The sequence below is a fragment of the Chryseobacterium sp. genome (assembly GCF_029240215.1).
Taxonomy (GTDB): Bacteria; Bacteroidota; Bacteroidia; order Flavobacteriales; family Weeksellaceae; genus Chryseobacterium.
Genome location: NZ_JARBTK010000002.1, coordinates 517,039 through 632,381 on the forward strand (window position 1 = coordinate 517,039; position 115,343 = coordinate 632,381).

Annotated in this window: 102 protein-coding genes and 3 tRNA genes (2 of these 105 only partly in view); 39 read left to right on the plus strand and 66 right to left on the minus strand. The window is 34.5% G+C overall.

Going from position 1 to position 115,343, the window contains the following annotated elements; all coding sequences use genetic code 11:
* The 18 genes from K0R77_RS06420 to K0R77_RS06505 form a co-directional block, all read right to left on the minus strand.
* Positions 1-603 carry the 5' portion of a cation diffusion facilitator family transporter gene (locus K0R77_RS06420; protein WP_300350044.1) on the minus strand. 408 nt of this gene lie to the left of the window's left edge, so 603 of the gene's 1,011 nt are visible here — the first part of the coding sequence; its start codon is at positions 601-603; the stop codon falls past the left edge of the window.
* 197 nt (positions 604-800) lie between these two features.
* On the minus strand, positions 801-1,793 hold the full coding sequence (locus K0R77_RS06425) for an aspartate-semialdehyde dehydrogenase (RefSeq protein ID WP_300350046.1): 993 nt from the start codon (positions 1,791-1,793) through the stop codon (positions 801-803).
* A gap of 32 nt (positions 1,794-1,825) precedes the next feature.
* Entirely contained in the window at positions 1,826-2,257 is a 432-nt protein-coding gene (locus K0R77_RS06430) for a hypothetical protein (protein ID WP_300350049.1), read from the minus strand.
* 89 nt (positions 2,258-2,346) lie between these two features.
* Complete coding sequence (locus K0R77_RS06435) at positions 2,347-5,061, minus strand: TonB-dependent receptor (RefSeq protein WP_300350052.1); 2,715 nt, start codon at positions 5,059-5,061, stop codon at positions 2,347-2,349.
* 212 nt (positions 5,062-5,273) lie between these two features.
* Complete coding sequence (nadC, locus tag K0R77_RS06440) at positions 5,274-6,134, minus strand: carboxylating nicotinate-nucleotide diphosphorylase (RefSeq protein WP_300350055.1); 861 nt, start codon at positions 6,132-6,134, stop codon at positions 5,274-5,276.
* A 19-nt stretch (positions 6,135-6,153) separates the two neighbouring features.
* The gene (gene nadB, locus K0R77_RS06445) at positions 6,154-7,731 is read right to left on the minus strand and encodes an L-aspartate oxidase (protein WP_300350057.1); all 1,578 of its coding nucleotides are present in this window, start codon (positions 7,729-7,731) and stop codon (positions 6,154-6,156) included.
* A 30-nt stretch (positions 7,732-7,761) separates the two neighbouring features.
* The gene (locus K0R77_RS06450) at positions 7,762-8,391 is read right to left on the minus strand and encodes an NAD(P)H-dependent oxidoreductase (RefSeq protein ID WP_300350060.1); all 630 of its coding nucleotides are present in this window, start codon (positions 8,389-8,391) and stop codon (positions 7,762-7,764) included.
* A 127-nt stretch (positions 8,392-8,518) separates the two neighbouring features.
* A complete protein-coding gene (locus K0R77_RS06455; protein ID WP_300350062.1) occupies positions 8,519-10,786 on the minus strand; it encodes a T9SS type B sorting domain-containing protein in 2,268 nt (755 codons plus the stop codon).
* 233 nt (positions 10,787-11,019) lie between these two features.
* Positions 11,020-13,269: a T9SS type B sorting domain-containing protein gene (locus K0R77_RS06460; RefSeq protein WP_300350066.1), complete on the minus strand. Its 2,250-nt coding sequence runs from the start codon at positions 13,267-13,269 to the stop codon at positions 11,020-11,022.
* Between the two features lie 173 nt (positions 13,270-13,442).
* Positions 13,443-13,919, minus strand: a complete 477-nt coding sequence (gene rnhA, locus K0R77_RS06465) for a ribonuclease HI (protein WP_300350071.1) — start codon at positions 13,917-13,919, stop codon at positions 13,443-13,445.
* An 82-nt stretch (positions 13,920-14,001) separates the two neighbouring features.
* Positions 14,002-15,591, minus strand: coding sequence for a replicative DNA helicase (gene dnaB, locus K0R77_RS06470; RefSeq protein ID WP_300350074.1), 1,590 nt, complete (start codon positions 15,589-15,591; stop codon positions 14,002-14,004).
* A 158-nt stretch (positions 15,592-15,749) separates the two neighbouring features.
* Positions 15,750-17,819: a gliding motility-associated C-terminal domain-containing protein gene (locus K0R77_RS06475; RefSeq protein ID WP_300350076.1), complete on the minus strand. Its 2,070-nt coding sequence runs from the start codon at positions 17,817-17,819 to the stop codon at positions 15,750-15,752.
* 102 nt (positions 17,820-17,921) lie between these two features.
* Positions 17,922-19,991 carry a T9SS type B sorting domain-containing protein gene (locus K0R77_RS06480; protein ID WP_300350079.1) on the minus strand — a complete coding sequence of 690 codons (2,070 nt, stop codon included), beginning with the start codon at positions 19,989-19,991 and terminating at the stop codon, positions 17,922-17,924.
* 90 nt (positions 19,992-20,081) lie between these two features.
* The gene (locus K0R77_RS06485) at positions 20,082-21,317 is read right to left on the minus strand and encodes an MFS transporter (protein ID WP_300350081.1); all 1,236 of its coding nucleotides are present in this window, start codon (positions 21,315-21,317) and stop codon (positions 20,082-20,084) included.
* A 94-nt stretch (positions 21,318-21,411) separates the two neighbouring features.
* Positions 21,412-21,774: a hypothetical protein gene (locus K0R77_RS06490; protein ID WP_300350084.1), complete on the minus strand. Its 363-nt coding sequence runs from the start codon at positions 21,772-21,774 to the stop codon at positions 21,412-21,414.
* Between the two features lie 69 nt (positions 21,775-21,843).
* Positions 21,844-23,343 carry a GH3 auxin-responsive promoter family protein gene (locus K0R77_RS06495; RefSeq protein ID WP_300350086.1) on the minus strand — a complete coding sequence of 500 codons (1,500 nt, stop codon included), beginning with the start codon at positions 23,341-23,343 and terminating at the stop codon, positions 21,844-21,846.
* A 129-nt stretch (positions 23,344-23,472) separates the two neighbouring features.
* Positions 23,473-23,718 (minus strand): hypothetical protein, encoded by a 246-nt coding sequence (locus tag K0R77_RS06500; RefSeq protein ID WP_300350089.1) that lies wholly within the window; start codon positions 23,716-23,718, stop codon positions 23,473-23,475.
* Between the two features lie 221 nt (positions 23,719-23,939).
* Positions 23,940-24,332, minus strand: a complete 393-nt coding sequence (locus K0R77_RS06505; protein WP_300350092.1) for a hypothetical protein — start codon at positions 24,330-24,332, stop codon at positions 23,940-23,942.
* 250 nt (positions 24,333-24,582) lie between these two features.
* On the opposite strand from K0R77_RS06505, the gene mfd reads away from it, so the two are divergent.
* The 5 genes from mfd (at position 24,583) to pth (ending at position 31,395) form a co-directional block, all read left to right on the plus strand.
* Positions 24,583-27,945: a transcription-repair coupling factor gene (gene mfd / locus K0R77_RS06510; protein WP_300350448.1), complete on the plus strand. Its 3,363-nt coding sequence runs from the start codon at positions 24,583-24,585 to the stop codon at positions 27,943-27,945.
* A gap of 11 nt (positions 27,946-27,956) precedes the next feature.
* Complete coding sequence (locus K0R77_RS06515) at positions 27,957-28,673, plus strand: hypothetical protein (protein ID WP_300350094.1); 717 nt, start codon at positions 27,957-27,959, stop codon at positions 28,671-28,673.
* A 139-nt stretch (positions 28,674-28,812) separates the two neighbouring features.
* Positions 28,813-29,709, plus strand: a complete 897-nt coding sequence (locus K0R77_RS06520) for a hypothetical protein (RefSeq protein WP_300350096.1) — start codon at positions 28,813-28,815, stop codon at positions 29,707-29,709.
* Positions 29,710-29,809: 100 nt separating this feature from the next.
* Positions 29,810-30,742 (plus strand): hypothetical protein, encoded by a 933-nt coding sequence (locus tag K0R77_RS06525; protein WP_300350097.1) that lies wholly within the window; start codon positions 29,810-29,812, stop codon positions 30,740-30,742.
* An 89-nt stretch (positions 30,743-30,831) separates the two neighbouring features.
* Entirely contained in the window at positions 30,832-31,395 is a 564-nt protein-coding gene (pth, locus tag K0R77_RS06530; RefSeq protein ID WP_300350098.1) for an aminoacyl-tRNA hydrolase, read from the plus strand.
* 76 nt (positions 31,396-31,471) lie between these two features.
* Here pth and K0R77_RS06535 read toward each other — a convergent pair whose 3' ends face one another.
* The 8 genes from K0R77_RS06535 to K0R77_RS06570 form a co-directional block, all read right to left on the minus strand.
* The gene (locus K0R77_RS06535; RefSeq protein WP_300350100.1) at positions 31,472-32,107 is read right to left on the minus strand and encodes a carbonic anhydrase family protein; all 636 of its coding nucleotides are present in this window, start codon (positions 32,105-32,107) and stop codon (positions 31,472-31,474) included.
* Between the two features lie 42 nt (positions 32,108-32,149).
* Positions 32,150-33,745 (minus strand): SulP family inorganic anion transporter, encoded by a 1,596-nt coding sequence (locus tag K0R77_RS06540; RefSeq protein ID WP_300350102.1) that lies wholly within the window; start codon positions 33,743-33,745, stop codon positions 32,150-32,152.
* 126 nt (positions 33,746-33,871) lie between these two features.
* Positions 33,872-34,174 carry a hypothetical protein gene (locus tag K0R77_RS06545; RefSeq protein WP_300350103.1) on the minus strand — a complete coding sequence of 101 codons (303 nt, stop codon included), beginning with the start codon at positions 34,172-34,174 and terminating at the stop codon, positions 33,872-33,874.
* A gap of 24 nt (positions 34,175-34,198) precedes the next feature.
* Positions 34,199-34,864 carry a carbonic anhydrase gene (locus K0R77_RS06550; RefSeq protein ID WP_242803484.1) on the minus strand — a complete coding sequence of 222 codons (666 nt, stop codon included), beginning with the start codon at positions 34,862-34,864 and terminating at the stop codon, positions 34,199-34,201.
* 150 nt (positions 34,865-35,014) lie between these two features.
* On the minus strand, positions 35,015-35,575 hold the full coding sequence (locus tag K0R77_RS06555) for a serine acetyltransferase (RefSeq protein ID WP_300350105.1): 561 nt from the start codon (positions 35,573-35,575) through the stop codon (positions 35,015-35,017).
* A 49-nt stretch (positions 35,576-35,624) separates the two neighbouring features.
* A complete protein-coding gene (locus K0R77_RS06560) occupies positions 35,625-36,773 on the minus strand; it encodes a glycosyltransferase (RefSeq protein WP_300350107.1) in 1,149 nt (382 codons plus the stop codon).
* Between the two features lie 122 nt (positions 36,774-36,895).
* Positions 36,896-37,792 carry a glycosyltransferase family 2 protein gene (locus K0R77_RS06565; RefSeq protein WP_300350109.1) on the minus strand — a complete coding sequence of 299 codons (897 nt, stop codon included), beginning with the start codon at positions 37,790-37,792 and terminating at the stop codon, positions 36,896-36,898.
* Positions 37,792-38,943 carry a glycosyltransferase gene (locus K0R77_RS06570; protein ID WP_300350110.1) on the minus strand — a complete coding sequence of 384 codons (1,152 nt, stop codon included), beginning with the start codon at positions 38,941-38,943 and terminating at the stop codon, positions 37,792-37,794. The genes K0R77_RS06565 and K0R77_RS06570 overlap by 1 nt, the downstream gene beginning before the upstream one ends.
* A 93-nt stretch (positions 38,944-39,036) precedes the next feature.
* Here K0R77_RS06570 and K0R77_RS06575 point away from each other — a divergent pair, with 93 nt between their 5' ends.
* Complete coding sequence (locus K0R77_RS06575) at positions 39,037-39,813, plus strand: class I SAM-dependent methyltransferase (protein WP_300350112.1); 777 nt, start codon at positions 39,037-39,039, stop codon at positions 39,811-39,813.
* A gap of 34 nt (positions 39,814-39,847) precedes the next feature.
* Here K0R77_RS06575 and K0R77_RS06580 read toward each other — a convergent pair whose 3' ends face one another.
* Both K0R77_RS06580 and K0R77_RS06585 read right to left on the minus strand, forming a co-directional pair.
* Positions 39,848-40,864: a glycosyltransferase family 2 protein gene (locus tag K0R77_RS06580; RefSeq protein WP_300350114.1), complete on the minus strand. Its 1,017-nt coding sequence runs from the start codon at positions 40,862-40,864 to the stop codon at positions 39,848-39,850.
* Positions 40,864-41,670, minus strand: coding sequence for a glycosyltransferase family A protein (locus K0R77_RS06585; RefSeq protein ID WP_300350116.1), 807 nt, complete (start codon positions 41,668-41,670; stop codon positions 40,864-40,866). The genes K0R77_RS06580 and K0R77_RS06585 overlap by 1 nt, the downstream gene beginning before the upstream one ends.
* A 60-nt stretch (positions 41,671-41,730) precedes the next feature.
* On the opposite strand from K0R77_RS06585, the gene asnB reads away from it, so the two are divergent.
* A complete protein-coding gene (gene asnB, locus K0R77_RS06590) occupies positions 41,731-43,554 on the plus strand; it encodes an asparagine synthase (glutamine-hydrolyzing) (protein WP_300350117.1) in 1,824 nt (607 codons plus the stop codon).
* Here the strand turns inward: asnB and K0R77_RS06595 are convergent.
* Genes K0R77_RS06595 through K0R77_RS06610 form a run of 4 tightly spaced genes read right to left on the minus strand, consistent with a single transcriptional unit; the run spans position 43,549 to position 46,970 of the window.
* Positions 43,549-44,664 carry a glycosyltransferase family 4 protein gene (locus K0R77_RS06595; RefSeq protein ID WP_300350120.1) on the minus strand — a complete coding sequence of 372 codons (1,116 nt, stop codon included), beginning with the start codon at positions 44,662-44,664 and terminating at the stop codon, positions 43,549-43,551. The genes asnB and K0R77_RS06595 overlap by 6 nt on opposite strands.
* Positions 44,652-45,596, minus strand: a complete 945-nt coding sequence (locus tag K0R77_RS06600; protein WP_300350121.1) for a glycosyltransferase family 2 protein — start codon at positions 45,594-45,596, stop codon at positions 44,652-44,654. The genes K0R77_RS06595 and K0R77_RS06600 overlap by 13 nt, the downstream gene beginning before the upstream one ends.
* 1 nt (position 45,597) lies before the next feature.
* Positions 45,598-46,392: a hypothetical protein gene (locus K0R77_RS06605; protein WP_300350123.1), complete on the minus strand. Its 795-nt coding sequence runs from the start codon at positions 46,390-46,392 to the stop codon at positions 45,598-45,600.
* Positions 46,393-46,406: 14 nt separating this feature from the next.
* Complete coding sequence (locus K0R77_RS06610) at positions 46,407-46,970, minus strand: DapH/DapD/GlmU-related protein (protein ID WP_300350126.1); 564 nt, start codon at positions 46,968-46,970, stop codon at positions 46,407-46,409.
* An 88-nt stretch (positions 46,971-47,058) separates the two neighbouring features.
* Between K0R77_RS06610 and K0R77_RS06615 the strand changes: the two genes are divergently transcribed.
* Positions 47,059-48,054 carry a glycosyltransferase gene (locus K0R77_RS06615; RefSeq protein ID WP_300350130.1) on the plus strand — a complete coding sequence of 332 codons (996 nt, stop codon included), beginning with the start codon at positions 47,059-47,061 and terminating at the stop codon, positions 48,052-48,054.
* A 24-nt stretch (positions 48,055-48,078) separates the two neighbouring features.
* Here the strand turns inward: K0R77_RS06615 and K0R77_RS06620 are convergent, their stop codons facing one another.
* The 14 genes from K0R77_RS06620 to K0R77_RS06685 form a co-directional block, all read right to left on the minus strand.
* On the minus strand, positions 48,079-48,762 hold the full coding sequence (locus tag K0R77_RS06620; protein ID WP_300350132.1) for an NAD-dependent epimerase/dehydratase family protein: 684 nt from the start codon (positions 48,760-48,762) through the stop codon (positions 48,079-48,081).
* Positions 48,759-49,838 carry a non-hydrolyzing UDP-N-acetylglucosamine 2-epimerase gene (gene wecB, locus K0R77_RS06625; RefSeq protein WP_300350135.1) on the minus strand — a complete coding sequence of 360 codons (1,080 nt, stop codon included), beginning with the start codon at positions 49,836-49,838 and terminating at the stop codon, positions 48,759-48,761. Before wecB ends, K0R77_RS06620 begins: the two co-directional genes overlap by 4 nt.
* A gap of 29 nt (positions 49,839-49,867) precedes the next feature.
* The gene (locus K0R77_RS06630; protein WP_300350137.1) at positions 49,868-50,650 is read right to left on the minus strand and encodes a glycosyltransferase family 32 protein; all 783 of its coding nucleotides are present in this window, start codon (positions 50,648-50,650) and stop codon (positions 49,868-49,870) included.
* Positions 50,647-51,420: a hypothetical protein gene (locus tag K0R77_RS06635; protein WP_300350140.1), complete on the minus strand. Its 774-nt coding sequence runs from the start codon at positions 51,418-51,420 to the stop codon at positions 50,647-50,649. Before K0R77_RS06635 ends, K0R77_RS06630 begins: the two co-directional genes overlap by 4 nt.
* 69 nt (positions 51,421-51,489) lie before the next feature.
* Positions 51,490-52,383: a glycosyltransferase family 2 protein gene (locus K0R77_RS06640; RefSeq protein WP_300350143.1), complete on the minus strand. Its 894-nt coding sequence runs from the start codon at positions 52,381-52,383 to the stop codon at positions 51,490-51,492.
* On the minus strand, positions 52,383-53,261 hold the full coding sequence (locus tag K0R77_RS06645) for a glycosyltransferase family 2 protein (RefSeq protein WP_300350146.1): 879 nt from the start codon (positions 53,259-53,261) through the stop codon (positions 52,383-52,385). The genes K0R77_RS06640 and K0R77_RS06645 overlap by 1 nt, the downstream gene beginning before the upstream one ends.
* A 61-nt stretch (positions 53,262-53,322) precedes the next feature.
* The gene (locus K0R77_RS06650) at positions 53,323-54,147 is read right to left on the minus strand and encodes a glycosyltransferase family A protein (RefSeq protein ID WP_300350149.1); all 825 of its coding nucleotides are present in this window, start codon (positions 54,145-54,147) and stop codon (positions 53,323-53,325) included.
* A gap of 109 nt (positions 54,148-54,256) precedes the next feature.
* Positions 54,257-55,372: an acyltransferase gene (locus tag K0R77_RS06655; protein ID WP_300350152.1), complete on the minus strand. Its 1,116-nt coding sequence runs from the start codon at positions 55,370-55,372 to the stop codon at positions 54,257-54,259.
* Positions 55,373-55,431: 59 nt separating this feature from the next.
* On the minus strand, positions 55,432-56,310 hold the full coding sequence (locus K0R77_RS06660; protein ID WP_300350155.1) for a glycosyltransferase: 879 nt from the start codon (positions 56,308-56,310) through the stop codon (positions 55,432-55,434).
* A complete protein-coding gene (locus tag K0R77_RS06665; protein WP_300350158.1) occupies positions 56,307-57,587 on the minus strand; it encodes a polysaccharide ABC transporter ATP-binding protein in 1,281 nt (426 codons plus the stop codon). The genes K0R77_RS06660 and K0R77_RS06665 overlap by 4 nt, the downstream gene beginning before the upstream one ends.
* Positions 57,588-57,656: 69 nt before the next feature.
* Positions 57,657-58,505: an ABC transporter permease gene (locus K0R77_RS06670; protein WP_300350161.1), complete on the minus strand. Its 849-nt coding sequence runs from the start codon at positions 58,503-58,505 to the stop codon at positions 57,657-57,659.
* 110 nt (positions 58,506-58,615) lie between these two features.
* Positions 58,616-59,476 carry a glucose-1-phosphate thymidylyltransferase RfbA gene (rfbA, locus tag K0R77_RS06675; protein WP_300350164.1) on the minus strand — a complete coding sequence of 287 codons (861 nt, stop codon included), beginning with the start codon at positions 59,474-59,476 and terminating at the stop codon, positions 58,616-58,618.
* A gap of 17 nt (positions 59,477-59,493) precedes the next feature.
* A complete protein-coding gene (rfbB, locus tag K0R77_RS06680) occupies positions 59,494-60,573 on the minus strand; it encodes a dTDP-glucose 4,6-dehydratase (protein WP_300350167.1) in 1,080 nt (359 codons plus the stop codon).
* 55 nt (positions 60,574-60,628) lie between these two features.
* A complete protein-coding gene (locus K0R77_RS06685; protein ID WP_300350170.1) occupies positions 60,629-61,942 on the minus strand; it encodes a UDP-glucose/GDP-mannose dehydrogenase family protein in 1,314 nt (437 codons plus the stop codon).
* A gap of 267 nt (positions 61,943-62,209) precedes the next feature.
* On the opposite strand from K0R77_RS06685, the gene rimP reads away from it, so the two are divergent.
* The 3 genes from rimP to infB all read left to right on the plus strand — a co-directional run bounded on the left by rimP (position 62,210) and on the right by infB (position 66,993).
* Positions 62,210-62,677: a ribosome assembly cofactor RimP gene (gene rimP, locus K0R77_RS06690; protein ID WP_300350175.1), complete on the plus strand. Its 468-nt coding sequence runs from the start codon at positions 62,210-62,212 to the stop codon at positions 62,675-62,677.
* A 19-nt stretch (positions 62,678-62,696) separates the two neighbouring features.
* Positions 62,697-63,932: a transcription termination factor NusA gene (gene nusA, locus K0R77_RS06695; RefSeq protein ID WP_300350178.1), complete on the plus strand. Its 1,236-nt coding sequence runs from the start codon at positions 62,697-62,699 to the stop codon at positions 63,930-63,932.
* Between the two features lie 79 nt (positions 63,933-64,011).
* Positions 64,012-66,993, plus strand: coding sequence for a translation initiation factor IF-2 (gene infB / locus K0R77_RS06700; protein WP_300350180.1), 2,982 nt, complete (start codon positions 64,012-64,014; stop codon positions 66,991-66,993).
* A gap of 570 nt (positions 66,994-67,563) precedes the next feature.
* Here infB and K0R77_RS06705 read toward each other — a convergent pair.
* Together K0R77_RS06705 and K0R77_RS06710 are read right to left on the minus strand one after the other, a co-directional pair.
* Positions 67,564-67,947 (minus strand): DNA-binding protein, encoded by a 384-nt coding sequence (locus K0R77_RS06705; protein WP_300350183.1) that lies wholly within the window; start codon positions 67,945-67,947, stop codon positions 67,564-67,566.
* A 239-nt stretch (positions 67,948-68,186) separates the two neighbouring features.
* A complete protein-coding gene (locus K0R77_RS06710) occupies positions 68,187-68,558 on the minus strand; it encodes a helix-turn-helix domain-containing protein (RefSeq protein WP_300350186.1) in 372 nt (123 codons plus the stop codon).
* 154 nt (positions 68,559-68,712) lie between these two features.
* On the opposite strand from K0R77_RS06710, the gene K0R77_RS06715 reads away from it, so the two are divergent.
* From K0R77_RS06715 to K0R77_RS06730, 4 genes are all read left to right on the plus strand, one after another.
* Positions 68,713-70,026 carry a hypothetical protein gene (locus K0R77_RS06715; RefSeq protein ID WP_300350189.1) on the plus strand — a complete coding sequence of 438 codons (1,314 nt, stop codon included), beginning with the start codon at positions 68,713-68,715 and terminating at the stop codon, positions 70,024-70,026.
* 11 nt (positions 70,027-70,037) lie between these two features.
* Complete coding sequence (locus K0R77_RS06720; protein WP_300350191.1) at positions 70,038-70,634, plus strand: DUF6705 family protein; 597 nt, start codon at positions 70,038-70,040, stop codon at positions 70,632-70,634.
* Positions 70,635-70,740: 106 nt separating this feature from the next.
* Positions 70,741-71,640: a hypothetical protein gene (locus K0R77_RS06725; RefSeq protein WP_300350194.1), complete on the plus strand. Its 900-nt coding sequence runs from the start codon at positions 70,741-70,743 to the stop codon at positions 71,638-71,640.
* Positions 71,641-71,652: 12 nt separating this feature from the next.
* Complete coding sequence (locus K0R77_RS06730) at positions 71,653-72,177, plus strand: DUF6705 family protein (RefSeq protein ID WP_300350197.1); 525 nt, start codon at positions 71,653-71,655, stop codon at positions 72,175-72,177.
* 479 nt (positions 72,178-72,656) lie between these two features.
* Here the strand turns inward: K0R77_RS06730 and K0R77_RS06735 are convergent, their stop codons facing one another.
* Entirely contained in the window at positions 72,657-74,573 is a 1,917-nt protein-coding gene (locus tag K0R77_RS06735) for a S8 family serine peptidase (RefSeq protein ID WP_300350200.1), read from the minus strand.
* A 226-nt stretch (positions 74,574-74,799) separates the two neighbouring features.
* Positions 74,800-75,477 carry a hypothetical protein gene (locus K0R77_RS06740; protein ID WP_300350203.1) on the minus strand — a complete coding sequence of 226 codons (678 nt, stop codon included), beginning with the start codon at positions 75,475-75,477 and terminating at the stop codon, positions 74,800-74,802.
* A 319-nt stretch (positions 75,478-75,796) separates the two neighbouring features.
* Here K0R77_RS06740 and K0R77_RS06745 point away from each other — a divergent pair, with 319 nt between their 5' ends.
* From K0R77_RS06745 to pckA, 8 genes are all read left to right on the plus strand, one after another.
* Positions 75,797-78,667, plus strand: a complete 2,871-nt coding sequence (locus K0R77_RS06745; protein ID WP_300350206.1) for a SusC/RagA family TonB-linked outer membrane protein — start codon at positions 75,797-75,799, stop codon at positions 78,665-78,667.
* A gap of 13 nt (positions 78,668-78,680) precedes the next feature.
* A complete protein-coding gene (locus K0R77_RS06750; RefSeq protein WP_300350209.1) occupies positions 78,681-80,279 on the plus strand; it encodes a RagB/SusD family nutrient uptake outer membrane protein in 1,599 nt (532 codons plus the stop codon).
* 120 nt (positions 80,280-80,399) lie between these two features.
* The gene (locus K0R77_RS06755) at positions 80,400-82,337 is read left to right on the plus strand and encodes a putative porin (protein WP_300350212.1); all 1,938 of its coding nucleotides are present in this window, start codon (positions 80,400-80,402) and stop codon (positions 82,335-82,337) included.
* A gap of 11 nt (positions 82,338-82,348) precedes the next feature.
* Positions 82,349-83,935 (plus strand): bacillithiol biosynthesis cysteine-adding enzyme BshC, encoded by a 1,587-nt coding sequence (gene bshC, locus K0R77_RS06760; protein WP_300350215.1) that lies wholly within the window; start codon positions 82,349-82,351, stop codon positions 83,933-83,935.
* A gap of 37 nt (positions 83,936-83,972) precedes the next feature.
* Positions 83,973-85,700: a LysM peptidoglycan-binding domain-containing protein gene (locus K0R77_RS06765; RefSeq protein WP_300350218.1), complete on the plus strand. Its 1,728-nt coding sequence runs from the start codon at positions 83,973-83,975 to the stop codon at positions 85,698-85,700.
* A gap of 57 nt (positions 85,701-85,757) precedes the next feature.
* Positions 85,758-86,633: an ACP S-malonyltransferase gene (fabD, locus tag K0R77_RS06770; RefSeq protein ID WP_300350221.1), complete on the plus strand. Its 876-nt coding sequence runs from the start codon at positions 85,758-85,760 to the stop codon at positions 86,631-86,633.
* A gap of 10 nt (positions 86,634-86,643) precedes the next feature.
* Positions 86,644-87,546 (plus strand): GYDIA family GHMP kinase, encoded by a 903-nt coding sequence (locus K0R77_RS06775; RefSeq protein ID WP_300350224.1) that lies wholly within the window; start codon positions 86,644-86,646, stop codon positions 87,544-87,546.
* Positions 87,547-87,676: 130 nt separating this feature from the next.
* The gene (pckA, locus tag K0R77_RS06780; RefSeq protein WP_300350228.1) at positions 87,677-89,293 is read left to right on the plus strand and encodes a phosphoenolpyruvate carboxykinase (ATP); all 1,617 of its coding nucleotides are present in this window, start codon (positions 87,677-87,679) and stop codon (positions 89,291-89,293) included.
* 107 nt (positions 89,294-89,400) lie between these two features.
* On the opposite strand, the gene K0R77_RS06785 is transcribed toward pckA, so the two are convergent.
* Entirely contained in the window at positions 89,401-89,808 is a 408-nt protein-coding gene (locus tag K0R77_RS06785; RefSeq protein ID WP_300350231.1) for a type II 3-dehydroquinate dehydratase, read from the minus strand.
* 99 nt (positions 89,809-89,907) lie between these two features.
* Between K0R77_RS06785 and K0R77_RS06790 the strand changes: the two genes are divergently transcribed.
* From K0R77_RS06790 to K0R77_RS06815, 6 genes are all read left to right on the plus strand, one after another.
* A complete protein-coding gene (locus K0R77_RS06790) occupies positions 89,908-90,327 on the plus strand; it encodes a Fur family transcriptional regulator (protein ID WP_300350234.1) in 420 nt (139 codons plus the stop codon).
* A 44-nt stretch (positions 90,328-90,371) separates the two neighbouring features.
* The gene (locus tag K0R77_RS06795) at positions 90,372-92,318 is read left to right on the plus strand and encodes a heavy metal translocating P-type ATPase (RefSeq protein WP_300350237.1); all 1,947 of its coding nucleotides are present in this window, start codon (positions 90,372-90,374) and stop codon (positions 92,316-92,318) included.
* A 154-nt stretch (positions 92,319-92,472) separates the two neighbouring features.
* Positions 92,473-92,832 carry a hypothetical protein gene (locus K0R77_RS06800; protein WP_300350239.1) on the plus strand — a complete coding sequence of 120 codons (360 nt, stop codon included), beginning with the start codon at positions 92,473-92,475 and terminating at the stop codon, positions 92,830-92,832.
* Positions 92,833-92,906: 74 nt separating this feature from the next.
* Positions 92,907-93,182: a YHS domain-containing protein gene (locus K0R77_RS06805; protein ID WP_300350242.1), complete on the plus strand. Its 276-nt coding sequence runs from the start codon at positions 92,907-92,909 to the stop codon at positions 93,180-93,182.
* On the plus strand, positions 93,160-93,852 hold the full coding sequence (locus K0R77_RS06810; protein WP_300350451.1) for an SCO family protein: 693 nt from the start codon (positions 93,160-93,162) through the stop codon (positions 93,850-93,852). The genes K0R77_RS06805 and K0R77_RS06810 overlap by 23 nt, the downstream gene beginning before the upstream one ends.
* Positions 93,853-93,949: 97 nt before the next feature.
* Positions 93,950-94,624 carry a superoxide dismutase gene (locus tag K0R77_RS06815; RefSeq protein ID WP_300350244.1) on the plus strand — a complete coding sequence of 225 codons (675 nt, stop codon included), beginning with the start codon at positions 93,950-93,952 and terminating at the stop codon, positions 94,622-94,624.
* Between the two features lie 113 nt (positions 94,625-94,737).
* Here K0R77_RS06815 and K0R77_RS06820 read toward each other — a convergent pair.
* The 6 genes from K0R77_RS06820 to K0R77_RS06845 all read right to left on the minus strand — a co-directional run bounded on the left by K0R77_RS06820 (position 94,738) and on the right by K0R77_RS06845 (position 97,034).
* Positions 94,738-94,809: transfer RNA gene (locus tag K0R77_RS06820), tRNA-Glu, on the minus strand.
* 71 nt (positions 94,810-94,880) lie between these two features.
* Positions 94,881-94,952: transfer RNA gene (locus tag K0R77_RS06825), tRNA-Glu, on the minus strand.
* 8 nt (positions 94,953-94,960) lie between these two features.
* Positions 94,961-95,215 carry a 30S ribosomal protein S20 gene (rpsT, locus tag K0R77_RS06830; protein ID WP_219970180.1) on the minus strand — a complete coding sequence of 85 codons (255 nt, stop codon included), beginning with the start codon at positions 95,213-95,215 and terminating at the stop codon, positions 94,961-94,963.
* 73 nt (positions 95,216-95,288) lie between these two features.
* Positions 95,289-95,603 carry a hypothetical protein gene (locus K0R77_RS06835; RefSeq protein ID WP_300350248.1) on the minus strand — a complete coding sequence of 105 codons (315 nt, stop codon included), beginning with the start codon at positions 95,601-95,603 and terminating at the stop codon, positions 95,289-95,291.
* A gap of 10 nt (positions 95,604-95,613) precedes the next feature.
* Positions 95,614-95,688, minus strand: a tRNA-Glu gene (locus K0R77_RS06840).
* A gap of 56 nt (positions 95,689-95,744) precedes the next feature.
* Positions 95,745-97,034 carry an N-acetylmuramoyl-L-alanine amidase gene (locus K0R77_RS06845; RefSeq protein ID WP_300350250.1) on the minus strand — a complete coding sequence of 430 codons (1,290 nt, stop codon included), beginning with the start codon at positions 97,032-97,034 and terminating at the stop codon, positions 95,745-95,747.
* A gap of 53 nt (positions 97,035-97,087) precedes the next feature.
* On the opposite strand from K0R77_RS06845, the gene K0R77_RS06850 reads away from it, so the two are divergent.
* From K0R77_RS06850 to K0R77_RS06860, 3 genes are all read left to right on the plus strand, one after another.
* Positions 97,088-99,676: a putative LPS assembly protein LptD gene (locus K0R77_RS06850; RefSeq protein WP_300350253.1), complete on the plus strand. Its 2,589-nt coding sequence runs from the start codon at positions 97,088-97,090 to the stop codon at positions 99,674-99,676.
* Positions 99,677-99,806: 130 nt separating this feature from the next.
* Positions 99,807-100,187 (plus strand): RidA family protein, encoded by a 381-nt coding sequence (locus K0R77_RS06855; protein ID WP_129535133.1) that lies wholly within the window; start codon positions 99,807-99,809, stop codon positions 100,185-100,187.
* A complete protein-coding gene (locus K0R77_RS06860; RefSeq protein WP_300350257.1) occupies positions 100,188-100,640 on the plus strand; it encodes a hypothetical protein in 453 nt (150 codons plus the stop codon).
* 66 nt (positions 100,641-100,706) lie between these two features.
* Here the strand turns inward: K0R77_RS06860 and K0R77_RS06865 are convergent, their stop codons facing one another.
* A complete protein-coding gene (locus K0R77_RS06865) occupies positions 100,707-102,236 on the minus strand; it encodes a trypsin-like peptidase domain-containing protein (protein ID WP_300350259.1) in 1,530 nt (509 codons plus the stop codon).
* Between the two features lie 289 nt (positions 102,237-102,525).
* On the opposite strand from K0R77_RS06865, the gene K0R77_RS06870 reads away from it, so the two are divergent.
* Both K0R77_RS06870 and K0R77_RS06875 read left to right on the plus strand, forming a co-directional pair.
* A complete protein-coding gene (locus K0R77_RS06870) occupies positions 102,526-103,881 on the plus strand; it encodes a rhodanese-related sulfurtransferase (protein WP_300350262.1) in 1,356 nt (451 codons plus the stop codon).
* A 63-nt stretch (positions 103,882-103,944) separates the two neighbouring features.
* Positions 103,945-104,517, plus strand: a complete 573-nt coding sequence (locus K0R77_RS06875) for a 5-formyltetrahydrofolate cyclo-ligase (protein ID WP_300350264.1) — start codon at positions 103,945-103,947, stop codon at positions 104,515-104,517.
* Here the strand turns inward: K0R77_RS06875 and K0R77_RS06880 are convergent.
* Together K0R77_RS06880 and K0R77_RS06885 are read right to left on the minus strand one after the other, a co-directional pair.
* The gene (locus K0R77_RS06880; RefSeq protein WP_300350267.1) at positions 104,469-105,041 is read right to left on the minus strand and encodes a hypothetical protein; all 573 of its coding nucleotides are present in this window, start codon (positions 105,039-105,041) and stop codon (positions 104,469-104,471) included. The genes K0R77_RS06875 and K0R77_RS06880 overlap by 49 nt on opposite strands.
* The gene (locus tag K0R77_RS06885; protein WP_300350269.1) at positions 105,025-106,203 is read right to left on the minus strand and encodes a hypothetical protein; all 1,179 of its coding nucleotides are present in this window, start codon (positions 106,201-106,203) and stop codon (positions 105,025-105,027) included. The genes K0R77_RS06880 and K0R77_RS06885 overlap by 17 nt, the downstream gene beginning before the upstream one ends.
* 182 nt (positions 106,204-106,385) lie before the next feature.
* On the opposite strand from K0R77_RS06885, the gene K0R77_RS06890 reads away from it, so the two are divergent.
* Positions 106,386-106,619 (plus strand): hypothetical protein, encoded by a 234-nt coding sequence (locus K0R77_RS06890; RefSeq protein ID WP_300350272.1) that lies wholly within the window; start codon positions 106,386-106,388, stop codon positions 106,617-106,619.
* Positions 106,620-106,704: 85 nt separating this feature from the next.
* Here K0R77_RS06890 and K0R77_RS06895 read toward each other — a convergent pair whose 3' ends face one another.
* From K0R77_RS06895 to K0R77_RS06920, 6 genes are all read right to left on the minus strand, one after another.
* Positions 106,705-107,472: an RNA methyltransferase gene (locus tag K0R77_RS06895; protein WP_300350275.1), complete on the minus strand. Its 768-nt coding sequence runs from the start codon at positions 107,470-107,472 to the stop codon at positions 106,705-106,707.
* Between the two features lie 33 nt (positions 107,473-107,505).
* Positions 107,506-108,990, minus strand: coding sequence for a DNA recombination protein RmuC (gene rmuC, locus K0R77_RS06900; protein WP_300350277.1), 1,485 nt, complete (start codon positions 108,988-108,990; stop codon positions 107,506-107,508).
* 154 nt (positions 108,991-109,144) lie between these two features.
* The gene (locus tag K0R77_RS06905) at positions 109,145-109,900 is read right to left on the minus strand and encodes a DUF5995 family protein (protein WP_300350280.1); all 756 of its coding nucleotides are present in this window, start codon (positions 109,898-109,900) and stop codon (positions 109,145-109,147) included.
* Positions 109,901-109,959: 59 nt separating this feature from the next.
* Positions 109,960-110,484, minus strand: a complete 525-nt coding sequence (locus tag K0R77_RS06910; RefSeq protein WP_300350283.1) for a YciI family protein — start codon at positions 110,482-110,484, stop codon at positions 109,960-109,962.
* 16 nt (positions 110,485-110,500) lie between these two features.
* Positions 110,501-111,679, minus strand: coding sequence for a nicotinate phosphoribosyltransferase (gene pncB / locus K0R77_RS06915; protein ID WP_300350286.1), 1,179 nt, complete (start codon positions 111,677-111,679; stop codon positions 110,501-110,503).
* Between the two features lie 91 nt (positions 111,680-111,770).
* Positions 111,771-112,247, minus strand: coding sequence for a Dps family protein (locus K0R77_RS06920; RefSeq protein ID WP_300350289.1), 477 nt, complete (start codon positions 112,245-112,247; stop codon positions 111,771-111,773).
* 127 nt (positions 112,248-112,374) lie between these two features.
* Here K0R77_RS06920 and K0R77_RS06925 point away from each other — a divergent pair, with 127 nt between their 5' ends.
* From K0R77_RS06925 to fusA, 4 genes are all read left to right on the plus strand, one after another.
* Positions 112,375-113,961, plus strand: coding sequence for a hypothetical protein (locus tag K0R77_RS06925; RefSeq protein WP_300350290.1), 1,587 nt, complete (start codon positions 112,375-112,377; stop codon positions 113,959-113,961).
* 125 nt (positions 113,962-114,086) lie between these two features.
* On the plus strand, positions 114,087-114,500 hold the full coding sequence (gene rpsL / locus K0R77_RS06930) for a 30S ribosomal protein S12 (protein ID WP_027383325.1): 414 nt from the start codon (positions 114,087-114,089) through the stop codon (positions 114,498-114,500).
* A gap of 23 nt (positions 114,501-114,523) precedes the next feature.
* A complete protein-coding gene (rpsG, locus tag K0R77_RS06935; protein WP_034962875.1) occupies positions 114,524-115,000 on the plus strand; it encodes a 30S ribosomal protein S7 in 477 nt (158 codons plus the stop codon).
* A gap of 6 nt (positions 115,001-115,006) precedes the next feature.
* Positions 115,007-115,343, plus strand: partial view of an elongation factor G gene (gene fusA / locus K0R77_RS06940; RefSeq protein WP_300350302.1) — the 5' end (the start) only. It continues 1,781 nt past the right edge of the window; the window shows 337 of its 2,118 coding nt (coding positions 1-337); its start codon is at positions 115,007-115,009; its stop codon lies beyond the right edge, outside the window.

Consider the following 115,343-nt stretch of genomic DNA (forward strand, 5'->3'; position numbering starts at 1 on the left):
TCGGACGATTTTATAGCCCACGAAAATAATGTAAAATCCAAAAATCAATGCTACCACAGAATCTACCCAATAGATTTTGGTGAAGTAAACAACGATTAAACTGATAACAACTCCCAAAGTAGTTATTGTGTCCGATTGAAGATGTTTTCCGGATGATATAAGAACCATAGAGTTTTCTTTTTCACCCTTTTTAATGGAAATATATCCCAGAAAATAATTGATAATTGCTGTAGCAGCAATGATGGCAATTCCCCAATCGAGCTCCTGTAAAACTTTTCCTGTGACCAAACTGTTGATGCCTTCATAAATGATCATAATTCCGGCAATGGCAATGAGGGCTCCTTCAATTCCTGCAGTAACGAACTCTACTTTCCCGTGACCGTAAGGATGATCTTCGTCTTTCGGTTTTGAGGCTAAATGCAGAGAATACAATCCCATAAAAGCACTGATGACATTCACGATGCTTTCCATGGCATCTGAAAAAACGGCATCGGAGTTGGTAAGCTTCCACGCAATGATTTTTCCGATAAATAAAATAATTCCGAAAACGGCAATGAGTTTCTGGAAACCTATTTTATCTTTATTGGTATTTTTTGTTGGCATTTTTTCAGTCTTGAATTTCAGCAGTTCTTTTTGAACGATTATCTTATTGTATATTTTTGATAAGATTTTGTCCTATCCTTTATAAAGCCGTCCCTTTGGGACTATTAAGTTTGCAATTAACAACCAAAGCTAATCAACTAAATGATTATTTGATAAAAAAAAGAATCTCTTTTGGAGACTCTTTTCTTTTTGTTAGTTTATACTAAGTTGTTTGCTGCTAAGTATTCTGCGATCTGTACTGCGTTGGTTGCAGCGCCTTTTCGCAGATTGTCTGCTACGATCCAGAGGTTAAGTGTTTTCGGTTGTGAGAGATCTCGTCTGATCCTTCCCACAAAAACCTCGTCTTTCCCTTCTGAATAGAGCGGCATCGGATATTCGTTGTTTTTTACGTTGTCCATCACGATGACTCCCGGAGTTTCTGATAAGATTTTTCTTACTTCGTCTAGCTCAAATTCGTTTTCAAATTCGATGTTGACACTTTCAGAGTGACCTCCCTGCACCGGAACTCTTACTGCAGTTGCAGTTAAATTGAATGTGTCGTCACCCAAAATCTTTTTAGGCTCTTTCATCAATTTAATTTCTTCTTTTGTATAATCGTCATCAGAAAATACATCGCAGTGTGGCAATGCATTTTTGAAGATTTGGTAAGGATAAACTTTAGCAACAGAATCGTCTCCGTTAATTTCAGCATTCAACTGATCAACGGCTGCTTTACCTGTTCCTGTTACGGACTGATAAGTAGAAACAACGACTCTTTTTAAATCATATTTTTTATTCAACGGACCTAAAACCATGACCAACTGAATGGTAGAACAGTTTGGATTTGCAATAATCTTATCTTCTTTGGTCAAAACATCTGCATTGATTTCGGGAACAACTAATTTCTTAGTAGGATCCATTCTCCATGCAGAAGAATTATCGATAACGGTAATCCCTGCTTCGGCAAATTTTGGTGCGTACTCTAAAGAAGTTGAACCACCTGCAGAGAAGATTGCGATATCAGGTTTGGCAGCTATAGCGTCTTCGATGCTTACGATAGTATAATCTACCTGTTTATACTTCACCTGTTTACCAATAGATCTTTCCGAAGCTACCGGAATTAATTCTGTTACAGGGAAATTTCTCTCTTCGAGAACTTTAAGCATCACTTGTCCAACCATTCCTGTTGAACCTACTACAGCTACTTTCATTGTTGTTTAAAAAAAATTAAGTTAATATATAATTAAGCTCCAAAGACTCTTGTCCATGGAAATGCAAATGCAAATAAGCCTACTGCGATCAATCCCATGATCACAATTCCTAAAGAAATAGTGTCCTTAGATTTTACTTTTTTATTGATGATCGTCATCAAAACCGCAGCGATCAGCATTGAAAAAGGATGTTCTACATACTGAAATCTTAAGTCAGCATTTTTCATTACTGATCCCATATCCAGACCTTTTGTAAAATTCATGATCAACATGATGATACCGATCAGAAATTGAACGTGGAAAAAGATCATTGTAAATAATGTCGTTTTTTTCAGAAACTTATTTACTTTACCACTGTACCCGAACATTACGGTTAAAAGTGCAATAATAAATAAAGAGGTTAAAGCGAGTTCCAGATAGGCAAAACCTTTGTGGGCGCTTAGTAAAATTTTGTAAAGATCCATACTTCTATTTTTTCTGTTTATTAAGTGTACAAATATAAAAAAATCCCGGCTATAAAGCCGGGATTTGGTATTTAATAAGTTTTAAATTATTAGAATTTAAATGCAACTGAAGCTGCCCAAGTTCTACCGAAACCGAAGTAAACAGTGTTGCTTGTGTCAAGTCCTTTGTAGAAATTCAAAGGATTGTTGATATAAGTATTATACAATGCCTGTGCTTGTGCGTCAGTATTGCTAGAAGTCTTGAAATCTGCGACATCTTTCACGTGAGTAGAAGATTTACCATCAGAGATGTAAGTAGTGTCAAGTAAGTTGTATACGTTACCTGTTAATACCAATCTTTGTCCGTTACCTACTTTGAATGAATAAGATAAACCTACATCAAACAAATTGTAGCTAGGATATTCTAAAGCTCCTTTTTTTCCATTATTACTAATGTTTCCATTAGGCTGAACATATATGTCACTGAAATTGATTAATCCATAATAGTTATCGTAATAATTCCAGCTAGCAAATATGCTTAAGTCTTTAACAGGTTTTAGGGTAAATCCTAGAGCAGCGGTAGTTTGAGCGGCATCTGAAATTTTTACTTTATCTAATGCGAATTCTACATCAGTTTTGCCATTTAATGAGATAGGTGTTCCATTTTCATCATAAAGGGTCCCTGTTGCATTACCCTTGTATTTCCAATCTCCGATAGAGAACATTGCGTTGAAAGACAAATAATCTGTAGCTTTTATTGTACCTTCAAATTCTATTCCCATGTGTATTTCGTGAATACCTGTTAAGTTTGCGTAAGGTCTATTGTAGTTTCCTCCTGCAGGATTTGGAACGGTAAGCCCTGTGAATCTCTGATATCTGTCTTTCCAAGAAGTGTAATAAGCATTTACATTAGCGTTGAAGATTCCACTTCTGAAACCATACCCTAATTCTGCTGAAGCAATTTTTTCATTAGTTAATAACGGGTTCACAATTTGCTGATTTCCGGTTGCTCTTCCGTCATTAGTGTTGATTGCTTGATTGTTTCCTGAAGCCGGAGCAAGAGGTGAGTTGTAAACAGAATTAAATAAAGGTTGTTTTTCATAATATCCAACGTTAGCAAATACATTGTGCTGCTCGTTAATATTATAGTTAATACCAGCTTTTGCATTAAATCCAAAAAGGAATTTTGTATCTGTCTTGGTATTAACTGTTTGACTTTGCTGTACCGTTACACCATCAATGATCCAATTGTCAATTCTTTTATAACCTTGTTCTGAAACTGAACCCTGAATAAATGCTGAGATTTTATCATTTGAATATTCAAGTTGTCCGAAAAGTCCACCCCAAAGTACTTCACCATCATAGTTTCTGTAAACAATTTGATTTTTATCTTTTACAGATTTTACAAAAGGATTCGCTGACGGAGCTGCATTCTGTACTAAAGTTACATCATATCCTCCAGGGATATTCATGTTATCTTTCTCGATATATTTTGTGTTGCCCCAAAGGTCTGTCAATACACCTGGATGGTAACCGTAGTAATATCTTAAGTCAATACCACCTGAGAAGTTCCAGTTTTCGTTAATTTTATGCTGATAATTAGATAGTAATCCATACCAGTCATGGGAGTTGATACTTGCTCTTCTTGCAAGGCCATTAGTTCTTGTAACTACACCTGGTGTTGCATTTATTTTATTGATACCGGTATTATTGGCTACAGCAGGATTCCAAATTACATTTTGTCCTTGATTCCAAGCTTGAATATCATCGAATCTAATTAGTCCATCTGCAGTTTTAGGAAGGCTGTTGATGCTTGTACCGTTAATACTTCCGATAACTCCGGTACCACCGCCTCTACCCCAAGATCCGTAAAGAACTGAAGATAATTTTGATCTCTCAGAGATTTTCCAGTCCCAGTTAACTGATGCTACAGGCTTGCTGTAGAAGTTGATAGACTGAGACATTACTTCGTCGTTCAAGTAACCCCAGTTAGAGTTATATCTTCTGTTTGGTTCGTCTACACCATTTCCATATTTAATGAAGTTTGCAATTGAACTTTGGAAGTTCTGCATGTGTTTCTGAGGAGATCCTGTAAAGGTAAATTGGAAATCGTGCTTTTCATTTGGCTGGTAACCTAAAGCAAAATAATAATTATAAGCTTCGAATTCTGAACCGTCAATATAAGTTGACCCTGCAGTTCTAGCCATTAAGAATGAAGTAGACCAACCTTTAGCTGATTTACCAGTATTATATGAGAACAAAGTTTTTAGGTAACCGTCATTACCTACACCAAGCATTACATTTCCTTCTCTTTTCTTGTCAGCAGCTCTTGTTATGATGTTTACAGTTCCTCCTACAGAAGCAATTGCTAATTTTGAAGAACCTAAACCTCTCTGAACCTGCATTGCTGAAGTTACGTCTGAAAGACCTAACCAGTTACTCCAATATACAGCTCCGTCTTCCATACCATTTACAGGTACACCGTTGACCATTACTGCAGTATTGTTTGTGTCGAAACCACGGATGTTCATACGACCATCACCAAATCCTCCACCGCCTTTAGCTGAATAGATTGATGGCGTGGATTTCAAAATTTCAGGAAATTCTTGATTTCCCAATCTTTCAACAATTTGTGCTTCTTTAATAGTAGAAACAGCAACAGGAGTTTTTCTGTCTTTTGCAAGATCGGCAACACCTGTTAGTACAACTTGCTCAATATCTTTTGATCTTGTGCCAATCGTGTCTTGAGTCTGTTGTGCATAATAAACACTAGCTGTAGAAAGTGTGATCATCACAGTTAGCATCGATTTGTTGATTAATTTCATAATCGTAAGTAATAGTTAGAATTAAATTTACTGCAAAATTCGACAAATAAATTTTAACTATTATTAACTTAATGTTAATTTTTAATCAGTCTTAATAATGATTAACTTACTGTTTTTCAGGTGAATATAAAAAATATGAATTTTAACGTGAAAAAAATCATATTATTTAATTTTTAACAAATGGTGCGTGTTTTTATTAAATATGTAATGTTTTACATAACAGCTTTTAAACTTAAATCAATATTTTTAGCAGAATGTGTAAGGGCTCCGGCAGAAATAAATGTGACTCCCGTTGTAGCAATTTCTTTTAACTGATCTCTTGTAATTCCTCCTGAAGCCTCACTTTCACAAGACCCGTTGATCAGTTTGACAGCCTTTTTCATTGTATCAACATCCATATTATCGAGCATGATCCTGTCGACTTTTGCCTTAATGGCCTCCTGTACTTCTTCAAGATTTCGGGTTTCAACTTCTATTTTAAGTTTTTTCTTTGACTTTTTTATATAATCTTTCGCCATTTTTACAGCATTAGTAATGCTTCCGTTATAGTCAATATGGTTATCTTTCAACATAATCATGTCGTACAAGCCGTATCTGTGATTGGTTCCGCCACCGATGGCAACTGCCCATTTTTCGCAAACCCTGAAATTAGGCGTTGTTTTTCTGGTGTCTAAAAGCTTTGTTTTAGAGCCAATTAATCTTGAATCCCAATCCTGAGTAAGTGTTGCTATACCGCTCATTCGTTGCATGCAATTTAAAACCAACCTTTCGGTCGATAAAATAGATCTTGCACTTCCGGTTACGATAAAAGCTACGTCGCCAACCTTAGCTGTTTCGCCGTCTTTGATGAATCTTTCTATTTTTAAATTTTTATCAAAGGTTTTAAAAATAATTTCAGCCAGTTCAACTCCCGCCAAAATACAGTTTTCCTTTACCAGTAGTTTTGCGCTCTGCTCTAGATCTTTTGGGATTGTAGACAAAGTAGAGTGGTCTCCGTCCTGAATGTCTTCTTCCAAAGCGTTTTTGATAAACTGCTTTAAAACTTTATCGGTTGCGTAGTTGGGTCTTTTCATTGTTTCCTTTAATAATCAATTATGCCTGAACTAAATCCTTATTGTAAAATGCGCCTTTGTTTTTTGTCATTTCCATTGATTGGGTGATGATGAGGTGTGCAACTGTTGTAAGATTTCTTAATTCTGAAAGTTGCGGCGAAAGAATAGAGTAGTGGTAGATTTCGTCAACAGCGGCAGCGATTTCCTGATGTTTTTGCAGCGCCATTTTCAGACGTCTGTTGCTTCTTACAATTCCCACGAGATCACTCATCATTTCCTGAAGCTGTTTTCTGAGGTAAGAAACAATAACCATTTCGTCAATAATTTTCATGCCTTCCTCGTTCCATTCCGGAACGGCTTTTAAATCATCAAAATTGAAATTGTTTTCTTTGAGCAGTTCCACGGTTTTCATTGCAGCGTTATGACCAAAAACCAAGCCTTCCAAAAGAGAATTTGAAGCCAATCTGTTGGCTCCGTGAAGCCCGGAATTGGTACATTCTCCTACGGCAAACAAATTGTTGAGAGAAGATTGTCCGTCTTTATCCACTTCAATTCCGCCCATTAAATAATGACATGCCGGGACAACCGGAATCAGCTGAGTAAAAGGATCGATTCCTTCGTCTTTACATTTTTTATAGATATTAGGAAAATGTTCCAGAAATTTATCACGATTCATATCTCTGCAATCCAACCCTACGAATTCGTCTCCGGTAACTTTCATTTCTGCGTCAATGGCTCTTGCAACAATATCTCTTGAGGCTAATTCTTCACGTTCGTCATATTTTTGCATGAATTTTTCACCCTTTTTTGTCCTCAGTTTTGCACCGTCTCCACGTACTGCTTCGGAAATCAAGAACAACATTCCGTCAAGCTTGCTGTACAACGCGGTGGGGTGAAACTGATAATATTGCATATTGGTCACTTTTCCTTTTGCACGGGCAACGAAAGCGATTCCGTCTCCGGTTGCAATGACAGGGTTTGTGGTGTTTTTATAAACATGACCCGCTCCTCCTGTAGCGGCTAAAGTGATCTTCGAAGTGATTTTTTTGATTGTTTTAGATTTTTCATCTAAAATATAGGCACCATAACAATTGATTTCTCCCTCATTCAATTCCTTTCCGGGAACGTGGTGTTGGGTGATAATATCGATGACGTAGTGATGATCAAGAATTTCAATATTCGGGCTGCTTTTTGCGGTTTCCAATAACGCTCTTTCAATCTCAAAACCGGTGATGTCTTTATGGTGTACAATTCTGTTTTCGGTGTGACCGCCTTCTCTTCCCAGTGCAAATTCGCCGTTTTTCATATCAAAATTAGCTCCCCATTCCACGATTTCATTAAATCTTGCGGGTGCTTCTCTTACTACCATTTCCACAACATTCCGTTTGTTTTCGCCGTCTCCGGCACGCATGGTATCTTCGATGTGTTTTTCAAAATTATCATTTTTAGAATCTGTAACAACGGCTAAACCTCCTTGAGCGTACTTTGTGTTGCTTTCGTCTTCGTCAGATTTTGTTACAATGATTATTTTGGCATCGGGAAGCTGTTCTGAAACTTTTATGGCATAAGAAAGTCCGGAAATTCCGGAACCAATTACTAATACATCCGCTTTTATCATATTCTTGCTTTAAGACAATTGTCTAAATAATTACATAAATTTAAACAATTTTTCGTTTGGTTTTCTTACTTTTTTCATGTGCTGGAACTGATCTTCTTCAGATCGGTAGCCTAAAGCAAGGGTTACTGTCACTTTTTCCTTTTCGGTATCTATATCTAAAATTTCTTCGATGAGATCTGGTCTGAAGCCTTCCATCGGACACGTATCGATATTTTCAATTGCTGCTGCATACATTAAATTAGCCAGAACAATATAAGACTGCTTCTCTGCCCAATTGAAAATTTCGTCCTGGGTTTTTTGAGTAATATGCTGATTGATGCTTTTCTTAAATAGATTCAGGTTTTCCAACGGAACATCTCTCACTTCTGAAATGTGGTTGAAATATCCGTGAATATAATTTTCTTCAATTACTTTCTTTGAAACAATTACAATAAGATGAGAGCATGTAGATATTTGTGAAGGATTATAGAAAGCGGGAATGAGTTTTTCTTTCATCTCTTTGCTTTCAATGATCAGAATTTTGTAAGGTTGTAAACCCAGAGAACTTGCCGCCAGTTTTCCCGACTCAAGAATGTTGAGAAGCGTTTCCTGCGGAATAGTAATTTCGGGGTTAAATTTTTTCACAGAATATCTTCTGCTTAAAGCCTCCAAATAATTCATAAGACAAATTTAAGAATTGAATATGAATAAAGGCAGTTTTGTGCTGAAATATCTGTTTTAAAATTTCCCAAATAAAAAACCACTCCTTTTAAGGGGAGCGGTTACAATATAATTAAAATATAAAAAATTAGTCTCTGTTTTTTACCATAATCCAACCGGAGAATTTGATCGGAGTTTTGTTTTCGTTGTTTTCATTCCACGTTACAGAATACCAGTAGCTCCCTGTAGGAACTTTTCGTCCGTTCGCTGTTCCATCCCAGATGTATCTGTTGGTTTTGTCACCTTGATGAAGTTTAGATCCGTATCTGTCGTACACATTGAATGTTAAATCTAATTTTCCTGCTAACGCAGAATAATCGATGAAATCATTTTGACCGTCTCCGTTGGGTGTGATAACGTTGATAAGATTCGGTACGGTAATATTCACTTCAATCGGTTCGCATTTGTAAGAATCTCTTACATAGATTTTATGTAAACCTCTCGAAATTTCGGTAAATACGTTAGAATCCTGCCAATGAACATTGTCCATAGAATATTGGTATGCGGGAGTTCCGCCGTTTACGTTGACGGTAATTGTTGTGTTTGAAATGTCAATATAAGTTATAACAGGTTGTTCTGAAGCGTACACTTTTACCGCCTGTTTCACTGTACAGTCTCCGGTTTTTAATTTAACCCAATATGTTCCTACTCCAACATCGGTGATGACCTGAGTGGTTGCTCCCGTGCTCCATTCGTATCCTGAAAATCCTGCTCCTGCATCTAAAGTCGTTTTGTCTTCAATACAAATTACTTTATCAACCAAAACCGTAGAATAGACTGGCGGAATTACGATTAATGTCACTTTAGCAATGGTAAAACATCCGGCTGCATTGAAGACACTGATGTATATAACACCATTCGGAGCGGTGTATGTTGCGGGATTGTTGATTTCGTTTGTTCCGTTCAGTGCGTCTGTTAAGGAAGGGTAGTATTTTTTTGTGGTTCCTGCCTGTGCAGTTACGTTTGCATTGATCAGGTTAAATATTCCGACTGAAGGGTTGGTAGGTTCTGAACAGGCTCTCAATGTTGCATCGTTTACAACTACAACCGGAGATGTGTTGAGGGTGATAATTGCATTGTCAACACAACCTTGTGCAGTTGTCACTTTTACATGAATGGTCGTTCCCTGTGCTGCAGGAAAAGCTCCAAAGTTCATAATCTGGTTGGTTCCTGCATTTAAGTCTGCAAGAGTTGGGTAGTATTGTTTAGTCACTCCGGCCAATGTTGTTACTGCAGCGTCATTTAGATTAAATATACCAACACCGGCATTGTTGTTATTGCATTCCGTAAGAGATGCATCGGTTGCTTCAAACGGACTTGGATTTAAAATAATTCTGGCATCACCATTATCACATAAAGTTGATGACGGATCTTTGATAACAACCGTAATGGTGGTATTTCCCGTATATTGAAAATTGGTGGGAGTCGCAATTGGTGTAGAGCTTCCCAAAACATAATAAGTGATGATGTAATTGGCAGGATTGTTTACAAATTGAGTTGCATAAGATGTTAAATCAACAAAGCCGTTTCCTGTAGAAGGGTTGTTGCATACAAACGGGGTGATTGTATTTTGTAAGATAGGAACTTTATCAATGAAAATTTTTGCATTTTTAATGGAGTGCCTTGCGCTCGCTGCTCCGGTTCCTGATGAAAATCCGAAATATCCTGTAGTCATTCCGATGGCTCCGCCTGAAGGGGCAAAAGACTGATTGGTAATTACTACGCCGTCTATTTTGATTTGAATAATCCAGTTAACCGGGTTGGCGGGATCAACTTGCCCGTTTACTTCAACGTGTTTGTAAGTAGCTCCTACAAATGGTTGTGTAGCCTGTAAATCCGGGGAATGAAATGAACTTCCTGCTGCTACATTGTATTCTATATTAGGATTTCCTGCAGGAACATTGTTTGTTCCGTACAAGAGATGCACCTTGCTCATTTGTCCTTCTGTAGAATTGTTGAAAATATCGAAGGCAACCATTAATCCGTTTGCGTTTGCCGGAATTCCCAATCCTCCTCCTGTTGTAAAGGCGGTTGGCGGGTTTGAAAGATACCAGAAGGTTAAACCGTCACCTCTTCCGTATGCTGTGGTTCCGTTTCCGTCGATTCTGAAGTCAAACTCAACTTTCCATTTGTCACAGTATTTTAAGTTAATAGGATTTGAAAGTTTTATAGCTCCGAACTGACTGGTCTGGTCAGCAGTCAGTTGTATAAAATCCCCGCTTACCGCAGCAGAAGGTACAATGTCCCATCCTGTTGTATTAACAGGGTTTCCTGTGAGTTGGTATGTCTGAGCAGAAGTATTCTGAAAGAAAAATAAAAGGAGTGCAGAAAAATAAAATAGTAGTGTTTTCTTCATTTTATTTGATTGGTTTTATGGGTGAGACTTTAGTTTATTTTGTGTGAAATTTATTAAAAGTGAATTGCAATTATCAATAATTTCAAAAAACTTGAAATAATTTATAAATTTTGTTTTTATGTTTGTTGTTTTGTATAAAATTCTCTATAAATAGCGGTTTGTATTAATTTTTTTATCCGCATTGATTGTAACAAAAAATCACTCCAGATGAGGAGTGATTTTTTTTCAGTTGTTTATTCTCTGTTTTTTACAAGTACCCAGCCATTGTATTTTGTTTGGGTGTTGTTTTTATCGTTTTCGTTCCATGTGATACTGAACCAGTAAGTTCCTGTTGGGATTTTCTTTCCACCGGAAGTTCCGTCCCATTTGAAGTTTCTCATTTTGTCAGCTTCGAATTTTTTATTTCCGTATCTGTCATACACTGTGAACACCAAGTTTTTCTTGTATGCTAAAGCAGTGTAGTCGATAAAATCATTTATATTATCCCCGTTTGGAGTAATCGCATTCAGAAGATTAGGAACAGTAACCTGTACCTCGATAGGTTCGCAATTATAAGAATCTTTTACAAAAATTTTATTTTCGCCTCTCGGTAATCCTGTAAAAACATTAGAATCCTGCCATTTAATTCCATCTAAAGAATACTGATAAGGTGCTGTTCCTCCATTTACGTTTACAGTTATAGTGTTATTGGTGATGTCCAGACTTGCAATAACGGGGTTTGAAGCGGCTTTTACAGTTACACTTTGAGTCGTATAACAGTTTCCTGTTTTTAATCTTACCCAATACAATCCTACCGGAACACCTTGTATTGATTGAGTGGTTGCACCAGTGCTCCATTCGTAGTCATCAAAACCGGCTCCTGCGTCTAATGTTGTTCTGTCGTCAATACAGATAATTTTATCCTTTAAAACTGTTGATTTTACAGGAGGAATTACTTTCAGTGTGATCTTTTTGATAATGAAACAGCCGCTGATTGCGGTAACTTTTACAAAAACTTCTGTATTGGCAGAAATATATGCAATAGGATTTACGATCTCATTGGTTCCGGCTAAAGCATTAGCTAGAGTAGTGTAGAATTTTTTAGTTATATCCGTTTCTGAAGTTATGTTTGCTGAGGTTAAATTAAATAAGCCTAATGTTGGAGTTACGTCAATAGAACAAGATTCTAAAGTGCCATCCGTAACTACAGGGAGTGGAAGGAAATTTAATGTTATTTGTGCAGTACCGGTACATCCTTGAGGTGTAGTTACTTTTACATAAACAATTGTAGGTCCGGAGATAAAGGCGGCAGGATTGGTAATTTCATTGGTTCCTGCGTTGAGATCTGCCATTGTTCTGAAATATTTTTTAGTAATACCCGGAACTGTACTTACATTCGCTGTTGTAAGATTAAATGTTGCTGTTGTCGCATTATTGTTATTACATTCAGAAATCGTTCTGTTGGTTGCCGTAAATGGTGATAACGAAAGCTGAATCTGTCCGTCAGGATTATCGCATAATATTCCGGCATTGTCTTTAATAAATACATTTACTGTTGTATTTGCGCTGAACTGATAATTTGTAGGATTGGTAATCGTTGTGCCTCCCACAGCGTACGTGAATGTATAATTGGCAGGAGTAGCTACAAATTGCGGATTAAATAAAGTTAAATTTGCACTTGCAACTCCGGTTGTAGGATTCGGGCAATACGTTTGTGTAACGGATGGTTGTAAAATACTTACTTTGTCTGTGTAGATTTTTACATTTTTAATAGAATGTCTTGATCTGTTTCCTCCGGTAGAAGCTGAAAAACCAAAATATCCCACCGTCATTGCAGCTGCTGCGCCTGAAGGTGCAAAAGACTGATTGCAAATTACGGTACCGTCGATTTTTATCTGTACAATCCAGTTGGCAGGAATTGCCGGATCTACCTGCGCGTTTACTTCAACGTGTTTGTAAGTAGGCCCCTGAAATGGCAGAGTCGTATTCATGTCCGGTGAATGGAAAGAACTTCCGGCAACATTGAAAAACTCTACATTATTGGTGTCAGTAGTATTCACTACCTGTCCGTAGGCAACGTGTACCTTACTCATTACCGCCGTTGTGGTATTATTGTAAGTGTCAAAACCAGCAATAAAACCAACTGCATTTTGAGAAACTCCAAGTCCGGATCCCAAAACACTTGCCACCGGTGGATTTGCCAAATACCAGAATGCAAGACCGTCACCATTTGCAGTTTGGTTAGAATCCATCCTGAAATCAAATTCCACTCTCCATTTATCGCAGAATTTCAGGTTGATCGGGTCATTCAGTCTGATTGATCCGGATTGGTTATTTGTATCTGGAGTAAGCTGAATGAAATCGGTATTCACAACTGTTGGCGCAACCATCGTCCATCCTGTAGTTGTTACAGGATTTCCTGTGAGCTGATATGTTTGTGAACTGAGTTTTCCGGAAAGACAAAAAAGAAGTAAGGAAAAATAAAACAGTAGATTTTTATTCATTGATCATTATACTTTATTTATTAGACGTGTAAAGGTATTAAATCCTAATCAATAAATATAAATATAATGTTAATTTTGTAAAAAAATATAGCTAAATGGTAAAATATATTGCAATTTGTAAAAGAATAACTAAAATAATTAATCTGGAATTAGAATGATTCAAAATTTATCTATTAAAATAAAGAATTATTATCAATATTCTCAAAGTAAGAATCGATTTCGAGGTTGGGAGCATTGGCTGCTGCGACAGCTAATTTGTCGCAGAGTTCGTTCTCGAAGTGGCCTGCGTGACCTTTTACCCAATGCATTTTTGGCTGATGTTGGTTAAAAAGGACGATAAAACGTTTCCACAGATCAGGATTTTTTACGTTTTTCCAGCCTCTTTTTATCCATCCGGCAATCCAGTTTTGGTTGATGGCATCTGAAACATATTTGCTGTCTGTGAAAACATGAATGTCATTTTCTGTAGATTTAAGTTTTTCCAGAGCAGTAATAACAGCCAAAAGTTCCATCCTGTTGTTGGTGGTTTTTCTGAAACCTTTTGAGAAAGTTTTCTGATAATTTTTCTCGGGAACTTTCATCAGGATTCCGTAGCCTCCTTTACCGGGATTCCCGCTACATGCACCGTCTGTATAGATTTCGATTCTCAAGATATTTATTTTTGGGCTAAGGTTTAGTTTAAATAAAAATTATATAATTCAAGTTTAATAAAGCCTAAGTCTGAGTCTCAATTTAGAAAGGAAAATCATCTTCATCATCAAGATCATTCATCGAAGAGCCTGAAACTTTAGAATTATCCGGCAAGTCAAATGCTGCCCCAGGCTGGATTGTAGTTTTTATTTTTTCAAAACCGCTCGGTTCAGGGGATTGGTTACCACCTGAAGGATATCCGTAATCGTTGTTTCCGTATACATCAAGATCACCAAATTTCGCAAAATGCTTCATGAATGAAAGTCTCACATCGGCTGTTGCACCATTCCTGTGTTTTGCTATGATAAGTTCTGCCTGGTTTTCAGTAGAAGATTCCTGTCCTTCTTCATCGTTGTCCCAAACGGCAATTTTATAATATTCTGGTCTGAAGATAAACGATACAATATCCGCATCCTGCTCAATCGCTCCCGATTCCCTCAAATCTGAAAGCTGAGGTCTTTTTCCGGGACGGGTTTCTACAGTTCTCGATAGCTGGGAAAGTGCAATTACGGGAACATTCAATTCTTTCGCGATTGCTTTTAAAGAACGTGAGATCATTGCGATTTCCTGTTCACGGTTTCCACCTCCTTTTCCACCGCTGCTTGCAGTCATCAGCTGGAGATAATCGACCATGATGATTCTTACCCCATGCTGCATTACCAGTCTTCGACATTTCGCACGGAAGTCGAAAATCGAAAGGGAAGGAGTTTCGTCGATATATAAAGGAGCATTTTCCAGTTCTGAAACGTTGGAGAACAGTCGTTGCCATTCTTCATCGCTCATTTGTCCTTTTCTGAGTTTTTCTGAAGAAATTTTGGTTTCAGAAGCAATCATCCTTGTGATCAGCTGTACAGATGCCATCTCGAGAGAGAATAAAGCCATCGGAATCTTATGACCCACAGCAATATTTCTTGCCATAGAAAGCAAAAATGCAGTTTTTCCCATTGCTGGACGTGCTGCAATGATAATTAAATCTGAATTTTGCCAGCCTCCGGTTTCTTTATCAACATCGGTAAATCCTGAAGGAACTCCGGAGATTCCTTCTTTGTCTTTTAAAGATTTAATCGTATCAATAGCTTGTTTTACCAATGTATTTGCGGTATCAAATCCTTTTTTAATGGTTCCGTTGGTGATTTCGAAAAATGACTGTTCAGCTTTATCTAAAAGTTCAAAAACGTCCGTAGATTCTTTATAAGAAGTATCAATAACATTAGCTGAAACATTGATTAAACTTCTCAGGATATATTTTTCTAAGATGACACGGACGTGATATTCGATGTGGGCAGAAGAACTCACACCCATTGTCAGTTCAATAATATAGTGATCACCACCTGCAGAACTTAATTTATCAGTTTTTTTAAGTTCCTGAATAACGGTCATCAAATCAACAGGACTGTTTCCTTCGTACAGTTTTAGAATAACTTCAAATATCACCGAGTGTCTCGGATCATAAAAAACTTCGGGTGTCAAAAGGTCAATAGAGTGATCAAGCCCTTTTTTATCAATTAAAAAAGTACCGATAACCAATCTTTCAAAATCTACTGCATTGGGGGGCATTTTTCCATCTGCAATCGACAATTCTCTGGCAAAGTTTCCTTGTGTAAGAGATGATAATGTTTCTTTCTGCGCCATGCTGCAAATATAGTTTATTTAAAAAAATAATTTTGAAGTGAGTAATTAATATTTATTGTTGATAACTTATAAAATCACAATATTAAAAGGTTGTTGAGTGATGTTAATAAAAAAATCACCCCATTTCTGAGGTGATTTTAAATATTGTGAAAATTAGTTTATTCTCTGTTTTTTACCAATATCCATCCGCTGTATTTTGTCTGGGTACTGTTTGCATCGGTTTCAGTCCATGAAATGGTGTACCAGTACGTTCCCGTAACGATTTTCTTACCGCCTGAAGTTCCGTTCCATTTATAATTTCTCATTTTATCAGACTCGTAAATTTTGTTTCCGTATCTGTTGTAAACTGTGAAGATCAAATCTTTTTTGTAAGCTAAGGCTGAGTAATCTACCTCATCATTTACATTATCTCCGTTTGGAGTGATGGCATTTACCAGATTCGGAATTGTTACCTGAACTAAAATAGGATTACAGTCAAAAGAATCTTTTAAGTAGATTTTGTTTTCACCTCTTGGAAGGTTGTTGAAGACGTTTGAGTCTTGCCATGTAAGACCATCCAATGAATATTGGTAAGGAGCTGTTCCGCCTGAAGCATTCACCGTGATTGTATTGTTTGTAATATCTAGACTAGCAATTACCGGCTGTTGTGCTGCATAAATATTTACCTTTTGTAATGTGAAGCATTTACCTATTTTTAATTTTACCCAGTAAGCACCAACAGGTACGCCTTGAATAGTTTGTGTCGTTGCACCTGTGCTCCACTCGTATCCGTCGAATCCTGGTCCTGCATCAAGAGTGGCTCTGTCTTCAATACAGATTGTTTTATCTTTTAGAACTGTAGATTTTACAGGAGGTAAAACCTTGAGGGTAATTTTTGTTATTGCATAACATCCATCGTCGCTGGTTACTCTTACATATACTTCACTTGTCTCAGTAATATAGATTGTAGGATTCAATATCTCATTAGTTCCCGCCAACGCATTTGCCTGAGTTTTAAAGAATCTTTTTGTCATACCGGTCTGTGTAGTGACATTTGCTGAAGTTAAGTCAAACGCTGCAGTTGTGATTGCATTTTCGATATAACAAGATTCTAAGGTAACTGGTGTTACAACAACTACAGGATAATAATTTAAAGTAATCTCAGAATCATCTGAACAACCTTCTACAGAAGTCACTTTTACGTAAATTGTTTTTGGTGCTGAAGATACGTAAGCCGTTGGATTTGTAATTGCATTGATATTGGCATTAAGATCAGCTAATGAGGTATAATATTTTTTAGTAGCTGTTGCATCTGCGAAAACAGGTGCTGTGGTCAGATTAAATGTTCCTGAACCTTCACCATTATTATTACATGCCAGAATTGTAGCGTTATTTGCAACAATATTACCCTGTCTAAACTTAAATTCACCTAACTGGAAACACCCGTTTATTGGATTGGTGGGGTTTGCAGGATCTGTGTATTTTAATCTATAATAATAAATTGTTGTTCCATTTACAAGTGCGGTCGTAATTGGTGAATTTCCTGTGATGGCATTATTTTCAGTATCATGGTAAGTAACGGTGAAATTAGGATTTCCATTGATAATACCCGCAGAAAGAGTTGTAAAATCAAACTGCATTGGTAATGCACATTTTAATATTTCATTAGGAGCACCAGGAGTAGCACTTGGTGTACCAGGAGGAATGAAAGGGTTTGGAGTAAGTGCAGGATTATTAAAAGCAGAAGTCAGAGTAGCAGTTCCTCCCCAATTTAACGAAAAACCAGTTTGCGACTGAGAAAAGTTATCAATAACCAGATAATAAGTCTGACCTGCTACTACATCCATAAAGCTACTCCACTGCCCAAATGTACCACCGTTAGGGTCAGTTGATGTTAATGAAAGTCCAGTCGGTCCATCGGCTCCTGAATAATTACATCTGATTGGGTTTCCTAAAGTGGTGCATGTTAAATTTGGTCCATATACACCAAAATCGTAGTCATCTGCAAATACAACAGGGTCAATAGTAAAAGTTAAAGTTCCTGAAGTGGCAATAGTAAAGGTATACCAAACTGTATATCTTTCATCAGTTGACAAACATCCGCCAAGCTCTTCAGCAATATTTCCATCATCTTGCGAATTATATGAAAAGCCAGAGTTTCCACATACAGGAATCGCTGAAATACAGTCAGATTGCGAGTAAAATAACTGCGATATTATTAAAATAAAAAAGAGTAGTAATTTTTTCATGTGAAATGAATTTAAAGCAAATTTAAAAAAAATAATGCATTTAGGCCTAAAATGTAAAGAAATCGCACTCAAGCGATTTCTTTACTGTTATTATTATAGAAATTAGTCTCTGTTTTTTACCATTACCCATCCTGAGAATTTGATAGGTGTTTTATTTTTGTTGTTTTCGTTCCAGGTGACAGAGTACCAATATGTTCCGGTAGGGATTTTTTTACCGGCTACAGTACCGTTCCACGTGTAGTTATTTGTTTTGTCTGCCTGATGAATTTTAGTTCCGTATCTGTCGAAAATGGTTAATACCAAATTAGACCTGCTTCCTAAAGCAGAGTAGTCGATAACATCATTTACCCCGTCTCCGTTTGGTGTGATTACATTGATGATATTTGGTACTACAAAATTCACTTCCATCGGATTACAGTCATACGAATCTTTTACATAAACTGTATAGTCACCTCTTGTAAGGTCTGTAAATACATTAGAGTCCTGCCAATGTACATTATCCAGTGAATACTGATAAGCAGGTGTTCCTCCTAATACATTAACAGTAACAGAATTGTTGCTAATGTCGATGCTTGAAACTACAGGTTGTTCTGTTGCATATATTTTTACATTCTGAATTGCAGTACAGTCTCCGGTTGTCAGCTTCACCCAATAAGTACCCACCCCAACATTTGATATGATTTGAGTTGTTGCTCCGGTGCTCCATTCGTATCCTGTGAATCCCGGTCCTGCATCTAATGTTGTTTTATCTTCAATACAGATCACTTTATCAATCAATACAGTAGAATATACAGGAGGAATTACCACTAACGTAATTTTGGCTACAGTATAACATCCATCTGCACTTATTACTCTTACATAGACAACGCCGTTTGGCGCAATATAATTGGAGGCGTTTGCGCTAGGGATTTCATTAGTTTGATTGATTGCATCAGTTGCAGAAGGATAATATTTTTTAATAGCTCCTGCCAAGGTTGTAACATTAGCATTTGGTAAATTAAATGAACCCGTAGAAGGGTTTGATTCAATAAAACAAGCTCTTAGCGTTGCTTCTGTGACAACCACTACCGGAAAGAATTTCAGTTTAATTTCAGCAATATCTGTACATCCAAACTCTGAAGTTACCAAAACAAAAACGGATCCTCCTGCAGATAAATACTGATAAGGGTTCGTGATTTCATTCGTATTGGCATTCAAATCAAACATCGATGGATAATACTTTTTAGTAGCAGTCGGAATATTAATGACATTCGCTGTTGTCAGGTTAAAAACAGCAGTCCCCTCATTGTTATTGTTACATTCCGTGAGGGTGGCATCGGTAGCGACTATAGACCCGTCTTTGAATTTAAATTCACCGGTTTGTTTACACTTATTGATAGGATTATTCGGATTTGTAGGATCTGTGTAAGTAATACTGTAATAATAAGTATCCGTAATATTTACAGCAACAGGAGTCGTAATAGGGTTGTCTCCTGTTAAAAGATCATTCGTATTATAATGGTAAGAAACAGTAAAATTGGTATTGCCATTGATAATTCCAGGAGACAACGTGCTGAAATCAAATATTGCAGGATTGGTACATACCACAACTTCGTTCGGGTCATTCGGATTTGCATTAGGTAATCCCGGAGCAATAAAAGGATTTGTAATCAATCCCGGGTCATTAAATGGTGATGCCAATGTTGCAGTACCACCCCAGGTAAGTGTAAAACCATTCGGGCTGTTTGAGAAGTTATCAACCACAAGATAATATACTTCTCCCGGAAGCACATTCATAAAACCACTCCATTGTCCGTTTACAGTTGGGTGTACAGTTGTTAAATTCAGACCTGTAGGACCATCAGCTCCTGAAAAGTTACATCTGATCGGCGCACCTAAAGCTCCGCAAGGTTTATTGGGACCATAAACTCCGAAATCGTAATCGTCAGCAAATACGTTTGGATTAATGGTAAAAGTTAAGGTTCCTGCGGTAGCGATAGAAAATGTATACCACACAGAAAAGTTTTCATCATCAGTAAGACATCCGCCAAGATCTTCCAGGATGTTTCCCGGACCCGATGGTGTATATGATATTCCTGAGTTTCCACAAACGGTAATAGCCGTAGGACAATCTGACTGTGCAGAAAATACCTGAGATAGAATCAATAAAAAAATGAGTAGAGTTTTTTTCATTTTCGAAAAATATTTAATACAAATATAAAAAAAATAATAACCTTAAGTTTAGGTTTTTATAATATATTTAAATACAACGCTGATTGTCTCCTAATATTGCATTTTTCTCAGCTTATGATTAGTAGTTCCCACAATTAATGCAATTAGTAAAGTCATACTGCCTCCAAACACTACAGAACGTACAACGCCTAAAAGTTTTGCCATCAATCCGCTTTCAAATTGTCCCATTTCGTTACTTGACATAATGAAAATGGAATTTACACTTAAAACTCTTCCTCTGATATGATCCGGAGTTTTTAACTGAACAATAGTTCCCCGGATAACAACCGATATTCCATCAAGCATTCCGCTTAAAACCAAAAACATAAATGACAGCCAATAATAATGTGACAATCCGAAACCGATTATACAAAGCCCAAATCCTGCAACCACAGCGAGCAAAACTTTACCCTGATTTTTTCTTAAAGGAATAATGGAAAGAGTAGTAATGATAATCATCGAACCAATATCTGAAGCAGCATTCAAAAATCCGAAACCTTCAGCGCCGGATTTCAGAATATCTGTAGCAAAAACAGGAATCATGGCTACCGCACCACCGAAAAGTACCGCAAACATATCCAGGCAAAGTGCTCCTAGAATTTCTTTTGTTTTAAAAATATAAGAAATTCCTTCACGCATACTTTCCGATACCTTGATTTCTTCTTTTTTATATTCTGAAAACTGTTTTTGAAGCTGCCAGAAAAATATTGAAGCAACACATATTAAGGAAATAATCACAATTAATGTCCATTTAACACCGAACAAACCGATCAAAAATCCTCCTGCAGCATGGCCGCAAACTGAAGAAACCAAAAATGTTGCCTGATTTAATGTTATGGCACTCGGAAGATTCACCTTTTGAACGATTTTCGGAATCATTGACGGAACAATAGGACCTATAAATGCCCTCACAATTCCTGTGAAAAAAATAACTCCATAGATGAAATAAGTAATTTCGTGCCCGGAAAAATGAAGTTCAATATTGAAAAATGCCGGAATTAAAAGCAGTGCGATAAGAAAAACATAAAGATAAGTGCAGATGAGCAGCAGCTTTTTCTTTTCATTCATATCGATAACATGGCCTGCATACAATGCACAGCTTACTGCCGGAATTACCTCTGAAAGCCCTATCAATCCTATAGAAAAAGGGTCTTTTGTCAATTGATATACCCACCATCCGAGTAATGTGGCAAGCATTCTGAATGCTAAAACAATAAAAAATCTACCTGTAAGAAGATTTCTGAATTCTATATTTTCTAAGGTTTTAAGCGGTGTAAGAGAAATCATTTCGCAAAAATAGCCCTAAATATTTATTCAGGGCTATCTTTATATTGAGATTTCAAAAGATAAATAAAATATCCTCTGAAAGATAAAATCTATTTTAGTCGGCTCTTAATGCGCTGATCACGATTGCGGCAACACCTGCAGCTCCTATCACAGCAGCTCCGCCTACAACTCTCGCTTTTGATCTGTCTTTTACAGATGCGATGTTAGATTTAGGAATCACCACTTCTGTACTGTCTTTTTTTCCGGCAGTACCAATGATATTATCACCACTTAAATTTCTGAAAAGAATGGTCTGTTTTTTAGATCCGTCTCTTGGCGTTACAACATATATTTTTCCTGCTTCAAGGTTAGAATAATTATTTGTTGAGATGTTTTCGCTGTACTTTGTGGTAGCACAAGATGAGATGACAAATAAACCCGTTAGTAAAGATGATTTTAAAAGTACAGATGCTTTCATTATTAAATTTTAGTTTTCCAAATTTATAATTTTTTTTGAATATATCTTTTCGGAATAGAGAAAATGTGCTTAAATTTTATAAATTTTCAATAAATCGGCAATTTTTCTATCATTTGCCAATCTCGGAATTTTATTTTGACCACCCAGTTTACCTTCAGATTTTGCATATTCCTGAAAAGCATTTTTTGAAAGTTTGGTGATCTTTAATTTCTGAAGAATATTTCCAGCTGTCAGATCATCATAATAAGTATTTCTTTTTCTCAGCTGATCATCAAGTTCTGTTTTGAATAAGTCTAAATTTTCCGGTTCCTTTTCGAATTCTATAAACCATTCGTGATAAGGCAATCCTTCTATCGGATTCACTTCCGGAGCGAGATGAAATTCTGTAATCTGCGCAGGAAATTTCTCAATTGTTGCTTTCATTGCTTCTTCCACCTCAAAAGCAATCACATGCTCGCCAAAAGCGGAGGTGAAATGTTTGGTTCTGCCACTGACCAAAATCCGGTGCGGATTTTTATCAATAAATCTTACTACATCACCAATTGAATACGCCCACAATCCCGAATTTGTCGTTAAAATCAAAGCATAATCTTTATTGAGTTCAATTTCTTTTAAAGTTAATCTTTGTGCATTTGGCTTTCCATATTGTTCTAAAGGAACAAATTCATAGAAAATCCCGTGATTGGTCAAAAGCAAAAGCCCTTCTTTTGTATAATCATCCTGAAAAGCAAAAAATCCTTCCGAAGCAGGAAATGTCTGAACGATGTCAACTTTCCCGCCTAAAAGTTCTTCCATCTTTTCACGATACGGTTCGTAATTCACTCCGCCCGTTACGATTAATTGAAGATTTGGGAAAAGCTGTTTGATTTTTTTACCGTTTTTCTCAATCAGTTTTTCAAAATACATAATCAGCCACGGCGGTATTCCGGAAATTAAGGTCATGTTTTCCTTTTCCGTTTCTTCAACGATTTTATCGACTTTAGCTTCCCAGTCTTCCATCAGATTGGTTTCCCAGCTTGGAAGACGGTTTTTCTGAAGATAATTCGGAATATGATGTGCTACAATTCCTGAAAGACGCCCCGTTTTAATCCCGAAAACTTCCTCCAATTCCGGACTTCCCTGAAGGAAAATCATTTTTCCGTTGACGAAATCGGCATTTCCTTTTTTTGAAATATAATGGAATAAGGCACTTTGCGCTCCTGCAACCTGATACGGCATTCCTTCTTTTGAGATTGGAATGTATTTCGATCCTGAAGTAGTTCCTGAAGTTTTAGCAAAATATTCCGGAGTGTCTGTCCAGAGAATATTGCGTTGACCTTTTTTTACTTTTTCGATATAAGGTTTTAGATCTTCGTAGTCTGCAATTTGTACGTTTTTCTGAAAATCTTCTATTGATTCAATGTTTTCAAACTGATGTTCTCTTCCAAAAAGTGTTTTTTCTGCAGTTTTCACCAATGATAAAAGCAGTTTCTCTTGATTTTTTTCTGCATTTTGCTTAAAATCATTCGCTTTCTGAACGTGCTTTTTTGCCCAGATCAATGCCGCATTTTTCTTGAAGAAGTTTAACATGGTTCAAATTTATAAATAACTATAGAATTCTGTCAAATATTTTAAAATTAAACACAAAAAAAACCGACGAATAAAATTCATCGGTTCTTCGAAATTTGATTATGAAAAGACAACATTTTTTAATGTTGATTATTTGTTTACTTTATACCTTTTATCAGGTGTTCCGTCTTTTTTTAATTTTTGATTTTCTTTAAATCTTTTGTCTGGTGTGCCATCTTTTTTGAGTTTGGCTGCCGGTTTCGCTGCTTCTGTTTTTGTGGCTTTTACCGTTTTTGTGGTTTTCTGAGCTGTACTTTTAGTCGCAGGAACAGCTTGTTGAGCAGTTGCAAGTCCTAGTCCTAAAATGATTGACATTGCTGTAAGAAATTTTTTCATGTCTAATTGATTGTTTTTTGTTTAAGTAAAGTTATAGAAAATCTCAATATAAAATCTTTTTTGAATAGACTTAACTAAAGTTTATTACAGATTAAAAAAAGATTAAAGTTGATTAGAGGAAAGCAAAGTTGTGATTAATTATGATCTAAGTTTATTAGGGTTTAAAATGAAAAAACCTGCTTCCCAAAAGAGAAACAGGTTTCAGATATATGAATAGTTTGTTATCTTGTACAGTTCGCTGTCCAGATTTTTCCATCTTTTGCGTAAGCAATCTTCAATTCATTATTATCAATTCTGATGTAAGATGCTACAGTAGATCCTACACTTACTAAGGTGTTGTCACCTTGTTGCTCAAATTCTACTCCATTCAAATCAGGAATACTGTTTGAGAAAGCAAAATTATACTTTGTTCCGCTTGCAATTTTCGTTACAAATACACTTCCATTATCTGTTGAGATGTCAGTTGATCCGTCTTTGTAAGAAATACTTCCTTTGTATGTTCCTGCGAAGAAATCGTTGTTTGCCGGATCGTCATCATCACTGCATGAAGTGAAAGAAATTGCTGTGAACATTACCAGCATAAAAACGCCTAAAATTTTGATTACATTTTTCATAATATTTAATATTTCGGTTTATGGGAAAAGACTTTTCAAACATTGTGCCGCATGTCAAAAAGTGAATTATTTTTAACTCTTTTTTGGGTTTTTAATAAAAAATTGTGATTTGTAAAGGTTTATTGTTGATAAATGTTGAATTGAATATCTCAATTTAGCTTAAAGAAAAAATAGCATTATCTTTGTAATGCTAAAACGGTTTCGGAATTCTCCCGAAATCGCTTTTGTCGTTTATACCTATATTATTTTTATGCACTTGAAAACCATAAAAGAAAGCTTTCTTCCTGATCTTCTTAAAAAAGAATTTGGAAAAGAAATTTTTGTACAATTTGAGAATCATCAACATCTTTCAGTAAAAGGAAGTGCAGGTTCTTCGGTTTCTATTTTTATCGCCGAACTTTTTCTCACCCAAAAAAAGACCATACTTTATCTTGTAGATGATAAAGAAGAAGCTCTATATATTAATACAGAAATGGAAGATTTGTTGGGAAAGGAAAAGGTTTTATACTTTCCGGCAACGCATCTTGAACCTTATCAGGTTGAGAAAACTCAGAATGCCAATTTGGTTTTGCGAACTGATGTTCTCAATAAAATAAATTCTGAAAAATCTCCGAAGATCATCGTTGCTTACATGGGAGCTTTGGCGGAAAAGGTTTTGAAGAAAGAAGATTTCAAAGCAATTTCTCATCATATAAAAGTCGGCGACCAGCTTGATTTTGATTTTGTGGATGAGTTGCTTTCGCATTATCAGTTTCAGCAGACAGATTTTGTTTCTGAGCCGGGAGAATTTTCTGTACGTGGAGGAATTGTAGACGTTTTTTCTTATTCTAACGAAAAACCTTATAGAATCACTTTCTTCGGAAATGAAGTGGAGAATATTAAAACTTTTGACATTGAGACCCAGCTTTCAGTAGATAAAGTAAAAGATTTTCAATTGGTTTCAAATATGAATTTTTCAGTTTCAGGAAGTCGCGTTTCTTTGTTGGAGCTTTTGCCGAAAGACAGTTTTGTGATTTCTAAAAATGCTGTTGTAGGTTTAAATAAAATCCGAAGCTTTTATGAGAAATCTTTAGAAAAATATCAAACATTAAGCAAGGATATTTCGCATAGAACTCCGCAGGAATTATTTATTTCAGACGAAGAATTTTTATTTGATTACAAGAAATTTAAAACTATAGATTTCAGTTCGCAGCCGATAGAAGTTGCCAATTCAGAACAAATTGAAATCAAGCAGATGCAGCAGCCGTCCTTTCACAAAAATTTTGAGTTGCTGATTGAAGATTTAGAAGAAAAACAGCAACAAGGCTTTGAAACATGGATTTCTTTTTCAACAGATAAACAGAAAGAGAGATTAGAATCTATTTTTGAAGAATTAGAGAATCAGTTGCCATTTAAAAGTTTTAAATCTGAACTTCATGAAGGTTTCGTAGATTCTGATCATAAAATTTTGGTTTACACCGACCACCAGATTTTTGACCGTTACCAAAGATATAAAGCCAAAAATACATTCGCCAAATCTGAACAGCTGACTCTGAAAGATCTGATGTCCTTAAAAGTCGGAGATTATATCGCTCACATCGACCACGGAATCGGAAAATTCATGGGATTGGTGAAAGTGAATAATGATGGTAAAATTCAGGAATGTTTTAAACTGACATACAAGAATGGTGATTTACTATATGTAAGTATTCATTCATTGCATAAAATCTCAAAGTACAACGGTCCCGACGGAAAGGAAGTGGTTTTGAGCAAACTTGGTTCGCCCGCCTGGAAATCTTTGAAACAGAAAACAAAAGCCAAAGTAAAACAGATCGCATTTGATTTAATTAAATTATATGCGGAACGAAAAACCGCCAAAGGTTTTGCCTATACACCGGATTCTTATTTGCAGAATGAGCTTGAGGCAAGTTTCCTTTATGAAGACACGCCAGATCAGGAAAAAGCGACCATTGATGTAAAAAATGACATGGAAGCCGAAACTGTGATGGATCGTTTGGTTTGTGGCGACGTAGGTTTCGGGAAAACAGAAGTCGCCATTCGTGCTGCATTTAAAGCTGCAACAGATGGAAAACAGGTTGCGATTTTGGTCCCAACTACTATTTTGGCATTTCAGCATTACAGAAGTTTTAAAGACAGATTAAAAGATTTTCCTGTAAATATTTCTTATCTAAACAGATTCAGAACGGCAAAACAAAAAGCTGAAACTATTGCTGGTTTGAAAGACGGAAAAGTAGACATCGTGATCGGAACGCATCAATTGGCTTCCGAAAAAGTGAAATTTAAAGATTTAGGTTTACTGATTATCGATGAGGAGCACAAATTCGGAGTTGCCGTAAAAGATAAACTAAAAACATTGAAATCTAATATTGATACACTTACTTTGACCGCAACGCCAATTCCGAGAACTTTACAGTTTTCATTGATGGCTGCGAGAGATTTATCGGTGATTAAAACGCCACCGCCCAACAGACAGCCTGTGGAAACTCATATGGTCGGCTTTAGTGAAGAAATTATTCGTGATGCGGTTTCTTACGAATTGCAGCGTGACGGACAGGTTTATTTTATCAACAATAGGGTTGAAAATCTGAAAGATATTGCAGGATTGATTCAAAGATTAGTTCCTGATGCGAGAGTAATCACGGGTCACGGACAAATGGAAGGCAAACAGCTTGAAAAGAATGTTCTTGATTTCATGGAAGGAAAATACGACGTTCTGGTTGCAACAACTATCGTAGAAAGTGGAGTAGATGTTCCCAACGCGAATACAATGTTTATCAATGATGCACAGCGTTTTGGAATGGCTGATCTTCACCAGATGAGAGGTCGTGTTGGTAGAAGCAACAGAAAAGCTTTCTGTTATCTGATTACGCCGCCATTGGATATGGTGACCTCTGATGCCAGAAAAAGACTGGAAGCGATTGAGCAGTTTTCAGATTTGGGAAGTGGTTTTCAGATTGCAATGAAAGATCTGGAAATTCGTGGAGCAGGAGATTTGTTGGGAGGCGAACAAAGTGGATTCATCAATGAAATGGGCTTCGAAACCTATCAGAAAATGATGCAGGAAGCTTTGGAAGAATTAAAAGACGATAAAGATTTTGAAAATCTTTTTGAAAATGAAGAAGACCGACAAAAACTATTTAAATCTGTGAAAGAAGTTAATATTGATACTGATCTTGAACTAATGTTGCCGGATTTTTACATCTCAAGCACGGAAGAAAGATTGTTATTGTACCAAAAATTGGCTGAAATTGATAATGAAATTGACCTTCAAAAATTTGAATCTGAACTGACAGACCGTTTCGGAGCTTTGCCTTCAGAAGCAATTAATTTATTGAAAAGTGTTGCTTTAAAATGGTTGGCTGCAGCTATCGGTTTTGAAAAAATCGTCATGAAAAACGGGATTTTTCTCGGATATTTCCCGAATAATCCTCAGGATAAGTTTTATCAGACCGATAAATTCAGACATATCATTACTTATCTAACTCAAAATCCTGCCAAAGCGCAACTTAAAGAGAAAATCGGTAAAGAAGGTAATCAATTGATGATGAGAAAAGATGGGGTGCAAAATGTGGATGAGGTAAATGTTTTGTTGAAGTCTATTCTTGATATTTAAAACTAAAAAACATGAAAAAAATTCTGGTTTTGTTTGTTTTATTGAATTCATTTTGGGTTTATGCCTGCAAATGCAATCAACAAAGCTTTGGTGAAAATTTTGCGCAAAATGACTTCATAGGGGAAATTGAGATTTTAAAAACCTACAATATTTCCTCTAAAAAAAATGATGATGAGCGGTTTTACAAAGCCGATATTAAAATTTTAAAACTATATAAAGGTAAAAGTATTTCATCAATCATTATAAAAGGTAAAGTTGGGGAGATTTTCGGATCTGCATGTGAAATTGAAGTGAAAAAAGGTGATCGCATTTTGATCTATTTAAATAGTAAAGATAATTTTGAAATGTCTTCCTGTACCTACACAAAAATTCTTAGTGATAAGAGAATAGATGCTGAAAGAAAAGCATTAGATTTCCTGATAAAAAATAAAATTAGAAACACCGATAGTTTCTACTTTTCGGGTGATTATTTCAAAAAATATAAAAAATTAAAGCCACAGAATGATTTTGCAGTTTACAGATTAAAAATCAATTCAAAATCGAAAATTGAGTCAATGATAACACTTCAAAGTTTTGGGTTACCACAGGAAAAAGAAATTATAAATGATATAAAAAAGAATTTTGTCATGTCGAGAGGTTTTATGGAAGAAATTAAAAATGAAGAAATTATATTGGTTCTTTTTTTTAATGATGAAAGTGAGGATGTGATTTCAAATTTTAATATGTAGAAATATTCCTGTTTTTTTAATCATTTAACATAATCTGAATCTAAAAGCGAAAGTTTTTAGATTTTTTTTGGTAAATATTTAAAATAACTCAAGTCGTGTTGAAAATTAATTATATTTGTGCGACCAAAAATTGAAAACTATGATCAGAAAAAACTTTTTTAAAGTAGTGGCAGCATTACTTCTTGGCTTCATGTTCTCTTGTGATAACACAACAGATGATCCCATCAATAATAATAAAAATAATCCCTCTACAGGTACAGGAGGAAGTGGATCTACTGGTCCCACAATCACAGGACCTCGGATTTTACATAAAATTATTGCTAATAATGAAATTACCCAAGAATTTGTAACCACCGGAGGTGTTCTTGAAAAAGCAATTTACAGGGAAGATAGTGGACCAAATTCATTCCTAATAGCAGTTGTTACTTATACTTCAGGGAAGATTACCAAAGTTAAAGTTGACCAACAAGTTAATGGTACTATACCAGCGAATAATATTGCATATAATTTTGATATTACTTACGATTCTGGTGGGAAAATTAATTCAACTATTGGTAATACAAGCGTAGGAACTACGGCTGGATTCACGAGCGAGTATGCATATACATATGATGGTGCTGGGAAAATGACAAAAATTGTAGAAAAGAAAAAAATAGGAGCTGACTATTCACAATACACTAATTATAATTTTACAAATACTGGAGATAATATTACCAAAGTAGTAACAGAAACAGGACCTACTACTTCCGCTGGTGTGCCGACTTCGACAGTTTTGATGACTACAACTTATAATTATACTTCTTATGATAATAAGATCAATCCTTACACAACTTTACCAAAAACATTTTTTGTAATTTGGAGTTTGATGCATCCGCTTAATTTCCCATTGTTATCAGCTAATAATCTTACCAATTATAATGTACAATATAATGGAACACCAATGGTGAGCACTGACTTAACGTATCTTTACGATTCAATGAATTATCCGACTTCAGATCAGACTCAGGTTCAAAAATATATTTATAAGGCTTTATAAGTTGTTTTTGTTTGATGGTTTTGCGAGAATATAAATAAAAAGGTGCTTTTTATTCAAAAAAAAATTATATTTGTGGAAAAATAAATAATCCCCTTCGGAAATGAAACAACTTTTCTATTTTATTTTACTTATCGCTGGTATTTCTTCTATTCACTCTTGTAAAGATATGGTTGATGAAGAAGGTAATCCTCTCATCGATTTAAATCAATCAAGTGGCTTTAATGGTCCGAGAGCTTTATTCAGAGAAATTACAGATTCGGATACAATCGCAGAATATCGTTATAATGGTTTGCTTTTGTCAAGTGTAATTACAGATAAATATTCTGCGGCAAATGTAATGTGGAGCGGTGATAAGATCAGCCAGATTGATTTCAAAGGTCATTTAGATAATGATGGCGATGGAGATCTGGATGCTGACAGTATCGTTTATACGCAGTTATTTACTTACGGAAATCTAGGGAGATTGACGATCATTTCAGAAAACAGGTCTACTTTTAAAAGAGCAGCACCTGTACCTCCTTCAACGACTCCGGGACCTTACGCACTGGATTCTAAAGTAAAGGTTTTATACGATCTGACTTACAGTTCTACAACAGGGAAATTAGATGTAATCAATATGAAAAATGGTCCTGATGCTATAGGAATCCCTTTTGAATATAAAGATTATTCTAAAACAACATATACATATTTAGGCGATAATGTTTCAAAAGCTGAAAGACATTATGGTAAAATTAATGCTGGTATTAATGGTCCTGCAATTGAAAAGTATGCATATGAATTCTTGAATTATGATTCTCAAATCAACCCATACACACTTCTTCCATTTGCATATAAAGTTTCTACAATTTTAGCAACTGATTATAATGATGATGCATCTTCGATGTTATCTCCTAATAGTCCGAAAAGAATATCTATCACAGATCTTACACAACCAATTCCGACTCCGGCAATTTTCTCTACAGATTACAGATATGATGCACAAACGTATATGATCAGAGGTTTTGGAGTAAACTATATTTACAAACCGATGTAAAGACATCATCAAAAAATATATTTAAACTCAATTCTTCACAGGATTGAGTTTTTTTATTTAATATCTCTTAATTTTGCAAAAAATTTCTCATGAAATATTTAATTGTTGGTTTGGGCAACAAAGGTCCGGAATATGAAAATACACGTCACAATATAGGTTTTAAGGTTGCCGAGAAAATAGCGGAGAGCCTTGATGTTTCTTTCAATACCACTAATTTTGGATGGATGGCAGAAGGAAAATATAAAGGCAGAAAAGTTTTTATTCTAAAGCCCGATACATATATGAACTTATCAGGCAATGCTGTAAAATTCTGGATGCAGAAAGAAAATATTCCATTAGAAAATGTAATGATTGTTACTGATGATTTAGCATTACCGTTTGGAACTTTAAGAATGAAAATGAAAGGTTCTGATGCCGGTCACAATGGGTTGAAGAGCATTCATGAGAGCCTGCAAACTCAGAATTATGCAAGGCTCAGATTTGGAATTTCTGCGGAATTTTCTGAAGGAAGACAAGTTGATTACGTATTGGGAACCTGGAACGAAGAAGAAACAGAAAAATTGAATGAAAGAATTGAAAAGTTCTCTAAAGCATGTCTTTCCTTTGTTTTTGCAGGAATAGGAAATACAATGTCTGCATTTAACGGGAAATAATAAATTTAAATCTGACTATAAAAAATTCCGGCGAGAGCAAAGCTCTCGCCGGAATTACATTCATAAGGAGAAAATATTATAACCAGGTTACAACACCTGTTTCAACGTCATAATTGGCGCCTACAATTTTGATTTTTCCTTCGTCCTCAAGTCTTTTTAGAGTTGAACTTTGTTTGCGGATATCATCAATCGCATTCTTTACATTATGGTGATTTAATCTTTCAAGAAGAGAAATATTTGCTGAAGAGCGTTCTTCGCCATCTTCGATGATTGCCTTAATGATAGGGTCAAAATGATCAATCAAATGGTTTAGATTATCCATACCCATTCCTTCAATTTTTGCAGCATCAAGTCCACCTTTTAAAGCTCCGCATTTAGTGTGTCCTAAAACTACTACAAGCTTGGAACCCGCTACGTTGCACCCAAATTCCATTGAGCCTAAAATATCCTGATTAACAAAATTTCCGGCAATTCTGATACTGAAAACATCGCCCAATCCCTGATCAAAGATCAATTCGGCAGATGTGCGGCTGTCAATACAGCTTAGAACGACTGCAAAAGGCCATTGGCCTTCTCTTGTAGCATTTACCTGTTCCAGAAGATCTCTGTTTGCCTTAAGGTTGCCTACAAATCTCTGATTTCCTTCCTTTAAAAATTCTAATGCCCTTTCAGGAGTTATAGTTGACTGTGTTTCGGAAGTATGTGCTTTCATATAAATTATCTTTTATGTATTAAATTAAAAATTGATTGTTGTTTACATTGCTCTTTTGTGAGTAATAATCACGTGAGAGTCTTCATCGGTTTCGTAATCTCTGTATGATGTTTTGAAACCCATCAGTTGTACATTGATGTCTTCTTCTTTTGCACGGATATTGGCAAAGTCCTGAATCATTTCCAATACATCGGTCGCAATATACGATGTCGTTGTCGCATCAATAATCACTGTAGAATTGGGTTTGATATTTTTCAATGTCTTTTTGATCGCAGCTTTATTAAGGAAAGAAACTTCTTCTGCAAGCTTGATTGAGATTCCGTCTGCATCATCTAGTTTTTCTCTGCTAAGATAATATGCACGTTTCATATTTCCCTGAAGAATATAAAAAACGGAGATGGCAAGACCAATTCCTACGCCTTTCAGCAAATCAGTCGCTACGATTGCTACTACAGTTGCTACAAACGGTATAAACTGGAATTTACCAAGATGCCAGAAATGTTTGAATGTTGCGGGTTTTGCTAATTTGTATCCTACCAAAAGCAATACTGCAGCCAGAGTTGCCAACGGAATTAAATTTAATAAAAACGGAATAGACAAAACGCAAACCAGTAAGAGGAAACCATGAATCATCGCCGAAACTTTTGAGGTTGCTCCTGCGTTGGCATTTGCTGAACTTCTTACCACCACCGATGTCATCGGAAGCCCTCCGATTAACGAGCTTACTAAATTACCAATTCCCTGAGCTTTTAATTCAAGATTAGTATCTGTAATTCTTCTTTGGGTATCTAATCGATCGGATGCTTCAATGCAAAGCAGAGTTTCAATAGAAGCTACAATAGCAATGGTTGCTCCCGCAATCCAGACTTTTGGGTTTGTAAATCCGTTAAAATCGGGCATTGTAATGAGATTTTTGAAATCATCAATACTTTGTGGTACAGGAAGTGATACGAGGTGGCTCGTGCCTATTGCCAAAGAACTTCCGCTCATTTTAAAAGCTTCATTTAATAAAATACCTGCAACTACTGCAACTAAAGCTCCGGGAAGCATTTTGATCCTCTTTAAAATAAGAATATGATCCCATGCTAAAAGAATTCCGACGGAAACGAGAGTGACCACAACAGCACCGGGATGAATGGCTCCGAATAACTCTGTAAAATAGTCGAAGTTTAATCCACTATCAAAGATAGATTCGTGACCTTCATAGTCTTTATCAAATCCTAAAGCGTGAGGAATCTGTTTTAAAATAATGATGATTCCAATCGCTGCAAGCATTCCTTCAATAACATTATTTGGAAAATAATTAGAAATACTTCCGGCTCTTACAAATCCTAAAACAAGCTGGATAAGTCCGGCAATAATGCCTGCGCAAAGAAAAAGTTCAAATGCACCAAGGTCTGTAATCGCCGTTAATACAATTGCAGTTAGTCCCGCCGCAGGTCCCGATACTGAAATATTTGAATTGCTGATTGTACCGATCACCAAACCGCCGACAATACCTGAAATGATACCCGAAAGTGGTGGTGCTCCCGATGCTAAAGCGATTCCTAAACAAAGGGGTAAAGCGACTAAAAATACGACTAGACCCGAAGGAAAGTTCTCTTTGATTTCTCCAAAGAAAGATTTTGATTTTTTCATGACAATTGAAAAATACGTTGATGTAAATAGTGAATCGATTAAAATCAATCAAAAAATGATTGGATATTAATGAAATGTGAAAATGTTCAGAATCGAAGACGATTTGAATAAGTAAATTGTAAATGACTAAGCTTCCGGAGGCGGAGAAAATATGCTCAGTAAAGGAGATAGATGAAAATCGTCATCTATTAATGTGAAAGATCTGCCCTCAATATCAGGCTCAAAGAACTTAAGATAATCGTAAACATCTAAAGTTTTTGGAAGTGTTTTTTCGTAAACAGAAAACAGAGATGAGTAATGAGAATGGGTTTCTTCTTCGTTCACTATTACATTGGTTGACATGATATCCCAATCAGCAACAGCAGCAATGCTTGGCAATGCTGTGAAGTTGAGGACGATCATTAATGTAATAATACTCCAGAATTTCATTTACTCTTTTTATTTTTTGAAAGATTATTTCTTTCGGCTCATCACCCAGTCTGAACTGGTAAGATTATATATTTTTTGAATGTCTTTTAAGATTTTCTCAAAGTCAATCTCCAGATCAATAATTTTTCCCGTTCTAAGGTCAAATACCCAGCCATGCACCACAGGAAACTCATCAATGATATATCTTTCCTGCACACAAGCCATTTTGATAACGTTGATGCATTGCTCCTGAACGTTTAGTTCTACCAATCTGTCATAGCGTTTTCCTTCATCATCGATAGAATCCAGCTCAGCTTGATGCAATCTGTAAACATCACGAATATTTCTCAACCAAGGATTTAATAATCCTAAATCCTGAGGCGTCATCGCAGCTTTTACTCCACCGCAATTGTAATGTCCGCACACAATAATGTGTTTTACCTTTAAATGTTCTACCGCATACTGAATAACAGCAGTGGAGCTCATATCCAAAGTATTGACAACATTAGCTATGTTTCTCGTTACGAAAACTTCACCAGGCTCTGTGCCCATCAATTCTTCTGCAGTTACCCTGCTGTCTGAACATCCGATGTATAAATAATCAGGATTCTGAGTTTTGGCTAAGTCTTCAAAGAACGTTGGGTTTTTTGAGATCTTAGACTCTACCCATTTTCTGTTGTTTTCAAAAATAACTTTGTACGATTGTGACATAAATAAGATTTAAATGATGGTTATTTATTTCGTTTAAATTATTTCCAAATTCAATAGACTAAATCAATAATTATACAAAAATATAATTTTTGGTGAATTTACAATCAATTTTAACACAATTTAATATAGATTAAATTACAATAAAATGAATTATTCTACCCTATTATTGATATATCCTTCAGTTGCATCACTTTTAGGATATATTTTTGCCTTATTCCCAGCAACGATAGAATTATCAGGTACATCAGTGTTAACGTAGGAATTGGGTGCAATCAAAACATTGTTTCCAATGGTGATGCTTCCTACAATTACAGCATTGGGACCAATCCAGACATCATCACCGATTACCGGAAAACCTTCGTTTTTTCCTCGGTTTTGTTGCCCGATTGTTACACCCTGTGCAATATTACAGTTTTTGCCGATCACGGCTTTAGGGTTGACTACCAAACTTCCCCAATGTCCCAAATATAAACCTTCTCCAATCTGTGTTTCCGGATATATCTGAAAGCCATATTTAATCTGAAAATGTCGCAGAACAATCTTCCAGTAGAATCCTAAAACAGGAGTTTTGTTAAATTTCTGTGCCTTTCTGAGAATATAGATAAAATGCAGATTAGGATTGATGCATTTCATCAAAATCTGAATGGGTGAAAGCCATTCGCCGCTTTCCCTGTAAAAGTCTTTTTGTATGATGGTGTAATTCTTGGGCATGCAACAAATTTAAGGATTCTGTTTTATTTTATTGATAATTAAATCTTAATTATAATTCATCTAAAACTGAAACTATTCTGGCAACAGAATGATCAAGATTAAAAGGCATCGTATAATTTTCAAGTTTTTCGGTAAATCCAGAGAAAAAATCAGGATTTGTTAAAGCTTTTTTCATGCCCATATAAATTCCTTCTTCAGAATTTTCTACAATCAAACCCAATTCACCATTATTCAACATTTCATTAACGCCGGAAACTTCTGTAGCGATAATTTTCTTTTTCAAGGTAATTGCTTCAAATAAAACTGTCGGGAAACCTTCATATCTTGAACTTAAAATATAAAAATCAGAATTTTTAAAGTAAGGATAAGGATTATCGGTAAAACCTAACATGGTGGCAGTTTCGTCAACTCCCAATTCAGTTTTTAAATGTTTTATGTTTTCAAAATCATAACCGTCACCTACGATCAAAATTTTATGTTTAAAGCCTTCATCAAGGAGTTTTTTGTGAACTCTCAAAAGTCTGTCGAAACCCTTTTGAGGAAAAACAGTTCCCACCGAAATGAAAGTAGGAATTTTCTCATCAAATTCATAATCGATAACCGGTTGTTGAGCTTTGCTTAAAATTTCTTGAGTATCTAAGGGATTATAGATCTTTACAATTTTCTGTTTTTCAGTTTCGTTTCTGGCTAAATTATGAAATAGTTGTTCTATTTTTTTTGAAATCACCATAATGGAGTCAAACCCAAAAAACTTTCGAATTTCCTGATCGGTATACTCTTTCACCTGCGAAAGATCATTGTGGATCCAAATGATTTTCTTTGAAGAATGATTGGTAGAGTGGAGGATTTCGTCGCGCATTCCATGAATCGCAGCAAATTCGATATCATATTTTTTATCCTTTAGAATAAGCGTATACAAAAGATCCGGGAATTCTTTTAAAACCTTTTGAAAAATAACTCTTGCTGCTTTTTCAGGGATGTCCTGAAGTCGGTTGGTGGTGATCATTTCACCTTTGTTGAGGTAAATAATATTCACCCAATCAGGAACTTCGCTCAGGTATTTTCCTGAATATAAATTTAAGAGTAAGTCAATTTCGTACTTATCTTCAGGAAGATTTTTAAGGAAAGTTACCAGTACTTTTTCAGCTCCTCCGTGACGAAGAGAACCGATGCGGATGAGGATTTTTTTCTTTATCATTTTGTTTGAGGGATTCTATATAATACAAAGACTAATTTAATTTTTTTCTTCGATATATCGAAACTTTAAAGTTACACTTTGTGGTATGTCAGGAAGAAAGTTTTTTAATTGAAACGCTTTTTTTAAATAAATTTTGAGAAGGGATAGATTAGATATGCAAATATTTTTATTTCAGATGCTTCCAGATCTGAAATGATTTTCTTTAAAGATCTGCCGTCAATTTTCGAGAATTTAAGGTAACCACCGAGGTTTCTAAGAATTGTAACGGGATTGCTCCAAATCTTTGAATTGTAAGTATTAAGAAAAGCTTTATAGTTTTCTGCCAAGCCGAATGCATTTTTTTTATCATAAAACTGATTAGCAAGAGATTGCTCATCAGTTTTATCACGAAAATAAATTCTCGTAACTTCATTAATACAATAGTGAAATCCCAACTTATCAAACTGAAACTGAAAAACCCCTTCTGGAATGAAGCCTTTTCCGGCAAGATCACCGAAGTTTAGTTTCATTTTTTTGTAAATTTCTGTTTTTCCCATACCCCATTTATCCCCTTTTATTTTGTATTTATAGCGCATGTCAAAAATACTGCAGATCAATGGGTCTCTTGGGAAACGATCTCCTACAATATTTCCGAATTGATCTTCGCAAAGCGTTGATACAAAAACAATATTCTGACTGTCTGAAATGCTTTCCCAGGTATTGACCAGAATCTCCATAGAACCTGGTGGCAATGCATCGTCAGAATCCAAAGGTGAAAAATATTGACCTTCAGCCAGATCAATTCCACGAAAAAATGTTAGAAATTTGTGCTGGTTTTCCTGAAAATAATAACGGATTTTAAAAGCAGCTTCTTTCTGAAATCCTTCAACTAAATCTTTAGTATTGTCAGTCGAGCCATCATCAATCACGAGCCATTCAAAATTTTTGAAAGTCTGATTTTGCAAAGATTCAAAAACTCGTGGCAATGTATGTGCACGATTGTAGGATGGAGTAAGAATGGTTACTTTTGGGGCATTCATTATTTAAGATGATATTGGCTGAGAAACACTTCGGTCACTTCATTATAGATTTTTTGATTGTCAAATTTCTCTATTGCTTTTTCGGTGTTATCTTTTATTTTATTTGGAATTTCAGAATTTGTAAGAAACAGTTTCATTCCTTCATAAATAGAATTTTCATCAGGATTTACCAAATATCCATCTACTTGATGATCAATCATTTCCGGAATGCCACCAACATTGGTACTGATGATAGGAATATGTAGCCCCATTACTTCCCCAATCGTTAAAGGATAAGATTCAGATTCCGAAGGTAATACAAAATAATCTGAATTTTTTATATAGGGATAAGGATTTGTCTGTGTATCAAGCAACAAAAATGTTTTTTCAACCTTTAGTTCTTTTGCCTGTTTTTTTAAATTTTCCATTTCGCTTCCTCCTCCAATGACAGCAATAGAATGTGAGAACCCTTCATTTGATAACCTTTTATGGATATTCATCAAGGTATGATAGTTTTTTCGGCTATGCAACCTTCCCATTGAAGAAAATATGGGGTGCAAATCATAATGTACAGGAAATTCTTCAGCTTTTTTTCTTACCTCATCGATTTTGATAGCGTTGTAGATCACAGAACTTTTGGGATATTCAATCTGGTAAAGATCTTTAATTACATCTCTTGTCTGTTTTGATCCGAAAATTACCCAATCAAATTTTTTCAGATTATTGATTCGGCTAATAACTCTTTTCTGGTTTGGATCGTAGCTTACATCGGTATGAAACCATGCGATTTTCCTTGATTTTAAAGGACTTGATAAGATGTTTTCAAACTCTGCATAAGTAGGAGCAATTTCTATATCAAAATCGTCCTTAATGATTTTTTTGTAGAGTAATTTGGGATTTTTACGGTAAAAAAGAAGGGTTAGGTTTCTCTTAACCAGTTGCAATGTCCTGAGCAATTTATTGTTGCTCATATCTTCTTTTCCTTTTTGAAAAGTAATGATTTTAATATCTTTCGGAATATTACTTCGCAATTCACCCTGATTCAGAGTAAGAAAGAATGTGATATCAAAAAGATCTCTCGGAAGATTTTCTAAAAGATCAAGAAGAACCCTTTCTACACCTCCCATCTCCATAGATCTGTGGCGGAAAAGCACTTTTATTTTCTGATGCATTTGTGTGGTTTTCAAAAAAAAAATTCTTAAAAAAGCAAATATAAGATTGTTTGAGCAATTCTTTTGTATTTTTGCATTTCAAAACATAATTGTATGAGTAAAGTCGCTGAAATTGCAACAACATTTTTTGGATACCTGAAACGTCCCGATCTTTATCCCGAATTGAGACGAAAAATTTGGAAAAATATTTTTAATCGTTCATCAGCTTTGCGTGGTAAAGAAGAAGCGGAAGTTTGGTGTAAAAACTTAGCAGTTTCTGAAAAAGAATTTATTGAAAAAATATTAAAAATTACTTTTGTTCCTTTCCAGGAAATCTTCCCGCAGGAATATGAATCTGCAGTGCAGGCTCAGGAAAAAGCTCCTATTAAAATGGGTGGTGCAGGTTCGCTAAGTGTTATCTATTACATCAATGAATATGTTTCTGCCCTGAAATCAATAGAAACCGGTGTTGCTTACGGATGGTCTTCTTTTGCAGCTTTAGCGTCTTTAGTAAAAAGAAACGGAATGCTTTTCAGTTCAGATATGCCATATATTATGCAAAATCAGAGTGAAGATTTTGTAGGATGTGTGATCCCGGAAAAATATAAAAACAATTGGGATCTTTATCGTTTTGCTGATAAAGAATCATTGCCTAAGATATTTGCAAAAGCAGATTCTTTAGATGTGGTACATTATGACAGTGATAAAACCTATGACGGAAGAATTTGGGCTTACACGTTATTATGGGACAAATTGAGAAAAGGCGGAATTTTTATGAGTGATGATATTGGTGACAATGCAGCTTTTAAAGATTTTTGTGAAAGCAAAGGTCTTGACCCGCATATTATAGAATTTGACGGTAAATATGCCGGGGTTGTTATAAAAAATTAAAACAAAAAACCACAGAATTTTTCTCTGTGGTTTTTTATTCTGTTTTACAACCCATATTTTCATATTGCGAACGGAACTTATCGACCCATTGTTCAAATTCTGGGATATTAATTTTTGCCGAAACGAAATTTTTTAAATAATCTAAAGAAAAATCTTTCGGGAAATTTTGCATTGCATCAAAATCTCCTTTCAGCCAGGCTTCGTTAATCAGGTAATTAAATTGATTGACATCAAAATCAAAGCCGTATTCGTGATAAGAATTGGTGGCAGAAGACTGGAAGGTAGTTTTCATTGCTTCTGCTTTTAATCTTGAGATAAAGTTGGGATTATTGAGGTGTTTTTTATAGAAAACAGATGCGTTGATGAGTTGTTTTTTTTCATCCACTTTGCCATCCATGTCTTTCCAGATTTCTAACCAATATTCTTTTTTGTAAAAACCCATTAATATAGAATTGAGAGACCAATATTTTAAATGGGTAAGATTATTTACAAATTTCAATTTATAAAGGATCGTGAAAAATTTGTATTGATTGTGAAAGAAAGCTGTCATTAGCTTTCTATTCATCAACAGCAAATTTTTTGGTTGTGCAGATTCTAAATTCTCAGAAATTGAATTTAGATTCAAATCTTTTCGTTCGTTTTCGTTACCAAGCCAACCCAATTTTAAAAGATGAATGTCAAATTTTTGCGCATCTTTTGTTAACTCATTTAAATTTACAGCTTGTGTAAACCAAACATCATCTTCTGTTACAATGACATATTCTGATGAATTTTTAACGTTCTCATACCAAAATTTTGTAGGAATTTCAAAACCATTGATAGATTTTCCGGATGCGATATTTTCTTCAATCGCTTTAACCTTATTTTCATAATTATCAGACAGAAGTATTTCTACTTCAGGATATTTTTCACGAATTTTATCAAGATGTTTTTCTGGAGTTCCGTCATCCAAAACCTTGATTTTAAAATCACCCGAAACATTCTTATAGATTGATGTGATGCATCTGTCAAGATAAAAAGGGCGATTAAAAGATTTTATAATAATATCCATTACTGAAGTTTTCTCTGTATTTTCTTAAAAATGGTATTCTGTTTTGTGAAAATAAATTCAGGAAGATTATCAATACGATCAATGTTTTTACCATAAAGTTGCTGTATACCTCTTCTTTTGGCTGTATCTAAAATGACTTGATGCCAGTTTTGATTCAGTTTTCCTTTCTTGGATTTTTCCTGAGAAACTCCTTTTTCGTGCAGCCTGTAAAAATATAAAGGCTCTTTTATAAATGTAAAGTTTCCGGTTTCATATAGTTTTAAATAAAGATCCTGATCTACTGCGGAAGTAAGTGCCGGATTGATTCCTGAAGTTTTATCGTAGGCTGATTTTTTAAATGTGAAAAAATGATTCGCTTCTAAAAAAATATTGAAAAACAGTTGATCTCCGTTTTTTACCGATTTGGAATGTGGGAATGGTTTTAAAGGTTTTAGATTATGATCACAAAGAAAAAATTTTGAATAAGTCACCACATTTTTTTCTGTATAATTTTTTATACTGATTTCTATTGCATTTTCTGCCAATGCATCATCAGGGTCTACAAACCCGCAAATTTCTCCTGAAGACAATTCTATACATCTTCTTTTTGTGTAACCAACTCCCTGATTTTGGTCATTTTTATATAATTTAACTCTTGAATCATTTTTCGTCAGTGTTTCGATTTTTTCAAAAGAATCGTCAGTAGAAAAGTCATCTACGACAATCATTTCAAAATCTTGAAAAGACTGCTTGAGAAGACTATCATAACATTCTGTGAAATAATGATAATTGTTATAGTGAGCAATAAGAACAGAGAATTTTTTCATCATCAAAAATATGGTCAAAATTAACGAAATAATCTTAGATTTGCACCTTAATATTACGATATGTGTGGAATTACGGGGATTGTAAAGAAAAATATTCGAGAAGAAGTTTTCTACCATCAAACTCTTAAAAATATGACGGATTCTATCATCCACAGAGGTCCGGACGATGAAGGTCACGAGTATTTTCAGAACTGTTTTCTAGGTTTTAGAAGATTGGCAATTGTTGATCTTTCAAAAGACGGGCATCAACCAATGTATTCCAATACAAAAAATGAGTGTATCGTTTTCAACGGTGAGATTTATGGTTATCGCGACTTGAAAAAGGATCTTTTTGATTATCCTTTCCAAAGTAATACAGACACAGAAGTAATTTTATCACTATTTCAAAAATATGGAACAGATCTTCCGAAGCATCTTAACGGAATGTTTGCAATTGCGATCTGGAATGAGCAAAAACAACAGCTTTTCTGCGCGAGAGACCGTTTTGGAGAAAAACCGTTTTATTATGCTATCGGAAAAAATGGCGAATTTGTTTTTGCCTCAGAAATTAAATCTATTCTTGCGACAGGTCTTGTAGATGCAGAGTTGAATGATGAGGCAATTCACCATTTTTTAAAGCATATGTACGTGGATAGTCAGCAAAGTATCTATAAAAACATTAAAGTTTTACCTCCTGCTCATCAACTAATCTTTAAGGATGAAAAAATTGAAATTTCACAATATTGGAATTTTCCTGATCTGGAATCTAACATTTCGGAAGAAAAAGCTGTAGAGAAATTTCAGAAATTGGTAGAGCAATCTGTTGAGAAACAATTGGTAGCAGATGTAAAAGTAGGAGCATTTTTGAGTGGAGGCTTAGACTCCGGGACGTTGGTTGCGCTCTCTTCAAAGAAAAATAATAATTTGACAACTCTCGGATTTCAATATGAAGGTGATTGGGACGAAATGCCTGACGCAAGAAGCATTGCTAAAAAGTATAGTACGGATCATAAAGAAGTAAGTCTGCAAAAATCAGAAATTCCTAAAACACTTGTGGAAGTTTTGCAAAAATTAGACGAACCGCTTGCAGATACAGCTATTCTTGCGACTTATACAATATGTAAAGAAGCAGCGAAAAACATGACCGTCGTGATCACAGGTAATGCAGGAGACGAGCTTTTTGGTGGTTATAAATGGTATCAGCAAGAAAAAGAAATTCTTGAGAAAGGAGGTGCTAATTCTGCATTCCTTCCATTTTATAAAATTGGCTCAACCCTTAGTGAGAAGGTAGGACTTGAAAAATCAAGACTTTACTTTTTAGATAAAATTTTCAGATCTAAATTTCCTGATATTGTAGCGTATCAGAAAGGAAAGGTTCACAGTAATTTTTCGGAAGAAGAAGTTTTTCAATTACTAAAAAGCAAACAAAATTACGAGCATCAATACAATTTTAATTTAGATAAAAACAATCTGAATACCTGTATGAAAATGGATCTCACCAATATCATTCCGGGAGATTATCTCGTAAAAGATGACAGAATCGCAATGATGCATTCTATTGAGTTGAGAACACCTTTTCTGGATAAAGATCTCGTTGAATTTTGTGCAGCACTTCCTGCCAAATATAAAGTGGACAGCAGTAATACAAAGATCATACTCAGAAAGGCATTTGGAGATCTGCTTACAGAAAACATCCTGAATAAGAAAAAACAAGGTTTCGGAGCACCCATCAGTGATTGGCTGAAGATCCCGGCAATGGAGGAACTTACGGAGAAAATTCTAAAAAAATCTTCATCAAAAATCTTTAAAAAATTAGATTTTCAGCAAGTTCAAAAGCAACTGAGCTATAATTATAAGCATTGGTCGCTTTTGGTTCTTGGAATTTGGATGGAAGAACATTTATAAAGCTACCGCTTTACGAATAGCTTTTTCCACTTCTTCGATATGTTTTCTCATCGAGAAGTTTTCGTAGATAAATTTTTTCCCGTTTTTCCCGAAATTTTGACTAAGAGAGGGGCTTTCTAGCAGGTGAATCATTTTTTCACCCATATTTTCCCAGTCATTTTCGTCAACAAGAAAACCTGTTTCTCCATCAATTACGGTGTCAATAATCCCGCCGTGTTTTGTTGAAACAACAGCTAATCCTGCAGCAGAAGCTTCTAATATTGCTACCGGAGTTCCTTCTGCATCGCCGATTTTTGTAGTGATAGAATGCTGTACAAATATTGCACTTTTTGCGAGTAATTCCATCTGTTGTTCTTGTGATATCCAGCCCGGAAAATCTACAGAATTTTCAATTTTCAATACTGTGACCAAATTTTTCGTTTCTTCAAAAAGTTCGCCTTCACCTGCAAAAATAAGTTTAGCTTTTGGAAATTTCTGTAGTACTTTATGAAATGCTTTTATGGTGGAAAGAGGCGATTTCATTTCTGCAAATCTACCGATTGCGATAAAAGTCTGAGAATGATAGTCTGGATTAATATTGAAAAATTCATCTCTTGCGCCCAATGGAGAAAAAATAATTTGGTTATCCTGAAAGCCAAATTCTTTCAGCTTTGGAATCATGTTTTTTGCAACAGGAATAACCAATGATTTGTACTTTGCAAGTTTTTCATATTCATCCCAATTGCTTTTAACAATTTCTTTTTTGTGAACTTCATATCCCAAAACATTTGCTACAATGGGAATGTTAAGCTCTTCACAAGCCTCTCTGATCGCAGAACCGGTATTCATGAATTCTGCAAGAACACAATCGATTTTTTCGTTTCGCAGTATTTTTTTGAAACGGTTTTTGATAAGTGAATTTAATTTTCTTTGATTTTTTAATGAAATAAAAGAATACCAATATCTTATCAATTTTTGTTGCCTCAAAGAAGTTCCCATATAAAAATAAGGAATAAAGCCTCCGAATAAAACAATTTTATCGAAGGGAAGAAATTCAATATAATTTCTGCTGAAAGAACCCATTGGTTTGAATCTTCCGTTGGTTGCTATAGCGATCTTTATTTTTTCCATCTGTTGCTGACTTTTATGAAAATTCCTTTATAGAACAATTGGGCTTTAGAAATATTCAAAAAAGAATACTTAGAAATCCTGAAAAAAGATGATTTAAATATTTCTTTCAGTGAATGATCCCGAATCCATTCATTAATTAAATTGATGTATACTGTTTGTTTTTCATGGTTACTGTATTCAAAGTTTTCAAGGAAAAAATGATTTGCTTTTATTTTTTCTTCAATTCTTCTTTCTCTTTTTTCCACAGTATTATAATTTCTGGTAGATTGAGATAAGTGTCTGAAATAGTTTTGTTTGGTCGCATGGAAATAAACGTTGCCCTTTAATAAAATATGTGCATAAAAAAGCCAGTCACCAGAAGTTTTAAAATCCTGAATATGCTCTATTGCATTTTTTGCAAGATCTTTTTTAAAGATAACCGAACTGGCATTTAAAATAAAATTTTTCTTTGAAAGATATTCTTTTACGTAAGTTTTACCATCAATTTTGTGGTCGTTATTCCAAAGAGAGGCATCAAGTTCTTGAGTGTATTTTTGTATTGTATTGAAAAAAGGTTCCTCATTTTCACCGATTAAATAAGAGTCACAGTAATACAACGAAATGTCCTGAGTCTTTTTAAGGATTGTATTTGCCGTCTCCAAAAAATCAGCCGTGCAGAAGTCATCACTTTCTGCAATCCAGATGTAATTATATTTCGATAATTCCAGACCTTTTTTCCATTGGGCAAAAGGACTCCCGGAATTGGCAGTGTTATAAATTTTGTGGGTAATTCTTGAATCACTGTATGAATCAATAATTTCGATACTTTCGTCAGTCGAATGATCGTCTAAAATAATCACTTCAAAATCTATAAAAGTCTGCTGAAGTACCGAATCAATTCTTTTTTTTAGAAAGCGTGCATGATTGTAATTTGGAATAATAACAGAAAACATATTAATAATCTTTTTTATACCCTGTTAATTCTCCTTTATCATCTAATTTCCAGGAAGCGGAATTTCCGGCTTTCGTAAAGTAGTAACGCTGCTCTTCAGTATAATTTTCCGGATCTACAAACCAACCCATATGCTGGCTTGTATAATTACCTCCAAATCTTAGAGCTTTATAAAAATTAACACTTTTGAAATGTATCGGATATTGTGGTTTGTATAAGGCAAATGTGGTGTCAATATCTGCCAAATAAACATTTTCTTTCACTTCGTTTTCCCAATATTTTTTTTCCCATTCAATGACTTTATTTTTGATTGGGTAAGAATCAGGTATGTTTTCTAAATCTAATGCAAAACCCACTTTTGTGATTTTATGGAAGTTTTTTTCCAACTCGGAGATAAAATTCTGAACAAAATCAATAGGAAGGTCAAAATTGGGTATGATATCTGGATCTGTCAAAAAATAGTATCCTTTTGCATACTTTTCTATAAGTTGAGGGGAATCAAAAAACACACGGTATCCTTTATTGGTAGCTTGTCTTTCAATATGTACTTTATCTTTGATTTCCTCAAAATATTTTAAAAGGGGTTCATAGGTCGAGCAATTATCAATAATTACAATATTTGAAAAGTTTCTCTGGATAAAAAAATCAATAAGATTTCTAAGGCTCTCAAGTTGATTATAACTAATGATGATTATAGGAATCTCTGTAACATTTTTTAATTGTGATCTTATTGTTTTATTTGATTTTTTAAGATATAAATAAAATAGATATTGTAAGAAGTTTTTGATTTTTTTCATTGGGGCAAACTTGATTATAGGAAATTTACGTGATGATCTTGCTTATTGATGATAATAGAATTGTCGGGAACATCCTTATAAATCACGCAGCCTGCACCCAGAATCACATTATTACCAATGGTAACATCTTTTAGGATAATTACATTTGCCCCTGTCCATACATTGTTGCCTATTTTTACTTTACCGGTATTAAATTCAGTTTTAGAAACGGAAAAAGGCTCTTTTGTGTATTGATGGTTATGGTCAAAAATTTTCATTCCTTCACCTAAAATACAATTTTCACCAATACTGATTTCTCCAAGACAAGAAATTGTTGCTCTGGTTATGTAAGTGTTTTTTCCAATATTCAGTTTTGCATTGGACTTTACCGTAATGTAGTTAAACTGGTTGATTGTCACATTTTCAGCAATATTAAACAATGCTGTGGGTGATAGGTCGAAATAGTTATCACTTCCTGTTTTAAAACTTTGATGAATATTACTTCCTGTTGTGAAAAATAAATTTCGCTGTTTCGCTGTGATACACAGATTGACAAAGTTTTTTAATTTTATAAATAAAAAGCCTAGAGCAGTTTTCATCATCTTTTTTTCTAATCATTTGATACAAAGATAAAGTTTTAGTGTTTATTTATATATTTTTGCTTGAAATTAAGCATTAATATTTCTTATGAATCCTTTGGTGACTGTCTCCGTTCCTATTTTTAAATGTGAAGCATTTATTGAAAACTGTCTTAGGTCTGTTAAGGATCAGAGTTATCAAAATATTGAAGTCATTTTAGTTAATGATCAAACCCCCGATAAAAGTATTTCTATTGCTGAAAAAATGATCAGTGAATATCACTTGTCAAACTGGAAAGTCATTCATTTAAAAGAAAATTCGGGACTTTCTGTCGTAAGAAATGAAGGAATTCTGAATGCAAAAGGAAAATATATTTTATTTGTTGACAGTGATGATGAGCTTTATCCTGACGCTATTGACAATTTGGTAAAAAAGGCAGAAGAAAATGATGCTGAAATTACAATGGGAGAAGTTCAGGGGATCAAAATACCGTCACAGGAGATTGTTGATGTTTTTCCTATTCATACCAAAACAGATATTCTGGAGGGGAATCAAAAGATTTTTGAAGAACTTGTAAATGGTGGATTTGCGGTGTCTTCCTGGAATAAATTGATATTGGTTGATTTTCTGCGTAAGAATGATTTGTATTTTACTAAAGGCTTGTACGCACAAGATTCTCTCCATACTTTCGAGATGGGATTGTATCTGCAAAAAATCGTTTTTTTAAGAAAAAAAACTTACAAATATTATCTCCATCAGGAATCGGTGATTCATAACCGCAAGAAAATTCATTTTGATAACTGGATTACCATAGCACAAAAAATAAATACGTATTTGCTCAAAGAAAAAAACAGCTCCCGAAAAAAACTCATTCTTGAATATTTAGTCAGCTTCAAAGCAATAACGCTTGAAATGAATTGGAAAGCACAGCAAAACGAACAGCTTTGGAAGGTGAGTTATAAAGCTTATAGTAAACTCGGTGGTTTAAGTTTTCTAAATTATTTATCTGGTAATTATTCTTCAAAAATGAAAAAGCAGGATCTTTTTTACAGATTACCGTTATCTTTGGGATACAAATTTTTCCGTTGGAGATTTGATAGATGAATGAAGTCTCTTTCGTCTGTGGTGTCACAAAGAATAATATTTCTCAAGAATACTAAAGAGGTACAATTCTTTATCTGTTAAATTATTTTTCACAAAATAATGTTCAACATCGGGTATATTAATGTCATAACCTGAGCCACTTTTTATCAGATTAATATCAACTCTTTTACTGTAAAAACGTTCTATAATTTCTAAGATTTCAATGATAGAATAATTTTTAATGTAAGCGAGATTAATAATATTATTAAAATTCTGATTGTCAATTAAATCAAAAGTTATTTTTCTAATGTCATCAGTGTCAATCAAATTGCGTGTTGCTTTTGTATGAACATTGATAGTTTCATTGTTTTTTACGGCATTTACAATATAATTCATCAAAAGATTGGGATTGCCCCCTTTTCCGACGGCATTGCTGACTCTCAGAATCAAATATTTTTCACACGAATTTTTAATTATCTGCTCCATTTTGAGTTTATGAAGTACATAATTGCTGTTGCTTTTGGAAGAATCGTAAATGCTACAGGTAGAAAAATAAACAAAAATCTTATCTTGATTTTCAGCAATTGTTTGTTTGATCAAATTTTCTTCTCGGTTAAATTCTTCAGGTCTGGTTTCTAAAGAATTTGAAACACCAGATGCAAAGAAAATTGTATTTTCTCTGTCACACCCTTTAAATAATGAGGCGATTAGCCCTCTGCCAACTATCATTCTAATACTTTTTTAACAATTTTTTCAGCAGAATTTCCGTCACCAAAGGGGTTATTTTCACTTTTGAAAATATATTCTTCAGGGTTATTATAAATGAAATTAAAGCTGCTTTTAATTTTCTGAATATCTGTTCCTACCAAAATACCACAATTGCAAGAAATTACTTCCGGTCTTTCGGTTTCTTCACGTAGAATTAATACTCTTTTCTGCAAACTTGGTGCTTCCTCCTGTATTCCTCCCGAGTCTGAAATAATTAGTTTAGACTTTGCCATTTTTCTGATAGCATCAAGATAAGAAAGTGGTTCTGTGAAATTTATATTTTTTGGAGTTCCGTTCTCAAAAGCTTCCATAATGATTTTTCTCGTATTGGGATTGGGATGCAATGCCCATTCAAATTGAGCTTCAGGGTTTTCTTCAGCCAACTCTTTGACAGCCTGAGCGATATTTCTCAATGGCTGACCAATGTTTTCCCTTCTGTGAGCGGTAATAAATACAAAATCTTTGTATTCAACGGCAATATTTTCTTTTTTTGTGACGTATTGAATCATATCGACAATACTGTTTCCAACCAAAGAAATATTGTTTTCCGAAATATTTTCCTTTAAAAGATTTTGTTTTGCCAATTCTGTAGGAGAAAAATTAACATCAGCTGTTAACGAAACAACACGCCTGTTGAACTCTTCAGGAAAAGGAAGTTTTATATCTGATGTGCGAAGACCTGCTTCGATATGATAAAATTTTCTTTGTTCCAGAAAAGCAACCATTGATGATGCTAAAACGGTAAAAGTATCACCTTGTGCAATAATTTTTTGAATATTTTCTTGATGAACTAAATTGGATATTTCATCAATCAGTTTTGCGATAAGATTAGAATTTGTAAAAGCCAAAGATTGTACAGAAAGTTGATAATCAGGTTGTACATCAAAACTTTGTTCCATCTCTGTAAGAAGAGAATCGTGTTGCCCGGTATTGACGATACAGATCTTCTGATTTCTTTTTCTGAACTCATTGATGATGGGGAAGACCTTTAGGAATTCTGGTCTTGTTCCGTAAATAATCGCAATTTTATCATTCATCCTATATGTTTTTGTAAAAATAATAAAACTTAACGTTTTAAACGTTTAATAATGTGTTTTAAAAGCATTTTTAAAGGAAATTGGTTAAGAATCTCATCTGCAGAAAATTTTTGCATATTGTTGACTACGTTATGAATCTCCTTTTTACCATTTTTCATTTCAACAATATTTTTAAGATTGAAATGAGCATGTACAAAATCTTTAAACGGATTGAGTGTATTGCGCTCGTGCCACGTTCCTACAAAATGATGAGCGGCATAATTTTTAGGTAAATCAAGGCAAAAATAGGTAGAAGGATAAATGACAATTCCATCTGCGAGTTCTTGATATTCGTCTTTATCGGGATCTACTTTGTATTCTTTTATCAACAGATCAGAAACAAAAACTGTGTTTGTAGTCAAGTTGAAATCTGTTTTTTTATTATAAAAATCTAATACTTTTTTTGGCCACGGGTGAGCTTTTTCGGTTGCCCAAAGCGCAGTAAATGGAGATCCTTTGATCTCAAATCCGGAAAAAGCACGGTGTATGAGAAATTCATCCAAAGAAAATTTTACTTCCACATCAATATCCATGTAAATGCCGCCTTGTTCAAATAATGCTAAAGCTCTTGCATAATCTGAAACAAATGCCCACTTTTTCTTTTCTGCTGCAAGACGTACATATTCGCAACAATTGATGTCAAAATTAGATTCATTCCATTCAATGATTTCGTAATCTGGAAGGTTTTTTTTCCAGGAATCAAGACAGATGTAGAAAGATTCCGGTTTTGGGTTTCCACCAAACCAGCAGTAGTGTATTTTTTTGGGAATCATTTTTTACTTTTCACAGACATATATAAAAATATTCCTGCCGTTATTATTTTATTTTTATTTTTATCAAAAATCCAACGATGGGTTGGGTGACCTCTGTAGGTACCATTTATTGTAAGCCCCGTTAAAACATTATTAATTTTTTCGTTTTCTGCAATATCATCATAGATAATTGAAAGATTGTGGGTGTCTTTAAATCTGGATATCAAATTACCTAAAATTTTATTGTCGTAAAAATGGTGGATTTCTACCAAAATATCTGTTTCAGATTGCCAATGGAATTTTTGAGGTTGCAACAAGAAGTCTTCCGCACCTTCACAATCAATTAGTAAAAAGTCAATTTTTTCCTGCCAGTTAAGCAGTATTTCTTCTGTGGCTTCATGAAAGTTGATATAAGGTTTTAGATTATTGATTTCAATCCAGGAATCAATAAGTGGACGAAATTGTTCATCCATTTCAAACACATACATATTTTTCGGTCTTAGAAGATTGCTTAGTCCTGCAGGATAATAGCCTTTGTGACCTCCAATTATCATTATGTTTTCGATGTTTTTATTGATCAGTTGAGAAAAGCTCTGATGAAGAACCGATTCATATAGACCTAGTACCTCAGATAATTTCAGGCTTGGTTTCAGAATGTCAGGAATAAGTAAGCCTGCAAAAGGGCCGGTATATATTTGGTTTCCTGTTTTCTCTAAAACAGAAGCGGTTGTCTCATTTTCTGAGAGGGGTTTTGATAATAATTTTTTTTTAACTCTTGTAAGTATTTTCATCATGTTTAGTTTTAATTAGCTGTGTGAGCAACCTTTTAATTGCTATTTGTATTTTTTGCTGAATATTAATTATGATAATAATATCCTTATTTTATTTAATCCCTTAAAAATACCAAATGTTGTGATAAGATGATTATAAAATTGTTTTTTTTCGTGAGGTGATAGAAGTTTTTTTTGTTTGCAAAGAATTTCAGATGCTTGTGAAAGTAGAAATCTCTGTGATGATTCGGATACCTTCATTTTTTTTGTCTCTAAAAAAGTGTCGTAAAAATAAAAAAAACTGTTATGATAAATATCATCCTGTGTTTTGAGGTTTGATTGATAAGATTCCGGATGAAATCTGCGTAATGACAAAACGATATCTTTAGCTACAGCTTTTTCACTTGTGAGAAGAAGTTTTACAAAATAATTGTATTCTTCTGCAGACCTGTTTTTTTCAGTAAAGCTTATTGAGCTTGCAACCGTAGTCTTTATGATTGGATCTAAGGTAAGCCAGTTTATTTTTTTTTGTATAAAATGATCTGCAGTGATGGGAAGTTCAAAAAGCCCACGATAGTTTATAGGATGATGATTCTCGGGATTATTAAAATATTCTGTTTTTGTAATCACAAAATCGTAATCACCGGAAGTCATATATTTTACTTTTTCTTCTATGTGATGAGGGGTCATAAGATCATCACTATCAAAAAAAATGATGTAATTTCCATTGATGTTTTTCATTCCCAGGTTTCTGCAAGCATTGGCTCCTTTGGGATAATTATGAGGACGCTTGATGAGCTTGAATCGAGAATCTTTTATAAGATACTGTTCTATAATATTACAAGAATTGTCGGTAGAACCGTCATCTACAATAATGCATTCCCAATTTTTATAAATTTGTGACAAAATAGAATCGAGTGTTTCTCCAACAAGAGATTCTCGGTTATAATTGGGTATGATAATTGAAACAAGTGTTGTTTCCATTAGAAAAGATATTTAATTAGCCTGATGCCGTTTATAATATTATCTCGTGAGACAGTGAATATGATGTTTGAAGTTGCGTTTTTACCAGTATAATAATAATGTTTTTTTAAACAATTCAGCAGTATCTTTTTCTGTTCGGAAGTAAATAAGTGATAGTAACGAGAAATGATATAGCTGTAAAAAGCATTTGTAGCTTGTGATTTTTCTTTGCTATTGTTGCTCAAAGAAGAGATGTTTAAACCTGAGTTTCTTATGAAAATATAGCTTTTCTCAGAATACAATATTCGATCATTTTCTGCATAATCAAAAATCATACAGTCATCACTGTGCCAAGCTAATGGAAATTGATTTATTTTGTGTTTTCTGTAAGTTTCTGTTCGGAAAATATTTTCTGACAGAGAAGATAAACTAACGTGATCTATTCGTGAAATTAAAAAATCTTTCCTGTTTATAATAGGTTTTGAAAAAGAAAATTGTTTTATAAATTGGTTTTTTGCATCAATAATTTTTATAGGAAACTTCAATACATTTATATTTTCTCGATCAAGAGTATCTAAGGAATCATAAAATTCATCCACAAAATTTTCTGACAGCATATCGTCATCTCCCAGAATCTGAAACCAGTCTTCTTTTACATTTTCAAGAATTCGCTGCCACTGTAAAGCGAGATTTTTACTACCCAAATTATTATTGTAATTAAAATAGTGATGGGAAGACTCATCAAAATATTGATCAATTATTTGCTTAGGATCATCCGGACTTGCATCATTTCCTATGTACAATGTAAAGTTTCTGTTACTTTGTGCAGCGACAGACTTTAGAGTTTCTTCAAAGAAATCTATTTTGTAATAAGGTATAACAATAGCGAGCTTATTCATCTTAAATTGAGCTTATTTTGCTTTTAAAGGTTGCATAGTGATTAGCATTATTAAAATTAATTTATTTATTAAAAAAATTTAAAACCTTGTCAATAACACGGTATCTTTTACTGTTTAATTTATCCAATAATCTGATGCGATCTTTTTTGAGTGCTCTAGCAGTTGCGAAGTGCTCATAAAATCTAAGTATATTATCCCTATAAGCTTTCGAGTGTTTGTCGTAAATGTAATATCTGATGTTTTCATCATGATGTTGCATCGCTTCGGTATTTCTTGATAATTCTTTTATTCGGTATTGAAAACCAATGAAATCAAGCTTCGTAACCTGTAGTTTGCCGTAAAAAATATTCAGATGAATCCAAAACTCCCAATCTTCATAGCCGTTAACCATATTTTCATCATATCCCTTTATTTTTTCCCAAGAGGTTCTTTTGTAAAAAGAGGTACAGAAAATTGAGTTTTCTAATAAAATATCAGCATGATGGAACTGATCAAGCACCATTTCCCCGGATTTCGCACCAAAATATTCTGCTCTGCAATAGATTACATGAGGATTGTTGCGGAATTCCTGAGATGCAAGTGAGATGTAGTCTTTGTCTATTTTATCATCACCATCCAATGGCAATATCCATTCACCTTTAGCTCTTTCAATACCAAAATTCCTGGCAGATGATACACCTCCGTTTTCTTTTTCAAAATAAATAAAACGAGGGTCTTTTTTTGTCCAGGCTGTGGCAATCTCACGGGTGTTATCTGGCGAACCATCATTAACGATGATGCATTCCCAGTTGAGGTAAGTTTGATCAAAAACAGACTGCAGACATTCGTCAAGATACTGTGCCTGATTGTAGCAGGGGACGATTACAGAGACAAAAGGTTGAGGCATATTGTGTTTTGAATTAACAAAGATATTAAAAATGAAGGAATATATTATTTTGGCAGCTATAAATAAAACTATAGTATAATCTTTAAAAACAATTAATCTGAAAATAATTCTATTTCTTATCTCTTAACTTAGTTGTTGGGATTTCAAAATATTTATATAGTAAAAAGGATATTATATAAATAAGAAACAAGAATGTTAAAAACTTTGTATATGCAAAGTATTGATTCAACTCATTTAGAAATTCTAGCCTGTCAATAATCCATAATTGTACTAATGATAAATTGACTAAATACATTGAGTATGAAATTAAACTTATATATGTAATACTTGTGGCTATTGGTGATGATGCCCTTTTACATGACTCTAATAATGGGAGTAGTAACACCACGCCAACAGAGAGAAAAGTAAAGTGTAAAACTGAATGATAAAAATTAGCAGATCCAAACAATTGAAATTTATTAATTAAAATTAAAACAATACCTACAGCAAAAAATGCAATTTTGTTTGTATTCCAAAGATTAGAATGATAGTTTTTGATATATGCAGCTAAAACGCCAAACATTAAACTGTCTAATCTGGTAATAACTTGTTTACTAAAAAAAGCATCCCATACATTAATATTATATAAAGATTGATCTATTGTAATGAAATATCTGCAAAATCGATAAAATATAGTAAAACCTATGACAAAAATTGCTGTGTAAAGGATAGATTTTTTTGTATTTAAATGAACAATATTAATAAGAATAAAAATGATGATTGGTGTTATAATATAAAACCATTCTTCAACACTTAAACTCCAGGCTTCGGGAAAGAATAAAGGATGTGGCGTTTTGAAATTTTGGAAAAATATAAAATATCTCAGTTTATCGGTGAGAGAAAATATTGGGGTGAAAAGCAAATTTAAGATAAGTAAAATACATAATATCAAAAAATAAGCGGGTACTGTACGAAACCATCTTCTTTTCCAGAAATCAAAGAGTGTCTTTTTAGTAAAATCAGCATTGTTTAGAATTTTTATTAATATTCCACCAATCAAAAATCCACTGAGTACAAAAAAAAATGTAACACCGTCAAATAAAAAAAAATGTAAAAACTTAATATATTCTTTAGGTAAATATTTTGTGCTATGGTCAGCAACAACAAAAAAAATCGCAAAAAATCTTAAAAGGTCAAGACCAAAATTTCTGCTTTCAGGAATTTCAATTGTAAAAATTTTTTTCATCTGTTTGAGTTAGAATAAATACACTCTAAATTTTTGGTAAGATTCAATATCTTTAGAAATTATTTTATACGGGTGTAATATCTTTTCAGCCTGTTTTCAAGTTTAAGAAGAATGGAAATTGCATTCTTTTTATACTGAAACGGGACATATTTAAGAAAAGAATTATAATTAAAACTCTTGATTCTGTTTTTGTAAATCAGCTCATTAAAGCGATAAAGACGTGCCTTGTTTTCTCTGTTCTGAAACGAAGTCGAATTTTGAGAATAATGATTTTGGTGCAAAACAATTTCCTCATCCACAAATTTAATCCGCAAAAGTGCTTTTACTCTTTCGATCAGCTCATTATCATCATAAGCAATCCCCAAAGCAAATCGTTCGTCAAATCCTTTAAGCTTTTGTAGTGATTTTTTTGAAATTGCGGTACAAAAATGATAAGCTTCCGGACGATGAACAGAATGATTATACCATCCTGCATCACCATCATTTAAGATAATATGATCATCTTTTTGTATGATAGCAGTAATTTCTGTTGGCGTTTCAAGCAATAAATCTAAGTTTTCTGTAGAATCTTTATCCAACGAAAAACAGGCAAAACTCAAATAATTGGTGTCGGTAAGATTGTTTTCTGTATATTCTAAAATATTTCCAAAATGTAAGCATTCCGGATTCTGCAATATCACTTTGTCTCCTTTAGCTGCCCTAAATCCTATATTGAAAGGGATGCAGGAATTTTGGTACCATTTATTTTTTTTCTCCAGACGGATGACTTTCAAAAAAGGAAACTGCGCTGTTAAATCCTCCAATCTTTCATGTTCATCACTTCCGTCATCTACGGCAATTACTTCCAGGCCTTTGTCAAAATTTTGTCTTGCAATGGTCTTTAAAGTTCTTTCGAAGAGTTTTTTTCTGTTATAATATGCGGTAACAATGGAAATCATAAAGATATTTTTTTACTTTTCCATGAGCTTTCCACGCCGGTTTTCCCGGGTCTTACACCTCCATACTGCTGAAGAAATGAGCTTTCGTCTTCCTCTATTTCAAATGCAATCTGATATTTAGGAAGATGATCGACCACAGTGTTGCTTGATGGCGAAGAAATAGCGAATGTAGCGGTGTAGAAACCTGTAGTCAGGAGGTTTTTCGGGAGCATACATTTTAGATTCCAATTACCTGTTTCTGGTTTTGCAAAACGTTCGGATGTATAGTCAGATGTCCAGTAAATTAAGTCATCATCATTATTCTTAATATCGATTGTTATGTATGCATTTTCTACCGGAACTCTGCTTACAATATCAAAATTAAATTCTAAAACATCTTCCGTAAAAAGACGGTTGTGATCGTAAGGTTTTTGGAGTTCGACTTTCAAAATCTGCATATCTTTAGATTCATCCAAAGGATAATCGATAACGAAGTTTTTCTCTGCAGATGCAAATTCCATATCATATCGGTTGAGTACGCCGTCTATTTTTCCTGTGGAAATAATTTCGCCGTTTTTTAAAAGAATTCCCGTATTGCAAAGTCTTCTTACGGCGGCAAGGTTATGACTTACGAAAAGTACCGTTCTGCCTTCGCCTTTACTCACATCACCCATTTTGCCTAAACATTTTTTCTGAAACTCGGCATCACCCACAGCCAGAACCTCATCAACAATAAGGATCTCAGATTCTAGATGTGCCGCCACTGCAAAAGCAAGACGTACATACATTCCTGAAGAATACCTTTTTACAGGCGTATCAATATATCTTTCAACACCCGAAAAATCTACGATCTCATCAAACTTCCTTTTAATTTCCTTACGGCTCATTCCTAAAATAGCCCCATTTAGGTAAACATTCTCTCGTCCTGTCATTTCCGGGTGAAATCCCGTTCCGACTTCAAGAAGAGATGCTATTCTTCCGTTGGTGAAAATCTTACCTGTAGTTGGCTTTGTTACTTTACTTAAAAGCTTTAGAAGGGTAGATTTTCCGGCTCCGTTTCTGCCGATAATTCCCACGGCACTTCCTTGCTCGATTTCAAAGTTGATATTTTTGAGCGACCAAACATACTCGGATATTCCTTTGGTGGAGCGGTCGTTGGCTTCGCCAATTTTCAGATAAGGGTTTTCTTTTCCTCTCACTTTGTACCAAAACTTGTTGAGGTCGTGAGACAAAGTACCGGTTCCGACTTCTCCGAGACGATATTGTTTTGATATGTTTTCTGCCTTTAATGCAAGCATGTAATTTAAATTTTAAATTTGGTTTCTTTTTGTGTTTTTGTAATCTGGATTATTATCCGTTTTATTAATTTAAACTGTATCCATGAAAGTTTTCTCAACTTTATTGAAGATAACTGTTCCTAAAGCAAGAATAAAAAATATAATAATGGTACTCAAGCCAAGCATAAGCACTGAAAATTCTCCTTTACCCAACCATCCGTATTTGAAACATTCAAAGATTCCGGTGAGCGGATTGTAGTAGGCAAGTTCTCTCCAAGGTCCTTTTAGCACTGAGATTGGATAAATTACAGGAGTTGCATACATATATAAACTTACTCCAAATCCTAAAAGCATACTGAGATCTTTGTATTTTGTCGTTAATGCTGAAAAGATCATTCCTGCACCTAAAGCAAAAGCAGCCATGAGAATAATTAAAAACGGAGTAGCCAACATCCAGATATTGGGTTGCACTTCACCTTTGAAAAGGAAATAACTCCAAAATCCTAAGAATAATAAAAATTGTACCCCAAATCTCATCAGGTTTGAAATAACAACTGAAATCGGAGTTACCAATCTTGGAAAATATACTTTTCCAAAAATGCCTGCGTTTCCAGAAAAAGTAGAAGAAGTTCCTGTAAGGCTGCTTGAAAAATAATTCCAGAGCATTACTCCGGCAAGATAAAATAATATTTTTGGGGCCCCGTCCGTAGGTAAGTTGGCAATATTGCCAAAAATTATAAGGTAAGCTAAAGTAGTGAAAATAGGATTGATAAAAAACCAGATCGGTCCTAAAACAGTCTGTTTGAAACTTGATACAAAATCTCTTTTTACAAACATATAAACGAGATCTTTATATCGCCATACTTCTTTGAGTTTCAGATCAAATAAAGAGTGGCTGTCTTCTATAATTTCTGTCCACTCTTGTTGTGGTTCATTCATTTGTGGGAAAATTTTTACAAATTTATAATAATTAATTGATTATCATCTTTTAATACTAATTGGGATTGTAAGAATAGTAATTAAAAGATTTCAATTTCTAATGGGTAAGTTTATAAAACCAATTTCTTCAAATACTCACCATACCCGCTTTTGCCATATTTTGCAGCAGTTTCAAGAAGCTTTTCTTTATTGATGAAACCGTTTCTGAAGGCGATTTCTTCAATGCAGCCTATTTTAAAGCCTTGTCTTTTTTCAATCACGCTTACAAATTCTGATGCATCCTGCAGAGAATCAAAAGTTCCTGTATCCAGCCATGCAGTTCCCCTGTCGAGAACGCCGACTTCCAGTTTTCCTTTACTTAAATAAACATTATTGACATCCGTAATTTCCAGTTCGCCTCTGGGAGAAGGTTGTATGTTTTTTGCAATTTCTACGACTTCATTGTCATAGAAATACAATCCCGGAACGGCATAATTTGATTTCGGATGAGTCGGTTTTTCTTCTATAGATTTTGCTTTAAAATTTTCATCAAATTCTACGACGCCATATCTTTCAGGATCTGCAACATGGTAAGCAAAAACTACACCTCCATTGGGGTTGGTTTTGTTTTTCAACAAAGTTCCCATTTCCGAACCGTAGAAAATATTATCTCCTAAAACAAGAGCTGCTGAATCATTACCAATAAATTGATCCCCCAAAATAAATGCCTGTGCAAGACCATCCGGACTTGGCTGTACCACATATTCGATATTGCAGCCGATTTGTGAGCCGTCACCTAAAAGTTTGATAAAACCTGCCTGATCATGAGGTGTGGTGATGATCAGAATATCTTTTATTCCCGCCAGCAAAAGTGTGGAAAGCGGATAATAGATCATTGGTTTGTCGTAAACCGGCATCAGCTGTTTACTGACAGCAATAGTCAATGGAAAAAGTCTTGTTCCTGAACCGCCTGCTAAAATAATTCCTTTCATTTGTTTGGTGTTTCGTATTAATTATACTGCCCGTCGTAATATTTCTGATAATCTCCGGAAGTTACGTTTTCCAGCCATTCTTTGTTGTCCAAAAACCAGTCAATGGTTTTCCCTAATCCCTGTTCGAAAGTGACAGAAGGTTTCCAGCCTAAATCTTTGTTTAGTTTATTGGCATCAATAGCGTAGCGTTTGTCGTGTCCGGGTCTGTCTTTTACATAGGTAATCAGCTTTTCAGAATGCCCTTCGGGATTCCCCAATTTTTCATCCATCTGCTTAATGAGTTCTTTGACCAGATCAATGTTTTGCCATTCGTTGAAACCTCCGATATTATACGTTTCTCCGGTTTTGGCTTCATTGAAAATCTGATGAATTGCTTTTGCGTGATCGATCACAAACAGCCAGTCTCTCGTATATTTTCCGTCACCGTAGATCGGCAGCGGCTTTTCATTAATGATATTCGAAATGCAAAGTGGAATCAGTTTCTCAGGAAAATGATTCGGTCCATAATTATTTGAACAGTTGGAAACGATAAAAGGCATTCCGTAGGTATTTCCATATGCTCTCACCAAATGATCGGAAGCAGCTTTTGAAGCAGAATACGGTGATTGCGGATCGTAAGCGGTTGTTTCAAGGAAAAATCCTGTTTCTCCTAAGCTTCCGTATACTTCATCGGTCGAAACATGATAAAAAAGATTCGTTCTTTTTTCATCTGGAAATCTTCCGTGGGTATGATCAGGGTTTAAAGCCCAGAATTCTTTACATAAATTAAGAAGATTTGCCGTTCCGTTGACGTTGGTGTTGATAAATGCCATTGGATCGGTGATGCTTCTGTCAACATGGCTTTCCGCAGCCAGATGAATCACTGCATCCGGATTGTATTTTTCAAAAACCCTTCTTAGCTCTTCTGGTTTTGTAATATCTGCTTTTTCGAAAACGTAATTAGGCTCGTTTTCGATATCTTTTAAATTCTCAAGATTCCCAGCATACGTCAATGCATCAAGATTGATGATCGTTGAGTCCGGATTGTTTTTCACGAATTCTCTTACAACGTGTGACCCGATGAAACCGGCGCCCCCGGTGATGATGATGTTTTTCATGTTGTATGATTGTTGCCGATCAGTCGGCATTTTAATATAAAATTTATGTTAAGGTTTATTTAACCACAGTTTTCCGTCCGATACTTTTGTAATAAAAACCATTCTGCTCAGGAGTTTCCAGCGGATACATATTTCTTCCGTCGAAGATAACCTTGTTATTCATTTTTTCAGCCATCAGTTTAAAGTTCGGATTTTTAAATTCAGACCATTCTGTGGCGATAAATAATGCGTCTGCATTTTCGAGTGCTTCGTACATCGTTTTGGCATACTGTATTTTATCACCGAGAATTTTCTGAACATTTTTTTCAGCTACGGTGTCATATGCAACAATTTTTGCTCCTTTTTCTAACAATAAACTGATATTGTCTAAAGATGAAGCTTCTCTGATGTCATCAGTGTTTGCTTTAAAAGCAAGTCCCCAAACAGCAATTGTTTTACCTTCAATATTTCCGCCGAAATATTTTTCGATCTCAGAAACAAGAATTACTTTCTGTGAAATATTCACACTTTCTGTGGCTTCCAATATCTGGAAATTAAAATCTTCTTGTTTCCCCGATTTGATTAATGCTTTTACGTCTTTTGGAAAACAGCTTCCGCCATATCCGATCCCCGGAAATAAAAACCGATGACCTATTCTGTCGTCACTCCCCATTCCAAGCCTCACTTTATCTACATCAGCGCCTACTTTTTCACAATAATTAGCAATTTCATTCATGAAGGTGATTTTCACTGCTAAAAATGAATTAGAAGCATATTTTGTAAGTTCAGATGATTTCTCATCCATAAAAATAATAGGAATTCCCGTATTGGTAAATGGCTGGTAAATTTGAGCCATGATCTCTTTTGCTTTATCAGAGCTTGATCCTACAACAACTCTCGCCGGATTCATAGAATCTTCTACTGCAAAACCTTCTCTCAAAAATTCGGGATTAGAAACTACATCAAATCCGATCTGGGTTTTTGAAGCAATGACTTCACTTACTCTGTCAGCGGTTCCTACAGGCACGGTACTTTTATTGACAATAACTTTATATTCTGTCATCATTTCACCAATATCATTGGCTACCTTTAAAACGTAAGAAAGATCTGCAGAGCCGTCTTCTCCGGGAGGAGTTGGTAATGCAAGATAAATAACTTCACTTTTATCTAAAGCTTTTTTCAGATCGGTGGTAAAAAATAATCTCTCTGCCTGTATGTTTCTGAGGAACATTTCTTCGAGATTCGGCTCATAAATCGGCACAATGCCATTTTTCATGTCCGCTACTTTTTTTTCATCTATATCAACACAGTATACAGAATTTCCAAGTTCTGCGAGAGTGGTTCCTGTAACCAATCCTACATAGCCTGTTCCAACTATTGTTATATTCAAAATGTATGTTTTTAAAAAATTCTTGACAAAAATACTAAAAATACTTTTCATGGTCTTTTTAAATAAGCAATAAGTTATTCAAAATCATAGTGAAGTCTTATTTGTCCTTAAATATTCATGATATTTTTTAAAACTTATTTAATTGATTATGAAGCGTATTTGGTTATTTTATAAAAATGTCTTATATTTGCATAAGATTTACGGAAAAATGAGAAGGCTTCGCAAGAAAGCCTTTTTTCGTACAGGTAGATCGTCATTAATAAATATATGGAGTTTAGAAAAAATATTGAAACATTATTAAGTACTTTCCTTGAGACAAGAGAGGATTTATTTCTTATTGATTTAAAGATTTCTGCGGCAGATGACGTTACTGTGATTTTAGACGGTGACAACGGCGTAACTCTGCAGGATTGTCTGGATGCAAGTCGCGCAATAGAGTTCAATGCAGATCGTGACGAGCATGATTTTAGCCTTCAGGTAATGTCTGCGGGATTGAGTGAGCCTTTGGCAACGCCGAGACAGTTTAATAAAAATATTGGAAGAGAAATCGAAGTAATGCTTCAGGATTCTTCAACAATAGAAGGTGAATTAGCTAAAGTAGACGAAGAGAAAATCACATTGATTCTTCGTTACCGAAAACCAAAAGATATCGGTAAAGGTAAAGTGGATGTGGAGGAGGAAAAAGAAATTTTGTACTCTGAGATCAAAAAAGCATTGGTAGTAGTTAAATTTTAATAAAAAGAAAAAAAGATAAATGGATAATATAGCGTTGATTGAATCCTTTGGTGATTTTAAAGACGAAAAGGGGATCAGTAAGATCGATCTGATGGCAATTATTGAAGATTCTCTGAAAACTCTTTTGAGAAAAAGATTTGATTCTGATGATCATTTTGATGTCATTGTAAACCCTGATAAAGGTGACTTTCAGATATTTTTAAACAAAACAATCGTTGAAGACGAAATGTCTGAAGATGATGATTTGGAAATAGAAATTACCGAAGCTAAAAAAATAGATCCTACTTTTGAGGTAGGTGAAGATTTTACCATGGAAATTCCTGTGGCTCAATTAGGAAGAAGAAATATTCTTACCTTGAAGCAGATCTTGGCTACGAAATTGCAGGAGCATAATAATGCAATGCTTTATGAGCAGTTCAAAGACAGAATCGGGGAAATCGTTACAGGAGAAATCCACCACATCCGTCACAAACACGTGATTTTGCTGGATGATGAAGATAACGAATTTATTTTGCCAAAAGAAAATCAGATTTCTTCAGACTTCTTTAAAAAGGGCGAAAACATCAGAGCAATCGTAGAAAGTGTAGATTTCAAAGGTTCAAAACCTCAGATCATTATTTCTCGTACAGCTCCGAAATTCCTTGAAAAATTATTAGAACTGGAGATTCCTGAAATTCAGGACGGAACCATCATTCTTAAAAAAGCAGTGAGAATTCCCGGTGAAAAGGCAAAAATCGCTGTTGATGCTTACGACGACAGAATAGATCCAGTAGGAGCTTGTGTCGGTGTGAAAGGATCAAGAATCCATGGTGTGGTAAGAGAGTTGAGAAACGAAAATATAGATGTAATTCAGTGGTCAAAAAACCCTGAAATACTGGTGAAGAGAGCTTTAGGAAATGTTACTATCAATAAAATTGAAATCAATGAGGAAACCAACTATGCAATGGTTTATACTCCTGTTGAAGAGATTTCTAAAGTAATCGGTAAACAAGGTCAAAATATCAGACTCGCTTCTTGGTTGACAGGGTATGAAATTGACGTGTACAGAGAATCTAGTGAAGACGATGATGTTGATTTGAGAGAATTCAACGATGATATCGAACAGTGGATTTTGGATGAATTTAAGAAAGTAGGTCTTACTACTGCAAAATCTGTTTTGGATAAAGAAACAGAAAGTCTTTTGAATATGGTTGATTTGGAAGAAGAAACTATCGAAGATGTAAAACGCGTCTTAAGAGAAGAATTTGAAGATTAAAATTTCGGAATAAATTTTAATAAGCAGTAAAAAAGAATACTTTAATTTTAAGAATTAAAAAAAACAGTAAATAATATAGATGCCAAAAATAAGATTAAATAAAGCGGTTAAGGAATTCAACATATCGATGTCCAGACTAGTGGAGTTTTTACAGTCTAAAGATATTGTGGTTGAAAACAATCCTAACGCTCAATTAGAAGAAGCGGCATATTCTGCATTGGAAGCTGAGTTTGCCAAAGACGGCGAGCAACGTAAAGCTTCCCATGAGGTGGTTATTTCTAAAGTTCCGGAAGAAAAACTGGAGATTGAAGAAAAGAAAACACCTGAAGTAATAAGAGCTAAAGCTAATAAACCAGAAACCAGAATTTTAGGTAAAATTGATTTGGAACCTAAAAAACCTGAAGCTGTGGAAGAAACTCCTGCTCCGGCACCTGCTGCTCCTGTTGAGGAGAAAAAAGAGGTCGTGGAAGAAGTGGCTAAAGAAGAACCGAAAGTGGTTTCTGAAACTAAACCAACACCGGAAAAGCAGGAGTTTAAAGTGTTGGATAAAATCGATTTGTCTCAGATTGAGGGAAATAGAAACAGACCTGCAAGAAAAGATAAGCCTAAAGTTGAGGAGGTAAAAGCTGAGGTAAAACCGGTGGAGCCCGTAAAAGAAACACCAAAACCGGTTGAAAAACCAATTGAGAAAGTGGAAGAAAAAAAACCGGCACCTGTAGCAGAAGAACCTCAGGAATCTCAGAAAATTGAAACTGTTTATCAGAAGCTTGACGGACCAAAGATCGTTGGTGAGAAAATTGACTTAACTCAGTTTGCGCCCAAATCAAATTCCGGAGCTAAAAAGAAAAGAAAAAGAATTGAAAAGCCAGGTGGTCCTAACCAGAATACCGGGAATAACCAACAAGGAAATAATCAAGGCGGACAAAACCGTCCTCAAGGTCAGAATGGTCCGGGTGGAAACCGTCCTCCGGGACAAGGTGGTCCTCAAGGGAACAGACCTCCGGGACAAGGTGGTCAAAACCGTCCGGGTGGCCCAGGTGGAAACCGTCCTCCAGGACAAGGTGGTCCTCAAGGAAACCGTCCTCCGGGACAAGGTGGCGGAAACCGTTTTGGAAATAACAACAGACCTGGTCAAAGAACGATGCCTGTCGAATTAACAGACGAGCAAGTTAAAAACCAGATCAAGGAAACTCTTGAAAAACTTACCAATAAAGGAGGTAAATCTAAATCTGCTAAACACAGAAAAGATAAAAGAAGTTACCGTAGAGAGCAAGATGAGCGTCAGCAGGAAGCAGATGCAAGAGATACTTCACTAAAAGTTACAGAATTTATCACGGTCGGAGAATTGGCAAGTTTGATGGATGTAAGTGCAACTGAAGTAATTTCTGCTTGTTTCTCTCTTGGTGTGATGGTAACCATGAACCAAAGATTAGAAGCTGACACCTTATTATTAGTAGCTGACGAATTCGGATTTAAAATTGAATTCTCAGATGCTGATCTTGAAGAAACAGATTCTGAAGAAGATATCGATACAGAAGAAAGTCTTGTTTCAAGAGCTCCGATTGTAACGGTGATGGGACACGTTGACCACGGTAAAACTTCATTATTGGATTACATCAGAAAAACCAACGTTATCGCAGGTGAATCTGGTGGAATTACTCAGCATATCGGTGCATACAACGTGAAACTGGAAAACGGTCAGAGAATTACATTCTTAGATACACCGGGTCACGAAGCCTTTACCGCAATGAGAGCGAGAGGTGCACAGGTTACCGATATTGCAATTATCGTAATCGCTGCCGATGATGATGTGATGCCTCAGACAAAAGAAGCAATTTCTCACGCACAGGCTGCAGGTGTACCGATGATTATTGCAATCAACAAAGTAGATAAGCCAAATGCAAACCCGGATAACATCCGTCAGCAACTTTCAGGAATGAATATTCTTGTTGAGGAATGGGGTGGAAACGTTCAGGCGCAGGAAATTTCTGCTAAAATGGGTAACAATATGGATGTCCTTTTAGAGAAAGTATTGCTTCAGGCAGAAATGCTTGAACTGAAAGCAAATCCTAACCGTGCTGCACAGGGAGTTGTGATTGAAGCATCCTTAGATAAAGGTAGAGGATATGTAGCAACGATGTTGGTACAAACCGGAACTTTAAAAGTTGGAGATTATGTAGTAGCAGGTAAAAACCACGGTAAAGTAAAAGCTTTGCTTGACGAAAGGGGTAAAAACCTTGAAGAAGCAGGTCCTTCTATTCCGGCAACGATCTTAGGTCTTGACGGAGCACCAACAGCTGGGGATAAATTCAGAGTTTATGCTGACGAAAGTGAAGGTAAAGCGATCGCTAACAAAAGAGAGCAGTTACAAAGAGAACTTTCAATCAGAACCAAGAAACATACGACCCTTGAAGAATTGGGTAGACGTATCGCCTTAGGGGAATTCAAGGAATTGAATATTATCTTGAAGGGTGACGTGGATGGTTCAGTAGAAGCACTTTCTGATCAGTTACAGAGATTATCTACAGAAGAGATCAGTGTCAACATTCTTCACTCAGGTGTAGGACAGATCACTGAGTCTGATATCAACTTAGCGGCAGCGTCAGATGCCATTATCATTGGATTCAACGTAAGAGCTGGTGCCAATGCAAAAGAGCTTGCAGACCGTGAAGAAATTGAAATCAGAACATATTCTGTCATCTATAAAGCAATCGATGAGGTAAAAGAAGCGATGGAGGGAATGCTTTCTCCGGAAATTCAGGAGCAGGTAATCGGTAATGTTGAGATCCGTGAAGTCTTCAAGATTTCTAAAGTCGGAACTATTGCAGGTTGTATGGTTCTTACCGGAAAAGTAACAAGACAGTCGAAAGTAAGATTACTAAGAGACGGTATTGTGAAATTCGATGGTGAGCTGGAAAGTTTAAAACGTTTCAAAGACGATGTAAGAGAAGTTACAAAAGGCTACGAATGCGGATTAAACCTGAAAGGTTACAACGACATCGAGCAGTACGACATTCTTGAAGTATATGAAGAAGTTGCTGTGAAGAAGAAATTGAAATAATATTCAGTTATAGATATTAAAACTGCCCGTATCATTTGATACGGGCAGTTTTTGTTTTAAGTTTAAACTGAAATTAAAAATCAGTTTATCATTATAATTTAGTTTATCATTGACTACGTCGAATCTTTGATTTCCGTAGGAATCTTAAAAATATTTTCAGAGTGTAGTTTAGATTCCTACGGAAAGACAAACTTCGCATTTAGAATGAATAATTGAATTAAAGAAAACAGCAAGAAAATAAAAAAAATATTCTTCTAATAAAAAGATAAAGCTTAAAAGCATCTTTGTCATTGACTACGTCGAATCTTTGATTTCCGTAGGAATCTTAACAAAGCTTTTTCAGAATTTAGTTTAGATTCCTGCGGAATGACAAACACTGTATTTATGATGATTATTAAATTGCATAAATACCAAAATAAAAAAATATTCTTCTAAAAAGATAGTTTTTAAAAGCATCTTTGTCATTCCGTAGGAATCTCAACAGTGCTTTTTCTGAGTATAATCTAGATTCCTCCGGAAATCAAAGATTCGACGTAGTCAATGACAAACTTTACGCTTAATGTTTTTATTTTAAGCTTTCTTTTTAAACTCAGCAAGTTTCAGCGCATCTTTAATCATTTTTCCCGGGCGGAAAATAGTTTTTACGCTTTTAATGCTTGAGGCGTTTACTTCTTCCGGAGTATCTTTTCCCTCGCTGGAGCCACCTGCCTGCAAGGTAAAATATTCTCCCACGTAGACGATCTTCCCATCTGCTACATCATCTGCTATTTTAGAGAATGTACTCTCCAATACGGCAAGAATGTCGGCTTTAGAAACCGTAGAAACTGAGGCGGCGTGTTTAGCAAGATCTGAAAGAGTGGTTTTACCATCGCCTACAATATCTGCGTAGTATTTTGGCGGGTCGTTGGGCTGTTGAAGATTTTTTCTTGAAATAACATTAAAGGTAATCGGCATTTTTTTTCATTTTTTAAGTTAAACGTGTTTTTATTTTGTTAAACTAAATTATAAAAAAAATTAACATCAACAGATATTCCGGAGAAAAATTTTAGGCAATTATTGTGATTATGAAAACTCATGCGCATGAGTTGATCAATTGATGCGCATGACTTAAACGATTCATGCGCATGAGTTTTGAAGTTCATGCGCATGAATTTTTTTAAAGAGTTTTAAAGGTACAGAAAATGACTGTCGATTTATTTCTTAAGAAGGCTTTCTATAAGCTTGTTCTGGGTTTCTACCAGACTGGTAATATCCTGCTGATTTTTGATGATGCTTTCTATCAATTCTTCGGATATTGTATTATTAATTGTTACAGTATTATTATTATGGATATTTCCAACAGCTCTATCGGTATTGTTTTGTACAATTGGTGTTTCATCCAATAAATCATACACATCTGTTTCATAGAAATCTGCAATTCTCATCAGGTTCTCCATGGCAGGTTTTGCCTTGTCGCTTTCCCATTTGTTGTAAGCGTTCTGTGAGATGTGCAGTTTTTCTGCGATCTGCACTTGGGTGAGGTTTCGCCCTGTTCTTAGTTTATTGAGTTTGGTTCCCAAAGTCATACCGTATAATTTTATGCTAAAGTAAAGAAAAAAATAAAAAAACAACTAAGGTTCAGGTATTTTACAACCAAAGTTGTAGAAGAATTATTTTTACATTCATGATATTTGCTGCGGAATTATTTATATATTTAACCTATTAAAACACACAATGATTATGAAAAAAAATCTATTGTTCAGGCTCTGCCTGATGATGATAGCTCTGCTATCTCTTTATTCCTGTATTCACGATGAAATCTATTCTTCATCTGACCCTTCCTCTACAGAATACACCAACAAAAGCCTCTGGAAACAGGATAAAAAGTACATTAAAAATGTCATGAAAGTCTATGCCGAAAACGAAGCGGAGATCAAAAAAGTAAATGGAATCCCTTACTGGAACTATGCTACAACCGTAGACAGCTTTGATGAAAGCTTTGTAGCTGTACCTGTTGTAAATGAAGGGAAAGTAATATCTGTAATGAAAGTACCAAGACATGGCAAAAATATCTACTTTTACTATACCCATGACGAAAGCGATCTTAAGTTTTTTCAGGGATTGGTTTTTGCCAAATACAAAAAAGCAGGAATGGCGGACGGATCAATAGCACAAACCGATGGAATAGCCTGTACCAGAAAATGGATGTCTATCTGGCTTCCTGATAGCGAGAGTAATCCTGATCCTGATTCTGGAGCAGGGCATTGGTCTACAGTGTCTATCATCAAATGTGAAGCAACAAAAGATGAGTGTATAGGTATTGCCCTGCCTAACGGAGATTGTGATCTGAGCGGTGGTAACGAAGGTGGCTACGAATATCCAGGCGGTGGAGGTGAAGGAACTGAGCCGGAGGAAGAGGAAGATCCTTGTGATAAACTTAAGGCACAAAATATAAATACAGATTATCAGAACAAAGTTACTGATCTTAATAAAACTTCTGTTTTTAATAAAGATCATGAAACTGGTTATTCTGAAAACAAAAATGGTAATTTTACAGAACTTACTACTTCCGATTCAGATGCTTTAAATATTACGGTTGATGCAAATACAAGAGGTTACATACATGCTCATCTTAATGATAAGGCTTCCGGGAGATATGACGATCAGGGAATACAATTACATCGTCAACCCATACGGATGTTTTCACCTGCGGATGTGAATACTCTGATGTTGATAGCGGGTTTTAGATCAGAAGGAGACTATGAAGACATTTATGGAACTATGATATCAAGTTATGGCATTTACACAATAAAATTTACAGGAACTTCAGCTGATATTCAAACAGGGTTTAATACTGAAGAATGGAGTAAAGATTATCAAAAATATAGAATAGAAAATAAGTATTTGAGTCTTGAAAAATTATTTCTTACTTTTTTAAAAGATAAAATGAATATACAGGGGGTTGAATTGTATAAAATAAAAAGCAATGGTACGATTCAGAAAAAAACACTTAGCACAAACAACCAAATAGAAACAACTGACTGCCCCGATTAAAATACAACAATATGAAAAATATCATTTTAGTAGCAACATTATTTTTATCTGTATTATCATGTAAAGCACAGGTAATTGGAACTCTTGAACAATTTGAAGAATGCTCAAATCGTCCTAATCATGATGAAGGCTGTCCTGATTTAGAGAATATTACTTATGTAAAAGACACCAATAATAGGCTTAATCAATTTGTAGGGATATGGAAAGGTACTTATGGAGGAAAACAATATGAGATAAAATTAGAAAAGAAAATTAATTCAAAATATTTCATAACAAGTAAAATATCTTGGGACAGAATTATAGGAAGGATGATTATAAAAAATGATTTGGGAATTATTATTTATAATTCTACGAATGAACCAGATAATAATATATCTTTTTTTGGCAACAATTTTCAACACAGAGCCTATGAGATGCATTTTGTAGGTAATTGGGATTGCGCAGAATCAGGGCAGGTATTTATTGAGACACGACTTAATAATTCTAATGAGATGACATTATTCTATGCTCGAGATCTGGATGTTAAATTAGATCCCGCTAAATGCCCAAATTACAGCTCTTTTGTACAATTGCTTCCTAATAACAAAATGACTCTTGTAAAACAGTAATAAAACCTCCAATTGGAGGTTTTTTGTCATTATCTAATATACAAATAAAGAAAGCGATCTTGCCTTCTTTCAGGGATTGGTTTTTGCCAGACACAAAAAAGCAGGAATGGCGGATGGTTCTACGGCACAAACCGATGGAATAGCCTGTACCAGAAAATGGATGTCTATCTGGCTTCCTGATAGTGAGAGTAATCCTGATCCTGATTCTGGAGCAGGACATTGGTCTACAGTATCTATCATCAAATGTGAAGCAACAAAAGACGAGTGTATAGGTATTGCCCTGCCTAACGGAGATTGTGATCTGAGTGGTGGTAACGAAGGTGGCTACGAATATCCAGGTGGTGGAGGTGAAGGAACTGAGCCGGAGCAAAAAACGCCTTGTCAGAAAATACAGGAAATAGGAAAGCATACAAAAACCAAATCTTTATTTGAAAATTTAAAGACAAAAACTAATTCTACAAAAGAGTTCGGAGAAATTCTTATAGAATCTAATGGACAGATCAATAACATTCCTAAAGAAGGGGAATCTGGTGCAGGAGGTATTGATATTTCTTATTCCGGAGGACAGATTGATGGCTTCATCCATTCTCATTATGCGGGGTTATTATCTGTTTTTTCACCTGCAGATATTGCATCACTTTCCGCAATATATGCAAGCGGAAGCATCAGAGATATGAATACTTTTGTGATGGGTATAGTAACAGCATCTAATATCCAATATATGATGGTAATAGATGACTCTGCAAGTTTTGCTACTTTTTCGCAACAGTTTTTATTGTCTAATGGTAATATAGATCAAGATAAGACTGATCTTTTTGGATTGCTTGAATTTGGCAAATATAATATACGTACAAATGGATTGTCTGCAACTAATGAATTAGGCTTTGTAAAACTTCTTTCAGAGACAAATTCAGGATTGAAGATATTGAAAGGATCTAATAATTCTAATGATTGGTCTGAGCTAAAAATAACTAATGGACAAGTTGTTCCCAAACCATGTAATTAAAAAAAATATAATATGAAAAATATCATCTATTTACTAAGCATTATCTGTTGTATAGGTTTCAACAATTGTTCTGCACAAAATACACCTTACCATAGGGTAGATCCTTATATTGATAAATTTGTAGGAACTTGGAAATGGGGAAATACGACAAATGGTCTCACTCTAGTTATGAAAAAAGAGAGTAATATTAATATAATTGATAGCAATACTGATACATTTGACATTCTTATAGGGTTTCACAAAATTTATAAAAACGGATTAATAACTGAAGACACTACAATATATAGCAACACAAATTTTAGTGATAAAAAGAGATCTATTAAAGCAATAAGCGATGAATCTAATACTAATGATATAATAGTGTTTATGCCGCATAAAAACAAGGGAATAAGATTAAAAATAACCTATATTGACAATACACACATTAAAATAATTGAAGTGAAAAATCAAGAAGGAGCAAGATTTATTAAACCAGGTCAGAGCCCTACAGATTGGTCAATAGATATACCTAATAATATTATTTTGACAAAACAATAATAGAAAAACCTCCAATTGGAGGTTTTTTGTCATGAAAACATTTATCAAAACAGCAACCGAAGGAAATCAGGTAGGTTTACAGGCAAGTAATCCCAATCGAGGTGCGCACACCCATACAGTTGATCTTTATAATTGTTTTTCTGCTTGAGATATCTACTTTTTGCAGAGAGCAAACACTATCTCTGCAGATACAAGATTTAAGTTTGCGAATAAAGAACAAAGCTTTCATAATATTATAACCCTATAGGTAGAATGGGAAACCCCTATACTGAGTGTTAATCAGAAATAATATTCACAAAATGAAGAAACCCACCAATCGGTGGGTTTTAATTTATATAAGCAAATAAGTTTTTAATATCATCTTAATAAATCTGATTGCTCATTCTTGAATGAAGGGAAGGGGTCAAGTCTAAATGAAAGACAATAAAAAAGGTGTTTCTCAGTATGAGAAACACCTTTTTTGTAAATTTTTTTAAAAATTATTCCTTTATGAATTTAAAGCTTTTATTTTCTCCTTTTTTATTGATAAAGTTAGCGATGTAATTTCCTTTCGTCAATTGACTGATGTTGATTCTATTATTAATCAATTTTGAAGTTAATACTAATTTCCCAGAGACATCATAGATGTTAATAAGTAAATCTTTATCTTTCTCATTGATCTGAATGTAGTTTTTAGCTGGGTTTGGATAAAAATCAACTTTACTATCATTTGCTCTAATTGTTTCATTAGTTGAAAGAGTTGAAAGGTTATCAGATGTAGCAATTAAACTAAAGTTTTGGCTTCCACCTGATAAAGTGCCTTTATGCGTAACGGTAATAGTGTAAGTTCCTGAAGGATTATTAATGTCTACTCTCTCAAAATTATCTACATTATTCGTACCTGCATTTGTAGCTGCACTATATGGAGCCAGCATTCCTTCGAGTTTCCATGGATAGTAGTCAACACCATTTTTAGATACTTTTATATCAAGATCATTGACTAAATATTTGGTTGATGGATCGGTAGTTCCAGAGTTAGCTGTAGAAGCCTGAGGATCTGTCCAGGAAATTGAGATTTTCAATGGATTTGTACCACTAGCTGTGATTGTTTTTGTATAGGTAGTATTGTTAGCTAATGTTAATTCATCAATAATACTTTTGTTTGAAGTAGTTGAATTTTTATTTTTAATTGTTATTGCAGCTCTTTCAGCATTGACTAATCCCCATCCATATTCATAATCCGGTCCCGCATAAAACCCTGCTTCATCGGCTGTATGTAAAATAAGCCCTTTAGCAGTAGCCGCTTTCATGTAATTTGAATACAATTGATTGTAATATTGCTGAACTAATAAAACTACTCCTGTGATTCCAGGTGATGCCATAGATGTTCCAGACATAAATCCTGTTGAAGTATTTGTTGTAGGTAGTGTAGATCTTACATTTACTCCTTTCATGGAAATATCTGGTTTTATTCTTCCATCATCAGAAGGTCCCCAACTACTGAATGACGACATTACAACACTAGAAGGACCTGTATATTCATCTACTTGCTCAACAGCGGCAACTGTCATTACATTTTTTGCATTACCATGCCCGAATATCATGTCGTAACCAAATTTATTAGCTATTTGTGTTGATCCTGGAGCTGTAGTCTCATTTCTACTATTGCCTGCAGAAAAAACAGGTAAATAAAATGGGTTATTATAGCATATTTCATCAATCTGTTTGGCGCGGCTGTCATATGCTCCATAGAACCAAACGCTACTCAAAACACCAAAACCATAGGAATGATTTGAAACTAAAAGACCATTAGATGCCTCACCTAACATTTCTACTAAATCACTATCCCAGTCATAAGAAATACCAGATGCATTAAATGCTATACCTTTTACAGATGGCAAAACACCTTTTGCTATAATGGTGCCCATAACATGAGTTGCATGAGCGGCAGAAGTATTACCATCAACATTAGTTACTTTACTAACAGAGCCATTGACAAATTCTTGATGAGTAGTCCGTATATTACCTCCGTCCCAAACTCCTGCAAGCATGTTTTGTCCCTGTATATTTAATCCTAAAGAACCACCATTGTATAATTTATTTGCTCTTGCGGTAATGCCTGCTCCTTCGTTATCAGTTTTAGCATAAACCATATCTCCGTTAGGTAATACATCTATTAATTCTTGTATGCCAAATTCACCAATGGTCAAACGTTTAACGTAATTTGGATTTGAATTTAAGAAAATGGTTAATCGCTGTTTTCTGCTAATTTCATTATTATTAAGTGTGTTTAATAATTTTTGGTTAGCTAATTTATCGGAAAATGTTGATATTTTCAGTCGCTCTTCTTTGGTTTGAGAAAAAGATTTAGCCGAAAATAAACAAAGCACAACTGATAAAAATATAGTTTTTTTCATTTTTAAAAAATTTTAGCAAATATACGTAAAATCGATACTAAATAAATAATAAATGATATTCTACTAAAGAATTTTGTTTTTTTAAGGTTATATGGTATTTTTAATTGAAAAATTTATTTAGCCTAATTATTAATTTTCAATAAAAAAACACTAAAATTTAAAATAAACCTTAGTGTTTTTTTATTGAAAATTAATAAAAATTACTGTTATAATTGTTTTATAATATTTATAGAGTATTTAAATAATTAACAAATTTAATTAAATCTTCTTCTTTGTTAAACTTTATCTTATTTGACTTGAAAAATGTATTTAATTCATCACTTTTACCATTTATTGATTGTAGTGCGTCTTTTTCATTTTTAAGACCTTTTAGAAAAGTGCCATCAGCGGTTTTAATATAATACACGGGTGTATTTGTCCTAAAAATAGCTGGTTTTTCTGAGGCATAAGAATTAGCAGCTGGAACTACATCTTTAAATTCTGTTTTAATTTTTTTATATAGTGTGTTTTTTCCACCTATTAATTCAAAAAAATATCCACTCATAGAATCATTTGTATCAATCAATACTAATGTGGTTTTAGGTTTTAAAATTTCAATCTTTGAGAAAATCACATCTTTAGGAAGTACTTGTATTTTACCATCTTTCTGGAATTCTATTTCATCCTTATAAGTGTTGTATCGTATTGGTACGTTTTCGTAATTATCAGCAACCTTAGCTTGATGAAAATTAGTATCAAAATATGGAGAGCCTTTTATTTCTTCGTATTTTAAGGATTTTCCTGATTCTGACTTTACACCTCCAAAAACAGAAGTGTCACCAAGAACTTGATTTACTGAAAGTGTTTGTTGAGCCTGTATTTCAACTGCTAAAATGATAAGTATAATTGCAATTATTTTTTTCATATTTAATTTTTAGCATATTTACAAATTTTATTCAAGTGAAACAATGTATTTGAAATAAATTTTACAAATCAAACGGTATAATTTATAAATATTCTAAATAATAAATTATTGGTTGATAATTAAATGTTAAAATTTATATGAATGTATAAGTATTTGAAATTTAATGATCTTTTTTAGTTTACTGTTATGAAATTACACATAAATGAATCGAAGAAATGAAAAGATTTCAAAAAAAAAGGGGTAAGATTACTAAAAAAACTTGCAAGTGTTAATATTTATTAACATATTTGCTCATTAAAAATATTAAAATTTTGTTAATATGAATGTTAAACTACGTGTATTAAGTGCTGGAGCATTGTTCTTCTTAGGGCAGGTTGCTTTCGCACAGACAACAAAGAATGATTCAGTTCCAAAGGAAACGAAAATCGAAGAGGTTGTTGTTTTGGGGTATAGTAAAACGTCCACGAAAGCGAAATCATCTGCTTCTTCTGTGACAATTGGTTCTGAAACTTTAGAAAACAGACCGAATATATCTGTGCTGAACTCTATTCAAGGTACTGCACCAGGTATTGTTGTAAATTCAGCTTCTGGTTCACCAGGTTCTGGGAAATTCAATATCCTAATTAGAGGTCTAAGCTCATTAAACGGGTCTACAGATCCTTTATTTGTTGTAGATGGTATCATTACTTCTTCTACGCAGTTCAGAAACCTAAACTCTTATGATATTGATACTTTCAGTATACTTAAAGATGCTCAAGCAACAGCTATATATGGGAACAGAGGAGCAAATGGTGTTGTGGTGATCACAACAAAAGGAGGTAAATTTAATTCTGGTTTAAGAGTTTCCTATGATGGATTAACATCATTCTCAACGATGCCAAAGCCAGATTACAATATGTCTAATGCTAAACAATTACTACAAATCCAGAAGAATTATGGAGGCGGTGGTTTTGCTGTTGAAAATAATTTATCTCAAAGTGATATAGATAATTGGGGTATTGATACTGATTGGAATAAAGAATTTACAAGAGTTGGTATTTCTCAACAACACAACATCTCAATCAGTGCTGGTGGGGAAAACCTAAACAACTTTGTCTCTTTAGGTTATTTAGATAGTGAAGGTATTGTTAAACAAACGGATTTTAAAAGATTCACTTTAAGAAATAATCTTAGTGGTAAATCTAAAGACAATAAGTTAACTTTTGGCGCAATCATTGGCTTAGGGTATTCAAAGAGAAATCAGTTAGACGATGAAACAAATACTGCTATTAATGCAAATGTAATTCAAAACCCATTATTTGGAGGAGTATTATCTCCATCATTTTTGGCACCGTCACCATATGCTAATGGAAGAGAACTTTTTAATGCTATTGGAACAAACTCTGTAGTTGCCAGACCGTACGTTCTATATGATAATATTATGGGGGGGGTGAAAAACCAATTTACGGAAACCAGTATTAATGCTAACGGTAATATTAATTACAAAGTTACAGACTGGTTAAGTGTTGGAAACAGAACCGGAATTGAATACAAAGATTACGGAAGAATTTTTGCAAGAGGTGCTAATGGGTATTTGTCTTTAGCTGTAGCTGCTGGTCAAGCTGCAGAATTTGGAGGATCTGAAACATTTACTAATCAGAAAGATCTTACTTTCAACTCAATTACAAATATTAGTTTCAACAAGACTTTTGGAGAAGATCATACCATTTCTGCATCAGCTTTTATGGATTATATTAAAGTACATTTTAATCAAACTTCACAAACTCAAAATGGTCTAAATCCTTTGAACTGGGCTTTTGGTGCAGGGACTGGTTATGTGCCGTTTAACCCGGCAACTCCTAACTTGTATAGACCTACAGCTTCAGCATTGAAAGTTACTGCTGGAACATTGGCATATTTTGGGACATTAGACTATGATTACAAAGATAAATATGGAATTAGCGGGGTTATAAGAAGAGATGGTTCTTATAGATTCGCTCCTGCAAACAGATGGGAGACTTTCTGGTCAGTGGGTGCGAGATGGAATATTGATAAAGAAAATTTCATGGAAGGTTCTGGATTTGATCTTTTAAAATTAAGAGGGTCAATTGGTACAACAGGAAATCAAAATCTTTCTACACCTGCAAACAACACTAATCCACTTATTCTTAGTCCAAACAACTTCTTGGATCTTTACACAAGTAATTCAGGATACCAAAACTTACCTGGATTTGGTATATCTAATTTAGCAAATACTGCATTACAATGGGAACAAGTAACACAATCTGATATCGGGTTAGATTTTAAATATAAAGGTATTGTTGAAGGTTCTTTTGATTACTACGAAAAGAAAACTGAGAGATTATATGGTCCAATAAGTGTTTCCCCAATAACTGGTGTTACATCTATTACAGGTAATACTGGTAGAATGGATAATAAAGGTGTGGAAGGTCTAATAAGATTTAATGTAATCAGAAAAGAAGATACGAGATTATCAGTTTTCGTAAATAGTGCTTACAATAAAAACAGAATTGTATCTTTAGTAACTGAGGATATTGTTAATGGTGATAATAATGATGGAATTGGAGGACCTGCTAGTCAATTTTATTTATATCCTTATATAGGAGTTGATCCAACAGATGGTGAGCAGCTATTTTTAGATATTAACGGAAATACAACTAAGACTCCAGTAGCAACTGATAGAAGAGCGACAGGTAAATCTCCTTATGCAAAATTTACAGGAGGTTTTGGATTCAACTTTGAACATAAAGGTTTGTTCTTTGATACATTATTCTCATTCCAGCAAGGAGGTTATATCTATGACAATTTATATTCTTGGGTAATGGATCCTTTCTATGCTGCGAATAATATTAATGTTTCTGCAGATTTATTGAATGCTTGGACTCCTACCAACACAGGATCAAACATTCCTTCACTTACAGCTAACAATGCTGGTTTAGAAGGTCAATCTGATAGATTCTTATATAAGTCGGATTTCATCAGATTGAAAAATGTATCTCTTGGATATAATTTTTCTAAAAGCAGATTAGGTAATTTGCCAGTAAGATCAATTAAAGTGTTTATTCAAGCTGAAAACTTATTGACTTGGTCTGATTGGAAAGGTTTTGACCCTGAGCCAGTAACTACTTATTCATTGAATGTATATCCTAATCCTAGAACAGTTTCTGTAGGGATGAATGTAGATTTCTAAAATTTTTAATATTATGAAAAGAATTATAAAAACAGCCTTTTTTTTAGCAACCTTCGTTTCTGTAGGTTTCTCGCTATCGAGTTGTCAGGATGCGATTGAGATTGAGCAACCAGGTCAATTAGATGACGATGCGATTTTTAGTAATGTAGCAAATTTAAATAGTTTCTTATTAGGTTCCGTATATTCAAGTATGGAAACTGGGAATGATATTTACTTCACAGCAGTTTTTACTGATGAGGTAAAACCTGGAAACGGAAGTGGAGGTCAGGAATTCCAATTACACAGACATTTTTTAGATGCTTCAGATGGAGTTCCTGGTGGTATATGGAGTAATCATTATAGATTAATTAATCGAGTAAACAGATTAATTGCCGGTGCAGCATTATTTACTCCTGCAGCTTCTGAGCAAACTCAGTATAATAATATTATCGCACAAGCTAGAGCTTTAAGAGCATATGCTTATGTTCAATTGTTGGCATACTATTCACCAGATATGAAAAATTCTGGTGCATTAGGAGTTATCATAACAGATGGTATTCCAGAAACAGATGCCAAATTACCAAGAAGCACTAATCAAGCGGTTTTTGATGTTATTAATGCCGATTTGGATTTTGCAAGAAACACGTTATCGTATTCTAATGTAGCTGCTGCTAGATTTTATGTTGATAAAGGATTTGTAAATGCTCTTTCTGCAAGATTTAACCTTTATAGAGGTAATAATGTATTAGCTAAACAGTATGCACAAGATGTTATTTCTAATTCAGGATTAACATTAACGCCAGCTACTCCAATTAGCAATGGTTCAGCAATTTTTACAAATCCAACACCTCCATCTACAGTACCTGTTCATCAGCAAATTCCAGCGTGGAATTCTGCTTTCTATGCTGTAGCTTCTTCATTTAATCCTTATAGAAACTTGTGGAATGATTCAAGTAGAGGTGAAATTATTTTCTCTCTGAATAGATTGGCTACAGGAGTAGGTGCTGGTGTAGGCACATATTGGAACACTAATACATCAACCGTTTCAGGAGTTCCTATGTGGTTTTTAGGAAGAAATTTATTCAATTTGGTCAATACTACTGGTGATATAAGAAGATATACTTATATCGATCCAAGTTCTATTGTTGATGCTAATTATGCTACAAGCTCTTCTCCAATTACTTCAGATAGGTTAGTTATTGATAAATATCCTGGAAAAACTAGTGCACCTACGAGAAACGATTTAAAGTTATTTAGATTATCAGAAATGTATTTTATATTAGCAGAAGCAGAAGTTGCTAATAATAATTTATCTGGTGCTCAGGCAGCTATTCAAGCAGTGAGAGTTGCGAGAAACTATAATGGTACTGCAACTACTCCTACTTATGGAAATGCTCAGACTGCTTATGCAGATATTTTAAAAGAACGTAGAATTGAATTAGGCTTAGAAGGTCACCGTTATATTGATCTTAAAAGAATGGCAGTTCAAGCGGGGGTAACTATGGATAGAAACCCAACGGATGATATAATACCAGTTACAAACTTGGCTAACGGAAGTTATAAATATACCTTACCAATTCCGTTTACAGAAATTTCCGCAAACCCAAATATCCAACAAAATCCTGGTTATTAATTCCTAATAATCATATAATTAAAACCCTGCTTCAAGCAGGGTTTTTTATTTCCTTTTATTTCCTATTTTTGCATAATAAAATCAAGAATATATTTTTTGATTTTATTTAATAGAAAATAAATGAAATACATTCTCCTCATCATACTTTTCTTCGGCACCTTCTTCAAAGCCCAAGTCATCGTCAACAAAACAGATTCCAATCGATTGGATAAAAAGTTGTCTGATACTTTGGTGATTGATTCTGGTAAGAAAGACTCTTTAAAAATATTTAAACCAACTATTCAGGATTATCAGTATCAAACGCAGTTTTCTGAGAAGAAAGTTTTTGATACGGTGATGACTTTTGATAAAACGAATGTTTTTTCACAATATAACAATCGTGATAATTTCGGTAGAGTTCAGTTTGCTAATATTGGTGCGGGTTTCAATCCTTTGTCTTATGAAGTAAACGCAGAAGGGAATCTGTCATTGTTGCCATCAAATAAATCTTATGGAATTTTGGGTGTCAATGATATAAAGTATTATGATGTAAAAACTCCTACTGCAACTTTCATTTATCATACAGCAATGCGAAATGGTGCTGCGCTACAATCTACATATACACAGAATATCGGTAAGAGATTTAATTTTGCTGTTGAATATATGGGATTGCGTTCTGAAGGAATGTACAGAAATTCACTGGCTGCAAACAACAACACTTTATTTTCCGGACATTATATTTCCAAAAGTGGAAATTATGAACTTTTTGCTCACTACCTTCACCAAAATGTAAATAATCAGGAAAATGGAGGAATTGCAGATGATGAGCTTTTTCAATCTGGCAATAGCGAAGCTAATAAACAAAATGCACAGGTAAATTTAGAATCTTCAAGTTCTCAGTTTTCTTACCGCCGTTATTATTTAAGTCATCAATTTACGCCTTTCAATTCTGAAAAATTCCCTTTTAGAATAAGACATACCTTATCAAATCAGGGAAATAAATATTACTATTTTCAGGATGCTTTAGAAAATTACTGGTACACTACATCTTCACAAATTGTTGATGGATTTTCTCCTTCAACAAAAAAATATTCCAACAACTTCAGCAATACGGTAAGCTTGGTTTTAGATAATGAAAAATTTAAACTTGATGCCGGTGTACGATATCAGATGTTGAAATTTGGTTTAAATGAAATTGATTTACCTCTTGTAGATGTTCCGGCAGAGTTGAAAGAAAACAGATTGGGTGCTGTAGCAAATCTGCAGGTAAAATTGTTTGATAAATTTCAATTAAACTCATTTTTAGAGTTTTCAAACGGAAGTCAGTTTGGAAATTATCTAAAAACAACAAATAATATCAAGTTTGAACCGATAAAAGACTATTTTGTTAATGCTAAGGTTAATTTCCAAAGTGTTTATCCATCATTCAACTATCTTGCGAATTCTTCCGCGTACAGAAGGTTTAACTATTATCTTCAGGATGCCAAAAATCAGGCAGTCACAGAAATCGGAGGAAGTATTAATTTAAAATGGTTTAAATCTGAATTGTTTGCCAATTATTTCAGAATAGATAATTATACCTATTTTGATTCTTCAGCGATGCCTCGCCAAAGTGATAATTCATTAAATATCTCTCAAATCGGAGGTGATGCAACGTTTAGCTACAGAAAGTTTCACTTAAATACACGGGTGCAGTTTCAGAGTGCTTTAACGAATAAAGAACTTCTTCCGATGCCTTCGTTTATTGGAAGAGCAAATTTCTTCTTCCAGTCAAAAGCATTCAAAAATGCTGCAGAAATTCAGGCAGGGATCAAAGTTTATTATTTTTCAAAGTTTGCATCGAGAGAATATTTTCCTATCCTTAATGAATATATCCTTCCGACAGCCGATTCTTTCTCTATTGGAGGACAGCCTATCGCAGATCTTTATATCAATATGAAGGTAAAAAAAATGTTTTTCTTTATCGAAGGGCAACAAATGGGAACCCTTCTTTCATATAACAAAGCCTACGCTTTCCCGCATTATCCGGTCTATGATTTCAGACTGAATATCGGAATTGTATGGTATTTGTTCAACTAAATTCAATCACGTTGAAAACAGTCAATAAAATAGTATTTACCGATATCGAGAGTATTCCTCAATTGGTCAAAGATTTTTTAAATCAGGAGATTAAGGGTTTCGAAAAAAACACTTTTTCATTTGATAATTTTTCTCAGCAGATTCATCAGAAGCAAAATTCTTTTGACAATTTTCAAAGAGAAATCATGTTAAAAATATTTACAGAGCAACTTTCACATTTAAAACTTTCGTCAAAACAGAAAGAAAATATTGAGAGTTTAAAGTCCCCAAATACTTTCACGATCACTACAGGCCACCAGCTTAATCTTTTTTCAGGACCTGTCTTTTTTGTATATAAAATTTTGCAGACAATAAAAACCTGTACCCATTTAAAACAAAAATTCCAGGATTTTAATTTTGTTCCGGTGTATTGGATGGCTTCTGAAGATCACGATTTTGCTGAGATCAATCATTTTAAAACAGAAAATAATTATTACGAAATCAACGAAAAATCTGGCGGAGCAGTTGGCAGAATAAAAATTGGAGATACTTTTTTTATTTCTGAATTTGAAAAGGAATTCAAAGACTCTATTTTCGGAACAGAATTGATTTTAATGCTTAAAGAAGCATATAAAGTTGGAAATACCTTGACTGAAGCGATACAGATTTTGGTCAACCGATTATTTTCAGAATTCGGATTGTTGATTCTTGACGGAGATTCCAAAGAATTAAAAAATCAAGTTAAAGATATTTTTAAAGACGAATTGATTAATTTCAGTTTGCATGACACTTCAAAGGAGAAAGTCGATTTTCTGACAGAAAAATATGGTAAAGTTCAGGTTAATCCGAGAGAAATTAATTTATTTTACCTTTCGGAAACCAGAGACAGAATAGATTTCGATGGTGAAAATTATTTTGTTGTAGATACAGATAAGAAATTTACGAAAGAAGAGATTTTAGCCGAGTTAGAAAACTTTCCGGAAAGATTCAGTCCGAATGCGTTGATGCGCCCTGTTTATCAGGAGAAAGTTCTGCCCAATTTGGCTTACATCGGAGGAAACGCCGAAATCATGTATTGGCTTGAATTAAAAGATTATTTCGCAAAAATCAATATTCCTTTTCCGATTTTGATTCCGAGGAATTCAATGCTGTTTATTAAAGAGAAAACTTTAGGTAAAATTGAAAAGCTGGATTTGAGGATCGAGGATTTCTTCCAGAATTTTACTAAAATTACAAACGCAAAAATATTAGAAAATAATTTTATTCTTGAAAGTCTTGATGGACAAGAAAATAGCTTAATTCATAATTTTTCAGAATTGAAAAGTTTAGCCGAAACCACCGAAAAATCTTTCGGAAATATGGTGAAAGCTGAAGAAATTCGTCAGCTTAAATCTTTTAAAAGAATGAGAAAAAGACTGCTTCATGCAGAAAAAATTAAGCAAAACGAATTGCTGGAACGGTTAGAAATGTTATTTTTAGATGTTCATCCGGCAAAAACATGGCAGGAAAGAATTTTTAATTTCTCTGTTTTTTTTGCTGATTACGGCTACTCATGGCTTGAGTCTTGCCTGGAAGAAATGGAAGTGGAGCAATCAAAATTAATAATTGTTGCCATTTAATTTTAAAGAAGTATTTTTGTACATTATAATATCGAAAATGATTAAGAGGTTTTTTTTACTGTCTGGTTTATGTATGTTTTTGAGCGTTTCTGCTCAGAAGACACACACGGTTGTAAAAGGTGACAATCCGTACAATATTTCAAAGAAATACGGAATTACTATTGACGAGCTGCTAAAGCTGAATCCGAAAGTCAAAGACGGAAAATTGGCAATCGGAGATGTTCTCAATGTGAAGACGGGAAATGCTGCTGTTACGAAAGTGACTTCTACTTCTTCATCTGCTTCAAAAACGGGGAAAATCTATCTTCAGCCAAAACAAACAATTTACGGTATTACAAAGCAGTACAGAATTTCTGAAGCGGATCTAAGAAAATTAAATCCTGAATTAGATTCTCATATGAAAATTGGTGATGAAATTACATTACCTCTCGACAGCATCAAAAAATATGGAGGTAATCAAACTGCAGTTGTGACCGCAAAACCTGCTGAAGCGCCTGTGGAAGCTGTACAGCCAAACAATGCAAAAACCAAAATAGATTCCGGGAATGATAATTCAACAACGACATCTCATTCTTCTTCAGGTCAGGATGAATACGCAACTTATACGGTTGAACAGGGAGATACCGTTTTTTCTATTGTCAATAAATTTGGAGTGACCATCGACGAATTGATTGCTTTAAACCCTGATTTATCAAGAGGTTTGAAAACCGGAATGGTTCTTAAAATCAAAAAATTAGACGCAGCATATACTAAGAAAAGTGGTGATGCATTGAGCGTAGTTTTAATGCTACCTTTTGGTTACAGCACAAACGAAACTCAGTACAGATCAATGGCAATGGATTTTCTTACCGGAGCAAAATTAGCCATTGAAAGAAATGCAGCAAGCGGACAGAAACTTGATATCAAAATTGTTGATTCAGGTAATGAAGCTTCCTTTAAAAATTCTTTAACGCAGATTAATCCGAATAATACAGATTTAATTGTTGGTCCGTTCTTCAAATCAAATGTGATTGATTTGCTGGATTTTACAAAAACTCAGAAAATTCCTGTTGTTGCGCCATTTGCAAATTCTCCGGAATTATACAATTATAGCAATTTAATTATTGTGGAAACCAATGATCAGACTTATTCAGACAAAATAGTTGAAGAGGTAAAAACAGTTTATTCTGATCAAAAAATTTATATCGTGGCAGATTCTAAAAAAGAAAATGCCAATTATATAAAAGCTAATCTCGAAAAAGCTGTTAAAAATGCTAACGTATCAATAGTAAATTCTGCAGCAGATATTCAGCTGGATCAAAATATGATGACAGGTCAGTCTGCACCTGTGATCGCAATTTTGGCAAGTGATAATGATAATGTAGGAGAAGCTTTCTCAAGCAGAATGATTGCACTTTCGAAAGAAGTTCAGGGGATGAAAGCATTCAGCTTATACTCTGTACCAAGTTTTGAGAAAAAAGTTGATGAGCTGAGCCAGGCAAGTCTGGTTTATCTGATGGACAGAAAAATCAATACCGACGGAAGTTTTGAAAAAGAAATATTAGCAGCATATAAAGCTAAATACTGCAAAACTCCGGGTAAATATGCCGTGATAGGTTTTGATGTGATGAATGATATGTTGACAAGAGAAAATAAAAAAGGCGAAATTTTCAAACAGATGAATAAAGTGCAGACACAGCTTGCCACAAAATTCGAATTTGTAAAGTCTAAATCAAACGGAGCATATGTCAATACCGGTTTCAGGGTAATAAGATTGGTTCCGTAATACTGAAAGTAGTTCTACTTTTAAAATATATATTTGTATTAATTTTTAAATAAATAAATGAAAGCACTTGTATTTCCTGGGCAAGGTTCACAGTTTGTAGGTATGGGAAAAGAATTGTACGATTCCCGTAAAGACATCAAAGATCTGATGGAATATGCCAATGAAATCTTAGGATTCGATATTATTTCCATTATGTTTAATGGAGCAGATGAAGATCTGAAAAAAACTGAGGTTACCCAACCTTCAATATTCATTCATTCGGTTGCTGCTTTAAAAGCGGTAAACGGTCTTGGTGCAGAAATGGTTGCAGGTCATTCTTTAGGAGAATTTTCTGCTTTGGTTGCCAATGGTGTTTTATCTTTTGACGATGGCTTAAAGCTTGTCTCTGAAAGAGCGAAAGCTATGCAGGCTGCTTGTGATGCAAACCCGAGTTCTATGGCGGCGATTTTAGGATTGGAAGATGCTAAAGTTGAAGAAATTTGTGCAACAATTAGCGGAATTGTTGTTCCTGCTAATTACAACTGTCCCGGACAATTAGTAATTTCCGGTGAAACTGCTTCTGTAGAAGAAGCTTGTGTAAAATTGAAAGAAGCAGGAGCAAAAAGAGCATTGTTATTGCCTGTCAATGGGGCTTTTCATTCACCTTTGATGCAACCTGCTCAGGAGAGATTGGCAGCAGCAATTGAGAATACAAAATTCAGAAAAGCTACAATTCCTGTTTATCAGAATATTACAACGACAGCAGTAACTGATCCCGAACAGATCAAAAATAATCTGATCGCTCAGTTGACAGGTCCTGTAAAATGGACGCAGTCTGTACAAAACATGATTAAAGACGGTGCTACGAACTTCATTGAAGTGGGGCCGGGAAAAACATTACAGGGATTAATCAAAAAAATTGACAGCGAAGTTACATCGGCTTCAGCAATTTAATTTAAATAAAATGGGCGAGATCTATTCACCGGGAAAGCTGATGCTTACTTCAGAATATTTCGCTGTAGACGGAGCTCTTGTCTTAGCGGTACCAACCAGGCTAGGACAAGAGTTTTTCTTTGAAGAAAAGAATGACGGAAAATCTCTTATTTTCTGGGAAGCATATCATCAAAACAAATTATGGTTAAAAGCTGTCATCGATTATAAAAACTGGCAGATCTTAGAAACCAATATTACTTCAAGTGCAGAGTTTATTCTTAAAACTCTTAAAAATGTTCAGAGTCTTTCTGAAATTAAATTTAAAAGCACTTATTCCTATCATTTAAAAACAAATCTTCAGTTTCCGGCTGATTACGGTCTGGGAAGCAGTTCGACTTTAATGAATAATCTTGCAGAATGGTCAAGTATTGACCCTTTTCATCTTAATTCCATAAGTTTAGGTGGGAGCGGATATGATATCGCCGTAGCAAAGGCAAAGTCAGCGGTACTTTATCAAAACAAACCTGAAATACATTTTGAAAAGGTTGATTTTAATCCTAAATTTAAGAATGAACTGATTTTCATTCACTTAAATCAGAAGCAGGACAGCCGAGAAGGAATTACTCTTTATAAGTCGAAAATAAAGTCTCAAAAATTAGTCGACGAGTTTTCTGATCTCACAAGAAATATTTTATTGTGTGATGAATTAGATAATTTTTCTGAATTAATGATAATACATGAGCAACGTATTTCAGATTTTATTAAAATTCCGACAGTTAAATCACTTTTTTTTGCAGATTGTGCAAAATTTGTCAAAAGTTTGGGTGCTTGGGGCGGTGATTTTGTTATGAGTGCAAAATTTGAAGGCTATGAAGACTATTTTTGGGGAAAAGGTTTTTCAACTGTTTTTGATTGGAATGATTTAATTAGCTGATATTCAAATAAATATATATATCATTTTTTATTTGCCATTTTCGCTTATATGTTTATATTTATCGAAGTTTAACAATTAGTTAATATTACTGAGGTTAAACCAACAAAAAGAAAAAGAAAATATAAGTAAAATGAAAAACGCTAAAATCATCCAGGATTTACAAAAATTAGGGATTAAAGGAGAGTATGAATTAACTTATAATCCTTCGTACGAAGAGTTATATCAAGCGGAAATTTCACCTGAAAATCAAGGTTTTGAAAAAGCTGAGCTTACAGAGTCTGGTGCGGTATCAGTTCAGACAGGGGTTTTCACCGGTCGTTCACCAAAAGACAGATATATTGTTCAGGATGATGTTACGAAAGATACTATTTTCTGGGACGGTAAAGTAAATCTCCCTACAACTCCTGAAATTTTCGAATCGTGTAAAGATTTAGTATTAACTCAACTTTCAAGTGCCAAAAAAATCTATGTTGTCGATACTTTTTGCGGTACAAATACAGATACAAGATTAAAAGTACGATTCATTGTTGAAGTTGCTTGGCAGGCTCATTTTGTTACCAATATGTTCATCCGTCCTTCACATTTTGAATTGGAAAACTACGGAGAGCCGGATTTCACTGTAATCAATGGTTCCAAAACTACAAATCCGAATTGGGAAGAGCAGGAGTTAAATTCTGAAAATTTCGTAATGTTTAATCTTACCGAGAAATTACAGATCATTGGAGGAACTTGGTACGGCGGAGAAATGAAAAAAGGAATGTTTTCCATGATGAATTATTACCTTCCGTTGAAAGGTATGGCATCAATGCACTGTTCTGCAAACGTTGGTGAAGAAGGAGATGTAGCGTTATTCTTCGGACTTTCAGGAACAGGAAAAACAACTTTGTCCGCAGATCCTAAAAGATATTTAATTGGTGACGACGAGCACGGTTGGGATGACAATGGAGTTTTTAATTATGAGGGTGGATGTTATGCCAAAGTGATTGATTTATCAGCAGAAAAAGAACCGGATATTTTCAGAGCGATCAAAAGAGATGCGCTTCTTGAAAATGTTGTAGTTCACAACGGAATAGCTGATTACACAGACGGATCTATTACAGAAAACACAAGAGTTTCTTATCCTATTTATCACATCAATAAAATTGTTTTGCCATCTAAAGCAGGTCATGCAAGTAAGATTGTTTATCTTTCCGCAGATGCTTTCGGAGTATTGCCTCCGGTTTCTGTTTTGGATGAAAATCAGGCTCAGTATCACTTCCTTTGTGGTTATACTTCAAAATTAGCCGGAACTGAAAGAGGAATCACAGAACCGGAACCATCTTTCTCACCTGCATTCGGTGAAGCATTCTTAACATTGCATCCAACAATGTATTCAAAAACATTGATCGGGAAAATGAAAGAACACGGCGCAAAAGCATACTTAGTCAATACAGGATGGAACGGAACGGGAAAGAGAATTTCTCTAAAAGATACAAGAGCAATCATTGATTCAATCATTGACGGATCAATCGAAAAAGCCGAGAAAATTACAATTCCTATCATGAATCTTGAAATCCCGACTTCATTGCCAAATGTTTCTGAAGGTATTCTAGACCCGAGAGATACATATAATGATGTTGCAGAATGGGAAGAAAAGGCAAGAGATCTTGCTGCAAAATATATCAGAAACTTCGAGCAGTACTGCGGTAATGACGAAGCCAAAAAGCTGATTGCTTCTGGTCCTCAATTGCAGGAACAGACCATTTAGAAATAGTGAAGAGCCTCATCGATTGATGAGGCTTTTTTATTTGATTGAAAAATCTACTAGAGCAAAATTCATACATTGATCTATGAAAATCTGTGAAATTCGTGGAACTATTTTAAGCTCACTATCGCTAATCGATATCCATCCATCCCAAAACCGGACAAAACTGCATCCGTACAAGCAGCTGTAACAGATTTCTGACGAAATTCTTCTCTCTTATAAATATTGCTGATGTGAACTTCCACTTTCGGCTTCTGAATATTCTTAAGGCAATCTGCAATTGCATAAGAATAATGCGTGAAAGCTCCGGGATTAATAATCACCGCATCAAAATCATCTTCCTGAAGTCTGTTAATCAATTCACCTTCAATATTTGACTGATAATATTTCAAATCATGTGAAGAAAATTCAGACTTTAATTTGTCTAAATAATTTTCCATAGAAACAGTTCCATAGATTTCAGGTTCTCTTGTGCCTAAAAGATTCAGATTCGGACCATTGATAATTAAAACTTTCATAGGATAAAAATAAGAATTCTTTTTGTTTTAAGCTTAAAAAGATGAAGTCTGAAAGTTTTTCGCTATCTTATAATTTCAAAAATCTGATTAGATTTTATTATGAAAGAAGAAATTGAAAGCAAACTAATTGACAAAAATACCAAGCCTACAAGCATGAGGATTTTGGTATACGATTTTTTGAGTTCTCAAAACGCAGCATTATCATTATCTGAAATAGAAAATTATTTTGAAAATGCAGATAGAACAACCATTTACAGAACTTTAAAAACCTTTGAAGAAAAAGGAATAGTTCACAGTATTCAGGAAAATACCACAACAAAATATAAACTTTGTCATGACGAGTGCGATGAAAAAACACATAAAGATTGGCATCTTCACTTTTACTGTAAAATCTGTAAACAGACGACATGCAAAGAAGATATTTCAATTCCGGAAAATGGTAAGACCAATTTTAGGATTGACGAAATAAGATTTTTCGCAAAAGGCATTTGTGAAAATTGCTTAGAAAGTTTGCAATAGTATTGCATCGGCTTTACGGTTAAATTTGCTTAAAATTATTTGTTATGGAAGAATGTTGCAGCACAAAACCAAAAAAAGAACACAATCACGAAGGTCACGACCACGATCATTCACATGATACAGGAGATCAAACGATTTTGCGGATGTTTCTTCCGGCGATCATTTCGTTTTCTTTATTATTAATAGGAATTGCCTTCGATCATTTTATTGAAAATTATTGGTTCAATGGCTGGATTCGTCTTGTCTGGTATTTGATTGCTTACCTTCCTGTCGGAATTCCTGTTTTAAAAGAAGCATATGAAAGCATCATTCATGGAGATGTGTTTTCAGAATTTTTTCTGATGGGAATTGCAACGATTGGAGCTTTTGGGATTGGTGAATATCCTGAAGGAGTTGCAGTGATGCTTTTCTATTCTGTCGGAGAAGTTTTTCAGGCAATGGCAGTTACAAGAGCAAAGAGCAATATTAAATCACTTCTCGATCAACGTCCCGATGAAGTTATCGTTTTAAAAGACGGAAAACCTCAAGTTGTGAAAGCCGAAACTGTAAAAACTGGCGAAATCATTCAGTTAAAATCCGGCGAAAAATTAGGTCTGGATGGGGAATTGATCTCAGAAAAAGCTTCTTTCAATACTTCTGCGCTTACCGGAGAAAGCAAGCCTGATACAAAAATAAAAGGTGAAAAAGTTTTAGCGGGAATGATCAATTTAAATACGGTCAGTCAAATTAAAGTCACTGCAGCATTTAAAGACAGTAAGCTGAGCAAAATTTTAGAACTCGTTCAAAATGCGACCTCACAAAAAGCTCCAACAGAATTATTTATAAGAAAATTTGCGAAAATTTATACACCCATTGTAGTTTTTCTTGCGATCGGAATTACTTTTCTTCCATATTTATTTGTAGAAAATTATGAATTTAAAACTTGGCTGTACAAAGCATTGGTCTTCCTCGTGATTTCATGTCCGTGTGCTTTGGTGATTTCAATACCTTTAGGATATTTTGGAGGAATCGGAGCGGGAAGCAGAAATGGAATTTTAATTAAAGGAAGTAATTTTTTAGATGTTTTGGCTAATATCCAGAATGTGGTGATGGATAAAACCGGTACGATGACGGAAGGTGTTTTTAGAGTTCAGGAAGTTCATTTTAATGATGAATTTAATAAAAATGAAATTTTAAAATTAGTTAATGCTTTGGAAAGTCAGAGTACACATCCTGTTGCAACGGCAATTCATGAGTTTGTGGGCGAAGTTGATCATTCTATTCAATTAGAAAATGTAGAAGAAATTGCAGGACATGGTTTAAAAGCAGTCATCAATGGCAAAGAATTGTTGGGTGGAAATTTTAAATTGCTCGAAAAATTCAACATTCAATTTGATTTTAAACCTGAAAACATTGTTTACACTTTAATTGCAGTGGCTTACGATAAAAAATTCGTGGGTTATCTTACAATTGCTGATAGTATAAAAGCTGATTCTCAATTCACAATAAATAAATTAAAATCTTTAGGTGTAAAAACAACAATGTTGAGTGGTGATAAAACTTCAGTCGTACAATATGTTGCAGATCAATTGGGAATCGAAAACGCTTATGGAGATTTACTTCCCGAAGATAAAGTGAATAAGGTGAAAGAACTAAAGTCTAAAAACCAAAGTGTGGCTTTTGTGGGCGACGGTGTCAATGACGCTCCTGTTGTTGCATTAAGTGACGTAGGAATTGCAATGGGTGGATTGGGAAGTGATGCAACGATAGAAACGGCAGATATTGTCATTCAGGACGATCAACCAAGTAAAATCCCAATGGCAATCAATATCGGAAAGCAGACCAAGAAAATTGTATGGCAGAATATTATTTTAGCATTTGCTGTAAAAGGAATTGTCTTGATTCTCGGTGCTGGTGGAATTGCAACGATGTGGGAAGCTGTTTTTGCTGATGTCGGTGTTGCTTTGTTGGCGATTTTGAATGCGGTGAGAATTCAGAGGATGAAGTTTTAATTTGTAAAATAATCCCGCAGATTACTCAGATTTTCACAGATTTTTTTTAGAAATTTTTCATCTGATATTTAAAATATAAAAGTATTGATGATATTCATCATAAATTAACCTGTAAAAAGAATTTGCGTGGTATATTTGTAGTAAAGAGTCATCATTGAAATTTTTCGTTTCATTTTTTATCATTTTTACCATTGCAATTCGTCCGGTTTTGCCGTTGATCAATTATGCTGTAAACTATGAATATATTGTCAAAAATCTTTGTGAGAAGAGAGATGTGGTCGACTCAACCTGTAAAGGGAAATGTTTTGTAACTAAAGAATTGGTGAAAACTGAGAAACAAAATAATTCCCAAACAATCAAAATTCCCACTTTGGATGTTTTTCTTTCAAGCGAAATTTTCTCTTTTTTAAATGATAATCTTTTTGATAATTTAAATTACACAAAGAATTCTTTATATTCAAACAATCATACTTCAGAATATTTTTCAAAAATATTTCATCCTCCTCTAGCTTAAACTTAATTTCTAGTTTTGATTCGTTCAAAACTTATTTTTCGTTTTATTACTATCATTAATTTCAAATTAAATAAATGAAATCACTATTCATTTTGGCGGTATTTCTGTCAGTTTCAATCGTGTCCTGCGTTCAGGATGCACCAAAGGTTAAGCATAAGAAAAGTATGAATTCTGCAGGTAAGAATTTAGAAAATATAAAAGTTGTCAATAAAGTAGATCCTATCTGCAAAATGGAAACGGCAGGTTTTACTAAAGATACAATGACCTATAAAAATAAAGTGTATGGTTTTTGCAGTGCTTATTGCAAAGACGAGTTTAAAAAAGATCCTGAGAAATATGTCCAAAAATAAAACTCCCCAAACAAGTTCAAAATCTAAAGTGATCATTCCTTTAGTGATTTTAGCTCTTCTTTTTCTGGGTATTGGTTTTGGGATGAGTTATTTTAAGAAAAGTCTTTATACTGTAATGAAAGTTCCTGATTTTGAATTGACAGATCAAAATAATCAAAAGATCACCAACAAAGATATGCTCGGGAAAGTATATCTGGTAGAATTTTTCTTTAGTAGATGTCCCACTATTTGTCCTGTGATGAACAGTAACATGAAAGCAATTGAAGGCACAATCAACAATCCTGATTTCGGTATCATTTCTATAAGCATCGATCCGGAAAATGATTCTCCTGAAGCTTTGAAACTTCATGCTAATAAAATCGGTGTAAAATCGATGAACTGGCATTTTCTGACTGGAAACAGAGATTACATTGGTAAATTAGCAGATCAGTTTAATATATATGTCGGAGATAAAGAAGATGAAAGCGAAAGCCTTAACCACAGCGGAATGATTGCCTTAGTTGATCAGGAAGGAAACATTCGCTGCAGATACAATAAAGACAATATGCCGATTTTGTATTACTCAGGACTAAATTACGAAGATCCAGAAGGCAAAATTCCTAAGTTGACAGGAAAATATCATCCTGACAGAGCAATTTTAATTGAAGATATAAAGAAATTATTGAAATAAGGTTGGACGAATGAAGCTCATCGCAGGTTAATTGTTGCTTCGAGCTTTTCCTTCCTTACCTAAGAAGAAATAAATGTTTAACCATAAATAAAAAATTATGAAAATTTTTAAAGTAGCTGCTTTCACTGCAGTTTTTGCAGCGCAATTTGCTTTTGCGCAATTTAAGCAAACACCTCTACCTTATGCATACAATGCATTAGAAGGGAATATTGATGCACAGACTATGGAAATTCACTATTCTAAGCATGCTGCAGCTTATGTGAGTAATTTGAATAAAGCAATTGCAGGCACTCCTCAGGAAAAACAGACATTATTCCAGATTCTTTCTAAAGCAGGAACATTACCAATGGCTGTAAGAAATAATGCAGGTGGTCATTATAATCACGAGTTATTTTGGACGGTTCTAACACCCGAAAAAAACACTCAGCCTTCTGCAAAATTGTCTAAAGCAATCACCGATGCATTCGGAAGTATGGAAGCTTTTAAAGAAAAAATGAGCAAAGCAGGTGCAGATCGTTTCGGTTCGGGTTGGGCTTGGCTTTCTGTTGATAAAAGCGGCAAATTGTTTGTTTCTTCTACACCAAACCAGGATAATCCTTTGATGGACGTTGTAGAAGAAAAAGGAACTCCAATTTTCGGAATTGATGTTTGGGAACATGCTTACTATTTAAAATATCAAAACAAAAGAGCTGATTATTTAACTGCTATCTGGAACGTTACCAACTGGAAAGAAATAAGCAGAAGATATGATGAAGCTTTAAGCAAAAAATAATTCGTCAACTAAATTCGCAGCATATTCTTTTATAGATATGCTGCGAATTTTAATTTAGCCTAAATTTTAAATATAAAAAAACCATTGAAAATTTATCAATGGTTTTTGTTTAGTAGCCCGTAGGGGAGTCGAACCCCTCTTACCAGGATGAAAACCTGAGGTCCTAACCGATAGACGAACGGGCCATCTACCATCACGTTACAAATAACGGGTTAGTATTTTTGAATTTTTAAAAGTTTCAATTCTTTTTTATAAGTAGCCCGTAGGGGAGTCGAACCCCTCTTACCAGGATGAAAACCTGAGGTCCTAACCGATAGACGAACGGGCCTACTATAATTACGCTAACTTGTTAACGTGCTTAGTCAATTTGCTTTTCAAATTAGCCGCCTTATTCTTGTGAATAATGTTTTTCTTAGCTAATCTGTCTAATAAAGAGATAACTTTTGGCAATTGCTCAGTAGCTGCAGCCTTATCTTCTTCATTTCTTAATACTTTCAAAGCTGTTCTAGCAGTCTTGTGATAGTATCTGTTACGAACTTTTCTTTTTTCGTTTTGTCTAATTCTCTTTAGTGCTGATTTATGATTTGCCATATCGTTCAAATGTGAGTGCAAATTTATAAACTTTTTTTATACCAGCCAAATTTATTTTTAAAAAATTTAAACTTTATTCTGAGAGGTATTTTTTGAGTTTATCTAATGCTTGTTCTAGTTTTATATTCTGTTGTTCTTTTTCTATTTTTCTGATTGTGCTTGTCAGCATATTCAGTGCGTTGTTCCATTCCCCAGTGGTATTGGTGAAAGTTATTCCGTCGATCAGTACCTCAAAGGCACTTACTTCACCGTTCCTGTAAAGTCTGAAACTTATTTTATCATCTCTGCCTGTAATCCCTTCTTCATTGATCTTTAAATCGTAACTTTTTGGGTTCGTGTGGATTTTTTTAAAAAGCAATTTTGCTTCCTGAATCTTTAAATCCGGCATGATATAAATTTGGTAGTCTATAGGAGAATCGAACTCCTGTTGCAAGGATGAAAACCTTGAGTCCTAACCACTAGACGAATAGACCAAATTTTGAGGTTGCAAAAGTATTAATTAACTTTTAAACTTCAAAATTATTTTTCTTTATTTATTAATTTTTTGAATGACTGTGTTTTTTACTCCTTTGGCTTCCAGTTCTTTCTGAAGTTTTATTGCGTCTTCCAGTGACGAAACTTTTCCATAAGTATAATAGAACATGCCATTGTTTTTTTCTCTTTCTGCATCTTTTAATGTCTGCAAAATAAAGGAATTGGCACTTAATTTATCTTTTCCTGTATACACTTCTATGGTATAATATCCGGTATTCAGCTTTTGATTTGGCATAAATCCTACTGCGTAAGCGTTTCGGAAGCCTGCATCTTTTGCTGTTTTAATATTAATATCACGGATCGAAGCCATATTGGTCACGCTGTAATAATATTTGTAAATGCCGTTTTCTTTTAATGGAAGAATATAATTTAACCCCTTTAAAGCAGGATCATCTTCATTGTATTTCACAGCAGAAGTCATCAGTAGTATTCTGAAATCATTCTTCAGTGGAACCTCTTCTTTCTTTTCAGGTTCAGGCTTTTTTGTTGCAAGTGAACCACCTGATTTTCTGTCAATCGCCTTTTTGTAATCAATAATTGCATCATAAATACTTTCTGAGATCTCGCTCTGCCCCTTTTCGGATGCCAAATAATGACTCTCTTCAGGGTGATTGATGAATCCTGTCTCAATAAGTACTGAAGGCATCGCATTCATACGGAGAACGTGAAGGTTTTTTTGCCAGACTCCTCTTGAAGACCTTTTGTCTTTATTAACAAAATTGTTTTCAACAAGCCCGCCAAGCAAAAGGCTGGATTCAAGATATTTGCTTTGCTGAAGTTTTAAAGCAATCAGCGATTCCGGTGACCTTGCGTCATACGTACCAAAAGTCTGCTTATCTTTTTCGTCAAGGTAGATTACATCATTTTCACGTTTTGCTACTTCAAGATTGGTGTCGTTCTGATCAGGACCCTGTACGAAAGTTTCTGTTCCGTATGCAGTTGGTCTTTGAGAAGAATTACAGTGTACAGAGACAAAAAGATCTGCTTTGCTTCGGTTGGCAAGGTTGGTTCTGTCCGATAATGAGGGATATTCGTCGATTTTTCTGGTATAAATAACTTTAAAATCTTTATTTTTTTCCAGCATTGCGCCTACTTTTAGAACAATAGCAAGGGTAATATCTTTTTCTGCAATTCTTCCTATATCACTATACGATCTGTTCGCACCATGATCGCTTCCCCCGTGTCCAGCGTCTAAAACGACAGTGAATTTTTTTTGAGAATAAGCAAATTGTATGGAAAGTGTCAGAAGAAATGCTAAAATTATTTTAAATTTTCGTGTGTACATCTTACAGTTTTAAAAATTATATTAATTTTGAGCCTAAATTATATAAAACAAAATTGGACAAAACCGTCTTCAAAAATATATTACAAATTTTAATTATCCTAATTTTTAACAGTTTTTTAGCACAGCAAACTCCTAAAAAATTAACGGAAACTACGGTAATTAAAGATACAATTTCCAAAAAGGATACCATAATTGTACAGAAGGAAGCATTAGATGATGTACTCGAGACGAAAGCCGATGATCAGCGTAGAGATGTTCCGAAGAAAATGATTTATCTGAACAAAAATGCTCAGGTAAAATATCAGGATATGCAGATTGATGCAGATTACATATCTATTGATGAAACCAAAAACTTGATTTTTGCCAGAGGAAAACTTGATTCTTTAGGCAAAGTTATAGAACCGGTAATCACGACTCAGGCTGGTAAAAAGTATGAGACTAATGAGTTTAATTACAATTACAAAACAAAACAGGCAATTGCTTACAATGCAAGAACTGAAGAAAGTGAGGGGATAATTGTAGCCGAAAAAACCAAAAAGTACAATGATTCGGTTTTCTTTATGAGAAGAGGTTTGTTTACAACTGACGACTATTTTATCAAGAAAAAAGACTCTTTGGCAGATTACCATTTGTTGGCTCCGCATATAAAAATGGTAAAAGGGAAAAACAGCAGTTCTGTAATTACAGGACCTGTACAAATGTATATTGAGCAGGTTCCAACTCCATTAATTATGCCATTTGCAATTTTGCCTTTTTCAGATAAAAGATCTGCAGGTATTCTGATTCCGAGTTTTGGGGAAAGAGAAGATGTAGGATTTTTCTTAAATGGAATAGGGTATTATCAACCCATTGGAGAACATTTTGATCTTAAAGTTTTAGCAGATATTTATACAAAGGGGAGTTGGAATTTGCGCCCGGAAATGAATTATCTTAAAAAATACCGATATTCCGGAAACTTTGCTGCAGATATTGGGACTACCGTTCGTGGAATAAAAGGTCTCGATGATTACAGCAAAACAGGAACATACAGAATTGCGTGGAGGCATACTCAGGATACAAAAGCAAATCCGTTTCTTACGTTTTCTGCTTCTGTGGATGTGACGAGCACTACATTTTATAATAATACCGTTAACAATAACTATATTATGAATGAGAGTGTCCTTAAGACCCAGCAAAATTCTACCCTGACGCTCACTAAAAGATTTTTAAAACTTCCCGCAACCATTACCGGAACGGCTTCTTATTCACAAAATTTCTCAACAGGATTGGCTGATCTACGTTTGCCTCAGATGAATGTGGCGATTAATCAGTTTTATTTATTTGGCTCTAAAACAGGGGTAAGATCTGGTCTTTTGGAAAATATTACGGTGAATACAGGTTTAAATTTAACCAATTTTGTGAGTACAGGTGAAGGCGAACTGTTTACAAAAGCAATGTGGGATAAATTACAAACCGGAATTAAAAATAATATCACATTAGGTACAAATACAACGATCGCAAAATATTTTACATTCAGTTTGGGCGCCAATATCGATAATGCACTGACTACAAAAACACTGACTAAATTCTACGATCCTATTGAAAATGTAGTGGTAGATCAGGTTAATAAAAAAGTGGCTGGTTATTCTACTTTTTCCACAACGGCGAGTTTACAAACACAGTTATACGGAATGCTGAACTTTAAAAAAGGTTCATCTATTGAAGCAGTCAGACACATGATGACTCCAAGTATAGGTTTTACTTATTCTCCTGACTTCGGTGGTTCAGGGTTCGGATATTTCAGGAATTATTATAATGCGAGCGGAGCATTAACGCCATATTCAATCTTCGATAACGGAATTGTCGGTTCGCCTACATCTGGAATGGTCGGAGCTTTAGGTTTCAACATCGGGAACAATGTTGAAATGAAAGTAAAGTCTAAGAGTGATTCTACAGGAGTAAAGAAAATTAAAATATTTGAATCTTTAAATCTTTCTGGAAATTATAACTTCGCGGCAAAAACACATCCCTGGTCTGTGATCTCAATCAATGGTCAGTCTTCTTTCTTTGATAATAAATTGAGTGTCAATACAAGTTTGACATTAGATCCTTACAAAATTTTATTTGCTCCGGGATCAGATACCGGGATCAGAACAGAGAGCTTTGGTTCATTTAGCGTACAAGGTTTCAATATGCAGCTTTCTTATCCTCTAAGTAGCGAACTTTTTGGAGAAAAAACAGATTATGCTAAAAAATATGGTTCAAAAGGTGAAATAAGAAACGAAAATTACTATTTCGACGATGATAATTATGCTCACTTTGATCAGGCTTGGACGCTGAATGTGAATGCAAATTATCAGTATTCCAGAAATTTAACAAGAACAGCTACTACAATGGCATCAATCGGTCTAGATGGAAGCATTAAGCTTACTCCTTACTGGAATATCAACGGAAGTACCCATTATGACATGGTGACCAGAGATCTTGCTTATACAAGAATAGGATTTTCGAGAGATCAGCGAAGTTTTACAATCAATTTTAACTGGGTACCTTTCGGACAATATAAAGTGTATGACTTTTTCATAGGAATCAAAGCCAACATTTTGAGCGATGCTCTGAAATACAAAGACAGAAGCTTTACGCAACCAAATCCGCCTTTCTAAGATCATATTGATTTTAGAATATAAATTTTATATTTGCACCGAAATAATTTAAGGGTTAAAACGGCATGATTTTCACTTATCATAAAGCGAAAGCCGAATGAAAAATCAAAATAATTAATAATCTCATCATATGAAAAAAATAGTATCTACTGTTAATGCTCCTGCAGCGATCGGACCATATTCTCAGGCAAATTTTGCCAATGGAGTTTTATACATTTCAGGACAGATTCCTGTAGATCCTGCAACCGGAAAATTGGTAGAAGGAATAGAAAAAGAAACGCATCAGGTTATGAAAAATCTTGAAGCAATACTTACTGAAGCCGGAATGACTTTTAAAAACGTTGTAAAGGCAAGTATTTTCCTTAAAAGCATGGACGATTTTGCAGTGATGAATGATATTTATGCTTCTTACTTGGATGCAGAAAGTTATCCTGCCAGAGAAACCGTACAGGTTTCTTGTCTTCCAAAAAATGTGGATATCGAAATTTCTATGATCGCACATCAGGATTAAATGAGTTTTCTAAGAAATACATTTGCTATTATTGTAGGTCTTGCGATTGCAGGGCTTATTATCACTCTTGGTATAAGAGCTTTCCCCAAATGGGTGACATTCGAAGCTTTTGCGCCATTTGAGCATTGGCAAAAATTTCTTGAAAGCATGAAAAATGATGATGCATTTTTTGGTTTTCTGCTTTTTATTTCTGGATTGGGAAGTACCGTGGGTGGTGTTGCTACAGCGATTATCGTAAAGTATGCTAAAGTTGCCTACGCTATTCTTATCGGCTTCATTATGTTGTTTATCGCAATGCTTGATGTAATTGTCTTTCCGTATCATCCTACTTTTTATAAAATCTCAATTTTCCTGATCTTTTTTCCATTTGCCTGGATGGGAGGAAAAATTGTAGAGATTATTTATGAAAGAAAAAAGAAGCGCAGAATTGCTGATAAAATGAACAATCAATAAAAATTTTAAAGAAATAAAAAATCGCGGCAGTCAGAGACTGCCGCGATTTTTTTTAGTGGAATTCTATTAAGGCATTTTAAATCCTTTTGTATAAATTCTACCATAGTTATCTACAAATTTCACCTGTACATTTCCTTGGTATTTATCTAAGATCTTTTCTACATCTTTTTGAGAGTTTACCGGTTTACCGTTGATTTCGATCACAATATAATCATCAACGACACCAATTTTAGCCATCTCACTTCCTTCTGTTACGTTTTTGGTGACAACACCACTGTTTAAGCCGTATTCAGTTTTAAATCTGTCATTAAGAGGCTCAAAATTTGCTCCTATTTTTTCAGTTACACTCAGATCGGCTTTTGATCTTGCAGTAGTACCTCCGTTTTGGTCTTTTAAAGTTACTGTTGTAACGTTTTCCTTTCCGTTTCTCAAATAAGTGACCTGTACTTTGTCTCCGGGACGTTTGCTTCCGATAGAAATAGTAAGATCTGCAAAATCTGTAATTTCCATTTGGTCAACTTTTACAATCACGTCTCCTGCTTTTAATCCGGCATCCTGAGCACCGCTGTTCGGAGAAAATCCTCTCACATAAACACCCGAACCTACTTTTAAATTGGCCTTTTCATTTTGATTATAGCTTGTTACTTGTTGTTGGTCTGAAAGATCTAAAGAATTTACACCTAAGAAACCTCTCTGTACGATTCCGAATTTTTTAATATCTTCAACAACTTTTCTAGCTAAGTTTGCAGGAACGGCAAATCCGTACCCCTGATAATAACCTGTTGTAGAAGAAATCGCTGAATTAATTCCAATTAAATCTCCATTTACATTTACCAAAGCACCTCCGGAATTTCCAGGGTTGATTGCTGCATCTGTTTGAATAAAGCTTTCAATTGGATTGGTTGCTTTCCCCTGTGCACCCAAAATTCCGATTCCTCTTCCTTTCGCAGAAATAATACCTGCCGTTACCGTTGAATTTAATCCTAATGGATTACCCACTGCTAAAACCCACTGTCCGACATCGATATTATCTGAATTCGCAAAATTTAAAAATGGCAGACCTTTTTCTTCTATTTTTAATAATGAAATATCCGTATTAGGATCTGTTCCTACCAATGTTGCGATATAAGATTTTTTATTACTTAAAACGACTTCAAGTTTGTTTGCACCTGCCACAACGTGGTTATTTGAAATAATATAACCGTCAGGCGAAATGATCACACCAGATCCCATTCCTGATGGCATATTGTCCGGTGTTTGTTGCTGCTGTCTTTGTCTTTGCTGACCTCTTCCTCCGAAGGGATCGCCAAAGAAATAATCAAAAAGATCCTGATCAGATGCTCTGTTGGAACTTCTGGTCTGATAATTTTTAATTGTTACTACAGCAGGGACTGTCGTTTTTGCAGCTTTTACAAAATCATCACCCACGGCTGCAGTATTCATTCCTACAAAAGATGCGTTTTTTGAGCTTGTAAAATAAGATTGGTCAACGTTGTTTGAATCATGACCTATGTATTGTTGTATGCCAACTGTGGTAGCTCCTGAGATAACCCCTACAACGGCAAATGGTAAAAGTTTTTTGAAAGTACTCTTCATTGTATTATCTTCTTTGTTTTAATTTATAATATTGTCGAACACAAATTTAATGCTAAATAAGTATGCAATTAATATGCTGTGTTTCAATTTTAACTAAAATTTAACGAGAATTGTTCCATTTTATACATTAAGTCATAATTCTTGAATGCTTTATTAACAAAGCTTAAGATTTAATTAAAGAAAAGTGACAATTTTTCCGTTATCAGAAGCTGTCATTTGTCATTATGTAACTCAATTAAAAAAAATATTATCTTTGCAAAAATATATTCTCACTTAAAACGTTTATAGCATGCAACTGTATAACACCTTAAGCGCAGAAGAAAGAGCCCAGCTTATTGATGAAGCCGGTAAGCAACGCCTTACTTTGTCTTTCTATGCGTATGCCAAAATTGAAGATCCCAAAAAATTTCGCGACGAATTATTTATAGCCTGGAATGCACTTGACGCTCTTGGTCGTATCTATGTAGCTCATGAAGGAATTAATGCTCAGATGAGCGTTCCTGCAGATCATTTAGAAACTTTTCGCAATACATTAGAAGCATATGATTTTATGAGAGGAATCCGTCTGAATGTTGCTGTTGAGCAGGATGATCATTCTTTTTTAAAATTGACGATTAAAGTAAGAAATAAAATTGTTGCTGACGGTTTGAATGACGATACGTTTGATGTTACCAATAAAGGTGTACATTTAAAAGCAAAAGAATTCAATAATTTATTGGAAGACCCAAACACGATTGTTGTGGATTTCAGAAACCATTACGAAAGTGAAGTCGGTCATTTTGAAGGTGCAATTACTCCAGATGTAGAAACTTTCAGAGAAAGTCTGCCTATTATCAACGAGCAGCTACAGGATTTTAAAGAAGATAAAAACCTGTTAATGTACTGTACAGGCGGAATTCGTTGTGAAAAAGCGAGTGCTTATTTTAAACATCAAGGTTTTAAAAACGTTTTCCAGTTAGAAGGTGGAATTATTGAATACGCACGTCAGGTAAAAGAAGATGGTGTTGAAAGTAAATTCATTGGTAAAAACTTTGTATTTGACCATCGTCTAGGCGAACGAATTACAGACGATATTATTGCTCAGTGTCATCAATGTGGAAAACCTTGCGACAATCACACCAATTGTGCAAACGATGCTTGTCATTTGTTGTTCATTCAATGTGACGAATGTAAGGAAGCTATGGAGAATTGTTGCTCGACAGAATGTTTAGACATCACGCATTTACCGGCTGCAGAACAATTACGATTAAGAAAAGGATTACAAGTTGGAAATAAAGTATTCAGAAAAGGAAAATCTGATGCTTTGACCTTTAAAAACTCGGGAGATTTACCAAATAAACCTTTGGCAAAAGCAATAACGAAAAACATACGCCAAAAAATTTCAATCAAGAAATCATTGATTGGAAAAGCTGAGCATTATTACACAAAATCAAAAATTGCACAGTTTTTAATTGAAGGCAATGAACTTTCCGTAGGCGATAAAGTTTTGATTTCTGGTCCGACAACTGGTGAACAAGAAGTTATTATCACTGAGCTTTATGTAAATGGAAATACTTGTGAAACTGCAAAAACAGGAGATCAGATTACTTTTGAACTTCCGTTCAGAGTTCGTCTGTCAGATAAATTGTATAAAATCTTAGGATAATAATATCGATACATAGTTTTAAATTTTGCGCTCGACAGGGCGCATTTTTTTATAAATTTGAGAATGAAAAAATCTGAAATCAGAAAGTTATATCTCGAAAAAAGAAAATCTCTTACCGATGATGAAATTTTTTTGTGGTCTGAAAAGATTTTTGAAAACTTTATCAGTTATTTTAAACCCGTTCCGGAGCAAAAAGTCCATATTTTTATTCCAATCAAAAAGTTTAAGGAAATTGATACTCAGATATTCATTAACTATTTTTTAAGCCGGAATATTCGTGTTTTTGTGCCTAAAATTGTTGATAAGAAACTGATTTCTGTTCAAATTTTTAACGATACAAAATTTGAGATCAACAGTTGGGGGATCTCAGAACCTCTTTCAAGTGATGATTCTGAAGTTTATGACTTCGATTTTATTATCACGCCGCTTTTATACAGTGACAAAAATGGGAATAGAGTAGGTTACGGAAAAGGTTTTTACGATGCTTTTTTTGAAATGGTTTCCAAAGATTCAAAAAAAATCGGAGTCAATTATTTTGACCCCGATAGTGTGATTGATGATGTCTGGAAAAATGATATTCCCGTCGATTATTTGGTTACTCCTACCGAAGTGCTGTCTTTTTTTGAAGGCTGCTGATAAAAATTCACAAAATAAAATTTAAATTCTTTTTTTAAAGATTTAGAGACCAAAGTATATTGTGCGTTTTTCTCAAACGTTCCTATCGATCTGTTCTTATTGTCGAAATACTCCACATTAAATTTTGCAAGATCCAAGGTGTCTTTATCCTGTATTTCCTGATAAATATTAATGTTGTTGACTTTTACTTTTTTTACCTGCAGGCTTTCAAGTTCCTTAAAAAGCACGTTGAAAGTAAGGCTGTCGGGTTTTTGAAAGTATTTTTCAATTTTAGAATAAATTGCGGTGTCTATTTCCGTATTTTTCTCACCGGAAAGATAGAGCGTGGAAAGATCCAAAACATCCTGTACTTTCTGAAGGGTGATTGCATTAATCGCCTGAGTACTGTCCATCTGAACAGTTTGATTATTGGTATTTCTTAATTTATCAAGGTCGCTTACTGCGGTGTCTTCTTTCTTCACGCAGGAAATAACGGCAAGTACGATCAATATTGAGAAAAACAAGGTTTTATTGATTGTTTTCATTGGTTGATATTTTAAATTTGATAGATATGATTTTACCCTTTTTATCTCTTTTCATCTCAATTACGTTGAGGTTTTTTAACGATGTAGTAGGGGTTGTTACAAGAGTAATGTAATCCTGCTTGTCAAGAGATTCCAGTCCGTAGATGTCACTGTCGTAAACCTGAGTGATCACTGCTTCATTGCTGATGAGGTTTTCAAGTTGCTTTCTTTTCTGTTTGACAAGATTAAATTGTTCCAATGCATTTACACCTTTTACGTCTTTCGTTGAGAAATAATAAACTGCCATTTTATAATCATCTGGTTTCAGCTCTATCGTTTCTTCTTCCGGTGCATTCTCAAGATTACGATTGATTTCCAGATTCTCATACATCGTAGAGCTGATCTGCATTTTAATGTTTTTGTCTTTGGTTTGATAATGAAAACATTCGCCTTGTTTTATTCTGAAAAATAAAGGAGATTCGTTTTCTTTAAGTACTTTTATTTCAATCGTGCTTTGAACTTTTTGATTTCGGTCTGCATCTGTAAAACAATAGGTATAAGTTCTTTCAAAGATTTCATCTTTAAACCCTAAAAGACCGAGTAAAATCACAAAAACTGAAGTTGCAGCAACCCAGGCAGTTTTTTGATAGGTCTTTTTTCGGGGTGTTTCGTTTTTATTTTCGTTAGAATTCTCAGTAACTGATTTTTGTTTAACAGTTTGATTTTCAATAGTGTTTTTTTGTAAATCAACTGTTTCGGGTGCCTTTATTCCTGATCTTTCAGGCTGATTTTCAGTTTTAGGTAAATTTAATGCACTTGAAACTGTTTTTTCCAGTTCTCTGCGATCATCTTCATCTAAATCTTGCTCATCCTGTAGCATTTCTCCTGCAAAAAGATGCTGTTTTTTGAATTCATACCATGAGCTGTAACCCGCATAGATACTCAATAATGTGAGCATATCAATACGGGGTAATTTGGTTACCGGTGAGTTTTTGAAATAGGTATAAAAAGATTTTTCGCTAATGTTTCCTTTAGCCTTTTTTCGAAGATCTTCCTGAAAATATATGATGTCAATTCCCTTCCATTTAGATATATCATCATAAGAAGGGGTGTATTCTTTCAAGTATTGAGCCTGAACGTCTTTTTTCAGCTGCTCGAAATGTAATAAATCTAAATCAGTCAATTTCTTAATAAATGATTAATGTGTTGATTTACAGTATTATTAATTTGTAAAACTGTTTTACAAAGGTATTACAATTATTTTTCATAAACAAACTTTCTATCTGCTATACCTTTGTCTTGTTCAAATAACCGAACAGAGAAAAGATTTAAAAAACAATATTAACAAATTAAATTTAATTTATTATGAAAAAGTCATTATTCGTAGCTGCTATCGCTGCAATCTCTTTAGTTGCTTGTAAGAAAACTGAAGCTACTAACGCTGAAGGAACTAACGATTCTATCGAAGCTAACGCTGATTCAACTCAGAATGCTATCGATTCTACAGCTAAAGTTGCTGTTGATTCTACTAAAGCTAGCGCTGATATGAAGAAAGATAGCGTTGAAGCTAAGTCTGATTCAGCTAAAGTTAAGAAGTAATTTCTAGCTACCGCTAAAATAAAAGAACCGTTTCGCCCAGCGAAGCGGTTTTTTTATGTTTGAATTTTTAATTAATAAAAAGATTCTAATTCTTCTTTTGCTTTAAAGCTTCGTAACAGGTAATTGCAACCGCATTGCTCAGGTTTAAAGAATCAATACTTCCCGACATAGGAATTAAAGTGTTCTTTCCTTTTCCTGACCAGAAATCGCTTAATCCTGAGTGTTCAGTCCCGAATAAAATGGCAGACTTCTGTGTGAGATCTCTTTTATAAAGATCTTCCGAAGTTTCATCCATAATCGTTGTATAGATATTAAAGTTGTTGTTTTTCAAAAACTCAAGAGTTTCCTGGTTTTCAGATTGAAAAACTTCCATTCCAAACAAACATCCTACACTTGATCGGATTACATTGGGATTGTAAAAATCGGCTTTAGCATCGGTTACGATCAATGCATCAACACCGAAAGCTTCACAACTTCTCAATATTGCTCCCAGATTTCCGGGTTTTTCAACACCCTCAACAATGATAATGGTTGAATTTTCTTTAGGTTTGAAAGTATTTAGCTCAGCTTCTTTTGTTTTATATATACCGATAATTCCCTCAGAACTTCCTCTATATGCTATCTTTTCGTAAACTTTTTCAGAAACGGAATGAGTTTTTTCCTTTGGAAGTTTTCCTTTAAATATGTTTTCACAAATGAAAAATTCTGTGGCCTCAAAATTATATTTCTGAGCTCTCTCATTTTCCTGCTGTCCTTCAACGACAAAAACACCGGATTTTTTTCTAAACCGGTTATCCGTTAAAAGTTTGGTAATATTCTTTATCTTTTCGTTTTGAAAACTTTCGATTAGCATTTCGCAAAATTATGGAAAATTTGGCAGAAAGTTTTATTCAGGAAGATCAATTTGGTTTTCGGAAGTCTCGACCAGGCTCTGCGGCAGAGATTTATTGATCTTATTCTGAAGTCCCATATTTTTAAGATCTTCAGCTCGTTTGATGAGATTTCCTCTTCCTGTGTACAATTGGGCAAAAGCATCGGTATAAGTTTTTTGGGCAAGGTCAATATTTTTGCCAACTTTTTCTAAGTTATCAACAAAACCAACCAGTTTATCATACAATCTTGCTCCGGCTTCTGATATTTTTAAGGCGTTTTGACTGAGATCATCTCGTTTCCATAAATCGGAAATAAGTTTCAAAAATGCGATTAAATTGGTTGGGCTTACCAAAATAACATGTCTTGAGTAAGCATAATTCCATAAATTCTGATCGTTTTGAACCGCAATTAAAAATGCGGGTTCAATTGGAATAAACATAATTGTAAAATCCAGAGATTCACTGATGTGGTCGTATCTTTTTCTGCTTAAATCATCAATGTGCCTTTTGATAGAACCAATGTGAAGCGTTGTCAATTGAGTTTTCTCTTCCGCAGATTCCGAAGAATTCATCTTTTCATAAGCGTTCAGAGAAACTTTTGAATCGATGATGACCAATTGATTTCCGGGTAATTTTAAAGTAAAATCTGGACGTAAACTGTCTCCGTCCTCATTTTTGATGGTTTGCTGTTTGAAATATTCCCTGTCTTTTGTCAGTCCAGAATCTTCAAGGATTCTTTCGAGGATCATCTCGCCCCAATCTCCCTGAGTTTTTGTTTGTCCTTTTAAAGCATTTGCTAAATTATTGGCTTCCTGACTGACTTTTGTGGTCTGCTCAAGCATCAATTTGATCGTACTGTTTAACGAATGTCTTTCACGGGCTTCATTTTCATAAACTTCATTCACTCTTTTCTTGAAATTTTCCAGATTTTCTCCTAAAGGTTTTAAAAGAGTGTCCAGATTCTGCTTGTTGGCTAAAGTGAATTTTTCGCTTTTTTCTTCTAATATTTTATTGGCCAGGTTTTCAAACTGTAATTTTGATTCTTCCTGAATTTTAGTGATTTCTTCTTTTTGAGTATTAAGAGAGTTTTTCAGGCTTGAATTAATTGCCGAAAGTTCAGAATTCAAAGCAAGAATTTCCTGCTTCTTTTCCTGAAGTTCTTTAATCTGAATATTTTGATCATTATAAATCTGCTTCTGTTCTTTGAGCTGGATGTCTAATGAAGAATTTTCTGCTGAAATTCTGGAAAACTCACTTCTCAAATCATTTAGTAAATCAGATTGACTAAGATTGATTTCTTTTTCTTTAGTGATATTTTGGCTTAGTTCATTGATTTTCAGATTTGAATTTTCAAGATCTGAATTGTTTTTAATGAATAAGTGATTGAGCTCATCATAAGAATTTCTAGAAATCATTGACGATTTTAAGATAAAATATAAAATTACAGCACCAAGAATTCCTCCGGAAATAAATCCGATGATTAAATAAGTCGTCTCCATTTTTCAAAATTACTAAAGAAAAGTTCAAAACTTTTATGGGAAACCATAAGATTTTTATTTGGTGAAATTATTTTTTCTCAATTAATCTAAAACTATTTTATAAAACAAACCGTCTAGATTTCTGCGGAATGACAAACTTAATGGTTAACGAAATCTACATATTTTTTGTTGAAGCTAAAATTTCAATATTCTTCTCCACATCATTACTTTCACATTTTTTAAGTTCTTTTGCCAATGCAGAAGAAAGTAATTTAGGATTTAAAATTTGTGAAGCAACTTTTGCTGCGGCATAATCCACAATATTGATGACGGATTCTCTTAGAAAATTTGGCGTATTTGATGCGATAACTGCGGTTGCCCAGGAAGTGTCTCTTGCCTTTGAAATGGCAAAATCTAAAATCACATTATCTTTTCCGTTGGAAAGTTTGTCTATGAGATTGACTGGGTAACAAATCTTATTCAAAGAATCCTGAACGTTTTGGTTGATTGATGCAATTACAGAATTGATGTTTTCAAAATCTTTTTTCAGCGGATTTATTTTTCGGGAGGGCATTACAGAAGCCGCGGAAATTCCCAAATCCAGATTAATGTGTGCATTCATTCCCAGAAAAATATGTTGTAAAATAAGAAGATCTTTATTTTTTGTCGCTTCAAATGCGAGATACCATGCATTTGTACATTTCTTTCCCTGTCTGTATTGTTCCCAAGCTTCAAGGTATCGGTTGGCAAAAGCGAGGTCAAGCAAAGTCATTCTTGCGTTGTCTTCAAATTTTTTCTGCTGAATTCCTTTCAAAACCTGAGCGGTCATAATCCGGTAAGTACAGGCGAAATATCCGACCGGACTTTGATTTTCTTTGCTCCAGATGATAATTTCATCTAATTTTTTCAGAACTTCTTCAATGGTTTTCATGGGTGGTTTAGTTTTAATTAAAGATAAGAAAGCCTCACAAATTTGCGAGGTTTAAATATTTAAGGATTTTCTTTAGCGATCTCATCGTGATGCTTCAGATACAGAGGCAACGCTGCAGAGCCGTACCAAGGAAAAATTTCATAACCGAAAATTCCGGCAGCAACTGCGGGATCTGTTTTTACCCATTGCTCGGCTTCTTCTTTAGATTTTGTATTAAAAATAAACATTCCACGATAGTCGCGTTGATTTTTTCCGGAGAATGGACCTGCAATCGTGATTTTTCCTTCTTTGGCCAGCCTTCCGATATTGTTCATATGACCTTTCATCAATTCGCTCATTTTAGCTTTGTCTTCAATTTTTGCAGTTCCTGTTGTAAGTATTACAATTACGTAGGGTTTCATCCCATATTGATCTGCGCCAAGAGAGTCTGCTAATTTTTGATTGAATCCGGAGACGTTTTTTTCTTGTTTATTATGAGCTGTAGATTTCCCGGGTTGTCCCGGTTGACCATCCTGACCTTTTGTGTAGGTGACACAAGATGCGAGCGTGAGAGCAAGTGCTGAAAGCAGAAATAAATTTTTCATCATGTAAAATTTTAAATTAATCTTTTATTCTCAAAAACTCTTTTGCCAGTTCGATCATTTTAGGATCTCCTGTATATTTTCCGTGTTCGTCTGAGAGTTTTACTGTCGGAATCCATTCTTTATTTAATGATTGTACTCCGATTAATTTCATGACGATGTTCATTGGTTTTAAACCTACATCATTGGTGAGATTGGTTCCGATTCCGAATGAAACACCGATTTTTCCTTTGCAGTAATTGGTAATTTCTTCTACTTTTTCAAGATTTAATGCATCTGAAAAGATGATATATTTGAATAAAGGATTGATTCCGTTGCTTTGATAATGGGCAATCGTTTTATCGGCAAACTCAAACGGATCTCCGCTGTCGTGACGTACACCATCGAAAAGTTTAGCAAATTTTTTGTCAAACTGCTGGAAGAAAACATCAGTTGTGTAAGTATCTGAAAGAGCAACTCCCAAATCGCCACGGTAAACATCAACCCAGTGTTCAAGGGCTAATTCGTTTGCCATTTTGAAACCGAATTCGGCCCCGTGGAACATAAACCATTCGTGAGCATGGGTTCCTATTGGTTTTACGCCATATTTCATTGCGAAATGTACGTTTGAACTTCCTATAAATGTTGAATCTTTTTTATGTGTCAAAGCTTCCATCACAAGATTCTGCACTTTGTAAGAATGTCTTCTTCTTGTACCGAATTCTGCGAAGTTAACGCCCAACTGGTTTAATGATTCTGCTTTTTCAAGAGTTTTATTCATTACTACTTCGTTTGAATCTCTTTCCATGTGATTCATCTCGTAATGGAGCTCGCTAATTAATGATAATAACGGAACTTCCCAAAGAATCGTTCTGTACCAAAGTCCTTCAACAATAACTGAAAGCTCGTTTCCGGTCTGAACGATTTTTACTTCAGACGGATCATAATGATAGCCTTCAAGAAAATCCAGGTATGGTAAATTTAAATAAGGACAGGTTTTAGCAAGAAATTTTTTCTCTTCTTTCGTGAGTTTTAATTCTGCCATTTTAGCAACGATTTCTCTCAAAGCAACATCAAAACCTTCCGGAAAATGATGTTTCCCTCTGTTGATAAATTCATATTTTACAATTTGACTAGGGAAAAGTTTGACTACGGCATTTTGCATGGTAATCTTATAAAAATCGTTGTCGAGTATGGAATTAAGTCGTATTTCGGGCATATGTGTAATTTTAACGCAAATGTAATGATAAAAAATAAAAACCGTCTAAATGTAAGACGATTTTTAAATATTTTGATTGTTTTTTGTGAGATTATTTTCCCAGATAAGAGTTGTACATCCAGACTTCTTTTTCCTGTTCGGTAATGTAATCGCTCATTTGAGAATTTGTGCCTTCATCTCCGGCTTTATCAGTGATGTCTAAAAGTTCTCTTTGTAGGTCGATCACTACTTTAAATGAATTTAAAATAATCTCAACACTTTTATTACCATCGCTTACTTCTTTACTTTCCTGAATCGTTGAAACTTTCAGATAATCAGAATAATTGTGTGCCGGTGTTGCGCCTAAAGTCAGAATTCTTTCAGCGATTTCATCAATTTTTAAAACCAGACTGTTGTAAAGTTCCTCAAATTTGGGGTGAAGCGTGAAAAACTGCTCGCCTTTAATATTCCAGTGAGAACCTCTCGTGTTTTGATAGAAAACTGAATAATTCGCTAACAGAATATTTAATTTTTCTGAAATGTTTTTACAATCGGCTTCCTGGAGACCGATAATGCTTGCATTTTTCATATGTTTAATTTTTTAATATTTCTAAAAGCAGGAAAAATTGTGCCGAAATATCAGAAATGATATAGATGATAACTATTGCTTGGTTTTAAAGAAAAAATTCGGGAAGTTTTCTTAATATTGCGGGAATATGAAAAGTTTATTGACTACCTGCGGTTTGTTTTTCGGCGTTTGCGTGATTTATATTCTAATAATGCTTTCCAAAACCGAAAATATTTTTACTTATACAGTTGATGATGCCTATATCCACTTAGCTTTGGCGAAAAATTTTGCGTTGCACAGGGTTTGGGGAATGACTCAGTATACTTTTTCATCATCTTCCTCATCACCGATATTTACTTTTATATTAAGTGTTTTCATTTTTATCTTTGGAAATCATGATATTATCTCATTGATTTTTAATCTGATTGTTACGGTTTTTGTAATTTATTTTCTTCATAAATATTATAGCCAATATTTTCAACAAAATAAAACGGTAATTATTGCAGTTCTTTTTACATTGTTTTTTGCGGTTTTCCATCTGCAGATTTTGTTGGGAATGGAGCATGTATTGCAGGCTTTCTTGTTTGTTGTGAATATATACTTCTTTCAAAAATGGGTTGTATCAGGTTTTAAGAAAACGGAATCTGCTTATTGGTTTTACTTTACCATCGCACTTCTTGGACTTGTGAGATTCGAAAGCATGTTTTATTTCGTATCGTTAGCATTTGTTTTTGCGTGTATTAAAAATTTCAGGAATGCGTTGTTGACGTTGATTTGTGGTTTTTTGTCTATTCTTATTTTTGGGTATTTTAATTATCAGCAATGTGGTTATTTTTTGCCATACTCGGTTGTGGTGAAAGGTTCTACGTTTGATCCTTCCGGAGATTTGCTTCCACAGATAAAATATCTTTTTTTCGATAAAGTATTTTTTAACATTACGTTTTATAAAGTCGGGCTGTTTTTTCTTCTTATTGCAGCTGTTCTTATTTACAGAGAATATAGAAATAAGATTTCTTTTCATCAGTTGATTTTGAATAACTTTTTATTGATTGTTTTATCGTTTACCTTAATGCTCAATGCCTTTTTTGGTAATTTCCGTGGATTTTACCGATATGAAACTTATATTTCGGTAGCTTTTGTCATGGTAATCATTCCAAGGCTAAAAGGATTTTTTGTGAATCCTGTATTTGAATTTAAAAAAGATAAAATAATAGGATTGCTTGTAGTTTGCAATTTTTTCTTACTTATATATAAATGTGTGTTTTCTCATTTCATGATTGTCAACGGGAGTCGTAATATTTATGAGCAACAGATACAGTCTGCCAGATTCTTAAAAAAATATTACAATACTTCTAAAGTTGTAGCAAATGATATCGGAGCAGTTTGTTATTTCTCAGATATTCATTTGTTAGATATTGTGGGGTTAGGATCTAAAGAAATGATCCCTTTCAATGAAAACGGAAAAATTTTTGATCAGAAATTTGAGAATTTCGTTACAGAATATTCTGCTAAAAATAATTACGAATTGGCGATTGTTTACGAAGAGTGGTTTGGCGGCTATGTTCCAAAAAACTGGCGAAAAGTTGCGGTCTTAAAAATCAGTGACAATACAAATGCAGCTTTGGATCATGTGGTAATTTATTCTATAAATCCTGAGAATTACGAGTTGCTTAAAGATAATGTAAAAAACTTTAACTGGAATAAGAATGTTCGGGTAAGCATTATTGAACAATAGTTATATTCGGATCAGCAAGAATTTAAATGAATTAAAAACTTCACGAAATAACAATATTTCTTTATAACTGCTTGTAGATTAAAAAATTATTACTATTTTTGCACCCTAAAATAAAAAGCAATTAAATGCCTACTATTCAACAATTAGTAAGAAAAGGAAGAGTCGCACTCACCAAGAAGAGTAAATCGGCTGCCCTTGATTCTTGTCCACAAAGACGAGGTGTATGTACGAGAGTATATACTACCACTCCTAAGAAACCTAACTCTGCGCTTAGAAAAGTTGCAAGGGTAAGACTTTCAAACGGTAAAGAAGTCAACGCCTACATCCCGGGCGAAGGACATAATCTTCAAGAGCACTCGATAGTATTGGTACGCGGCGGAAGGGTGAAAGACCTACCGGGAGTACGTTATCATATCGTAAGAGGAGCATTAGACACTGCAGGTGTTAGCGGAAGAACGCAGAGAAGATCTAAGTATGGAGCTAAGAGACCAAAACCAGGTCAGGCAGCAGCTGCGCCAGCTAAAGGAAAGAAAAAATAATCATTAAATAAGGTACAGAAACAATGAGAAAGACAAAAGCGAAAAAAAGACCGTTGTTACCAGATCCGAAATTTAATGATCAATTGGTAACTAGATTTGTAAACAACTTGATGCTGGACGGTAAGAAGTCTATCGCATTCAAAATATTCTATGATGCATTAGATATCGTAGAAACTAAAAAAGGAGAAACTGAAAAGACTGCCCTTGAAATCTGGAAAGATGCATTAACTAACGTTATGCCTCACGTAGAAGTACGTTCTAGAAGAGTAGGTGGAGCTAACTTCCAGATTCCTATGCCAATCAGAGCTGACAGAAAAATTTCTATGGCAATGAAATGGTTAATCCTTTACTCTAAAAAGAGAAATGATAAGTCAATGGCTTTGAAATTGGCTAACGAAGTAGTAGCTGCTTCAAGAGAAGAAGGTGCTGCTTACAAGAAAAAATCTGATACTCACAAAATGGCGGAAGCTAACAAAGCTTTCTCACACTTTAAATTCTAATTAGAAATGAGTAGAGATCTTAAATTTACAAGAAATATTGGTATTGCTGCCCACATTGATGCGGGAAAAACTACCACTACAGAAAGAATCTTATTCTATACAGGGGTAAACCACAAAATTGGAGAAGTACATGATGGTGCATCTACAATGGACTGGATGGAGCAGGAAGCAGAAAGAGGTATTACCATTACTTCTGCTGCAACCACTTGTTCTTGGAACTTCCCAACTGACCAAGGAAAAGCTTTACCTGAAACTAAGCCTTACCACTTCAACATCATCGATACACCGGGACACGTTGACTTCACAGTAGAAGTAAACAGATCTTTGAGAGTATTGGATGGAT

Bases quoted from the DNA above. Each gene is read 5' to 3' on its own strand.
- K0R77_RS06425 (WP_300350046.1), bottom strand. From the start codon at position 1,793: ATGAAAGTAGCTGTAGTAGGTTCAACAGGAATGGTTGGACAAGTGATG.
- K0R77_RS06430 (WP_300350049.1), bottom strand. From the start codon at position 2,257: ATGGATCTTTACAAAATTTTACTAAGCGCCCACAAAGGTTTTGCCTAT.
- K0R77_RS06435 (WP_300350052.1), bottom strand. From the start codon at position 5,061: ATGAAATTAATCAACAAATCGATGCTAACTGTGATGATCACACTTTCT.
- nadC (WP_300350055.1), bottom strand. From the start codon at position 6,134: ATGAAAAGACCCAACTACGCAACCGATAAAGTTTTAAAGCAGTTTATC.
- nadB (WP_300350057.1), bottom strand. From the start codon at position 7,731: ATGATAAAAGCGGATGTATTAGTAATTGGTTCCGGAATTTCCGGACTT.
- K0R77_RS06450 (WP_300350060.1), bottom strand. From the start codon at position 8,391: ATGAATTATTTGGAGGCTTTAAGCAGAAGATATTCTGTGAAAAAATTT.
- K0R77_RS06455 (WP_300350062.1), bottom strand. From the start codon at position 10,786: ATGAAGAAAACACTACTATTTTATTTTTCTGCACTCCTTTTATTTTTC.
- K0R77_RS06460 (WP_300350066.1), bottom strand. From the start codon at position 13,269: ATGAATAAAAATCTACTGTTTTATTTTTCCTTACTTCTTTTTTGTCTT.
- dnaB (WP_300350074.1), bottom strand. From the start codon at position 15,591: ATGGCGCAGAAAGAAACATTATCATCTCTTACACAAGGAAACTTTGCC.
- K0R77_RS06475 (WP_300350076.1), bottom strand. From the start codon at position 17,819: ATGAAAAAATTACTACTCTTTTTTATTTTAATAATATCGCAGTTATTT.
- K0R77_RS06480 (WP_300350079.1), bottom strand. From the start codon at position 19,991: ATGAAAAAAACTCTACTCATTTTTTTATTGATTCTATCTCAGGTATTT.
- K0R77_RS06485 (WP_300350081.1), bottom strand. From the start codon at position 21,317: ATGATTTCTCTTACACCGCTTAAAACCTTAGAAAATATAGAATTCAGA.
- K0R77_RS06490 (WP_300350084.1), bottom strand. From the start codon at position 21,774: ATGAAAGCATCTGTACTTTTAAAATCATCTTTACTAACGGGTTTATTT.
- K0R77_RS06495 (WP_300350086.1), bottom strand. From the start codon at position 23,343: ATGTTAAACTTCTTCAAGAAAAATGCGGCATTGATCTGGGCAAAAAAG.
- K0R77_RS06500 (WP_300350089.1), bottom strand. From the start codon at position 23,718: ATGAAAAAATTTCTTACAGCAATGTCAATCATTTTAGGACTAGGACTT.
- K0R77_RS06505 (WP_300350092.1), bottom strand. From the start codon at position 24,332: ATGAAAAATGTAATCAAAATTTTAGGCGTTTTTATGCTGGTAATGTTC.
- mfd (WP_300350448.1), top strand. From the start codon at position 24,583: ATGCACTTGAAAACCATAAAAGAAAGCTTTCTTCCTGATCTTCTTAAA.
- K0R77_RS06515 (WP_300350094.1), top strand. From the start codon at position 27,957: ATGAAAAAAATTCTGGTTTTGTTTGTTTTATTGAATTCATTTTGGGTT.
- K0R77_RS06520 (WP_300350096.1), top strand. From the start codon at position 28,813: ATGATCAGAAAAAACTTTTTTAAAGTAGTGGCAGCATTACTTCTTGGC.
- K0R77_RS06525 (WP_300350097.1), top strand. From the start codon at position 29,810: ATGAAACAACTTTTCTATTTTATTTTACTTATCGCTGGTATTTCTTCT.
- pth (WP_300350098.1), top strand. From the start codon at position 30,832: ATGAAATATTTAATTGTTGGTTTGGGCAACAAAGGTCCGGAATATGAA.
- K0R77_RS06535 (WP_300350100.1), bottom strand. From the start codon at position 32,107: ATGAAAGCACATACTTCCGAAACACAGTCAACTATAACTCCTGAAAGG.
- K0R77_RS06540 (WP_300350102.1), bottom strand. From the start codon at position 33,745: ATGAAAAAATCAAAATCTTTCTTTGGAGAAATCAAAGAGAACTTTCCT.
- K0R77_RS06545 (WP_300350103.1), bottom strand. From the start codon at position 34,174: ATGAAATTCTGGAGTATTATTACATTAATGATCGTCCTCAACTTCACA.
- K0R77_RS06550 (WP_242803484.1), bottom strand. From the start codon at position 34,864: ATGTCACAATCGTACAAAGTTATTTTTGAAAACAACAGAAAATGGGTA.
- K0R77_RS06555 (WP_300350105.1), bottom strand. From the start codon at position 35,575: ATGCCCAAGAATTACACCATCATACAAAAAGACTTTTACAGGGAAAGC.
- K0R77_RS06560 (WP_300350107.1), bottom strand. From the start codon at position 36,773: ATGATAAAGAAAAAAATCCTCATCCGCATCGGTTCTCTTCGTCACGGA.
- K0R77_RS06565 (WP_300350109.1), bottom strand. From the start codon at position 37,792: ATGAATGCCCCAAAAGTAACCATTCTTACTCCATCCTACAATCGTGCA.
- K0R77_RS06570 (WP_300350110.1), bottom strand. From the start codon at position 38,943: ATGCATCAGAAAATAAAAGTGCTTTTCCGCCACAGATCTATGGAGATG.
- K0R77_RS06575 (WP_300350112.1), top strand. From the start codon at position 39,037: ATGAGTAAAGTCGCTGAAATTGCAACAACATTTTTTGGATACCTGAAA.
- K0R77_RS06580 (WP_300350114.1), bottom strand. From the start codon at position 40,864: ATGGATATTATTATAAAATCTTTTAATCGCCCTTTTTATCTTGACAGA.
- K0R77_RS06585 (WP_300350116.1), bottom strand. From the start codon at position 41,670: ATGAAAAAATTCTCTGTTCTTATTGCTCACTATAACAATTATCATTAT.
- asnB (WP_300350117.1), top strand. From the start codon at position 41,731: ATGTGTGGAATTACGGGGATTGTAAAGAAAAATATTCGAGAAGAAGTT.
- K0R77_RS06595 (WP_300350120.1), bottom strand. From the start codon at position 44,664: ATGGAAAAAATAAAGATCGCTATAGCAACCAACGGAAGATTCAAACCA.
- K0R77_RS06600 (WP_300350121.1), bottom strand. From the start codon at position 45,596: ATGTTTTCTGTTATTATTCCAAATTACAATCATGCACGCTTTCTAAAA.
- K0R77_RS06605 (WP_300350123.1), bottom strand. From the start codon at position 46,392: ATGAAAAAAATCAAAAACTTCTTACAATATCTATTTTATTTATATCTT.
- K0R77_RS06610 (WP_300350126.1), bottom strand. From the start codon at position 46,970: ATGAAAACTGCTCTAGGCTTTTTATTTATAAAATTAAAAAACTTTGTC.
- K0R77_RS06615 (WP_300350130.1), top strand. From the start codon at position 47,059: ATGAATCCTTTGGTGACTGTCTCCGTTCCTATTTTTAAATGTGAAGCA.
- K0R77_RS06620 (WP_300350132.1), bottom strand. From the start codon at position 48,762: ATGATAGTTGGCAGAGGGCTAATCGCCTCATTATTTAAAGGGTGTGAC.
- wecB (WP_300350135.1), bottom strand. From the start codon at position 49,838: ATGAATGATAAAATTGCGATTATTTACGGAACAAGACCAGAATTCCTA.
- K0R77_RS06630 (WP_300350137.1), bottom strand. From the start codon at position 50,650: ATGATTCCCAAAAAAATACACTACTGCTGGTTTGGTGGAAACCCAAAA.
- K0R77_RS06635 (WP_300350140.1), bottom strand. From the start codon at position 51,420: ATGAAAATACTTACAAGAGTTAAAAAAAAATTATTATCAAAACCCCTC.
- K0R77_RS06640 (WP_300350143.1), bottom strand. From the start codon at position 52,383: ATGGAAACAACACTTGTTTCAATTATCATACCCAATTATAACCGAGAA.
- K0R77_RS06645 (WP_300350146.1), bottom strand. From the start codon at position 53,261: ATGAATAAGCTCGCTATTGTTATACCTTATTACAAAATAGATTTCTTT.
- K0R77_RS06650 (WP_300350149.1), bottom strand. From the start codon at position 54,147: ATGCCTCAACCTTTTGTCTCTGTAATCGTCCCCTGCTACAATCAGGCA.
- K0R77_RS06655 (WP_300350152.1), bottom strand. From the start codon at position 55,372: ATGAAAAAAATTTTTACAATTGAAATTCCTGAAAGCAGAAATTTTGGT.
- K0R77_RS06660 (WP_300350155.1), bottom strand. From the start codon at position 56,310: ATGATTTCCATTGTTACCGCATATTATAACAGAAAAAAACTCTTCGAA.
- K0R77_RS06665 (WP_300350158.1), bottom strand. From the start codon at position 57,587: ATGCTTGCATTAAAGGCAGAAAACATATCAAAACAATATCGTCTCGGA.
- K0R77_RS06670 (WP_300350161.1), bottom strand. From the start codon at position 58,505: ATGAATGAACCACAACAAGAGTGGACAGAAATTATAGAAGACAGCCAC.
- rfbA (WP_300350164.1), bottom strand. From the start codon at position 59,476: ATGAAAGGAATTATTTTAGCAGGCGGTTCAGGAACAAGACTTTTTCCA.
- rfbB (WP_300350167.1), bottom strand. From the start codon at position 60,573: ATGAAAAACATCATCATCACCGGGGGCGCCGGTTTCATCGGGTCACAC.
- rimP (WP_300350175.1), top strand. From the start codon at position 62,210: ATGGAGTTTAGAAAAAATATTGAAACATTATTAAGTACTTTCCTTGAG.
- nusA (WP_300350178.1), top strand. From the start codon at position 62,697: ATGGATAATATAGCGTTGATTGAATCCTTTGGTGATTTTAAAGACGAA.
- infB (WP_300350180.1), top strand. From the start codon at position 64,012: ATGCCAAAAATAAGATTAAATAAAGCGGTTAAGGAATTCAACATATCG.
- K0R77_RS06705 (WP_300350183.1), bottom strand. From the start codon at position 67,947: ATGCCGATTACCTTTAATGTTATTTCAAGAAAAAATCTTCAACAGCCC.
- K0R77_RS06710 (WP_300350186.1), bottom strand. From the start codon at position 68,558: ATGACTTTGGGAACCAAACTCAATAAACTAAGAACAGGGCGAAACCTC.
- K0R77_RS06715 (WP_300350189.1), top strand. From the start codon at position 68,713: ATGAAAAAAAATCTATTGTTCAGGCTCTGCCTGATGATGATAGCTCTG.
- K0R77_RS06720 (WP_300350191.1), top strand. From the start codon at position 70,038: ATGAAAAATATCATTTTAGTAGCAACATTATTTTTATCTGTATTATCA.
- K0R77_RS06725 (WP_300350194.1), top strand. From the start codon at position 70,741: ATGGCGGATGGTTCTACGGCACAAACCGATGGAATAGCCTGTACCAGA.
- K0R77_RS06730 (WP_300350197.1), top strand. From the start codon at position 71,653: ATGAAAAATATCATCTATTTACTAAGCATTATCTGTTGTATAGGTTTC.
- K0R77_RS06735 (WP_300350200.1), bottom strand. From the start codon at position 74,573: ATGAAAAAAACTATATTTTTATCAGTTGTGCTTTGTTTATTTTCGGCT.
- K0R77_RS06740 (WP_300350203.1), bottom strand. From the start codon at position 75,477: ATGAAAAAAATAATTGCAATTATACTTATCATTTTAGCAGTTGAAATA.
- K0R77_RS06745 (WP_300350206.1), top strand. From the start codon at position 75,797: ATGAATGTTAAACTACGTGTATTAAGTGCTGGAGCATTGTTCTTCTTA.
- K0R77_RS06750 (WP_300350209.1), top strand. From the start codon at position 78,681: ATGAAAAGAATTATAAAAACAGCCTTTTTTTTAGCAACCTTCGTTTCT.
- K0R77_RS06755 (WP_300350212.1), top strand. From the start codon at position 80,400: ATGAAATACATTCTCCTCATCATACTTTTCTTCGGCACCTTCTTCAAA.
- K0R77_RS06765 (WP_300350218.1), top strand. From the start codon at position 83,973: ATGATTAAGAGGTTTTTTTTACTGTCTGGTTTATGTATGTTTTTGAGC.
- fabD (WP_300350221.1), top strand. From the start codon at position 85,758: ATGAAAGCACTTGTATTTCCTGGGCAAGGTTCACAGTTTGTAGGTATG.
- K0R77_RS06775 (WP_300350224.1), top strand. From the start codon at position 86,644: ATGGGCGAGATCTATTCACCGGGAAAGCTGATGCTTACTTCAGAATAT.
- pckA (WP_300350228.1), top strand. From the start codon at position 87,677: ATGAAAAACGCTAAAATCATCCAGGATTTACAAAAATTAGGGATTAAA.
- K0R77_RS06785 (WP_300350231.1), bottom strand. From the start codon at position 89,808: ATGAAAGTTTTAATTATCAATGGTCCGAATCTGAATCTTTTAGGCACA.
- K0R77_RS06790 (WP_300350234.1), top strand. From the start codon at position 89,908: ATGAAAGAAGAAATTGAAAGCAAACTAATTGACAAAAATACCAAGCCT.
- K0R77_RS06795 (WP_300350237.1), top strand. From the start codon at position 90,372: ATGGAAGAATGTTGCAGCACAAAACCAAAAAAAGAACACAATCACGAA.
- K0R77_RS06805 (WP_300350242.1), top strand. From the start codon at position 92,907: ATGAAATCACTATTCATTTTGGCGGTATTTCTGTCAGTTTCAATCGTG.
- K0R77_RS06815 (WP_300350244.1), top strand. From the start codon at position 93,950: ATGAAAATTTTTAAAGTAGCTGCTTTCACTGCAGTTTTTGCAGCGCAA.
- rpsT (WP_219970180.1), bottom strand. From the start codon at position 95,215: ATGGCAAATCATAAATCAGCACTAAAGAGAATTAGACAAAACGAAAAA.
- K0R77_RS06835 (WP_300350248.1), bottom strand. From the start codon at position 95,603: ATGCCGGATTTAAAGATTCAGGAAGCAAAATTGCTTTTTAAAAAAATC.
- K0R77_RS06845 (WP_300350250.1), bottom strand. From the start codon at position 97,034: ATGTACACACGAAAATTTAAAATAATTTTAGCATTTCTTCTGACACTT.
- K0R77_RS06855 (WP_129535133.1), top strand. From the start codon at position 99,807: ATGAAAAAAATAGTATCTACTGTTAATGCTCCTGCAGCGATCGGACCA.
- K0R77_RS06860 (WP_300350257.1), top strand. From the start codon at position 100,188: ATGAGTTTTCTAAGAAATACATTTGCTATTATTGTAGGTCTTGCGATT.
- K0R77_RS06865 (WP_300350259.1), bottom strand. From the start codon at position 102,236: ATGAAGAGTACTTTCAAAAAACTTTTACCATTTGCCGTTGTAGGGGTT.
- K0R77_RS06870 (WP_300350262.1), top strand. From the start codon at position 102,526: ATGCAACTGTATAACACCTTAAGCGCAGAAGAAAGAGCCCAGCTTATT.
- K0R77_RS06875 (WP_300350264.1), top strand. From the start codon at position 103,945: ATGAAAAAATCTGAAATCAGAAAGTTATATCTCGAAAAAAGAAAATCT.
- K0R77_RS06880 (WP_300350267.1), bottom strand. From the start codon at position 105,041: ATGAAAACAATCAATAAAACCTTGTTTTTCTCAATATTGATCGTACTT.
- K0R77_RS06890 (WP_300350272.1), top strand. From the start codon at position 106,386: ATGAAAAAGTCATTATTCGTAGCTGCTATCGCTGCAATCTCTTTAGTT.
- K0R77_RS06895 (WP_300350275.1), bottom strand. From the start codon at position 107,472: ATGCTAATCGAAAGTTTTCAAAACGAAAAGATAAAGAATATTACCAAA.
- rmuC (WP_300350277.1), bottom strand. From the start codon at position 108,990: ATGGAGACGACTTATTTAATCATCGGATTTATTTCCGGAGGAATTCTT.
- K0R77_RS06905 (WP_300350280.1), bottom strand. From the start codon at position 109,900: ATGAAAACCATTGAAGAAGTTCTGAAAAAATTAGATGAAATTATCATC.
- K0R77_RS06910 (WP_300350283.1), bottom strand. From the start codon at position 110,484: ATGAAAAATTTATTTCTGCTTTCAGCACTTGCTCTCACGCTCGCATCT.
- pncB (WP_300350286.1), bottom strand. From the start codon at position 111,679: ATGCCCGAAATACGACTTAATTCCATACTCGACAACGATTTTTATAAG.
- K0R77_RS06920 (WP_300350289.1), bottom strand. From the start codon at position 112,247: ATGAAAAATGCAAGCATTATCGGTCTCCAGGAAGCCGATTGTAAAAAC.
- K0R77_RS06925 (WP_300350290.1), top strand. From the start codon at position 112,375: ATGAAAAGTTTATTGACTACCTGCGGTTTGTTTTTCGGCGTTTGCGTG.
- rpsL (WP_027383325.1), top strand. From the start codon at position 114,087: ATGCCTACTATTCAACAATTAGTAAGAAAAGGAAGAGTCGCACTCACC.
- rpsG (WP_034962875.1), top strand. From the start codon at position 114,524: ATGAGAAAGACAAAAGCGAAAAAAAGACCGTTGTTACCAGATCCGAAA.